The organism is Allobosea sp. GW821-FHT12C12 (genome assembly GCF_058807355.1).
Genome location: NZ_JBXAQP010000016.1, coordinates 1 through 109,792 on the forward strand (window position 1 = coordinate 1; position 109,792 = coordinate 109,792).

At 68.9% G+C, this 109,792-nt stretch carries 111 protein-coding genes, 1 pseudogene and 1 riboswitch (1 of these 113 cut by a window edge); of the genes and pseudogenes, 43 read left to right on the forward strand and 69 right to left on the reverse strand.

The window, feature by feature from the left end; translation table 11 throughout:
* Positions 1-179: 179 nt before the first annotated feature.
* From AC1RRW_RS19065 to AC1RRW_RS19080, 4 genes are all read right to left on the reverse strand, one after another.
* On the reverse strand, positions 180-743 hold the full coding sequence (locus AC1RRW_RS19065) for a DUF1269 domain-containing protein (protein ID WP_492902809.1): 564 nt from the start codon (positions 741-743) through the stop codon (positions 180-182).
* A 108-nt stretch (positions 744-851) separates the two neighbouring features.
* On the reverse strand, positions 852-2,342 hold the full coding sequence (locus AC1RRW_RS19070; protein WP_492902811.1) for an MDR family MFS transporter: 1,491 nt from the start codon (positions 2,340-2,342) through the stop codon (positions 852-854).
* A gap of 144 nt (positions 2,343-2,486) precedes the next feature.
* Positions 2,487-3,158 carry a helix-turn-helix domain-containing protein gene (locus tag AC1RRW_RS19075; protein WP_492902812.1) on the reverse strand — a complete coding sequence of 224 codons (672 nt, stop codon included), beginning with the start codon at positions 3,156-3,158 and terminating at the stop codon, positions 2,487-2,489.
* Positions 3,159-3,394: 236 nt separating this feature from the next.
* A complete protein-coding gene (locus AC1RRW_RS19080; protein ID WP_492902814.1) occupies positions 3,395-3,805 on the reverse strand; it encodes a VOC family protein in 411 nt (136 codons plus the stop codon).
* Positions 3,806-4,283: 478 nt separating this feature from the next.
* On the opposite strand from AC1RRW_RS19080, the gene AC1RRW_RS19085 reads away from it, so the two are divergent.
* Both AC1RRW_RS19085 and AC1RRW_RS19090 read left to right on the forward strand, forming a co-directional pair.
* Complete coding sequence (locus AC1RRW_RS19085; protein WP_492902815.1) at positions 4,284-4,814, forward strand: isochorismatase family protein; 531 nt, start codon at positions 4,284-4,286, stop codon at positions 4,812-4,814.
* 102 nt (positions 4,815-4,916) lie between these two features.
* Positions 4,917-5,924 carry a Vgb family protein gene (locus AC1RRW_RS19090; protein ID WP_492902817.1) on the forward strand — a complete coding sequence of 336 codons (1,008 nt, stop codon included), beginning with the start codon at positions 4,917-4,919 and terminating at the stop codon, positions 5,922-5,924.
* A 39-nt stretch (positions 5,925-5,963) separates the two neighbouring features.
* Here AC1RRW_RS19090 and AC1RRW_RS19095 read toward each other — a convergent pair whose 3' ends face one another.
* From AC1RRW_RS19095 to AC1RRW_RS19115, 5 genes are all read right to left on the reverse strand, one after another.
* Complete coding sequence (locus AC1RRW_RS19095; RefSeq protein ID WP_492902818.1) at positions 5,964-6,956, reverse strand: branched-chain amino acid ABC transporter permease; 993 nt, start codon at positions 6,954-6,956, stop codon at positions 5,964-5,966.
* A 34-nt stretch (positions 6,957-6,990) separates the two neighbouring features.
* The gene (locus AC1RRW_RS19100; RefSeq protein ID WP_492902820.1) at positions 6,991-7,878 is read right to left on the reverse strand and encodes a branched-chain amino acid ABC transporter permease; all 888 of its coding nucleotides are present in this window, start codon (positions 7,876-7,878) and stop codon (positions 6,991-6,993) included.
* 161 nt (positions 7,879-8,039) lie between these two features.
* Positions 8,040-9,245: an ABC transporter substrate-binding protein gene (locus tag AC1RRW_RS19105; protein WP_492902822.1), complete on the reverse strand. Its 1,206-nt coding sequence runs from the start codon at positions 9,243-9,245 to the stop codon at positions 8,040-8,042.
* A gap of 80 nt (positions 9,246-9,325) precedes the next feature.
* Positions 9,326-10,072: an ABC transporter ATP-binding protein gene (locus AC1RRW_RS19110; protein ID WP_492902824.1), complete on the reverse strand. Its 747-nt coding sequence runs from the start codon at positions 10,070-10,072 to the stop codon at positions 9,326-9,328.
* The gene (locus AC1RRW_RS19115) at positions 10,062-10,826 is read right to left on the reverse strand and encodes an ABC transporter ATP-binding protein (protein WP_492902826.1); all 765 of its coding nucleotides are present in this window, start codon (positions 10,824-10,826) and stop codon (positions 10,062-10,064) included. Before AC1RRW_RS19115 ends, AC1RRW_RS19110 begins: the two co-directional genes overlap by 11 nt.
* Before the next feature lie 420 nt (positions 10,827-11,246).
* On the opposite strand from AC1RRW_RS19115, the gene AC1RRW_RS19120 reads away from it, so the two are divergent.
* The 4 genes and pseudogenes from AC1RRW_RS19120 to AC1RRW_RS19135 all read left to right on the forward strand — a co-directional run bounded on the left by AC1RRW_RS19120 (position 11,247) and on the right by AC1RRW_RS19135 (position 14,702).
* The gene (locus tag AC1RRW_RS19120) at positions 11,247-12,890 is read left to right on the forward strand and encodes a caspase family protein (RefSeq protein WP_492902828.1); all 1,644 of its coding nucleotides are present in this window, start codon (positions 11,247-11,249) and stop codon (positions 12,888-12,890) included.
* A 93-nt stretch (positions 12,891-12,983) separates the two neighbouring features.
* Positions 12,984-13,187, forward strand: a pseudogene (locus AC1RRW_RS19125) (Isoquinoline 1-oxidoreductase subunit); the annotation flags it as partial.
* A 144-nt stretch (positions 13,188-13,331) separates the two neighbouring features.
* Positions 13,332-14,036 (forward strand): CoA transferase subunit A, encoded by a 705-nt coding sequence (locus AC1RRW_RS19130; RefSeq protein ID WP_492902830.1) that lies wholly within the window; start codon positions 13,332-13,334, stop codon positions 14,034-14,036.
* A gap of 12 nt (positions 14,037-14,048) precedes the next feature.
* The gene (locus AC1RRW_RS19135) at positions 14,049-14,702 is read left to right on the forward strand and encodes a 3-oxoacid CoA-transferase subunit B (RefSeq protein ID WP_492902831.1); all 654 of its coding nucleotides are present in this window, start codon (positions 14,049-14,051) and stop codon (positions 14,700-14,702) included.
* Positions 14,703-14,756: 54 nt separating this feature from the next.
* Here AC1RRW_RS19135 and bluB read toward each other — a convergent pair whose 3' ends face one another.
* The 5 genes from bluB to cbiE are packed head-to-tail and all read right to left on the reverse strand — an operon-like array spanning position 14,757 to position 19,090.
* Complete coding sequence (gene bluB / locus AC1RRW_RS19140) at positions 14,757-15,374, reverse strand: 5,6-dimethylbenzimidazole synthase (RefSeq protein WP_492902833.1); 618 nt, start codon at positions 15,372-15,374, stop codon at positions 14,757-14,759.
* Positions 15,371-16,690 (reverse strand): cobyrinic acid a,c-diamide synthase CobB, encoded by a 1,320-nt coding sequence (locus AC1RRW_RS19145; RefSeq protein WP_492902835.1) that lies wholly within the window; start codon positions 16,688-16,690, stop codon positions 15,371-15,373. Before AC1RRW_RS19145 ends, bluB begins: the two co-directional genes overlap by 4 nt.
* Complete coding sequence (gene cobM / locus AC1RRW_RS19150) at positions 16,687-17,451, reverse strand: precorrin-4 C(11)-methyltransferase (RefSeq protein WP_492902837.1); 765 nt, start codon at positions 17,449-17,451, stop codon at positions 16,687-16,689. Before cobM ends, AC1RRW_RS19145 begins: the two co-directional genes overlap by 4 nt.
* Positions 17,448-17,840, reverse strand: a complete 393-nt coding sequence (locus tag AC1RRW_RS19155) for a cobalamin biosynthesis protein (protein ID WP_492902839.1) — start codon at positions 17,838-17,840, stop codon at positions 17,448-17,450. Before AC1RRW_RS19155 ends, cobM begins: the two co-directional genes overlap by 4 nt.
* Entirely contained in the window at positions 17,837-19,090 is a 1,254-nt protein-coding gene (gene cbiE / locus AC1RRW_RS19160; RefSeq protein ID WP_492902841.1) for a precorrin-6y C5,15-methyltransferase (decarboxylating) subunit CbiE, read from the reverse strand. The genes AC1RRW_RS19155 and cbiE overlap by 4 nt, the downstream gene beginning before the upstream one ends.
* Here cbiE and AC1RRW_RS19165 point away from each other — a divergent pair.
* Positions 19,089-19,853 carry a cobalt-precorrin-6A reductase gene (locus AC1RRW_RS19165; RefSeq protein WP_492902843.1) on the forward strand — a complete coding sequence of 255 codons (765 nt, stop codon included), beginning with the start codon at positions 19,089-19,091 and terminating at the stop codon, positions 19,851-19,853. The genes cbiE and AC1RRW_RS19165 overlap by 2 nt on opposite strands.
* Here AC1RRW_RS19165 and cobJ read toward each other — a convergent pair.
* From cobJ to AC1RRW_RS19210, 9 genes are read right to left on the reverse strand one after another with little or no spacing between them, the layout of a single operon-like run.
* On the reverse strand, positions 19,796-20,587 hold the full coding sequence (gene cobJ / locus AC1RRW_RS19170; RefSeq protein ID WP_492902845.1) for a precorrin-3B C(17)-methyltransferase: 792 nt from the start codon (positions 20,585-20,587) through the stop codon (positions 19,796-19,798). The genes AC1RRW_RS19165 and cobJ overlap by 58 nt on opposite strands.
* Positions 20,584-21,315, reverse strand: a complete 732-nt coding sequence (locus AC1RRW_RS19175; RefSeq protein WP_492902847.1) for a precorrin-2 C(20)-methyltransferase — start codon at positions 21,313-21,315, stop codon at positions 20,584-20,586. Before AC1RRW_RS19175 ends, cobJ begins: the two co-directional genes overlap by 4 nt.
* Positions 21,316-21,346: 31 nt before the next feature.
* Entirely contained in the window at positions 21,347-21,979 is a 633-nt protein-coding gene (locus AC1RRW_RS19180) for a precorrin-8X methylmutase (protein ID WP_492903010.1), read from the reverse strand.
* A gap of 2 nt (positions 21,980-21,981) precedes the next feature.
* Entirely contained in the window at positions 21,982-23,400 is a 1,419-nt protein-coding gene (locus AC1RRW_RS19185; RefSeq protein ID WP_492902848.1) for a ferredoxin-like domain-containing protein, read from the reverse strand.
* Positions 23,397-26,870: a cobaltochelatase subunit CobN gene (locus AC1RRW_RS19190; protein ID WP_492902850.1), complete on the reverse strand. Its 3,474-nt coding sequence runs from the start codon at positions 26,868-26,870 to the stop codon at positions 23,397-23,399. The genes AC1RRW_RS19185 and AC1RRW_RS19190 overlap by 4 nt, the downstream gene beginning before the upstream one ends.
* Before the next feature lie 10 nt (positions 26,871-26,880).
* Complete coding sequence (gene cobW / locus AC1RRW_RS19195; protein ID WP_492902851.1) at positions 26,881-27,948, reverse strand: cobalamin biosynthesis protein CobW; 1,068 nt, start codon at positions 27,946-27,948, stop codon at positions 26,881-26,883.
* Positions 27,945-28,340 (reverse strand): DUF1636 family protein, encoded by a 396-nt coding sequence (locus tag AC1RRW_RS19200; protein WP_492902853.1) that lies wholly within the window; start codon positions 28,338-28,340, stop codon positions 27,945-27,947. The genes cobW and AC1RRW_RS19200 overlap by 4 nt, the downstream gene beginning before the upstream one ends.
* Positions 28,341-28,390: 50 nt before the next feature.
* Positions 28,391-29,131 carry a CbtA family protein gene (locus tag AC1RRW_RS19205; protein WP_492902854.1) on the reverse strand — a complete coding sequence of 247 codons (741 nt, stop codon included), beginning with the start codon at positions 29,129-29,131 and terminating at the stop codon, positions 28,391-28,393.
* 13 nt (positions 29,132-29,144) lie between these two features.
* Positions 29,145-29,318 carry a CbtB domain-containing protein gene (locus tag AC1RRW_RS19210; RefSeq protein ID WP_492902856.1) on the reverse strand — a complete coding sequence of 58 codons (174 nt, stop codon included), beginning with the start codon at positions 29,316-29,318 and terminating at the stop codon, positions 29,145-29,147.
* Between the two features lie 41 nt (positions 29,319-29,359).
* A riboswitch (cobalamin riboswitch) is annotated at positions 29,360-29,543 on the reverse strand.
* 52 nt (positions 29,544-29,595) lie between these two features.
* Here AC1RRW_RS19210 and cobU point away from each other — a divergent pair.
* A complete protein-coding gene (gene cobU, locus AC1RRW_RS19215) occupies positions 29,596-30,114 on the forward strand; it encodes a bifunctional adenosylcobinamide kinase/adenosylcobinamide-phosphate guanylyltransferase (RefSeq protein ID WP_492902858.1) in 519 nt (172 codons plus the stop codon).
* Between the two features lie 7 nt (positions 30,115-30,121).
* The gene (cobO, locus tag AC1RRW_RS19220) at positions 30,122-30,733 is read left to right on the forward strand and encodes a cob(I)yrinic acid a,c-diamide adenosyltransferase (RefSeq protein WP_492902860.1); all 612 of its coding nucleotides are present in this window, start codon (positions 30,122-30,124) and stop codon (positions 30,731-30,733) included.
* 27 nt (positions 30,734-30,760) lie between these two features.
* On the opposite strand, the gene AC1RRW_RS19225 is transcribed toward cobO, so the two are convergent.
* On the reverse strand, positions 30,761-32,092 hold the full coding sequence (locus tag AC1RRW_RS19225; protein ID WP_492902862.1) for an aspartate/glutamate racemase family protein: 1,332 nt from the start codon (positions 32,090-32,092) through the stop codon (positions 30,761-30,763).
* Between the two features lie 266 nt (positions 32,093-32,358).
* Between AC1RRW_RS19225 and xylF the strand changes: the two genes are divergently transcribed.
* The 3 genes from xylF (at position 32,359) to AC1RRW_RS19240 (ending at position 35,658) form a co-directional block, all read left to right on the forward strand.
* On the forward strand, positions 32,359-33,396 hold the full coding sequence (gene xylF / locus AC1RRW_RS19230) for a D-xylose ABC transporter substrate-binding protein (RefSeq protein ID WP_492903012.1): 1,038 nt from the start codon (positions 32,359-32,361) through the stop codon (positions 33,394-33,396).
* A 70-nt stretch (positions 33,397-33,466) separates the two neighbouring features.
* Positions 33,467-34,708 carry a sugar ABC transporter permease gene (locus AC1RRW_RS19235; RefSeq protein WP_492903014.1) on the forward strand — a complete coding sequence of 414 codons (1,242 nt, stop codon included), beginning with the start codon at positions 33,467-33,469 and terminating at the stop codon, positions 34,706-34,708.
* 176 nt (positions 34,709-34,884) lie between these two features.
* The gene (locus AC1RRW_RS19240) at positions 34,885-35,658 is read left to right on the forward strand and encodes an ATP-binding cassette domain-containing protein (protein ID WP_492902864.1); all 774 of its coding nucleotides are present in this window, start codon (positions 34,885-34,887) and stop codon (positions 35,656-35,658) included.
* Positions 35,659-35,835: 177 nt separating this feature from the next.
* Here the strand turns inward: AC1RRW_RS19240 and AC1RRW_RS19245 are convergent, their stop codons facing one another.
* The 10 genes from AC1RRW_RS19245 to AC1RRW_RS19290 all read right to left on the reverse strand — a co-directional run bounded on the left by AC1RRW_RS19245 (position 35,836) and on the right by AC1RRW_RS19290 (position 45,744).
* Positions 35,836-36,795 carry a 2-hydroxyacid dehydrogenase gene (locus AC1RRW_RS19245; protein ID WP_492902865.1) on the reverse strand — a complete coding sequence of 320 codons (960 nt, stop codon included), beginning with the start codon at positions 36,793-36,795 and terminating at the stop codon, positions 35,836-35,838.
* The gene (deoA, locus tag AC1RRW_RS19250) at positions 36,792-38,120 is read right to left on the reverse strand and encodes a thymidine phosphorylase (protein ID WP_492902867.1); all 1,329 of its coding nucleotides are present in this window, start codon (positions 38,118-38,120) and stop codon (positions 36,792-36,794) included. The genes AC1RRW_RS19245 and deoA overlap by 4 nt, the downstream gene beginning before the upstream one ends.
* 1 nt (position 38,121) lies before the next feature.
* Positions 38,122-38,892: a deoxyribose-phosphate aldolase gene (gene deoC, locus AC1RRW_RS19255; RefSeq protein ID WP_492902868.1), complete on the reverse strand. Its 771-nt coding sequence runs from the start codon at positions 38,890-38,892 to the stop codon at positions 38,122-38,124.
* A gap of 3 nt (positions 38,893-38,895) precedes the next feature.
* Positions 38,896-39,708 carry a purine-nucleoside phosphorylase gene (locus AC1RRW_RS19260; RefSeq protein ID WP_492902869.1) on the reverse strand — a complete coding sequence of 271 codons (813 nt, stop codon included), beginning with the start codon at positions 39,706-39,708 and terminating at the stop codon, positions 38,896-38,898.
* 62 nt (positions 39,709-39,770) lie between these two features.
* Positions 39,771-40,184, reverse strand: coding sequence for a cytidine deaminase (locus AC1RRW_RS19265; RefSeq protein ID WP_492902871.1), 414 nt, complete (start codon positions 40,182-40,184; stop codon positions 39,771-39,773).
* Between the two features lie 4 nt (positions 40,185-40,188).
* Complete coding sequence (locus AC1RRW_RS19270; protein WP_492902872.1) at positions 40,189-41,163, reverse strand: ABC transporter permease; 975 nt, start codon at positions 41,161-41,163, stop codon at positions 40,189-40,191.
* A gap of 163 nt (positions 41,164-41,326) precedes the next feature.
* Entirely contained in the window at positions 41,327-42,427 is a 1,101-nt protein-coding gene (locus tag AC1RRW_RS19275; RefSeq protein WP_492902874.1) for an ABC transporter permease, read from the reverse strand.
* Positions 42,424-43,950 (reverse strand): ABC transporter ATP-binding protein, encoded by a 1,527-nt coding sequence (locus tag AC1RRW_RS19280; RefSeq protein ID WP_492903016.1) that lies wholly within the window; start codon positions 43,948-43,950, stop codon positions 42,424-42,426. Before AC1RRW_RS19280 ends, AC1RRW_RS19275 begins: the two co-directional genes overlap by 4 nt.
* A gap of 5 nt (positions 43,951-43,955) precedes the next feature.
* Positions 43,956-44,693 carry an MBL fold metallo-hydrolase gene (locus AC1RRW_RS19285; protein ID WP_492902876.1) on the reverse strand — a complete coding sequence of 246 codons (738 nt, stop codon included), beginning with the start codon at positions 44,691-44,693 and terminating at the stop codon, positions 43,956-43,958.
* 55 nt (positions 44,694-44,748) lie between these two features.
* Positions 44,749-45,744 (reverse strand): BMP family lipoprotein, encoded by a 996-nt coding sequence (locus AC1RRW_RS19290; RefSeq protein WP_492903018.1) that lies wholly within the window; start codon positions 45,742-45,744, stop codon positions 44,749-44,751.
* A gap of 164 nt (positions 45,745-45,908) precedes the next feature.
* On the opposite strand from AC1RRW_RS19290, the gene AC1RRW_RS19295 reads away from it, so the two are divergent.
* Positions 45,909-46,685: a HesA/MoeB/ThiF family protein gene (locus AC1RRW_RS19295; RefSeq protein WP_492902878.1), complete on the forward strand. Its 777-nt coding sequence runs from the start codon at positions 45,909-45,911 to the stop codon at positions 46,683-46,685.
* A 101-nt stretch (positions 46,686-46,786) separates the two neighbouring features.
* Here the strand turns inward: AC1RRW_RS19295 and gshB are convergent, their stop codons facing one another.
* The 3 genes from gshB to rsmI all read right to left on the reverse strand — a co-directional run bounded on the left by gshB (position 46,787) and on the right by rsmI (position 49,084).
* Positions 46,787-47,725, reverse strand: coding sequence for a glutathione synthase (gene gshB, locus AC1RRW_RS19300; protein ID WP_492902879.1), 939 nt, complete (start codon positions 47,723-47,725; stop codon positions 46,787-46,789).
* A 73-nt stretch (positions 47,726-47,798) separates the two neighbouring features.
* Positions 47,799-48,179, reverse strand: a complete 381-nt coding sequence (locus tag AC1RRW_RS19305) for a YraN family protein (protein ID WP_492902881.1) — start codon at positions 48,177-48,179, stop codon at positions 47,799-47,801.
* On the reverse strand, positions 48,176-49,084 hold the full coding sequence (gene rsmI, locus AC1RRW_RS19310) for a 16S rRNA (cytidine(1402)-2'-O)-methyltransferase (RefSeq protein ID WP_492902883.1): 909 nt from the start codon (positions 49,082-49,084) through the stop codon (positions 48,176-48,178). The genes AC1RRW_RS19305 and rsmI overlap by 4 nt, the downstream gene beginning before the upstream one ends.
* A 205-nt stretch (positions 49,085-49,289) precedes the next feature.
* Between rsmI and AC1RRW_RS19315 the strand changes: the two genes are divergently transcribed.
* Positions 49,290-50,510 carry a penicillin-binding protein activator gene (locus tag AC1RRW_RS19315; RefSeq protein ID WP_492902885.1) on the forward strand — a complete coding sequence of 407 codons (1,221 nt, stop codon included), beginning with the start codon at positions 49,290-49,292 and terminating at the stop codon, positions 50,508-50,510.
* A gap of 3 nt (positions 50,511-50,513) precedes the next feature.
* Here the strand turns inward: AC1RRW_RS19315 and hemW are convergent, their stop codons facing one another.
* The 3 genes from hemW to rph are packed head-to-tail and all read right to left on the reverse strand — an operon-like array spanning position 50,514 to position 53,066.
* Entirely contained in the window at positions 50,514-51,716 is a 1,203-nt protein-coding gene (gene hemW / locus AC1RRW_RS19320) for a radical SAM family heme chaperone HemW (RefSeq protein WP_492902887.1), read from the reverse strand.
* Positions 51,713-52,348: an RdgB/HAM1 family non-canonical purine NTP pyrophosphatase gene (rdgB, locus tag AC1RRW_RS19325; RefSeq protein ID WP_492902889.1), complete on the reverse strand. Its 636-nt coding sequence runs from the start codon at positions 52,346-52,348 to the stop codon at positions 51,713-51,715. Before rdgB ends, hemW begins: the two co-directional genes overlap by 4 nt.
* Position 52,349: 1 nt before the next feature.
* Positions 52,350-53,066 (reverse strand): ribonuclease PH, encoded by a 717-nt coding sequence (gene rph, locus AC1RRW_RS19330; protein WP_492902891.1) that lies wholly within the window; start codon positions 53,064-53,066, stop codon positions 52,350-52,352.
* Between the two features lie 175 nt (positions 53,067-53,241).
* On the opposite strand from rph, the gene hrcA reads away from it, so the two are divergent.
* Complete coding sequence (gene hrcA, locus AC1RRW_RS19335) at positions 53,242-54,330, forward strand: heat-inducible transcriptional repressor HrcA (RefSeq protein WP_492902893.1); 1,089 nt, start codon at positions 53,242-53,244, stop codon at positions 54,328-54,330.
* A gap of 3 nt (positions 54,331-54,333) precedes the next feature.
* Here the strand turns inward: hrcA and AC1RRW_RS19340 are convergent, their stop codons facing one another.
* On the reverse strand, positions 54,334-55,770 hold the full coding sequence (locus tag AC1RRW_RS19340) for a hypothetical protein (protein WP_492902895.1): 1,437 nt from the start codon (positions 55,768-55,770) through the stop codon (positions 54,334-54,336).
* Between the two features lie 168 nt (positions 55,771-55,938).
* Positions 55,939-56,988 carry a hypothetical protein gene (locus AC1RRW_RS19345; RefSeq protein ID WP_492902897.1) on the reverse strand — a complete coding sequence of 350 codons (1,050 nt, stop codon included), beginning with the start codon at positions 56,986-56,988 and terminating at the stop codon, positions 55,939-55,941.
* Between the two features lie 175 nt (positions 56,989-57,163).
* On the opposite strand from AC1RRW_RS19345, the gene AC1RRW_RS19350 reads away from it, so the two are divergent.
* Complete coding sequence (locus AC1RRW_RS19350; protein ID WP_492902899.1) at positions 57,164-57,415, forward strand: DUF3297 family protein; 252 nt, start codon at positions 57,164-57,166, stop codon at positions 57,413-57,415.
* Between the two features lie 7 nt (positions 57,416-57,422).
* Here AC1RRW_RS19350 and AC1RRW_RS19355 read toward each other — a convergent pair whose 3' ends face one another.
* Positions 57,423-57,956 (reverse strand): GNAT family N-acetyltransferase, encoded by a 534-nt coding sequence (locus tag AC1RRW_RS19355; protein ID WP_492902901.1) that lies wholly within the window; start codon positions 57,954-57,956, stop codon positions 57,423-57,425.
* Positions 57,953-58,558, reverse strand: coding sequence for a helix-turn-helix domain-containing protein (locus AC1RRW_RS19360; RefSeq protein WP_492902903.1), 606 nt, complete (start codon positions 58,556-58,558; stop codon positions 57,953-57,955). The genes AC1RRW_RS19355 and AC1RRW_RS19360 overlap by 4 nt, the downstream gene beginning before the upstream one ends.
* A 259-nt stretch (positions 58,559-58,817) precedes the next feature.
* Between AC1RRW_RS19360 and AC1RRW_RS19365 the strand changes: the two genes are divergently transcribed.
* Positions 58,818-59,618: a C40 family peptidase gene (locus AC1RRW_RS19365; RefSeq protein ID WP_492902905.1), complete on the forward strand. Its 801-nt coding sequence runs from the start codon at positions 58,818-58,820 to the stop codon at positions 59,616-59,618.
* An 85-nt stretch (positions 59,619-59,703) separates the two neighbouring features.
* Positions 59,704-61,509, forward strand: coding sequence for a translation elongation factor 4 (gene lepA / locus AC1RRW_RS19370; RefSeq protein ID WP_492902907.1), 1,806 nt, complete (start codon positions 59,704-59,706; stop codon positions 61,507-61,509).
* On the opposite strand, the gene AC1RRW_RS19375 is transcribed toward lepA, so the two are convergent.
* Genes AC1RRW_RS19375 through AC1RRW_RS19385 form a run of 3 tightly spaced genes read right to left on the reverse strand, consistent with a single transcriptional unit; the run spans position 61,481 to position 63,769 of the window.
* A complete protein-coding gene (locus tag AC1RRW_RS19375) occupies positions 61,481-61,906 on the reverse strand; it encodes a very short patch repair endonuclease (RefSeq protein ID WP_492902909.1) in 426 nt (141 codons plus the stop codon). The genes lepA and AC1RRW_RS19375 overlap by 29 nt on opposite strands.
* Positions 61,884-62,621 carry a GIY-YIG nuclease family protein gene (locus AC1RRW_RS19380; protein ID WP_492902911.1) on the reverse strand — a complete coding sequence of 246 codons (738 nt, stop codon included), beginning with the start codon at positions 62,619-62,621 and terminating at the stop codon, positions 61,884-61,886. Before AC1RRW_RS19380 ends, AC1RRW_RS19375 begins: the two co-directional genes overlap by 23 nt.
* 5 nt (positions 62,622-62,626) lie before the next feature.
* Positions 62,627-63,769, reverse strand: coding sequence for a DNA cytosine methyltransferase (locus AC1RRW_RS19385; RefSeq protein WP_492902913.1), 1,143 nt, complete (start codon positions 63,767-63,769; stop codon positions 62,627-62,629).
* A 194-nt stretch (positions 63,770-63,963) separates the two neighbouring features.
* Here AC1RRW_RS19385 and AC1RRW_RS19390 point away from each other — a divergent pair, with 194 nt between their 5' ends.
* The gene (locus tag AC1RRW_RS19390) at positions 63,964-64,254 is read left to right on the forward strand and encodes a hypothetical protein (protein WP_492902915.1); all 291 of its coding nucleotides are present in this window, start codon (positions 63,964-63,966) and stop codon (positions 64,252-64,254) included.
* A 64-nt stretch (positions 64,255-64,318) separates the two neighbouring features.
* On the opposite strand, the gene AC1RRW_RS19395 is transcribed toward AC1RRW_RS19390, so the two are convergent.
* Positions 64,319-64,933, reverse strand: coding sequence for an HAD family hydrolase (locus AC1RRW_RS19395; RefSeq protein ID WP_492902917.1), 615 nt, complete (start codon positions 64,931-64,933; stop codon positions 64,319-64,321).
* A gap of 119 nt (positions 64,934-65,052) precedes the next feature.
* Between AC1RRW_RS19395 and msrQ the strand changes: the two genes are divergently transcribed.
* The gene (gene msrQ, locus AC1RRW_RS19400) at positions 65,053-65,967 is read left to right on the forward strand and encodes a protein-methionine-sulfoxide reductase heme-binding subunit MsrQ (protein ID WP_492902919.1); all 915 of its coding nucleotides are present in this window, start codon (positions 65,053-65,055) and stop codon (positions 65,965-65,967) included.
* Between the two features lie 171 nt (positions 65,968-66,138).
* On the forward strand, positions 66,139-67,791 hold the full coding sequence (locus tag AC1RRW_RS19405; RefSeq protein WP_492903020.1) for an MFS transporter: 1,653 nt from the start codon (positions 66,139-66,141) through the stop codon (positions 67,789-67,791).
* 9 nt (positions 67,792-67,800) lie between these two features.
* On the opposite strand, the gene AC1RRW_RS19410 is transcribed toward AC1RRW_RS19405, so the two are convergent.
* Positions 67,801-68,598, reverse strand: a complete 798-nt coding sequence (locus AC1RRW_RS19410; RefSeq protein ID WP_492902921.1) for an undecaprenyl-diphosphate phosphatase — start codon at positions 68,596-68,598, stop codon at positions 67,801-67,803.
* Between the two features lie 252 nt (positions 68,599-68,850).
* Here AC1RRW_RS19410 and AC1RRW_RS19415 point away from each other — a divergent pair, with 252 nt between their 5' ends.
* From AC1RRW_RS19415 to AC1RRW_RS19425, 3 genes are all read left to right on the forward strand, one after another.
* A complete protein-coding gene (locus AC1RRW_RS19415; RefSeq protein WP_492902923.1) occupies positions 68,851-69,543 on the forward strand; it encodes a glutathione S-transferase family protein in 693 nt (230 codons plus the stop codon).
* A 143-nt stretch (positions 69,544-69,686) separates the two neighbouring features.
* Positions 69,687-70,826, forward strand: coding sequence for a tRNA epoxyqueuosine(34) reductase QueG (gene queG / locus AC1RRW_RS19420; RefSeq protein ID WP_492903021.1), 1,140 nt, complete (start codon positions 69,687-69,689; stop codon positions 70,824-70,826).
* Positions 70,827-70,839: 13 nt separating this feature from the next.
* The gene (locus AC1RRW_RS19425; RefSeq protein WP_492902925.1) at positions 70,840-71,706 is read left to right on the forward strand and encodes an SDR family oxidoreductase; all 867 of its coding nucleotides are present in this window, start codon (positions 70,840-70,842) and stop codon (positions 71,704-71,706) included.
* A 7-nt stretch (positions 71,707-71,713) separates the two neighbouring features.
* Here the strand turns inward: AC1RRW_RS19425 and olsB are convergent, their stop codons facing one another.
* The 3 genes from olsB to AC1RRW_RS19440 form a co-directional block, all read right to left on the reverse strand.
* Entirely contained in the window at positions 71,714-72,646 is a 933-nt protein-coding gene (gene olsB, locus AC1RRW_RS19430; protein WP_492902927.1) for a l-ornithine N(alpha)-acyltransferase, read from the reverse strand.
* A gap of 109 nt (positions 72,647-72,755) precedes the next feature.
* Complete coding sequence (locus tag AC1RRW_RS19435; RefSeq protein WP_492902929.1) at positions 72,756-74,843, reverse strand: ATP-binding protein; 2,088 nt, start codon at positions 74,841-74,843, stop codon at positions 72,756-72,758.
* A gap of 130 nt (positions 74,844-74,973) precedes the next feature.
* Positions 74,974-76,512, reverse strand: a complete 1,539-nt coding sequence (locus AC1RRW_RS19440; RefSeq protein WP_492902931.1) for a YifB family Mg chelatase-like AAA ATPase — start codon at positions 76,510-76,512, stop codon at positions 74,974-74,976.
* Between the two features lie 496 nt (positions 76,513-77,008).
* Here AC1RRW_RS19440 and AC1RRW_RS19445 point away from each other — a divergent pair, with 496 nt between their 5' ends.
* From AC1RRW_RS19445 to AC1RRW_RS19490, 10 genes are all read left to right on the forward strand, one after another.
* Positions 77,009-77,317, forward strand: coding sequence for a hypothetical protein (locus tag AC1RRW_RS19445; RefSeq protein ID WP_492902933.1), 309 nt, complete (start codon positions 77,009-77,011; stop codon positions 77,315-77,317).
* Positions 77,318-77,393: 76 nt separating this feature from the next.
* The gene (locus AC1RRW_RS19450) at positions 77,394-78,341 is read left to right on the forward strand and encodes an NAD(P)/FAD-dependent oxidoreductase (protein ID WP_492902935.1); all 948 of its coding nucleotides are present in this window, start codon (positions 77,394-77,396) and stop codon (positions 78,339-78,341) included.
* An 82-nt stretch (positions 78,342-78,423) separates the two neighbouring features.
* Entirely contained in the window at positions 78,424-80,217 is a 1,794-nt protein-coding gene (locus tag AC1RRW_RS19455) for a hypothetical protein (protein WP_492902936.1), read from the forward strand.
* 55 nt (positions 80,218-80,272) lie between these two features.
* Positions 80,273-80,926, forward strand: a complete 654-nt coding sequence (locus AC1RRW_RS19460) for a TerD family protein (RefSeq protein ID WP_492902938.1) — start codon at positions 80,273-80,275, stop codon at positions 80,924-80,926.
* 343 nt (positions 80,927-81,269) lie between these two features.
* Entirely contained in the window at positions 81,270-82,019 is a 750-nt protein-coding gene (locus AC1RRW_RS19465; protein ID WP_492902940.1) for a hypothetical protein, read from the forward strand.
* 12 nt (positions 82,020-82,031) lie between these two features.
* Entirely contained in the window at positions 82,032-82,778 is a 747-nt protein-coding gene (locus AC1RRW_RS19470) for a VWA domain-containing protein (RefSeq protein ID WP_492902942.1), read from the forward strand.
* 303 nt (positions 82,779-83,081) lie between these two features.
* A complete protein-coding gene (locus AC1RRW_RS19475; protein ID WP_492902944.1) occupies positions 83,082-84,878 on the forward strand; it encodes an ABC transporter ATP-binding protein/permease in 1,797 nt (598 codons plus the stop codon).
* Positions 84,879-84,984: 106 nt separating this feature from the next.
* The gene (locus tag AC1RRW_RS19480; RefSeq protein WP_492902946.1) at positions 84,985-85,572 is read left to right on the forward strand and encodes a hypothetical protein; all 588 of its coding nucleotides are present in this window, start codon (positions 84,985-84,987) and stop codon (positions 85,570-85,572) included.
* A 200-nt stretch (positions 85,573-85,772) separates the two neighbouring features.
* On the forward strand, positions 85,773-86,762 hold the full coding sequence (locus AC1RRW_RS19485; RefSeq protein WP_492902947.1) for a lysylphosphatidylglycerol synthase domain-containing protein: 990 nt from the start codon (positions 85,773-85,775) through the stop codon (positions 86,760-86,762).
* A gap of 157 nt (positions 86,763-86,919) precedes the next feature.
* On the forward strand, positions 86,920-87,099 hold the full coding sequence (locus tag AC1RRW_RS19490) for a ribosome modulation factor (protein ID WP_492902949.1): 180 nt from the start codon (positions 86,920-86,922) through the stop codon (positions 87,097-87,099).
* Between the two features lie 133 nt (positions 87,100-87,232).
* On the opposite strand, the gene AC1RRW_RS19495 is transcribed toward AC1RRW_RS19490, so the two are convergent.
* Together AC1RRW_RS19495 and ppk2 are read right to left on the reverse strand one after the other, a co-directional pair.
* Positions 87,233-87,400, reverse strand: coding sequence for a hypothetical protein (locus tag AC1RRW_RS19495; RefSeq protein ID WP_492902951.1), 168 nt, complete (start codon positions 87,398-87,400; stop codon positions 87,233-87,235).
* A gap of 88 nt (positions 87,401-87,488) precedes the next feature.
* On the reverse strand, positions 87,489-88,478 hold the full coding sequence (gene ppk2, locus AC1RRW_RS19500; protein WP_492902952.1) for a polyphosphate kinase 2: 990 nt from the start codon (positions 88,476-88,478) through the stop codon (positions 87,489-87,491).
* Positions 88,479-88,792: 314 nt separating this feature from the next.
* On the opposite strand from ppk2, the gene AC1RRW_RS19505 reads away from it, so the two are divergent.
* Both AC1RRW_RS19505 and AC1RRW_RS19510 read left to right on the forward strand, forming a co-directional pair.
* Positions 88,793-89,851, forward strand: a complete 1,059-nt coding sequence (locus AC1RRW_RS19505; protein ID WP_492902954.1) for an ATP-binding protein — start codon at positions 88,793-88,795, stop codon at positions 89,849-89,851.
* Positions 89,848-91,062, forward strand: coding sequence for a TIGR03862 family flavoprotein (locus tag AC1RRW_RS19510; RefSeq protein WP_492902956.1), 1,215 nt, complete (start codon positions 89,848-89,850; stop codon positions 91,060-91,062). Before AC1RRW_RS19505 ends, AC1RRW_RS19510 begins: the two co-directional genes overlap by 4 nt.
* Positions 91,063-91,105: 43 nt before the next feature.
* Here AC1RRW_RS19510 and hutX read toward each other — a convergent pair whose 3' ends face one another.
* The 3 genes from hutX to AC1RRW_RS19525 form a co-directional block, all read right to left on the reverse strand.
* Complete coding sequence (hutX, locus tag AC1RRW_RS19515) at positions 91,106-91,651, reverse strand: heme utilization cystosolic carrier protein HutX (RefSeq protein WP_492902958.1); 546 nt, start codon at positions 91,649-91,651, stop codon at positions 91,106-91,108.
* Between the two features lie 5 nt (positions 91,652-91,656).
* Positions 91,657-92,004 carry a heme-degrading protein HmuQ gene (gene hmuQ, locus AC1RRW_RS19520; RefSeq protein WP_492902959.1) on the reverse strand — a complete coding sequence of 116 codons (348 nt, stop codon included), beginning with the start codon at positions 92,002-92,004 and terminating at the stop codon, positions 91,657-91,659.
* A gap of 113 nt (positions 92,005-92,117) precedes the next feature.
* Positions 92,118-94,196 carry a TonB-dependent hemoglobin/transferrin/lactoferrin family receptor gene (locus AC1RRW_RS19525; RefSeq protein WP_492902961.1) on the reverse strand — a complete coding sequence of 693 codons (2,079 nt, stop codon included), beginning with the start codon at positions 94,194-94,196 and terminating at the stop codon, positions 92,118-92,120.
* 306 nt (positions 94,197-94,502) lie between these two features.
* On the opposite strand from AC1RRW_RS19525, the gene AC1RRW_RS19530 reads away from it, so the two are divergent.
* The 5 genes from AC1RRW_RS19530 to cueR all read left to right on the forward strand — a co-directional run bounded on the left by AC1RRW_RS19530 (position 94,503) and on the right by cueR (position 100,496).
* Positions 94,503-95,459 carry a heme/hemin ABC transporter substrate-binding protein gene (locus AC1RRW_RS19530; protein WP_492902963.1) on the forward strand — a complete coding sequence of 319 codons (957 nt, stop codon included), beginning with the start codon at positions 94,503-94,505 and terminating at the stop codon, positions 95,457-95,459.
* A complete protein-coding gene (locus tag AC1RRW_RS19535; protein WP_492902965.1) occupies positions 95,456-96,565 on the forward strand; it encodes a FecCD family ABC transporter permease in 1,110 nt (369 codons plus the stop codon). Before AC1RRW_RS19530 ends, AC1RRW_RS19535 begins: the two co-directional genes overlap by 4 nt.
* Positions 96,558-97,562 (forward strand): heme ABC transporter ATP-binding protein, encoded by a 1,005-nt coding sequence (locus AC1RRW_RS19540; protein WP_492902967.1) that lies wholly within the window; start codon positions 96,558-96,560, stop codon positions 97,560-97,562. Before AC1RRW_RS19535 ends, AC1RRW_RS19540 begins: the two co-directional genes overlap by 8 nt.
* A gap of 262 nt (positions 97,563-97,824) precedes the next feature.
* On the forward strand, positions 97,825-100,113 hold the full coding sequence (locus AC1RRW_RS19545; RefSeq protein WP_492902969.1) for a heavy metal translocating P-type ATPase: 2,289 nt from the start codon (positions 97,825-97,827) through the stop codon (positions 100,111-100,113).
* Complete coding sequence (cueR, locus tag AC1RRW_RS19550) at positions 100,110-100,496, forward strand: Cu(I)-responsive transcriptional regulator (protein ID WP_492902971.1); 387 nt, start codon at positions 100,110-100,112, stop codon at positions 100,494-100,496. Before AC1RRW_RS19545 ends, cueR begins: the two co-directional genes overlap by 4 nt.
* A gap of 19 nt (positions 100,497-100,515) precedes the next feature.
* On the opposite strand, the gene AC1RRW_RS19555 is transcribed toward cueR, so the two are convergent.
* Positions 100,516-101,124, reverse strand: coding sequence for a 2-hydroxychromene-2-carboxylate isomerase (locus AC1RRW_RS19555; protein ID WP_492902973.1), 609 nt, complete (start codon positions 101,122-101,124; stop codon positions 100,516-100,518).
* Positions 101,125-101,394: 270 nt separating this feature from the next.
* Between AC1RRW_RS19555 and AC1RRW_RS19560 the strand changes: the two genes are divergently transcribed.
* Positions 101,395-102,627: an argininosuccinate synthase gene (locus tag AC1RRW_RS19560; RefSeq protein ID WP_492902975.1), complete on the forward strand. Its 1,233-nt coding sequence runs from the start codon at positions 101,395-101,397 to the stop codon at positions 102,625-102,627.
* Between the two features lie 163 nt (positions 102,628-102,790).
* Here the strand turns inward: AC1RRW_RS19560 and AC1RRW_RS19565 are convergent, their stop codons facing one another.
* From AC1RRW_RS19565 to AC1RRW_RS19585, 5 genes are all read right to left on the reverse strand, one after another.
* The gene (locus AC1RRW_RS19565) at positions 102,791-103,960 is read right to left on the reverse strand and encodes an ABC transporter substrate-binding protein (protein ID WP_492902977.1); all 1,170 of its coding nucleotides are present in this window, start codon (positions 103,958-103,960) and stop codon (positions 102,791-102,793) included.
* Positions 103,961-104,030: 70 nt separating this feature from the next.
* Complete coding sequence (locus AC1RRW_RS19570) at positions 104,031-104,348, reverse strand: YciI family protein (RefSeq protein WP_492902979.1); 318 nt, start codon at positions 104,346-104,348, stop codon at positions 104,031-104,033.
* Between the two features lie 3 nt (positions 104,349-104,351).
* Positions 104,352-105,203 carry a class III extradiol dioxygenase family protein gene (locus AC1RRW_RS19575; protein ID WP_492902980.1) on the reverse strand — a complete coding sequence of 284 codons (852 nt, stop codon included), beginning with the start codon at positions 105,201-105,203 and terminating at the stop codon, positions 104,352-104,354.
* A 2-nt stretch (positions 105,204-105,205) separates the two neighbouring features.
* Positions 105,206-106,264: an alpha/beta fold hydrolase gene (locus AC1RRW_RS19580; protein ID WP_492902982.1), complete on the reverse strand. Its 1,059-nt coding sequence runs from the start codon at positions 106,262-106,264 to the stop codon at positions 105,206-105,208.
* Between the two features lie 258 nt (positions 106,265-106,522).
* Positions 106,523-106,909, reverse strand: a complete 387-nt coding sequence (locus tag AC1RRW_RS19585; protein WP_492902984.1) for a hypothetical protein — start codon at positions 106,907-106,909, stop codon at positions 106,523-106,525.
* A gap of 117 nt (positions 106,910-107,026) precedes the next feature.
* Here AC1RRW_RS19585 and AC1RRW_RS19590 point away from each other — a divergent pair, with 117 nt between their 5' ends.
* Positions 107,027-107,392, forward strand: coding sequence for a hypothetical protein (locus AC1RRW_RS19590; protein ID WP_492902986.1), 366 nt, complete (start codon positions 107,027-107,029; stop codon positions 107,390-107,392).
* Here AC1RRW_RS19590 and AC1RRW_RS19595 read toward each other — a convergent pair.
* The 6 genes in view from AC1RRW_RS19595 to fabB are tightly spaced (at most 53 nt apart) and all read right to left on the reverse strand, a layout consistent with a single transcriptional unit that may run on beyond the window.
* Positions 107,379-107,645, reverse strand: coding sequence for a DUF2188 domain-containing protein (locus AC1RRW_RS19595; protein ID WP_492902988.1), 267 nt, complete (start codon positions 107,643-107,645; stop codon positions 107,379-107,381). The two genes, AC1RRW_RS19590 and AC1RRW_RS19595, sit on opposite strands and share 14 nt — an antisense overlap.
* 52 nt (positions 107,646-107,697) lie before the next feature.
* The gene (gene fabI, locus AC1RRW_RS19600; RefSeq protein WP_492902990.1) at positions 107,698-108,531 is read right to left on the reverse strand and encodes an enoyl-ACP reductase FabI; all 834 of its coding nucleotides are present in this window, start codon (positions 108,529-108,531) and stop codon (positions 107,698-107,700) included.
* 26 nt (positions 108,532-108,557) lie between these two features.
* Positions 108,558-108,968 carry a type II toxin-antitoxin system VapC family toxin gene (locus AC1RRW_RS19605; RefSeq protein WP_492902992.1) on the reverse strand — a complete coding sequence of 137 codons (411 nt, stop codon included), beginning with the start codon at positions 108,966-108,968 and terminating at the stop codon, positions 108,558-108,560.
* Entirely contained in the window at positions 108,968-109,207 is a 240-nt protein-coding gene (locus AC1RRW_RS19610) for a type II toxin-antitoxin system VapB family antitoxin (RefSeq protein WP_492902994.1), read from the reverse strand. The genes AC1RRW_RS19605 and AC1RRW_RS19610 overlap by 1 nt, the downstream gene beginning before the upstream one ends.
* 53 nt (positions 109,208-109,260) lie before the next feature.
* Positions 109,261-109,533 (reverse strand): DUF3303 domain-containing protein, encoded by a 273-nt coding sequence (locus tag AC1RRW_RS19615; RefSeq protein ID WP_492902996.1) that lies wholly within the window; start codon positions 109,531-109,533, stop codon positions 109,261-109,263.
* A 10-nt stretch (positions 109,534-109,543) separates the two neighbouring features.
* On the reverse strand, positions 109,544-109,792 hold the final stretch of the coding sequence (gene fabB / locus AC1RRW_RS19620) for a beta-ketoacyl-ACP synthase I (protein WP_492902997.1). It continues 978 nt past the right edge of the window; 249 of the gene's 1,227 nt are visible here — the last part of the coding sequence; its start codon lies beyond the right edge, outside the window; it ends in the stop codon at positions 109,544-109,546.

Consider the following 109,792-nt stretch of genomic DNA (forward strand, 5'->3'; position numbering starts at 1 on the left):
TTCTCCCGGCAGGCATCTTGAATCACGATCAAGCCGATTTGCGAATCCCCGATTCCGCTAAAAATCAGCATGCTCTAGCATGTCTGCAAAACCCATGATCACCTCCCTGACCGAAGGGAATGCAATCATGGGTTGCGGATGCGGTCAAGACGCGGGACCATCACCGGCGAATCGCTGCGCTAGCCGACCGGCGTCGGCGCGCCGGTTCCCTGCGGATAGGGCGCGGGCGGCGCGTCGGCGGCCGGCGGCGGCGCTGCGCCGCTCGCCGCGAGCGCGTCGCGCAATTTCTGCTCCTGGCTGTGGTCGAGCGAGGTCTTCAGCACCACGCCGCCGGCGCCCTTGAGCGCGTCGAGCACCTTGTCGGCGGTCATCTTGTTGATCAGCACGAAGAGCGCGGCGTTGCCCGGCTGCAAACTCGCCGAGAGCTCCTTCATGAAGCCGTCATTGACGCCGTAGTCGGTCAGCGCCCCGCCGAGCGCGCCGGACGCTGCGCCGAGCGCCGCGCCAAAAACCGGCATCAGGAAGATCGCGCCGATCAGCAGGCCCCAGAACGAGCCGGAGACCGCCCCCAGCGCGGTGGTGTTGAGGAGCTGATTGAGCTTGACCTTGCCGCCCTCCTGCATGACCGCGATGGCGGCGTCGCCGATCTCGATCAGGTATTCCTTCTGCAGCGAGATGACCTTCTGGCGCATCTCCTCGGCGCGGGCCTCGCTCGGATAGACGATGACGACGAGATCGGACATGGGGCGCTCCTGTCGCGGATGTGGCTTCCAGCCTGTCGCGCTGATGTGACGGGCTCGTGGCGAACGCGGGACGAGCTTCGCCGGTTCCGGCGCCTCGCCGTGAAAGGCTTATTCGTCCCCGGCCGCCTTCGCCGCCTCGGCATTGCTGCGAAGCGGCAGCTCCTTCATCCGGATCATGAAGACCAGCGCCATGGCGAAGCCGAAGGCCGTCGCCGCAAAGACGTACCGGAACAGCCGCACCATCGTCTCGCGGTCGACCGCGCCCAGCTTCAGCGCTTCGGGCGAGAGGCCCGCGCCCTGCCCGCCGACGCCGCCGAGCACGATCGCGCCGAAAACCGCCACGATCAGCGCCCCGCCGATCTGGCGGAAGAAGTTCGCCATCGCCGTCGCGGTGCCCATCTGGTGGGGCCGGACGGCGTTCTGGATCGAGACGGTCGCGACCGGCAGCATGGTGCCGAGCCCGAACGAGACCAGCGCCAGCAGCAGCCCGAACGGCACGAGCGGCATCCGACCGGCGAAGATGGCCAGCGCCGCCATGCCTGCGAGCGCGATGCTCAGGCCCGCGATCGGCATGCGCTTGTAATGCGTCGCTCGCGTCAGCGCCTGGCCCGACAGCGTCGCGCCGATCACCGTGCCGCAGGTCAGAGGCAGCAGGCCGAGCCCCGAATAGGTCGCCGACAGGCCCGCCACCGTCTCGAAATAGAGCGGCAGGTAGATCGTCAATCCGATGAAGGCGCCCATGCCGAATCCGGCCGCGACGATGCCGTCGCGCACGACCGGGTTGGCCAGGATCGCAAGCGGGATCAGCGGCTCGTCGGCCGACCGCAGCCGCCATGCGAAGGCGATCCAGAGCACGAGGGAGAGGGCGACGAGCGCCAGGATCGGAGCCGAGCCCCACAGGTAGCGCGTCCCGCCCCAGGACAAAGCGAGCAGCAAGGTCATCGTCGCGCTGGTCATCAGGAATGCCCCGAGCACGTCGAGCTTGTGCGGTCGCTCGTGACGCGGCAGCCGCTTCAGCGCCGAACTCGTCATCCAGTAGGCGGCGAGCCCGAGCGGCAGGTTGATCCAGAAGATCACGGACCAGTGCAGCGCATCGGCGATGACGCCGCCGAGCACCGGCCCGAGCACCGAGGAGATGAAGAAGACGCTCGCGATGTAGACCTGATAGCGGCCGCGCTCCTTCGGCGGCACCATGTCCGCGATGATCGTCTGCGCCAGCGCGATCAGCCCGCCGCCGCCGAGCCCCTGCACGAAGCGCGCCACGACCAGCAGCCACAGCGACGGCGCGATCGCGCAGGCGACCGAGCCGAGGATGAAGACGACGATGCCCGAGAGCAGCGTCACCCGCCGGCCGTGGATGTCGGCGAGCTTGCCATAGAGCGGCGTCACCGCGGTCGAGGCCAGCAGATAGGCGGTGATCACCCAGGGCAGATTGGCGACGTCGTCGAGTTCGCGCCCGATTGTCGGCATGGCGGTCGCGACGATGGTCTGGTCGAGCGCCGCCAGGAACATCGCCAGCATGATGCCGATGATGATCGAGCGGATATCCTCATGGCTCATTGGGCCGCGATCGGCGGCCGCCTCGACCCGCTTGTCCATGAATTCCGGTGCCTGCGTGCGTTTTGGGAATGACCGGAGTCTAGGGCGGGGAGGAGCCATGCGGTAGGGGCGTGGCGGAACATGCGCCATGCGCCGCTTGCGCCCAGCCCCGCCGCGCGCGGCAACTGACGGGGCTGGCGCTTCTCAGCCCTGCGCCAGCGTCCGCAGCCTGTCGATATCGGTGATCGTCATCGTCCTGCCGTCGACGTCGACGCCATGCTCGCGCAGCACGTTGAACAGCCGCGACAGGTTCGCCGGCGTCATGCCGAGCTCGAGCGCCAGGGCGCGCTTGGAATAGGTCATGCGGACGACGCTCTGGTCCTCGCCGCGCGAGAGCTGGAGCAGGATCCACTGACCGAGTCTTTGCTCGGCGCTGCGCAGCTTCTGGTCGAGCAGGCGGTCGGCCAGGAGCATGTTGCTGCGCGAGGAATGCACCAGCGCGGCATAGCAGACGGCGGCGTCCTCGCGCACCGCATGCAGGAAGGCGGGCGTCTCGATCGCGAGCGAATCCGTCGGCTCGCGCGTGATCAGCGAGACGACCGAGGGCAGGCCCTGGATCGCGGTGGAAACCTCGAACACCACCGGCGCGTCGACGGCGAGCAGGATCGTCTCCGAGGCGTTGATCCGGCTCCAGCCCTCGACGGCGCCGCGCCGGACGCAATGTATGAAGCGCGGCTGTTGACCCTGCCGGTTGATCTCGATCCCGGCCGAATAGGACCGGAACACGCAATGCGGCACGAGCGCCTGAAGCGTCGCCTCCCTGGCGTCGGCGAAGAGCTCGAATGTCCTCAGGACCGCGATGACGGCCTCAGACATGTGGCCCCCGGATCGGCAGGACCGGAGACGCAGGCCGGATGGCCGGTGGAAAACAGGCCAGGATGCGCAGGCTCGGGCTCGACAGAGGCGGATGACGCGCGTTGCGCAGCGGTTTCAAGCGTTTCGCCTCGGGAAACATCGATTGTGGACGGGCCGTTCATCTTTGTCCCGAAACCGGGGTGCAGCGCAATCCCGGTCGCCGCATGGCGGGCCTCTTGCCTGTCGCGCCCGCCGCGTCAGGCCCGAGGCGGCACGGCGTTCGGATCCATCCACATCAGCTCCCAGACATGGCCGTCGAGATCCTGGAAGCCGTGGCCATACATGAAGCCGTCATCCTGCGGCTCCTTGTAGGTCGTGCCGCCCGCCGCGAGCGCGGCCTTGACCATGGCGTCGACATCGGCCCGGCTCTCCCGGGAAAGGCAGGTCAGCACCTCGATGCTCCGCGACGTATCCGCGATCGGCTTCGGCGAGAAGCTCGCGAATTTCTCATGCGTCAGCAGCATCGCGAAGATCGTCTCGCTGATCACCATGCAGGTCGCCGTCTCGTCGGTGAACCGGGGATTGAAGGAGAAGCCGAGCGCCGTGAAGAAGGCGACCGACCTGTCGAGATCCTTCACGGGCAGGTTGACGAAGATCATCTGAGGCATGGCCAGGTTCCTGGGCTGGTGGTCTTGTTTCCTGGCTGTGGGGCAGCGCCGTTCTGACGTGGAGCTGCGGCCGGATTTTGGCAAGGATGCGAGGATCGATCTTCGGCCATCGCGTTGAACGTCCTTTCCATTTCGCATCGCGCTGGTAGCTTGAGGCCGGGGAAGATGAGGGGTGCATGCGGGCACGGCTGGCGCTGTGCGGTCCAGGCGACGTCTCCGGAGAAGCCCGGCCGCATCACCCTGAGCCGGGTCCGCGGCGGCGAGCGCCAGGGCGCGGAGCCGGTTTAGCCGGGGACACCGTCCGCTTCTCCGGGCCTTGTCGGAAAACCGGACGGTCTTCATCGGCGGCGGATCGGGCCGGATTCCGTCGCGCCTATGGGTCGAACAGGGCCGGAGATTCGGGGCCTGGTCGAGAAACTGATGGGTTGCCGAGTCAAGGCGAAGGCTGACATCCCGAGCGGGCTGGAGATACGAGATCATGGTGCTGATCAGCGCGACGAATGCCCGCCTGGTGGTGATCGACATCCAGGATCGGCTCATGGCCGCGATCCATGACGGCGAGCGCGTCATCGCCAATGCCCGCCGCCTGACGGACGCCGCGCGCATTCTGGAGCGGCCCGTGCTGATGACGGAGCAAAGCCCGGCCAAGCTCGGCGGCTCGGCGCCGGAGCTTGCCGGCGCCGGTCCGGTCGTCGCCAAGACGAGCTTCGATTCCTGCGCCGAGCCGGCCTTTCTCGAAGCGCTCGGTGGCGATGACGATCTCGTCGTCTGCGGCTGCGAGGCCCATGTCTGCGTCGCCCAGACCGTGCTCACCCTGCTGGAGCATCGTCGCCGCGTCTTCGTGGTGCAGGATGCGACCGGCTCGCGCACGCCCGAATCGAAGGAGGTCGCGATCCGCCGGATGGAGCGTCACGGCGCCGAGATCGTCACCACCGAGATGGTGGTGTTCGAATGGCTGCGCGGCGCAGGCCATCCGCGGTTCCGCGATGTCTCGAGGCTGATCCGCTGAGTCGCATGATCGCCTGTCCCGGTTTCACCATCTTGTCGGTTTACCGCTAGGTCAGCCGCGTTGTCGCGCGCGAAGTCGATACGACCACGAGGGAGAAGCCCCATGCTGCGCCGTTCCTTTCTCCAGCTCGGGCTCGCCGCCTTCGGCGCGCCGGCCCTGATCGGCCGCGCCGGCGCCACCGAAGCCCCGGCGCCCGGCGGCGTCAAGTTCACCGTCACCTATTTCGACGTGCCCGGCATCAGGGGCTCGCGCGACGTCGCCGATGCCGGCGACGGCACGATCTGGGTCTGCGGCCAGCGCAACGGCACGCTCGGCCGCTTCGATCCGCGCTCGGGCCAGATAGAGGTGATCGATCTCGGCCAGGGCGCGGCGCCCCATGGTGTCATCCGTGGGCCAGACGGCGCGGCCTGGGTCACCGAGGGCGGCCAGAACGCGATCGCCCGCGTCGACGACAAGACCCGCAAGGTCGCGCTGTTCAGGCTGCCGGACGATCGCGCCAGGGCCAATCTCAACACCGGCGTCTTCGACAAGGCCGGCATCCTCTGGTTCACCGGCCAGGACGGCATCATCGGCCGCTTCGATCCGAAGACCGAGAAGATGGAGATCTGGGACGCCCCGCGCGGCCGCGGCGCCTATGGCATCACCCTGACGCCGTCCGGCGAGGTCTGGTATGCCTCGCTCGCCGGCAACCACATCGCCCGGATCGATACCGGAACCGCCAAGGTCACGGTGGTCGAGCCGCCGACGCAAGGCCAGGGCGCGCGCCGGGTCTGGTCGGATTCGAAGAACCGGATCTGGGTCAGCGAATGGAACTCGGGCAACGTCTCGGCCTATGACACGCCGAGCCAGAGCTGGAAGACCTGGAAGCTGCCGGGCGAGAAGCCGCGCACCTATTCGGTCTATGTCGACGACGCCGACAAGGTCTGGCTGACCGATTTCACGGCCAACGCCATCGTCCATTTCGATCCGGCGACGGAAGCCTTCAGCTCGTTCCCGAGCGACAAGGCCGGAGCCAATGTCCGCCAGATGGACGGCCGCTCCGGCGAGGCCTGGGGCGGCGAGAGCGGCAACGACCGGCTCGTCCGCATCCAGACGGTGAAGCCGGCGTGAGTCTTGGTCGCGGCGGGCTGTCGCTGACCCGCCGGTCGCCTAGAGCGGCCGGCCGATCTTCTTGGCGATCAGCCCGACGATGCCCTCGCGGAAGAGCAGCACGCAGACCACGAAGATCACGCCCTGTATCGCCAGCACCCAGGAGCCCAGGCCGGCGAGGTAGTTCTGCATCGAGACGATGACGAGCGCGCCGACGATCGGCCCGAACACGGTGCCGAGCCCTCCGACCAGCGTCATCAGCACGACCTCGCCCGACATCGACCAGTGCACGTCGGTCAGCGAGGCGAGCTGGAAGACGATCGCCTTGGTCGCGCCGGCCAGCCCCGCCAGCGCGGCCGAGAGCACGAAGACGGCGAGCTTGTACCGGCTGGCGCGGTAGCCGAGCGAGATCGCGCGGGGCTCGTTGTCGCGGATCGCCTTGCAGACCTGGCCGAAGGGCGAGTGGATGATCCGGTAGATCAGCAGGAGCCCTGCCATGAAGATCGCCGCCACGAGCCAGTACAGGGTCCGGTCGTCGGCGAGGTCGAGCAGGCCGAACAGCCGGCCGCGCGGCACCGCCTGGATGCCGTCCTCGCCGCCGGTGAACTTCGGCGTCTGCAGCGAGAAGAAGAACACCATCTGCGCCAGCGCCAGCGTGATCATGGCGAAGTAGATGCCCTGCCGGCGGATGGCGAGCGCCCCGAAGACCAGGCCGAGCAGGCCCGCCACCAGCATCCCCGACAGGATCGCGAATTCGGGCGGAAAGCCCCAGGTCTTGGCGGCATAGGCCGAGACATAGGCCGCCATGCCGAAATAGGCGGCGTGGCCGAAGGAGAGCAGGCCGCCATAGCCGAGCAGCAGGTTGAAGGCGAGCGCGAACAGCGCGAAGCACAGCACCTTCATGACGAAGACGGGATAGACGACGAAGGGCGCGACCAGAAGCAGCACGCCGAGCCCGATGAAGACCGCCCGGTGCAGCCGCTCGGCGCTCCGGCTGGTCTCGACCAGGGCGAGGCCGCCGGCGGGGGCGTCGTCGAGGGTGATGTTGGCCATGGTCAGGTCCTCGTCTCGCTGAAGCGCGCCGCCATCACGCGGTCCGCCCGAACAGGCCGGCCGGCTTCACCAGCAGCACCAGCACCATGATGATGAAGATCACGGTCGCCGAGGCTTCCGGATAGAACACCTTGGTCAGGCCCTCGATCAGGCCGAGCGAGAAGCCGGTGACGATCGCGCCCAGGATCGAGCCCATGCCGCCGATCACGACGACGGCGAAGACGACGATGATCAGGTCCGCGCCCATGTTCGGGTTGACCGAGTAGATCGGCGCGGCGAGCACGCCGGCGAAGGCCGCGAGCGCGACGCCGAAGCCGTAGGTCAGCGTCACCAGCAGCGGCACGTTGATGCCGAAGGCCTGGGTCAGGGTCGGGTTCTCGGTCGCGGCCCGCAGATAGGCGCCGAGCTTCGTCTTCTCGATCAGGAACCAGGTCGCGAGGCAGACCACGAGCGAGGCGAGGACGACCCAGCCGCGATAATAGGGCAGGAACATGAAGCCGAGATTCTGGCCGCCGCGCAACTCCGCCGGAATCTGGTAGGCGAGACCGGACGAGCCGTACTGGTTGCGGAACAGGCCCTGGATGATCAGCGCCAGGCCGAAGGTCAGGAGCAGGCCGTAGAGATGGTCGACATGCGCGATGCGCTTCAGCAGCAAGCGCTCGATCGCGATCCCGGTCACGCCGACGGCGAGCGGCGCCAGCAGCAGCGCCGCCCAGTAGTTGATTCCGAGATAGTTCAGGCACATCCAGGCGACGAAGGCGCCCATCATGTATTGCGCGCCATGGGTGAAGTTGATGATGTTGAGCAGCCCGAAGATCACGGCCAGGCCCAGGCTGAGGATGGCGTAGAACGAGCCGTTGATCAGGCCGAGCAGGACCTGGCCGAACAGCGCCTGGGGCGGAATTCCGAGAAGCTCGAACATGCGCGGCTCAGATCGTTCTTTTGTTTCAGTGCGCAAACCGTCTCCGTCATCCCGGGCTTGACCCGGGACCCATCCCAGAGCGTTCTCCTGCCCTATGATGGATCCCGGATCGGCGCGGCTTCGCCGCCTGTCCGGGATGACGGCTCGCTAAAGCGAGGCCGTCACTTCTTCACCAGCGGGCAGTCGCTCTCGGAGAGCGGGCGGAAGGCCTGCTCGGCCGGGATCACGGCGATCTGCTTGTAATAGTCCCACTTGCCCTTGGATTCGGACGGCTTCTTGACCTCGTAGAGATACATGTCGTGCATCTTGCGGCCGTCGGCGCGGATCGTGCCCTTGCCGAACAGCGGGTCGTCGGTCGGCATCTCCTTCATCTTGGCCATCACCACGGCGGAATCCTTGGACTTCGCCGCCTCGACCGCCTTCAGATAGTGAAGCACCGAGGCGTAGACGCCGGCCTGCACCATGGTCGGCATGTTGCCGTTATGGGCCTTGGCGAAACGCTGCGACCAGGCGCGGGTGCCGTCGTCGCGGTCCCAGTAGAAGCTTTCGGTCAGCACCAGCCCCTGCGCCGTCTGCAGGCCGAGCGCGTTCACGTCGGAGATGAAGACGAGCAGGCCCGCGAGCTTCTGCCCGCCCTGGGTGATGCCGAACTCGCCCGCCTGCTTGATCGAGTTGACGGTGTCGCCGCCGGCGTTCGCCAGCCCGATCACCTTGGCCTTCGAGGCCTGCGCCTGCAGCAGGAAGGAGGAGAAGTCGGTGCCGGGGAATGGCGTGCGCACCGCGCCGAGCACCTTGCCGCCGTTCTTGGTCACGACCGCGGCGGTGTCGCGCTCGAGCGCATGGCCGAAGGCGTAGTCGGCGGTGAGGAAGTACCAGGAGTCGCCGCCGGCCTTGACCATCGCGCCGCCGGTGCCGTTGGCGAGCGCATAGGTGTCGTAGGTCCAGTGGACGGTGTTGGCCGTGCAGGCCTTGCCGGTGATGTCGGACGACGCCGCGCCCGAGTTGAGGTGGATCTTGTTCTTGTCCTTGGTGATCTGGTGCACGGCGAGCGCGACCGAGGAGGTCGGCACGTCGGCGATCACGTCGACATTGTCGGTGTCGTACCATTGCCGGGCGATGTTGGAGCCGACATCGGGCTTGTTCTGGTGGTCGGCCGAGACGATCTCGACCTTGATGCCCTTGTCGGCCGCCTTGAAGTCCTCGACCGCCATGCGGGCGGCCACGACCGAACCCTCGCCGGTCAGGTCGGCATAGAGGCCCGAGCGGTCGTTCATCACGCCGATCTTGACCGAGATCTGCTGGGCCAGCGCCGGCGCGCAGATCAGCGCCGCGAAGGCGGTCGTGGCGAACAAGGTTTTGAGCTTCATGGTGTCTCTCCCTGGGAATGGCGTCGGTTTCGACATGGTTTCTTGTTGGCGAAGGCGGTCATGGGCCGGCGCGTCCGCGGTCAGACCCCGAGATAGCCGTGGAGTTTGTCGATGTTGGCGTCGAGTTCGGCGTTCGGGATCATGTCGATCACCTTGCCCTGCTCGACGACGTAATGCCGGTCGGCGACCGTCGCGGCGAAACGGAAGTTCTGCTCGACCAGCATGATCGTGTAGCCCTCCTGCTTCAGCTTCCGGATCGTCGCGCCGATCTGGTCGATGATCACGGGAGCGAGCCCCTCGGTCGGTTCGTCGAGCAGCAGGAGATGCGCGCCGGTGCGCAGGATGCGGCCGATCGCCAGCATCTGCTGCTCGCCGCCCGACAGTTTGGTGCCCTGGCTCCTCAGACGCTCCTTGATGTTGGGGAAGAGCGCGAAGATCTGGTCGAGCGACAATCCGCCGGGCCTGACCTGCGGCGGCAGCAGCAGGTTCTCCTCGACGCTGAGCGAGGCGTAGATGCCGCGCTCTTCCGGCACATAGCCGATGCCGAGTTTCGCGATCGCCCGCGAGGGCTGCGCGATCGTCTCCTTGCCTTCGAAGACGACCGAGCCCTTGCGCTTGGCCATCACGCCCATGATCGATTTCAGCGTCGTGGTCTTGCCGGCGCCGTTGCGGCCGAGCAGCGTCACCACCTCGCCCGGCGCGACGTCGAGATCGATGCCATGCAACACATGGCTCTCGCCATACCAGGCCTCGAGCCCGCGCACGCTGAGCAGCGGGGCTGCGCCGGCCGCTTTTGCCGGCTTCGGCAGGGTCGCCTCAGTGAGCATGGCCGACTCCGGAACCGATATAGGCCTCGATCACGCGCGGATCCTTGGAGACGGCGGCGTAGTCGCCCTCTGCCAGCACCTGCCCGCGCGCCAGCACGGTGATGGTGTCCGACAGCGAGGCGACGACCGAGAGGTTGTGCTCGACCATCAGGATGGTGCGGTTGACCGCGACCTTGCGGATCAGCGCCTCGATGCGCTCGACATCCTCGCGGCCCATGCCGGCCATCGGCTCGTCGAGCAGCATCATCTCGGGATCGAGCGCGAGCGTCGTCGCGATCTCCAGCGCGCGCTTGCGGCCATAGGACAGTTCCACCGCCGGCAGGTCGGCGAAGGCCGAGAGCCCGACCGCGTCGACCAGCCGCAGCGCCTGCTCGTCGAGCGGCTTCAGCGCCGCCTCGGAGCGCCAGAAATCGAACGAGTCGCCCCGTTTGCGCTGCAGCGCGATGCGGACATTGGTCTTGACCGAGAGCTGCGGGAACACCGCCGAGATCTGGAAGGAGCGCACCAGCCCGAGCCTTGCGATCTCGGCCGGCTTCTCGCCGGTGATGTCGCGGCCGTTGTAGATGATCGCGCCCTTGCTGGGCGCGAGGAACTTGGTCAGCAGGTTGAAGCAGGTCGTCTTGCCGGCGCCGTTGGGACCGATCAGGGCATGGATCGAGCCGCGCCTGACCTTGAGGTCGACGCCGTTGACGGCGGTGAAGCCGCCGAAATCCTTGGTCAGGCCGGACGTCGACAAAATCGTATCGTCAGCCATGGCGAAAGCCGCAAGCCGTCATCGCATTCTTCTTTTGTTTTAGTTCCCTCTTGGACGCGATGCTGCACCGCCCCTTGCGCGGGTGTCAACGGCGTGGCGGAGGCAATGCCGCGAGACGGAGCGGCGCATCGGACCCAATCCGGCATTCTCGCGCGGCTCTCGGCGCGAGATGCTTCAAAAAACAGCGGAATCGCCGATTTCTTGTCGCGGCGGAGCTGATACGGGTGTGCGGATTCCCGCATGCCGGGGCGCGGCGCGGCTTCCGGAGCCGGGCGCGGCCGCGATATTCCGCTTTACTCTAGGAGAGCCTCTCCGTTTAATGGACAAAAGGTCTGCGCATAGCCTGTCCGCGGCTCCGGGCAAGACGATGTCCGGCCGACCGGGCCGCGGTCTCGAGGGAAAGCCCGGAGGGTGGTCGTCGTGAAACTGGCATTCCCGCTTTGTCTGTCGCCGATGCGTGGTCGCCTGGCGTTCGTCGCCGCCGCGCTGGTCTGCGTCCTGAGCTGGGCCGGCCCGGCCGCCGCCGCGCCGGAAGAGCGCCGCGTCGCGCTCGTCATCGGCAACGGCGCCTACACCAGCGTGCCCCCGCTGGCCAATCCGGTCCGCGACGCCAGGGGCGTGGCCGCCGCGCTGAAGCGGCTCGGCTTCGAGGTCATCGAAGGCTACGATCTTCCGATGGACGACATGCGACGCACCATCAGCGACTTCTCCCAGAAGCTCGACGGATCGGCGGCGGGTCTTTTCTACTATGCCGGGCATGGTATCGCCGTCGGTGAGGAGAACTACCTCTTCCCGACCGACGCGACCCTGAAAAGCGAGGCGGACCTCGACTTCCGGACCATCAGCGTGAGCCTGGTGATGCGCCAGATGCAGCGCGACGAGCGGGTCAACATTCTGATTCTCGACGCCTGTCGCGACAATCCCTTCGCCGCCCAGCTTGCGGCCCGTTCGCGCGCCGTGTCGCGTGGCCTGAGCCCGATCGATACGCAGTCGGCGTCGGGAATCCTGATCGCCTTCGCGACCGATCCGCGCGCGACCGCCCTCGACGGAGATCGAGATGGCAACAGTCCCTTCACGGCCGCCCTGCTGAGGCATATCGAGACGCCGGATATCTCGATCACGACCGTGATGGACCGCGTCCGCGCCGACGTCTGGGAATCCACCGGCCGCAAGCAGAAGCCATGGACGAACTCCTCGATCATCGGCGAGTTTAGGATGAACCCCTCGGTGACGAGCCCCTCGATCAGGATATCGGCGGTCGATCCCGCGATCAACGTTCCGCCCCCGGCCGTGCCGGCCGCCCCGGCCGGGCTCGACCGCGCCCAACTCGACGTCAAGATGTGGGAGGCGGCGGAGCGCGGCAACTCGATCGCCGATTTCAGAAGCTATCTCGAGGTCTTTCCTGACGGGCAGTTCGCGGCTTTCGCCCGCAACCGTCTGGCTAAGTTGCAGGATTCGCCGGCCGCCCCCGTCGCGGTCGCCGCCGTCGCGGCGGCCGCTGTCGGCGTCGGCGCGGCGGCGGTGCGCGCCGCGGTCCTGCCGGACGAGGCGCTGAAGGCCGAGGTCGGTTCGGCGCAGACCGAGGCGGCGATGAAGCTAAACGCCAAGGCCCGCCGCGAGCTGCAGACGCGGCTGCGCGCCAGCGGCTTCAAGCCGGGACCGCTCTCGGCCAGTTTCGGCGCCAGCCAGCGCAAGGCGGTGCGCGAATGGCAGGCCTCGCGCGGCATCCCGGCGACCGGCTACTTCACCGCCATGCAGGCAACCGCCCTGAACGTCCAGAGCGAGCCGGCCTATCGCCGCCTGCTCGCGGCGGAAGAGCCGCCGCCGAAGGCGAGGCCGGAGCGCCGGCGGCGCGAGGCGGTCGAGCCGGCGGCCACCCGTCGCGTCGTCCGGGAGCGCCCCATCGAACGCGTCGGCGCCTATGAATATGGCGCGCAGCCGGTCTATCGCGGCCGGGTCCGGGACCGCTCGCTGCCCGACGATGGCGGGGCGGGAGCGGCCGCGGTGGGCCAGATCATCGGCGGCGCGATCTTCGGCGGGATCACCGGCATCCGGCCCAGATAGGACTATCGGGCCAGCGCCGCCGAGAAGACGGCGGCCAGGTCGCGCAGGCGCGCCGCGTAGATCTCGTGCACAGGCGCGTGACCGGCTTGGAAGGACATCTGCGAGCAGATCAGGGACGCCAACCGCAACGGCAGCCGCGATCTCGCGGCTCTCGTGAAGCATGTCGCCGAGGATTCGCTGGTAGGCTGGGGCTGGCGGCCCGGCCCCGGACGCACGCCCGCGCCCGGCACGCAGGCCCAGGCCGGTGCGCTGATGCAGGCCTGGGTCGATACGGGCGCGGCCTGCCCGGCGTCCTGAGATCAGGCGATGTCCATTCCGAGACGCGCCGGCCCCTTTCCGGGCTCGGCGTTCGCGCGACTCCATGTTGCAACCGCACCACCGGCTCGGCTAGTGCTGTGATCACGCTACGGCGCTTCCGGTCCCAGCGGCAAAGGCAACGCTATGAAGAAGGTTTTCCCCGACGCCAGGGCTGCGCTCGCTGGGGTCATCAAGGACGGCATGACGATCTGCGCCGGCGGCTTCGGCCTCTGCGGCATTCCCGACGTCCTGATCGAGGCGGTGCGCGAGAGCGGCGCGAAGGATCTGACCGTCGTCTCCAACAACGCCGGCATCGACGGGGCGGGGCTCGGCATCCTGCTGGAGACCCGTCAGATCAGGAAGATGATCTCGTCCTATGTCGGCGAGAACAGGCTCTTCGCCCAGCAATACCTGGCCGGCGAACTGGAGCTCGAATTCACGCCGCAGGGCACGCTGGCCGAGCGCATCCGCGCCGGCGGAGCGGGCATCCCGGCCTTCTTCACCAAGACCGGCGTCGGCACGCTGGTCGCCGAGGGCAAGGAGGAGCGCGAGTTCGACGGCGAGCGTTACATCATGGAGCGCGGCATCTTCGCCGACGTCTCGCTGGTGCATGCCTGGAAAGGCGACACCGAGGGCAACCTCGTCTACCGAAAGACCGCGCGCAACTTCAATCCGATGATGGCCAGCGCCTCGCGCATGACCATCGCCCAGGTCGAGAACCTGGTCGAGGCCGGCGAGATCGACCCCGACCACATGCACACGCCCGGCATCTTCGTGAAGCGGATCGTCCACGTCGCCAACCCGGCCAAGCGCATCGAGCAGCGCACCGTGCGCAAGCGCGCGGCTTAAGGAGTTTTGACCATGGCCTGGACACGCGACCAGATGGCGGCCCGCGCCGCCAAGGAACTCAAGGACGGCTTCTACGTCAATCTCGGCATCGGCATCCCGACGCTGGTCTCGAACTACATCCCCGAGGGCATGTCGGTTCAGCTCCAGTCGGAGAACGGCATGCTCGGCATGGGACCCTTCCCCTACGAGGGCGAGGAGGACCCCGACCTGATCAACGCCGGCAAGCAGACCATCACCGAGCTCAAGACCACGAGCTATTTCTCCTCGGCCGACTCGTTCGGCATGATCCGCGGCGGCCATATCGACCTGTCGATCCTCGGGGCCATGCAGGTCGCGGAGAACGGCGACCTCGCCAACTGGATGATCCCCGGCAAGATGGTGAAGGGCATGGGCGGGGCGATGGACCTCGTCGCCGGCGTCAGGAAGGTCGTCGTGGTGATGGAGCATGTCGCCAGGAACAAGGACGGCACGGAATCGGCCAAGCTGCTCAAGGCCTGCGACCTGCCGCTGACCGGAGCCGGCGTCGTCGACATGGTGATCACCGATCTCGGCGTCTTCGCGATCGACGAGAACGGCGGCGGCATGAGCCTGATCGAGCTGGCCGACGGGGTGACGGTCGACGAGATCAAGGGCAAGACGGAGGCGGCGTTCAAGGTCGCGGTTTAGCCTCAGCCATTGCCGTCATGGTCGGCACAAGGGCGAGCATGACGGACGGAGTCGCTACCGCCCCCGCTCCCACCCCGCCCTGACCAGCTCCGGCGTCTCGCTCTCCTGCTCGGGCCAGCCGACGCACAGCCACGCGATCAGCTTCCACTCCGGCGGCGTTCCCAGCGCCTCGCGCACGACTTCCCGCTCCAGGATCGAGACCCAGCCCACGCCGAGGCCGGCGACCCGCGCCGCCAGCCAGAACTGCGTGACCGCGGCGACGACCGAATAGTCCAGCATCTCCGGCATCGTCCGGCGACCGAGCCCGTGCCCCTGCGTGGTGCCGTGGTCGCAGAACACCGCGATCTGCTCGGGCGCCTCGCGCATCCCTTCGAGCTTCAGCGAGGCATAGAGCCGCGCCCGCTCGCCGTCGTAATCCGCCAGCGCCTCGGCATTGCAGCGCCGGAAGCTCTCACGCGCAGCCTCTCGCTGCGCTTCGTCCGTCACGCGCACCCAGCGCCAGGGCTGCGAATGGCCGACCGAGGGCGAGAGCTCGGCTTGGCGCAGCAGCCGTTCGATCAGTCCGTCCGGCAAAGGCTCGCGCCGGAAGCGCCGGACATCGCGCCGCCACGCCAGCAGGTCCGAAAACCTTGCGGCGAAGACCTCATCGAAGACAGGCGGCTCGCCGTTCACGAGGCCACCGCTATCGCGTGGAAGAACGAGCCCGTCACCAACCCCCGCCGGCTGCCGGTGGGCGCGGGCCGCGAGCCATGCGGGTCGGTCACCATGGCGAAGGGCGGATCGTCGCCCTGCGCGACGATCGTGGCGTAGTGGAACTCGTGTCCTGTGAGCGTCGCGCCGGCCGGCCCGAGCGGTCCGGCGGCCTGCAGCACGGCGCGGCGATAACCGAGGTTCATCTTGCGCTTCGCGAAGGAGGTCTCGACGCCGAGCAGCCCAGCCATGGCATGGCTCGCGCCATCCGCGTCGATCAGGCTCTTGCCCAGAGCCATGTAGCCGCCGCATTCGCCATGCACCGGCCGCGTCCGGGCGAAGTCGCGCAAGCCCGCGAGGAAACGCGCCGCGGCCGCGAGCCTTCCCGCATGCAGTTCCGGATAGCCGCCGGGAAGCCAGCAGGCGTCGCAGGCTTCGGGCGGCGGCTCGTCGGCGAGCGGCGAGAAGGGGACGAGCCCGGCTCCGGCCGCGCGCCAGCCGGCCTCGACATGCGGGTAGACGAAGGAGAAGGCGGCGTCGCGGGCGATCGCGATGCGCCGCCCGGGCGCGGGCAGGGCAGGCGCGGCCGTGGCCGGCATCGGCACCGTCGTCGCGCCGGCCGCCGCGATCAGCGCATCGAGATCGACCGCCGCCGCGACCGCATCGGCCAGCGCCTCCAGCCGGTCATGCAAACCTTGAGTCTCGCCGGCCTGGACCAGCCCGAGATGCCGCTCCGGCAGGATCAGGCTCGCCTCGCGCGGCAACGCGCCGAGGACGGGCAGCCCGATCCTCGCCATGCCCTGTCCGACGAGGCGAGAATGCCGCTCGCTCGCGACCTTGTTCAGGATCACGCCCGCGATCGTGACGCGCGGATCGTAATGCATGCAGCCGAGCGCGATGGCGGCGGCCGATTGCGCCTGCCCCGAGACGTCGATCGCCAGCACGACCGGCCAGCCCATGAGCGCGGCGATGTCGGCGCTCGCACCCGTATGGCCGTCGGGGCCCGGCACGCCGTCGAACAGACCCATCGAGCCTTCGGCGATGACGAGGTCGGAGCCGCCTGCCGCGTCCAGCGCGATCTGGGCCAGCAACGCGTCGGGCATGGCGAAGGAATCGAGATTGGCGCTCGGCGCGCCCGTGGCGGCGGCGTGGAAGGCCGGGTCGATATAGTCCGGCCCGCATTTCAGCCCGCGCACCGTCAGGCCGCGCCTCGCCAGCGCCCGCTGCAGCCCGAGCGTGATCGTGGTCTTGCCCGAGCCCGAGCGCGGCGCGGCGAGGATCAGGCCGCGCGCGGTCAAACGCCGCCTCCCGGCCTGAAGCGGCGGTCGTAGCCGGCCGAGTAGAGCGCGCTCTCGCCGAAATCATCCGCCCCCAGCGCCGGCCCGACCAGGATCAGCGCCGTCCGCTCCAGCCCGGCCTCGCGGACCTGTCCCGCGATCGTCGCCAACGTTCCGCGCAGCACGCGCTCGTCCGGCCAAGAGGCGCGGAAGACGATCGCCACCGGGCAATCCGGCCCGTGGAACGGCGTGAGTTCTGCCACGACCCGGTCGATCACATGGATCGAGAGATGGACCGCCAGCGTCGCGCCCGTCGCCGCGAAGGCGGCGAGCGTCTCGCGCTCGGGCATGGCCGAGGCCCGGCCCGAGGTGCGTGTCAGCACCAGCGATTGCGCGACGCCGGGCAGCGTCAATTCTCGCCTCAAGGTCGCGGCGGCGGCCGCGAAAGCCGGAACGCCGGGCGTGACGCTGCAGGGAATGCCGAGCACGTCGAGCCGGCTCATCTGCTCGGCGCAGGCGCTCCAGATCGAGAGATCGCCGGAGTGCAGCCGCGCCACGTCCTGCCCGGCGGCATGGGCGGCCTGCATCTCGGCGATGATGGCGTCGAGGTCGAGCGGCGCGGTGTCGACGATGCGCGCGTCCGGTGGGCACCAGTCCAGCATCGCGCGCGGGATCAGCGAGCCGGCGTAGAGGCAGACGGGCGCGGTCGCGATCAGGTCGCGACCGCGCAGGGTGATCAGGTCGGGCGCGCCGGGGCCGGCCCCGATGAAATGGATCGTCATGGCGCCGATCTCGCCAGCGCGCAGGTGACGCGCGCGGTCGCGATGCGCGGCTGGATCAGCACTCCGCCCGGCCCGGCGGCGGCGAGCGCGGCGGCCTCCGCCACCGAGCCGACGCCATAGAGCGAGGCGATCCGGGTCGAGCGCGTCGCGCAGCCCGCCTCGAAGCCTTTGAGCGCCTCGTCGGGGATGGCGACGAGTTCGGCCTCGCGCGCCTTGGCGAGCGCAAGCAGGCCGGGCTCGCCGCTGCGGGCTGCCAGCGTCGCGATGCGCGGCACAGGTTGCTGCGCCAGCCCCGTCGCCGCCAGCGCCTGATCGAGACACGCCGCAATCTCGCCCTCTGACGTGCCGGGCCGCAGGCCGATTCCCGCTATGATGCGGCCCTCGCTCACGGCTTCACCACGCGCCATTGCGTCACCGGCATCGCGCTGCGCCAGCCATGCAGCGGCCCGACCCGGTCGAGATGCGCGACGCCGAGCCGGCGCAGCGATCCACCATGGCTCTGGAACAGCGCCGCCAGCCGCGCCTCGCCCTCCAGCGTCACGACATTGGCGACAAGCCGTCCGCCGGGCCTGAGCGCTTCCCAGGCCGCCTCGGACACGCCGGCGTCGCCGATCCCGCCGCCGATGAAGACAGCGTCCGGAGCGGGCTGGCCGGCGAGGCTCGCAGGAGCCGCGCCCGCGACGATCTCGACCGGCAGCGCGCCCAGCGCCAGCCGGTTCGCGGCGATACGCTGCGCCCGCTCCGGCTTCTCCTCGAAGGCCACGGCGCGGTTGCGCGGATGGCGCAGGCACCATTCCAGCGAGATCGAGCCGGAGCCTGCGCCGATGTCCCAGAGCAGGTCTCCGGCACGCGGCGCGAGACCCGACAGCGTGACCGCGCGGACATCGGCCTTGGTGATCTGCCCGTCATGGGCGAACCAGTCCTCGTCGAGCCCGCTCGCCAGCGGCAGGACGCGGGCCCGCGGGCTCGCGACGACCTCGACCGCGATCAGGTTCAGCGGGTCGATCTCCGCAATCGCGAAGCTATCGGCCCTCGCCTCCCGGATGCGCTCCTTCGGCCCGCCGAGCGATTCCATCACCGCGAGCGTGCTGGCGCCCAGTCCGCGCTCGCTCAGCAGGGCGGCGACCGCGCCGGGCGTCGACGCATCCCAGGACAGGGCCAGAATCCGGGCATCCGGCTGCAGATGCGGGATGATCTTCTGCAGCGCGCGGCCATGCAGCGAGACCAGGGCGCAGTCCTCCTGCGGCCAGCGCATCCGCGCGCAAGCCAGCGAGAAGGAGGACAATTGCGGCAGGACCCGCATCTCATCGGCTGGAACAGCCCGGCTCAGCCCGGCGCCGATGCCGTAATGGAACGGATCGCTGGTCGCGAGCACGCAGACCCTGCGGCCGCGCTCCGCCAGGATCGCCGGCAGGGCGTTGCGGAACGGCTGGGGCCAGGCCCTCGCCTCGCCTGGCACGGAACCGATCAGGGCGAGGTGGCGCTCGCCGCCGAAGACGATCTCCGCCGCGTCGAGCACGGCCAGCGCCTCCGGCGACAGTCCGGCGCGGCCATCCTCGCCGAGACCGACGAGGCTCAGCCATGGCGCCGCCGCAACCGCGCTCGACAGCGTCCATGATTCAGGCGAGAACAACGACATGACCGTCCTCATCCTCGGCGGCACGAGCGAAGCAGTCGCTCTGGACCAGCACCTCGCTGACCAGGCGCCCGACATTCGCGCCATCGTCTCGCTGGCAGGACACACCGCCGATCCACGCCCCCTGAACCTGCCGCTCCGCGTCGGCGGTTTCGGCGGCATCGCCGGCTTGCGGCGCTATCTGGACGAGGAGGGCATCGTCGCCGTCGTCGACGCCACGCATCCCTTCGCCGCGATCATGCCGTTCCACGCCCAGGCCGCCTGCAAGGCCGAGAACGTGCCGCTGATCTCGATCCGGCGCAAACCCTGGACGCCGCGCGCGGGCGATCGCTGGACTTGCGTGCCCGACATGGAGGCGGCCGTCGCCGCGCTGGGGCCGGAGCCGAAGCGCGTCTTCCTCACGGTCGGCCGGCTCGAACTGCCGGTCTTCGCCGATGCGCCGCATCACCGCTATCTCGTCCGCGTCATCGAGCCGATCGGCGACCGCCTGCCGCTGCACGATGTCACGGTGATCCAGCAGCGCGGCCCCTTCCATGCCGATGAAGAGGCCGACCTGATGATCCGCGAGGGCGTCGAGATCCTCGTCAGCAAGAACTCCGGCGGCGATGCCACGGCCGGCAAGCTGATCGCGGCGCGCCAACTCGGGCTCCCGGTGATCATGGTGGAGCGGCCGCCAAAACCCGATGTCGAATGCGTCGACCATATCGATCAGGTCCTGCCCTGGCTGGTGGCGCAGGGGCTCTTCGTCACCGAGCGTGGCGTGTAGACGTAGGGCGCCGCGCCCTCGCGTGCGATCAGCCGCGTCGAAGAGGCGCCGATCATCACCAGCGTCGCCATGTCCGCCGTCTCGGCCTGCGTGATCGCCTCGGAAAGGCTCAGCACCCGCAATGCCTCGTCCGGCCGCCCGACCGCGCGGGCGAAGATGACGGGCGTATCCGCCGCGCGATGTCGCGCCGCCAGCTCCAGCGCCGCGCCGAGCTGCCAGGGCCGCGCCTTCGATATCGGGTTGTAGAGGCAGACCACCAGATCGGCGGCGAGCACCGCCTCCAGCCGCGCGGTCACCACCTCCCAGGGCTTGAGATTGTCCGAAAGCGAGATCGCGCAGAAATCGCCGCCGAGCGGCGCGCCGGCTCTTGCCGCCGCCGCCAGCATGGCGGTGATGCCAGGCTCGACCGTGATCGGGATCGCGCGCCAGGCCGGGTCGCCGGCCTCCAGCGCCTCGAACACGGCGGCCGCCATCGCGAAGACGCCCGGATCGCCGCCGGAGACGAGCGCGACCTTGTGGCCGACGGCCGCCAGTTCGAGCGCATGGGTGGCGCGCCTGATCTCGACCCGGTTGTCGGAGGCGTGTCTGGTCCGACCTTCGCGCGCGGGAATGCGGTCGAGATAGGGGCCGTAGCCGACGAGGTCGCTCGCCGCGTCCAGAGCCGCCTGCGCCGCCGGCGTGAGCCACTGCGCCGGACCGGGGCCGAGCCCGACGATGGCGAGCCGGCCGCTCACAGCCGCCGCCCTTCGCCGGGCACCAGCACCATCGCGAAATAGGGCGCCTCATCGCCGGCCTTGTCGTCGAGCCGGCTCACGACCTGGCCCGCCATGGTGGCGCGCTCGACATAGATCGCGCGGTGGATCAGCCCGGCGACCTTCAGCGCGCGGCGCACCTTCGGCAGGTTGCGGCCGAGCTTCATGATCACGGCGGCGTCGGTGTCGGCGAGGCGGCGGACCAGCTCGGCTTCGGGCAGCGTGCCCGGCAGCACGCTGAGCACGTCGTCGCCCCAGGTGATCGGCGCGTTGGCCCGCGTCCAGGCTCCGGCCATGCCGGTGACGCCCGGCACCACCTCGGTCGGAAAGCGGTGGCTCAGCCTGCGCCAGAGATGCATGAAGGAGCCGTAGAAGAACGGATCCCCGTCGCAGAGCACGGCGAGCATGCGCCCGGCCGCCATCTCGGCCGCCAGCCGCTCGGCCGCCGCGTCGTAGAAGGCCGAGATCGGCCCGTCATAGGCCGCGTCGCCGACCTCGGCCTCCGTCGTCACCGGGAAGGCGAGCTCGATCTCGCGCGTCGGATCGGGCGCGACGATCGCGTCGGCCGTGACGCGGGCGTTGCCGCGCCGGCCGCGCTTGCAGAAATGCACCAGCCGGTCGGCCTTGATGACGACGTCGCGCGCGCGCACCGTCATGTAGTCCGGGTCGCCGGGACCCAGGCCCACGCCGAAGAGCAGAGTTTTTCCCATGGAAGGATTGGCCGGCTCGCCCGTCACCGGTTCATTCCCGCTCTTGCGCCAGCGCGTTGACGGCCGCCGCCGCCATGGCCGAGCCGCCGCGTCGTCCATGCACCACGAGGAAGGGCGCTCGACCGTCATCGGCCAGAGCCTGCTTGGACTCGGCCGCGCCGACGAAACCGACGGGAATGCCGATCACGGCTGCCGGCGGCGGCGCTCCCGCGTCGAGCATTTCGAGAAGCCGGAACAGTGCCGTCGGCGCATTGCCGATGACGACGACCGCACCCGCCAGATCCGGCCGCCACAGTTCCATCGCGGCGGCCGAGCGCGTCGTGCCCATCTCGGCCGCCAGACCAGCCGTGCGCGCATCGTCGAGCGTGCAGATCACGTCGTTCCGCGCCGGCAGGCGGGCGCGCGTCACGCCGTTGGCGACCATCTTGGCGTCGCACAGGATCGGTGCGCCGCGCTTGAGCGCGGTTTCCGCGCTCGCGACGAAATCCGCCGACATGGCGACGTCATTCGGCAGGTCGGTCATGCCGCAGGCATGGATCATCCGCACCACCACGCGCGCCTCGGCGGAGGAGAACCGCGCGAGATCGGCCTCGGCCCGGATGATCGCGAAGGAGCGCTCATAGATCGCCGCCCCGTCCTGGACGTAGTCGTAACGCGTGCTCAAGCTCATGGTCCCATCGGCCCGCGTTCGGTCACGCGGTTGAAAAGATCCTGTCCCGGCCGCAGTCGCGCCAGAATGGCCGGCAGGTCAAGCGTCGCGATCGGTTCATCCCGCGTCGTCCCTCCGAAGACGATGTCGTAGCCGCCGTCCCGACCGACCAGAGTGAGGTCGGATGCGCCCGCATGGGCGCAGGACTTGACGCAAGCGGAGACGTGGACGCTCGCCCCGGTGGCGAGCAGCGGCGCGGCGGCCTCGGCCAGCATGGCCGCGTCCGTCATGGCGTCGCTCTGCGCGCGCAGGCAGGCCGGCTTGCCGGCGCAGGCCTCTATCGAAAGGCGGGGATCGTCGGGATCGACGATGAGGCCCAGAGTCGCGGCCGTGTCGAGCAGAGGTTCGACCTTGCCCGATCCAAGCCCGGCGAAAGCCAGACCGCGCCAGGGCGACATCCTGATCGCGCTCGCGCCGGCTCGCAACGCGGCCTCGCCCAGCGTCTCCAGGGTCGCCGCGTCGCCGCGTCCGAACGGCAGGCCGATCAGGGCGGCAGGGCTGTCCGTGGTTTCAAAGCGCCCGGCGCGGCGCGGCGCGGGGCGGGGAGCCGGCGCGGTCGCCGGGCACAATCCGCTGGCTTCGATCATCGCGTCCAGCAGGTCCGGCGGCAGGTCGCGCAGCCGCCTGATCGCATCGGGCCTGGCGCGACGATGCGCGGCGAGGCCGGCGAGGAGGCCGGACACGGTCCCGGCCGCATCCGCGACCGCGACCGGCCCGAGCCAGCGCCCGTCCGGCAGGCCGATCGCGATCCTGTCGCGCGCGACCGCGACGAGACGCAGGTCGCAGGCGACGCCCTCGAGCGGAAACGGTCCGCCATCGTCGACGACAACGAGACACTTTGCGGGAAGACCGGGTATCGTGCGCCCGCCTGCCTCGATGGCGTCCGCGAGCGCGCAAACGTCGATCGGGGCGCCGAGCTGTCCCCTTCCCCCCGCTCGCGGCGGGGAAGGGTTGGGGATGGGAGAGCGTGCGGGACGAGCCCGCCCGTCAACCGGAGAGCAAAGTCCTGCGCTCTCCCCTCCATCCCGGCCCTCCCCACCGCGAGCGGGGGGAGGGGGAAGCGGCCCAACCAGCGTCAGCCGCTGCGGCCCGTCGCCGTCATGCTCCTCGACCAGCCGCTCGGCCAGCAGCGTCGCGACCAGTTCGGGATGCGTGTCGAGGCTCACGCCCCTGATCTGGAGATTGGCGCGGGCCGAGATCTCGACCAGTCCGTTGCCGTGCCGCCGGGCCAGTTGCGCGATGCGGATCAGCTGCGACGGCGTCAGCACCGCGCCCGGCGGATGCAGCCGCACGAGCCAGCCGTCGCCGGTCTCCATCGGCCTCAGCGCGCTCGGGCACCAGCCCCGCCGCGGCGCTTCGGGCGAGAGCGCGTTCATTCCGCCGCTTCCCGCGCTAGAAATGCGCCGACGGAGTTGCGCCGGCTCGTCCACAGGCCGCGCCGTTCCGCTTCGGCCAATCGCGAGCGGATCGCGGCGGCGGCCGGGGGATTGGCCGCCTCGAGCGCGGTCCAGACCTGCGGATCGGCGCACCAGGCGTCGAAGACCGCGTCGAACAGCCCGTCCGGCACCGCGTCGGTGCTGGCGGCGAAGACGAAGAGCGTGTCGACCGCCTCGGCCAGTTCCGCCGCACCGCGCCAGCCATGGGCGAGTTGCCCCGAGATCCAGCGCGGATGCGTCAGCCGGCCATGCACGATCCGGGCGATGTCCTCCGGCAAAGTCCGGACTTTCGGCGCATCCGGGTTCGCCGTATCGAGGCTGTAGAGCGCGGGCGTCGCGCCAAGCGACTGCGCCGCCGCCGCCAGCCCGCCGATCACGTCGGCCGCGCTCGACGCCTCCAGGATGTCGCGCCCGGCCGTGTCGCTGACATGGATGAAGGCCTGCGCGTCGCGGATGCGCCCGGCGAAACCGGCGTCCTCGACGGCCTCGCCCCCGCTCCCGCCATAGGCGTGGCTGGAGGCGGCGAGATAGGCATCCGCCAATTCGTCGCTGCTTTGCCAGTCGCCGTCGAGCGCGCGGTCGGCCATGGCCGCGCCGTAGCGACCGGGCGCCGCTCCGAAAATGCGCGGGCCGGTTTCGCCGCGCCGGCGCGCGGCGGCCGGCTCGTTCCATTCGTCCGGTTCGGCGAGCCCGGCGACGGCGCGCGCGGCAGCATCCAGCAGCGCGATCTGCCCCGGAAAGGTGTCGCGGAACGCGCCTGAAATACGGATGGTCACGTCGAGGCGCGGATGCGCCAGCTTCGGCTGCGGGATCACCGAAAACCCCGTTACGCGCGTCGAGGCGTCGTCCCAGAGCGGTTTTATGCCCATCAGCGCCAGCGCATGCGCGATGTCCTCGCCGCCCGATCGCAGCGTCGGCGAGGCCCAGAGATCCATCACGATCCGGCGCGGAAAATCGCCCTGGTCCTGCAGGTGCCGCGCGATCACGGCCTGCGCCGCCAATGCGCCGAGCCTTGCGGCCGCGCGCGTCGGGATGGCGCGAGGGTCGAGCGTCGAGAGGTTGCGGCCTGTCGGCAGCACGTCCGGACGGCCGCGATGCGGCGAGCCGGCGGGGCCGGGCGGCACGAAGCGCCCGTCCAGCGCCCGCAAGAGGTTGTCGCGCTCGGCCCGCGCCGAGCCGGGATCGTCCACCGAGCGCCCGAAGACGTGAAGCCCGTCGCGGAAAGGCAGCTCGGCGATGTCGCAGAGCTGCGCGTCGAGCCGCGTCAGCGCCTCGCTCATCGGCAGATCGGGCGTCACGCCGCAGGCCTCGCCGAGCCCGCTCGCCTGCGCCCGGTCGAGGATTTCGCGCGCGACGATCTCGGCCCGGCGCGGGTCCATCGCCTGCGCCTGCGAGAACTCCTCGACGAGATCGCGCAGCAGCGCGACTTCACCATCGGCTCGGGTCTCGGCGAGCGGCGGCGGCAGATGGCCGAGCGTGATCGCGCAGAGCCGGCGCTTGGCCGGCGCGGCCTCGCCCGGATCATCGACGACATAAGGATACACAACCGGCAATCCCTGCGTGACCAGGCGCGGCCAGCAGCCCGCAGACAGCGCCACAGCCTTGCCCGGCAGCCATTCGGTGGTGCCGTGGGTGCCGAGATGGATCAGCGCGTCGATGCCGGCGGTTTCGCGCAGAGCCTGATAGAAGGCGAGGTAGCCGTGGCAGGGCGGCGCGTCGGGATCGTGATAGCGCGCCTTGCGGTCGGGCGTCGCGTCGCGCGGCGGCTGGAGGGCGATGGTGAGGTTGCCGCGCGTGACGACGCGGAAGCGGAAGGTGTCTGGATCGCAGACCGGGTCGGCGGCGGGATCGCCATGGGCGGCGATCAGCGCGTCGCGGACGGCGGTCGGGATGGTGGCGAGCCAGGCGCGATAAACGGAAAGCGGCAGGGTTAGGAGGGTAGGGCCGGTGGTCAGCGCGGTCATCAAGGCGCTGCCGCCGTCTTCCCCCTCCCCCCGCTTGCGGTGGGCAGGGCCGGGGTGGGGGGGAGAGTCCAGGCCGTCGTCGCCGAGCGTTGGCGTCGAGCCTCCTCCTGCACGCCCCCCCATCCCCAGCCCTTCCCCGCCGCAAGCGGGGGGAAGGGGACAGGGCGGCGCTTCGGCTCGCTTCGAGCCGAGAATGTAACCCGCCTCCGCCAGCGCCGCCTCGATCGCCGCCACGCTCGCCGGCGTGTCGAGCCCGACGGCGAAACCCGCCCGGCCGCCGCGCGCAGGATAGTCCGACATCACCAGCGCGAGCCTGCGCTCGGGCGGCGGCTTGCGAGCCAGCGCGATCCAGCCGCTGGCGAGATCGGCCAGCGCCGCGATGCCCTCGCTATCGGGAACGAGGCGGCGGATCCTCAGGCCAGTGGCGGCGTCGGTGACGTCGGCCTTGAAGGCGACGGGGGTTGCGCCGATCCGCCCGTCGAACTCCGTCAGCGCCACCTGCATCGCCAGATCGACCGCCGACAACCCGCGCGGCGACGCCTTCCAGGCCTCGCGCGCGCTGCCGACCGGAACCGCCTGCAGGATCGGACAATCGGCCGCGTCGAGCACGAAGTCCTCGCCGTCGCGGGCCGAGAAGGCGGTGGTGGTGACGATCAGCTCCGGTTTGCGGGTCGCGATCAGCGTCGCGAGGCCGGTGGCGACGGCGGGGTCTTTCAGGCTGGTCAGCGCGAGGAGGAGCGGTGCATGACCGCGTGCGGCAAGCGCCGCCGAGAGCGCCTCGGCCATGGCGGTGTCGCCGGCCGTGACGCCGGAGCGGTAGACCAGGATCGGGACGAGCGCGCGGTCGGCGGGCAGGGCGGCGAGCGCCTCGCGCCAGCCGGTCGGAGTGGCTTCGGGGTCGAGCGCGAAGAGGGCGGGCAAGGGGCGCGGCGGCGGGAGCCTTGCGAAGACGGATGACGGGAGGGTGGCGCCGAGCACGGCCTCGATCCCCGCCAGCAGCCGCCGCATGTTCTCGACGCCGCCGGCCTGGAAATACACCAGCAGCGCCTGCGCGCAGGCGGGCGGCACCGTGCCATGCTCCGCCAGCCGCGCATCGTCCCGGTCGTCGCCCGGCAGCACCGCCAGCGCCACGCCATGCGCCCGGCAGGCGGCCGCGAGCCCCTCCACCCCATAGCGCCAGTAATCCAGCCCGCCGAGGCAGCGCACCAGCACGAAGCGCGAGCGTGCCGCCGTCTTCTCGATCAGCAGGTCGACCGAGAGCGGATGCTTCAGCCGCCTGAGCGAGGCGAGACGGACGGAGAGCTCGCTGTCCCGCGCGGCTGCCGCCAGCGCCGAGAGGTCGCTGTCGGCGAAAGACAGCGCCAGCACATCCCCCGGCGGCAGGTCGAGATCGACGGCGTCCTCGCCGTCGTCGAGCCGGATCGCGCTGGTCGGGAGGAGGTGCATGGCGCCATCGTCAGCCGTTCAGGGCCGCGGCGACCGCTTTTTGGTCGAAGCCCTTCAGACCGATCACGACGAGCCTGCCGTCGCGCGCTTCGCCAGCGCCCCAGGCCCGGTCGAAATGATGCCCGACGCGCGCGCCGACGCCCTGCACCACGAGCCGCATCGGCTTGCCCCGCACGGCGGCGAAACCCTTCAGCCGCAGCACGCCGTCGGCCTCCGCCGCCTTGGCGACGCGGGCGGCCAGCGCCTCGGGCGAGACGGTCTCGGGCAGGGCGAAGTTGACGCTGTCGAAATCGTCATGGTCGTGGTCCTCGCCCTCGCCGTGATGCGAAGGCCGCGCCGCGAGGTCGTCCTCGGCCGCCGCGCCCAAGCCCACGATCAGCGCCGGCTCGACCTTGCCGTGGCTGGTCTCGACGATCTTGATCGCCCTGGGCAGGTGCCGCGCGATCTCGGCCTTGACCCGCGCCCGCCCGGCCTCGTCGACGAGGTCGCTCTTGTTGAGCAGGATCAGGTCGGCGCAGAGGATCTGGTCCTCGAACACCTCTTCCAGCGGGTTGTCGTGCTCGACCGAGGCGTCCTGCTCCCGTCGCGCGGCGAGCGCGTCCGGATCGTCGGCGAACTGGCCCTCGGCCACCGCCGGCCCGTCGACCACCGCGATGACGCCGTCGACCGTCACCCGCGCCCGGATCGCCGGCCAGTTGAAGGCGGTGACCAGCGGCTTGGGCAGGGCCAGTCCCGAGGTCTCGATCAGGATGTGTTCGGGCGGCTTGGCGCGGTTCAGGAGCTTCTCCAGCGCCGGCACGAAATCATCGGCGACGGTGCAGCAGATGCAGCCATTGGGCAGTTCGACGACGTCATCCTCGGAACAGCCGGCGATGCCGCACCCTTTCAGGAACTCACCGTCGAAGCCGAGGTCGCCGAACTCGTTGACGAGCACGGCCAGGCGCATGCCCTGCGCGTTCTCGAGCAGATGGCGAACCAGCGTGGTTTTGCCAGCGCCGAGGAAGCCGGTGATGATGGTGCAGGGCACCTTGGCGAGCGGGCTCTGGTCGAGTGGGCTCTGGGCGGGCGTTTCGGTCATGTCGATGATCCTTGTTCGCGCTCGGCCAGCGGCGGCACGCGCGCGACCACGCCCTTGCGGAAGGGCAGCGGTCGTTCTTTCCAGGGAATGATGCCGTTGGCGCTGGCGGCATAGGCCCGGGCCGCGCCCACGATATCGTCGAGATGCAAATCGGCGTCGAGATCGCCGACGAGATAGGTCCATTTGCCGTCGGCCGCGAAGGCGACGGTGCAGGGCCGCTTGCAGACGGCCAGGCACTCGACGGCGAGCACAGAGATGGCCTCGCTTTCCGCCAGCCGTTCCGAAAGCGCCTCGGTCAGGCCTAAGCCCGGCTGGTCGTAGCCCTGCGCCAGATCCTCGCGGACGCGGCGACAGGCGGTGCAGACATGGATGGTGATCTCGCGCCGCGACATCGGTCGCCTCCCTCCGGGCCGCGCGCCTCCGGCGAGGCGCGCGGGCGTCGTCAGGCCCGCGCGGCGGCGCGGCGGGAGGCCCAGGGCCAAAGCAGACCCACGGCGAGGCCGGTGGCGAGCCAGAGCGCGGCCTGCACGGCCAGGGAAAGCGTCGCGAATTGCGCCGCGATCTCGGCCGGCGCCTTGCTTTCCGGCGTCGCCGGATACGGCGCGCCGATGAGATGCGGCGCGAGCATGGCCAGCACCGCCAGCGCCCGGAGCCAGGGTTGCTCCAGCCGCAGGAAGACGAAGATCGAGCCGGCCGAGACAAGCGCCGTCGCGACCCACCAGATCTGGCGGCTGGCCAGTTCGGCGGCCGCGGAGCCCGGCATGCCCGGCGCAAGTCCCGCCGCCGGCGCCAGGCCGAAGGCGAGGAAGCCGCCGATCGCCCAGGCAAGCGCGCGCCGGTCGTCGATCGTGTCGTTGGCGGCGATCATGCCCGCGAGCAGCAGCGCCGCCAGGCCGATCGCGGTGGCGATGGTGACCAGCGCGGTGAAGACGGTGCGCGGCAGTCCGTTCCGAGGCTTCCACTCGTGGGCCGGGGCTGCGCCGTCCGCGGGGCGGGTATCCGCCAGCAGGATGCGCGCGCCGCCTTCGAAAGCGGCTTGGACGGGGGTGGGGACGCTCAAGGCCGCCTCGTAGGTCTCGGCTCTGAGGATGAGCGGCGTGGTGGTGACGTGCTGGAGGGCGGCGATCAGCAGCCCGGCAAGAAGACCGGCCAGGATGCTGACCGTGAGAACGCGGTTGACCATGTCCGAACTTCCCTCAATGGCAGGGGAAGGCGAGCCCATGACGGGCGTCATGGGCGGCATTGTGAAGGCTGGTCGAAGGCGCGAAGCCCGCTGCGAAGACGAGCGCCAGCCCGAGCAGCAGGGCCGCGGCCACGGCCTTGGCGCGTTCGGAGACGCCTGCCTTGGTCGAAATCGATTGAGTTGCCATGTTTTCGTGTCTCCTGGCCGCCCCGCCGGCGGCTTGCTGGATTGCGGAACGATCTGACGGCAGGTCTCCTGGCTCGCGGGTCGTCGGATTTCGCGCCGCCTTCCCGGGATCGCTCCCAGTGGCGATGGCGCTAACTCGCCGCTTACAGTTGCGGGGGCAGCCGCGGCATTGCACCGCGTTCCCTTTTCACCCCGTCGCCGGGGCACCGTCGGCGACGATCATTAGCCATGTGCGGGCTGGTGTGCAATGCAGTGCGCTCATTTCATTCCGATCCGACATGTCCGCAGACCTGCCCCATCTGACCCTCGTCCTCGGCGGCGCGCGCTCCGGCAAGAGCCGGCACGCGGAAGCGTTGATCGAGGCGCTGCCGGCCCCATGGCTCTACATCGCAACCGCCCAGGCCTGGGACGACGAGATGGCGGCGCGCATCGCGGAGCATCGGACGCGTCGGTCGGCGGACTGGATCACGGTCGACGCGCCTCTGGCGTTGACGGAGGCGATTCGGGGAACGCCGCGAGGCCGCCCGGTTCTGGTCGACTGCCTGACGCTCTGGCTGACCAATCTCATCCTCGCCGGGCGCGATACGGCCGCCGCCTGCGACGGGCTGATTGCCGCCTGCGCGTCCGCGAGCGGCCCCGTCGTGCTCGTCGCCAACGAGATCGGCCTTGGCATCGTGCCCGACAACGCGCTGGCGCGGCGTTTCCGCGACGAGGCCGGCCGCCTGCATCAGCGCCTTGCGGCGCGGGCCGGCCGCGTGGTCTTCATGGTCGCGGGATTGCCGATGCGGGTGAAGTGAGGACGCCATGACGATCGACCCGAACGAGGCCGCCCGTCACAAGGCCAAGATGGAAAAACGCAAGGCGGCGCAGGACGCCGAGGTCGCGGGCAAGACGATCGAGAAGGGCCTACTGGTCGTCAACACCGGCCCCGGCAAGGGCAAGTCGACGGCCGCCTTCGGCCTGATGCTGCGGGCGCTCGGCCATGGCTGGCGCGTCGGCGTGGTGCAGTTCGTCAAGGGCGCCTGGGAGACCGGCGAGCGCAGGGCGCTCGAGGCCTTCGGCGATCGCATCGCCTGGCACACGATGGGCGAGGGCTTCACCTGGGAGACGCAGGACAAGGCCCGCGACATCGCCGCCGCCGGGCGCGCCTTCGCCAAGGCCAGGGAACTGATGGCCGACGAGACGATCCGCATGGTCGTGCTCGACGAGCTCAACATCGCTTTGCGCTACGACTACCTGCCGCTCGACGAGGTCGTCGCCGTTCTGTCGGCAAGGCGCGCCGATCTGCACATCGTCGTCACCGGCCGCAACGCCAAGCCGGAGCTAATCGCGGCCGCCGACCTCGTCACCGAGATGACGCTGGTCAAGCACCACTTCGCCGCCGGCGTGAAGGCGCAGGCCGGCGTCGAGTTCTGATACCCGCGGCCTTCGGCAGTGCCGATTTCAGGCCGCCGCCAGCCTGACGCGGCCCACCGCCATGGCGGTCGCGGCCTGGGTCGGCTCGACCACCGGGATGCCGAGCGCCTCCTCCAGCGGCCGCCGGAAGCGCGCCATGCCGGCGTAGCCCATCACCACGACATCGGCATGATGCGTGTCGCGCAGCGTCCTGCCCGTCGCCGTCATGCGCTCCAGCGTCTTTTCCTCGTTGGAGAGTTCGGTCACGCCCATGCCGATCGCGAGATCGCCCGCGAAACGCGTCATCACGCCCATCGCGCCGAAATAGCGCAGATGGCGCGGGATCGAGGCCGGCAGGATCGCGATCACGCCAAAACGCTGGCCCAGCGTCAGCGCCTGCAGCACACCCGATTCCGCGATGCCGGGCACCGGCCGCCGGCTCTGCTCGCGCAGGGCATGCATGCCGGGGTCGGAGAAGCAGGCGACGACGAAGGCTGCCGCCTCGTTCTCCAGCCCCGCGGCCCGCTTCAGGAGCGGCCCGATGACGCCGTCGACATCGCGCTGCGACTGGATGCCGGGCGGACCCACCGCCAGCGTGAGACATTCGATCGCAGGCCCGTCGATCACCTTCGCGCCCTCGGCCGTCGAGACGTGGAAGATGCAGACCGGCTGGTCGAGCAGTTCCGAAAAGGCGATCAGCCGATGGAAGGCCTCGATTTCGGCCGCGCGCGGATGGCTGACGGCATGGTATTTCGGCGCCACATAGCCGCGCCTGGTCAGCCGCTCGCCCATCCATTTCAGCAGGCCGTGGTTCTCGGCATGGACGCAGACCAGCGCCCCGGCCCGTCGCGCGGCCAGCATCACGTCGAGCAGTTGCTGGTCGTCGACCTGCACCGCGTCATAGGTCATGAACACCTTGACCGAGCGATGCCCCGCCGAGATCAGCGCCGGCAGATCGGTCGCGATGGTCTGCTCGTCCGGGTTCGCCACCATCAGGTGGAAGGCGTAGTCGATGATCGTGCCCCTCTCCGCCAGCGCGGCGTAGTCGCTGACGGTCGTGGCCAGGCTCTTGCCCCGATGCTGCGCGGCGAAGGAGATCACCGAGGTCGTGCCGCCGAAAGCGGCCGAGCGCGTCGCGGTCTCGAACGTGTCGGCGTTCATCAGCCCTCCGCCCGACAACTGCTCGATATGGCAATGCGCATCGACGCCGCCGGGCAGCACGAGCCTGCCCGTGGCGTCGATCTCGCTGGCCCCGGCCGGCAGGTCGAGTCCGATCGCGGCGATGCGCTCCCCCGTGATGCCGAGATCGGCCCTGAACACGTCGGTCGCGGTCGCGAGCGTGCCGCCGCGGATGACGATGTCGTAGGCAGGATGCGGCATGGTCTTTGAACCCGGTCTGGCGAGGCGATCGCCGCGGTATGCGCGCGCCCGGTGCTTTGGCCATCGCTTTCGCGGCATGGCTTGCGGCGATCGGCGCAAGACGGCGGCAACCCTGTTTCGCCTCGGTTGCGGAGGCGCTTGACAGCGCGCCCCGCGATACGCTCACCTCCGCCCCAAGCCGGACGCCGAGGCGGCTCGATCGAGCCTGCCGGAGAGAGCGTGAGGCAGAGGCAAACGTTTCGGGAGATGTCGCCGTGATCGCACGCATGCTTGTCGCCGCCGGCCTGACGCTCGCCGCGTCCGCCGGCCTGAAGCCCGCCTTCGCCCAGGCCAAGGGCCCGGTCGTCGGGGTGAGCTGGTCGAACTTCCAGGAGGAGCGCTGGAAGACCGACGAGGCCGCGATCAAGGCCGCGATCGAGAAGGTCGGCGGCACCTATCTCTCGGCCGATGCGCAGAGCTCGCCGGCCAAGCAGCTCACCGACGTCGAGAGCCTGATCGCGCGCGGCGCCAAGGCGCTGATCGTGCTGGCGCAGGACGCGCAGGCGATCCGCCCCGCCGTGCAGAAGGCGGTCGACGAGGGCATCGCGGTGGTCGGCTACGACCGGCTGATCGAGATCCCGCAGGCCTTCTACCTGACCTTCGACAATGTCGAGGTCGGCCGGATGATGGCCCGCGAGATCGTCAAGGCGAAGCCGGACGGCAACTATGTCTTCATCAAGGGCTCGTCGGCCGATCCGAACGCCGGCTTCCTGTTCCAGGGCTCGATGGAGATCCTGAAACCCGCCATCGACGGCGGCAAGATCAAGAATGTCGGCGAGGCCTTCACCGATGGCTGGCTCCCGGCCAACGCCCAGAAGAACATGGAGCAGTTCCTCACCCGCAACGCCAACAAGGTCGATGCGGTGGTCGCGGCCAATGACGGCACGGCCGGCGGCGCGATCGCGGCGATGGCGGCGCAGGGCCTCGCCGGCTCCGTGCCGGTCTCCGGCCAGGACGCCGACCGCGCCGCCCTGAACCGCATCGCGCTCGGCACCCAGACCGTGACGATCTGGAAGGATGCCCGCGAACTCGGCCGCAACGCGGCGGAAATCGCGATCAAGCTCGCCGGCGGCGCCAAGCTGACCGAGGTCGCGGGCGCGACCGCCTGGAGCCAGGGTCCGTCGAAGCAGGCGATGACGGCGCTGTTCCTCAAGCCCGTCCCTGTCACCAGGGACAATCTCAAGGTCGTCATCGACGCCGGCTGGGCGCCGAAATCGGCCGTGTGCCAGGGCGTCGCGGCCGGCAAGGTCGCCGCTTGTGACTGAGGCGGCCCCCGCGCCGGCCGCCCCGGCGCAGGCAGCTCCCGCACGGGGTTCGCGCTCGCTCGCCGACCGCATGCGCGAGATCGAGGTCGATCCGCGCATGATCGGCATGGTCGCGGCGCTCGCCGTGATCTGGATCGGCTTCAACTGGCTCTCCGGCGGGGCGTTCCTCACGCCGCGAAATCTCTGGAACCTCCTGGTCCAGACGGCGTCGATCGCGGTGATGGCCTGCGGCATGGTGCTTGTCATCGTCACCCGCAACATCGACCTCTCGGTCGGCTCGATGCTCGGCTTCGTCGGCATGGTCGTCGGCCTCGTGCAGGTCAGGCTGCTGCCGGAGATCTGGGGCTTCGAGCACCCGCTGACCTGGATCGTCAGCCTTCTCGTCGCGGTCGGGCTCGGCGGCCTGATCGGCCTGTTCCAGGGCGCGCTGATCGCCTATCTCGCCATTCCTTCCTTCATCGTCACGCTGGGCGGCCTGCTGGTCTGGCGCGGCTCGGCCTGGTGGGTCACGCAGGGCCAGACCATCGCCCCGATGGACTCGCGCTTCCGGCCGCTCGGCGGCGGCATCGAGGGCGCGATCGGAACCTCCGCCTCCTGGGCGATCGGGCTGGTCATCTGCGCGCTGATCCTTGCCGGGGTCGTGCTGGCGCGTCGCCGGCGTCGCCGCTTCGGCTTCGCGTTGCGCCCGCTCTGGGCCGAGGCGCTGGTCGCGGGCGTCGCCTGCGGCGCGGTCGTCGCCACGGTTGCGATCGCCAATGCCTATCCGCTGCCCGCCGGCATCGCCCGCCGTCTCACCGAGGCCAGGGGGCTGGTCTGGCCGCCCGGCGGGCTCGTCATCGGCCATGGGCTCGCCGTGCCGGTGCTGCTGGCGCTGGCGGTCGGCGTCGCCATCACCTTCCTGACCACGCGGCTGCGCTTCGGCCGCTATGTCTTCGCCATCGGCGGCAATCCGGAAGCCGCGCAGCTTTCGGGCGTCAACACGCGAAAAGTGCTGATGCTGGTCTACGGGCTGATGGGCGCGCTCGTCGGCGTTTCGGCCTGCATCTCGACGGCGCGCCTCAACGCCGCGACGAACTCGGCCGGCCAGCTCGACGAGCTTTACGTCATCGCGGCGGCCGTCATCGGCGGCACCTCGCTCGCCGGCGGCGTCGGCACGATCACGGGCGCGATGCTCGGCGCGCTCGTCATGCAGTCGCTCCAGTCGGGCATGGTGCTGATCGGCGTCGACACGCCGCTGCAGAACATCGTCGTCGGGCTCGTGCTCGTCGTCGCCGTCTGGCTCGACGGCATCTACCGCAAGCGGCTGGGGTGAGGGATGGGCGCGCCAACCTTTCTTGTCATTGCGGGGCTCGCGAAGCGAGAACCCGGAACCCACGACCGGGTACGACTTCAAATCAAGCCCGGTCGATCGCGCTCTTCCGGTCGTGGGTTCCGGGTTCGCCGCCATGCGGCGCCCCGGAATGACGGATGGGGAGCCCGTTGAAGGACATGACGACGCCCCTCGTCGAGATGCGCGACATCTCCATCGCCTTCGGCGGCATCAAGGCGGTCGACGGCGCCAGCGTCGATCTCCATGCCGGCGAGGTCGTCGGCCTGCTCGGCCATAACGGCGCCGGCAAATCGACCCTGATCAAGATCCTCTCGGGCGCCTACAAGGCCGATGCGGGGGAGATTCGGGTCTCCGGCGAGCCGGTCGCGATCGCATCCCCGCGCGACGCCAAGCGCCACGGCATCGAGACGATCTACCAGACGCTGGCGCTCGCCGACAATGTCGACGCCGCCGCCAACATCTTCCTCGGCCGCGAATTGCTGACGCCCTGGCTGACTCTCGACGACGCGACGATGGAATCGGAAACGCGCAAGGTAATGGGCCGGCTCAACCCGCATTTCCGCCGCTTCAAGGAGCCGGTGAAGGCGCTGTCGGGCGGCCAGCGCCAGTCGGTCGCGATCGCGCGCGCGATCTATTTCAACGCCCGCGTGCTGATCATGGACGAGCCGACGGCGGCGCTCGGTCCGGCCGAGACCAGGCAGGTCGCCGAGTTGATCCTCGAACTCAAGAAGCAGGGCATCGGTATCTTCCTGATCAGCCACGACCTCCACGACGTCTTCGACCTCGCCGACCGCGTCAGCGTGATGAAGAACGGCCGCGTCGTCGGGAGCGCCCGCGTCGCCGACGTGACGCAGGACGAGGTGCTGGGGATGATCATCTCGGGCAAGTGCCCGGCCGGAGCGACGCCGGGGCCGGGGGCGCTGCGGGGGTAGGGACGACGGCAGGATGGGGATCGTGTGACGATCCACCCCTGTCATTCCGGGGCGGCCCGAAGGGCCGGACCCGGAACCCGCCACCGGGCGAGATTCTCATCTCCGGTCGATCAAGCTCATTCGATCGTGGGTTCCGGGTTCGCTGCCGCGCAGCGCCCCGGAATGACAAAGGGCGGCTCAATACCCCCGCGTCGGATCCACCACGTGCTCCAGCGGCTCGCCCGCCTCCAGCCGCCGGATCTGCGCCGCGATCAGGCTCGCGACCGCTTCCGGCTCCGACATCGCGGCGTTGTGCGGCGTCACCGTCACGGCCGGATGGCTCCAGAGCGGGGATTGCGCCGGCAGCGGCTCGGTCTCGAACACGTCGAGCGCCGCGCCCTTGAGCGTGCCGGCCTCCAGCGCGGCGAGGATGTCGGCCTCGACCTGCAGGCCGCCGCGCCCGGCATTGATCAGGAACGGCCCGCCGAGCCGCCCGTCCCGCGCCAGACCCGAAAGCAGCTTGGCGTCGATCATCCCGCGCGTCTCTGGCGTCAGCGGCAGCAGGCTGACGAGGATGTCCGTGCGCGCGAGAAACGCCGCCATGCCGTCCTCGCCGGCAAAGGTCGCAAGGCTTTCACCGGCAAGCCCCTCGACGGCCTTCGGCGAGCGGCTCCAGCCGGCGACGTCGAAGCCCATGATCTGGAGCTTGCGGACGGCGTCGAGCCCGAGTTCGCCCAGCCCCATGATGCCGACGCGCACGGACCTCGCCGACGGCTGGTTGCGGTCGTCCTCCCAGCTTCCGGCCCGCTGTTGGGCGTCGTAGCGGCGCTGCTGGCGCAGGAACATCAGGCAGTGCAGCACGATGTATTCGCTCATCCGCGTCGTCAGGTCGGGATCGACGACACGCGCGATCGGGACCTCGGGCAGCCGTTCGTCGGCGAAGAGATGGTCGACGCCGGCCCCGAGCGAGAAGATCGCGGCGAGGTTCGGCAGGCCGGCGAGGCTGCCCGGCGGGTGCTTCCAGCTCGCGACGTAATGCACGGCGCGGCGGTCGAAGGCCTCGCCCAGGATCACGACGGGCATGTCGGGCAGTTCGGCCTTGAAGCGGTCGCGCCAGTCCTCGACATGCCACACCGACATCGCCAGCAGCAGGCTCATGGGCTCGAACTCTCCGTGATGCGGTCCGTGATCAGCGGGCCATGTCCGGCCCGTCCATCCGTGATGAGATAGGCCTGACGCAGGCGCGCCCGAGCCGCGTCGAAGCCGGCCTCGCTGCGCGCATGGACGATTCCGAGCGGGCGGTCCAGCCCGGCCGCGTCACCGATGCCGGCGAGGTCGACGATGCCCACCGCGTGGTCGATCGCGTCCTGCGGGCGGGTGCGCCCGCCGCCCAACGCCACCACGGCGAGCCCGACGGCGCGCGTATCGACGCCCTGGACGACGCCCGGCGTCGTCGCGAAGACCGGCCGGGCGATCGGCGCCGCGGCGAGATGCTTTTCAGGATTTTCAAGCAGATCGGACGGCCCGCCCAGCGCCGCGACCATGCGGGAAAAGCGCTCGGCGGCCGCCCCGGTGGCGAAGGCGGCCTCGATCTTCGCCGTCGCCTCGGCGATATCGTTCGCGAGCTTGCCAAGCAGCAGCATCTCGGCCGCCAGCGCGACCGTGACCCGATGGAAGCGCGGTTCGCGGCGCCTGCCCGTCAGATGGTCGAGCGCGTAGGCGACTTCGAGCCCGTTTCCGGCGGCGCTCGCCAGCGGCTCGGCCATGTCGGTCAAAAGCGCCGTGGTCGGCAGGCCCGCGCCATGGGCGGCGTCGACCAGCGCGCGGGCAAGCGCGCGCGCCTTGACCGGGTCGGGCAGGAAGGCGCCGGAGCCGAACTTCACGTCCATCGCCAGCCCATGCAGCCCGGCCGCGAGTTTCTTCGACAGGATCGAGGCCGTGATCAGCGGCAGCGACTCCACCGTCGCGGTCACGTCCCGGATGGCGTAGAGCCGCTTGTCGGCCGGGGCGAGATCGGCGGTCTGGCCGATGATGGCGCAGCCCTGTTCCCGCACCACCTTGCGAAAGAGGTCGCTGTCGGGCTGCGTGACATAGCCCGGCACCGCGTCGAGCTTGTCGAGCGTGCCGCCGGTATGGCCGAGCCCGCGGCCCGAGATCATCGGCACATGGCCGCCGCAGGCCGCGACCGCCGCCGCCAAAGGCAGGCTCACCGTGTCGCCGACGCCGCCGGTCGAGTGCTTGTCGAGCGCCGGCCCCGGCAGGTCGTCCCAGTTCAGCACCGTGCCGGAATCGCGCATCGCCAATGTCAGCGCGACGCGCTCGGCCTCGTCCATGTCGCGGAAGAACACCGCCATCGCGAAGGCGGCCGCCTGGCCCTCGCCGACCGAGCCGTCGGTCAGACCGGCGACGAGCTGGCGGATGTCTTCGTCCGGCAAGGCCTGGCCGTCGCGCTTGGCGGCGATGATCTCCTGCGTCAGCTTCATCTCAATAGGGTCCGCTCGCCTCTCCGGCGGCCTTGCCGCCAGCCTCGCCCGCGATCGCGTCGAGCAGCACCTGATGCAGCCCGCTCGCGCCGAAGCGGAAGGTCGCCGGCGTCGCCCAGTCCTCGCCCATCATCGCGTCCGCGAGCGCGAGATAGCCCCTGGCGTCCGCGAGCGTGCGGATGCCGCCCGACGGCTTGATGCCGATCGGCCGCCGCGCCAGCCCGATCACGCCCAGCATCACGCGCACCGCCGCCAGCGTGGCGGAGCGCTGCGTCTTGCCGGTCGAGGTCTTGATGAAGTCCGCGCCGTTCGCGATCGCGAGTTCGCTGGCGGTCTGGATCGTCGCGGCGTCGGGATATTCGCCGGTCTCGAGGATGACCTTGAGCAGCTTGTCGCCGCAGCGGTTCTTGACGTTGCCGACCATCGACTTCGCGCCGACGGTGTAGCCGGTCAGGACCATGCGCCAGGGCAGGACGAGGTCGATCTCGTCGGCCCCGTCGGCGAGCGCGGCCTCGGTCTCGCGCAGCACCGGCGCGATCGGCGTGCCGCCCTCTGGAAAATTCACCACGGTCGCGATCTTGACCGGGCCGTCGCCGAGCGCCTTGCGCGCCGCCGCGACATGGCGCGGCCAGATGCAGACCGCGGCCGCCGGCACGGGCGCCGCCATGGCCCTGGCGCAGAGCGCCAGGGCGCCCTCTTCCGTCGCCTCGTCGCCGAGATCGGTCAGGTCGAGCAGCGCGAGCGCGCGGGCGGCGAGGGCGGCGTCGGACATGGTTCAGAGCTCCGTCATGAAGCCGCGCAGCAGGCGGCGCAGGCCGGTCAGCGCGGCCAGTGCCGTGTCTCGCGTCTCGCCATGGCTCGGCGCGCCGCCGAGCAGGCCCGCGCCCATATTGGTGACGACCGAGATGCCGGCGACCCGGATGCCGTAGCGCCGCGCCAGGATGACCTCGGGCACGGTCGACATGCCGACGAGGTCCGCGCCCATCGTCCTGGCCATGCGGATCTCGGCCGGTGTCTCGAAGCTCGGCCCGGCGAACCACATATAGACGCCTTCGCCGAGATGGGTTCCGGCCCCGGCCGCCGCCCGCTTCAGCCGCGCCCGCAGATGCGGGTCGTAGGCATCGACCATCGGCACGAAGCGGCCGTCGCCGTCGTCGCCGATCAGCGGGTTGGGGCCGTTGAAGTTGACGTGGTCGGTGATCAGCGCCATGCCGCCCGGCCGCAGATCGGCTCTCAGCGATCCGGCCGCGTTTGTCAGGATCAGCGGCGGCGAGCCGAAGGCGGCGAGCATGCCGATCGGAACCTTCATCGCGGCGGAATCACCGGTCTCGTAGTAATGCGCCCGGCCCTGGAAGATCAGCGCCTGCTTGCCGTGGAGCGAGCCGTAGCTGAGCTGGCGGGCATGGCCGGACACCTCGCCCTTCGGAAAGCCGGGGATGTCCGAATAGGGGATCGTGACCCTGGTCTGCATCTCCTCGACGACGCGGCCGAGCCCTGTGCCGAGCACGATCGCGCAGTCGATCGGGCCATCGATCCCCCGATCAATCAGCGTCGAAGCAGCCTCGTCGAAGATCGCATCCACCGCCATACTGGTCCGCCCCCGCAGCCCGTGCAATTCGTCACGCGGACCCGGAACCCGGCCGGCGCAAATCACCGCCGCAAGTTGGCCGGTCCGAACGAGGCTGGCAACAGGACCGAAAGCGAAAAGCGGTCGCGGATGCCGTCGGGACCGGCGACCGCGACCGGCGTGCCGGGTTCGGCGAACTCGCGGATGCGCTGCCGGCAGGCGCCGCAGGGCGTCACCAGTTCCTCGCCCTCGCCGAAGACCAGCAGCGCCGCGATCCTGCGCCCGCCGCCCGCGATCATCGCCGAGATCGCGCCCTGCTCGGCGCAGGCCCCGGAGGGGTAGGCGGCGTTCTCGACGTTGCAGCCTGAATAGACCGCCCCGTCGTCGGCGATCAGCGCCGCGCCGACCCTGAACCGCGAATAGGGCGCATAGGCGCGCGCCTGGGCGGCTTTCGCGGCGGCAAACAGCGCATCGAAATCGGGCCCGGCGGCCGGCATCGGCTCAGCGTTCCTTGACATAGGGCAGGCCCGAGGCCTTGGGCGGGGTCGACTTGCCGATGAAGCCGGCGAGCAGGATCACCGTCATCAGATAGGGCAGGGCCTGGATCGCCTGCACCGGCACGAGCCCGATTCCGGGCAGCGCGACGCCCTGCAGCCGGATCGCGACCGCGTCCAGCATGCCGAAGAGCAGGCAGGCCCAGAGCGCCGGCACCGGCCGCCAGTTGGCGAAGATCACGGCCGCCAGCGCGATGAAGCCCTTGCCTGCCGTCATGTGCGGCAGGAAACCGGCCGATTGCGACACCGCGAGATAGGCGCCGCCGAGCCCGCAGAGCGCGCCGCAGATCACCACCGCCGCATAGCGCAGGCCGGCGACCGAAATGCCGGCGGTGTCGACCGCGGCCGGGTTCTCGCCGACCGCCCGCAAGCGAAGCCCGAAGCGTGTCCGCTTCAGCACGAAGGCGGTCAGCGCGACGCTGGCGACGGCGAGATAGGCCAGCGCGGCTTGGCCGGAGACGACCTCGTCATAGAGCGTGCCGACGATAGGAATAGTCTGGCGCGCCGTCGCGGCGAAGGGCAGCGCGATGTCGGGAAACCGCGCCGCCCCCTCCAGCGAGGGCGTGCGCCCGCCCTGTCCGTACCAGGCATTGCCGAGGATCACGGTGAGCCCGGCCGCCAGCATGTTGATCGCGACGCCGGAGACGATCTGGTTGCCGCGCCAGGTGATGGCGGCGAAGCCATGCACCAGCGAGAGCAGGATCGCGGCGAGCATGCCCGCGCCAAGCCCGGCCCAGGCCGAACCGCTCTGATACGCGATAACGCCGGCGGCGAAGGCCGCGACCAGCATCTTGCCCTCGAGCCCGATATCGACGACGCCGGCCCGCTCCGACCACAACCCCGCCATCGCGGCGCAGAGCAGCGGGATCGAGAGCCGGATGCCGGAATCGAGGATGACCGCGAGGGTCTGGACCCACTCCATGGTCAGCGGCCCCCCCTTGTCATTCCGGGGCGGTCCGCAGGACCGGACCCGGAACCCACGACCGGGGGAGCGTTGCTGAAACGGTTGCAACCGGGTGAGCTTGCTCGTGGGTTCCGGGTTCTTCGCTGCGCGAAGGCCCGGAATGACAAGGGGAAGCGCCCGCTCATGCCACCCGCCCCAGTCGAAGCCCGCTCGCCACCACGCGTCGAAACAGCCCGTCGAGGGCGCCGGCGAACAGGATGATGACGCCGCCGATGACGACGACCATGTCGCGGGTGATGGTCGGCTTGTCGAAGGAAAGCTCGGCTCCACCCTGATAGAGGATGCCGAACAGCACGGCGGCGAGCGCCACGCCGACCGGATGGCCGCGCCCCATCAGCGCCACCGCGATGCCGACGAAGCCGTAGCCGGCGGTGAAATCGAGCACGAGCCGCTGCTGCACGCCCATCGCCTCGTTGACCGCGAGCCCGCCGGCCAGCGCGCCCGAGATCGCCATCGCCACCATGCTGATGCGCGCCGGCGAGATGCCGGCATAGGCCGCGGCCCTCGGATTGGCGCCGGTGGTGCGGATGGCGTAGCCCAGCCGCGAGCGGAAGATCAGGGCCCAGACCGCGACGAGCGCGGCGATCGCGAGCAGGAAGGCCGAATTCAGCGGCGTCGCCGGCAGCGTTATGCCTAGCGGCGCGAGCAGGAGATGCATCGGCGTCAGGATGGCGTGTTTGGCGAACTCCGGCGTCTCCGGCTGCATCGAGCCCGGCTTGCCGATCTTCTCGACCAGCAGATAGACCAGCAGCGTCGCGGCGATGAAGTTGAGCATGATCGTGGTGATCACGACATGGCTGCCGCGCGTCGCCTGCAGCCAGCCGGGGATGAAGCCGTAGAGCGCCCCGCCCGCCGCGGCGGCCAGGATCGCCAGCGGCACCAATACGATGCCGGGCAGGGGCGCGAGCCAGAGGCAGGCGAGCGCGGCGAAGATGCCGGCGATCGTCGCCTGCCCCTCGCCGCCGATGTTGAACAGCCCGGCATGGAAGGCGACCGCGACGGCCAGTCCCGTGAAGATGAAGTTCGTGGTGTAGTAGAGCGTGAAGGCCAGCCCCTCGGCGCTGCCGAGCGATCCGCGCAGCAAGAGCGCGGTCGCTTCCAGCGGGCTCTCGCCGATGCCGGTCACGACGAGCCCGGCGACGACGAGCGCGGCCGCGACCGAGACGAGCGGAACGAGCCCGGCGTCGGCCCAGCGCGGCAGGGCGACGGGGGCGGCGCTCACGCCGCGCGCTCCGTCACGCCGGCCATCAGCAGCCCGAGATCGCGTTCGTCCGTCGCCTCTGCCGCGCGCTCGCCGGTGATGCGGCCGCCGCACATGCACAGGATCCGGTCCGACAGCGCCATCACCTCCTCAAGCTCGACCGAGACCAAGAGGATCGCGACGCCGGCGTCGCGCAGCGCGATCAGCCGGCGGTGGATGAACTCGATCGCACCGATATCGACGCCGCGCGTCGGCTGGCCGACGAGCAGCACCTTGGGCGCGCGCTCGATCTCGCGGGCGAGGACGATCTTCTGCTGGTTGCCGCCGGAGAAATTCGCGGTCTTGAGCGCGGGGTCGGGCGGTCGCACGTCATAGGCCGCGAAGGCCTCGCGCGCATGGGCGGCGATGGCACGCGGCGACAGGAACGGGCCGGCGCCGAAGGCGGACTCGTTCTGGTAGCCGAGGATCGCGTTCTCGGCCGCCGAGAAGGCGGTGACGAGGCCGGCCTTCTGCCTGTCCTCGGGGATATGCATCAGCCCGAGTCGGCGCAGATTGGCCGGCGTGCGGTCCGACGCCGCGAGGATCTGGCCGCCGAGCCGGATCACGCCGCGCGACGGCGCCGTCAGTCCGGCGAGCACGTCGAGCAGCTCGCTCTGGCCGTTGCCGGCGACCCCGGCGATGCCGACGATCTCACCCGCGTGCAGCGTCAGGCTGGCCTCGTTCAGGAGCGCGACGCCGCGCGCGTCGGCGACGCTGAGCCCGACCGCCTCGAGCACCGGCGCGCCCCGCTCGCGCGGCTGCTTCTCGACGCGCAGCAGCACGCGCCGGCCGACCATCTCTTCCGCCAGTTCCGGCGGCGACGTCTTGGAGGTGCGCAGATGCGCCACCATCTCGCCGCGTCGCATCACCGAGACGGCGTCGGTCACGTCCATGATCTCGCGCAGCTTGTGCGTGATCAGGATCACCGTCTTGCCCTGGCCCTTGAGCGCCCGCAGCAGCGCAAAGAGCTGGTCGGCCTCCGGCGGGGTCAGCACCGCGGTCGGCTCGTCGAGGATCAGGATGCCGGCGCCGCGATAGAGCGCCTTCAGGATCTCGACGCGCTGCTGAAACCCGACCGAGAGTTCTCCGACGATGGCGTCGGGATCGATCGCCAGCCCATAGTCCTGCGAGAGCCGTGCGAGTTCGGCCCGCGCCTTGCCGAGCCCGCTTTTCAGGAACGCGCCGCCTTCCGCGCCGAGCACGACGTTCTCGACCACCGACAGCGTCTCGACCAGCATGAAGTGCTGGTGGACCATGCCGATGCCGGCCGCGATGGCGTCGCCCGACGATCTGATCGCGCGTGGCTTTCCGCCGATCCTGATCTCGCCGGAATCGGCCTCGTAGAAGCCGTAGAGGATCGACATCAGCGTCGATTTCCCGGCCCCGTTCTCGCCGACGATGCCGTGGATCGAGCCGGCCGCCACCGAAAGCGACACGTCTTTGTTGGCCTGCACCGCGCCGAAGCGCTTGGAGATGCCGACAAGCTCGATGGCGGGGGCGGGGATGTGCGTCACAGCGCGATCACCATGCCGTCGAAGGCGCGTTCCTCGGGCAGGGCTTCGTCGCGCGCGAGCATGGCCGGTCCCATATGGATCAGGATCAGCCGCTTCGTCGCCAGTTTCGCGCGATTGGCACTGATGCTGGCATAGTCGAGATGGTTCGCGAGCTTCGTCTCCCAGGAATAGCACTCGATCAGCATCGCATCCGTCCCCTCGGCCAGCCCGATCAGCGCATCGGTCCAGGTCGTGTCGCCGGAATAGGCGAAGATCGTGCCGTCGGCCGACAGGCGATAGCCCTGGCAGGGGCCGGCGCGCGCGTCATGGACCATCGGGAAGGCGGAGACCGCGACGCCCGCGACGGTCGCGGGCGTCTCCGGCGTGATTTCGAGGAACCGGATCGGAAAGCGCCAGCCGAGCGAGCGGTCGCCGGGGAAGAGCGCGTCCATCGCGCGCCAGCACCAGCCCTCGATGCCGGCCGGCCCGGCGATCAGCAGCGGCTCCCGGCGCTTCGAGACGAATTGCGCATCGAGCAGGAAGACCGGCAGACCGCCGAAATGATCGGCGTGGAAATGCGTGAACAGCAGTGCGGACAGGCCGTTGCGCGCGATCCCGGCCTGGTTCAGCGCCACCAGGCTGGACGAACCGCAATCGAGCAGCATCCGGTCGGCGCCCGCCTCGACATGGAGGCAGGTGTTGAACCGCCCGCCCGAGCCGAAGGCGTCGCCGGAGCCGAGGATGGTGATCTTCATGGCGCTGGAGGCGCGACGACCTCTCCCCCCGAGGAGGGGAGCAGGCCGAGCCTGCCTACATCGTGCACTTGGAGTCCGACATGTAGTCGTGCACCTTGACCGCGCCCGAGATGATGTCGGCGCGGGCCTTGTCGGCGGCGGTTTTCATCTCCGGGGTGATCAGCGCCTTGTTGGCGTCGTCGAGCGCCCAGCCGACGCCGTCCTCCTTGAGGCCGAGCACCGAGATGCCGGCTTTCCAGCTGCCGTCGCGCGCGCCCTTGAACGAGGCATAGGTCGCGACGTCGACGCGCTTCAGCATCGAAGTCAGCACCTTGCCGGGCTGCAGGCCGTTCTGGTTGGAATCGACGCCGATGCCGAGCTTGCCGGCGTCGGCGGCGGCGCGCAGCACGCCGATGCCGGTGCCGCCCGCCGCGTGGTAGATCACGTCGGCGCCGCGGTCGATCTGCGACTTGGCGAGCTCGCCGCCCTTGACCGGGTCGTTCCAGGCCGCCGGCGTCGAGCCGGTCATGTTCTGGAAGATTTCGGCGTCCTTCTTGGCCGCCTTGACGCCCTGGACGTAGCCGCAGGCGAATTTCCGGATCAGCGGGATGTCCATGCCGCCGACGAAGCCGACCTTGTTCGACTTCGAGGCCATGCCGGCGAGCAGGCCGACGAGATAGGAGCCCTCATGCTCCTTGAACACGACCGACTGCACGTTGGGCAATTCCACCACCATGTCGATGATGGTGAACTTCAGGTCCGGGAATTCGGCCGCGACCTTCTGCAGCGCCGTCGCCTGGCTGAAGCCGACGGCGATGATCGGCGAGTTGCCGTCGCGGGCGAAGCGGCGCAGCGCCTGCTCGATCTGGGCGTCGTTGGTCGGCTCGAAGTCGCGGAACTCGACGCCGGTCTCCTTCTTGAACTGCTCGGCCCCGTTGAAGGCGCCCTCGTTGAAGGATTTGTCGAACTTGCCGCCCTTGTCGTAGACGATCGCCGGCTTGATCGCCGTCTGCGCCATCGCCGCCACGGCCGAGAGGGCGACGCCGGCCAGCGCCAGCGCGAAAGACTTCAGACGCATGGAAATTCCCCTGTCGATGACGCGGAGCGATTAGTTTTGCTCCTCCATGGGCGCACGATGGCACGGCTTCGCGGCGCGGCCAAGCGGCGGCGGGCCAGCATGCTGCGACCCCCGCCGCGAGGATTGCCGAAGCTCCGGCTTCGGCCTAACCCTTGGCGATGAGCCTGACCGACGACGAGATCGAGCGCTATGCCCGCCATCTGGTCCTGCCCGAGATCGGCGGGCCGGGCCAGAACCGGCTCAGGAACGCGCGCCTGCTGGTGGTCGGCGCGGGCGGGCTCGGCGCGCCGCTGATCCAGTATCTGGCCGCCGCCGGCATCGGCAAGATCGGCATCGTCGACGACGACGTCGTCTCGCTCTCGAACCTGCAGCGCCAGACCATTTTCCGCACGCAGGATGTCGGCGCGCACAAGGCGGTCGCGGCCGCGGAGTTCATCCGCCAGCTCAACCCCAACGTCGTCGTCGAGGAACACGTCACCCGCATCGACCCGCACAATGCCCGCGCCCTGATCGCCTTCTACGACGTGGTCGCCGAGGGCTCGGACAATTTCGCGACGCGCTACGCCGTCTCGGATGCCTGCTTCCACGAGCGCAAGCCGCTGGTCACCGCCGCGCTCGGCCGCTTCGACGGCTCGCTGACGACGATCCGCGCCCATGAGCGCGGCGCCGACGGCGCGCCGAACCCGAGCTATCGCTGCCTCTTTCCCACGGAGCCGCCGCCCGGCACGGTCGCGCCCTGCGCCGAGGCCGGCGTGCTCGGCGCGCTCGCCGGCGTCATGGGTTCGCTGATGGCGCTTGAGGTCATCCGCGCTGTGACCGGCTTCGGCGAGCCGCTGGTCGGCAAGCTGCTGCTGGTCGATGCGACGACGATGCGCTTCGAGACGATGCGCTATCGCTGGGATGCGGCAAATCCGCTGAGCGGCACGCAGCGATAGAGGCGTGCAGGCAGACTTGCCGCTCGAACGCCGGGCGATCGCGGCCGATGCAGCCGCTTTCCCGCGTGCGCTCATGGCCGGCGCCGAGCGGCGCGCCCCGTTCAGCGCTTGCTTTCGATCACGTCCCAGAGCTGCGCCGCGAGGTCCGGCCCGCCGAGCTTCTTGATGGCGCGCACGCCCGTCGGCGCGGTGACGTTGATCTCGGTCAGGTTGCCGCCGATCACGTCGATGCCGACGAGCAGCAGGCCGCGTTCGCGCAGCGTCGGGCCGATCGCCTCGCAGATCTCGAGCTCGCGCCTCGACAGGTCGGTCGGGGCCGCCGCGCCGCCGCGCACCATGTTGGCGCGCAGGTCGCCGGTCGCCGGCACGCGGTTGACCGCGCCGGCCGCCTTGCCGTCGATCAGGATGATGCGCTTGTCGCCGGCCGAGACCTCCTTCATGAAGCGCTGCACCACCCAGGGCTCGCGGAAGATGCCGGCGAAGAGATCGTAGAGCGAGCCGAAATTCGGGTCGTCCTTGCCGGTCTTGAACACGCTCGCGCCGCCATGGCCGTAGAGCGGCTTCATCACGATCTCGCCGAACTCGTCGCGGAACGCCTCGATCTCGGCCCTGTCGCGCGTGATCAGCGTCTGCGGCATCAGTTCGGGAAAATGCGTGACCAGGATTTTTTCCGGCGCGTTGCGCACCTCGGCCGGATCGTTGACCACCAGCGTCTTCGGATGGATGCGCTCGAGCAGATGCGTCGTCGTGACATAGGCCATGTCGAAGGGCGGGTCCTGCCTGAGCAGCACGACGTCGAGGGTCGAGAGATCGACGCGCTCCCCGGAACCGGCGGTGAAATGGTCGCCCTCCTGGTCGCGCACCGTGACCGGCCTGATCCGGGCCGTGACCTTGCCGTCGCGCAAGGTCAGCTTGTCGGGCGTGTAGGCGTAGAGCGTGTGCCCGCGCGCCTGCGCCTCCAGCATCAGCGAGAAGCCTGTGTCGCCGGCGATCCGGAGGCGCTCGATCGGGTCCATCTGGATGGCGACGGTCAGGGTCATGGCAAGCGCTCCGGTCTCTGGCGCGCTCTTATGGCCGGGCGCGCGTCGCATCGGCAAGTGGGAGTGCCTTGTCTCACAGGGCAAGCTGAAACACGTTCGTCACATGCCTTGGCCAGCGCAGTGGCGCGAGGAACACCGCGTCGACCCGCAGATCATGGTCCATCGCCCACGGATTCCGCGCCAGCCATTGCCGGATGCGGGCCGCGACCAGCCGGCGCTTGCCCGGCGTGATCGATATCAGCGCCTCCTCCATCAGGCCGCGCCGCTTGACCTCGACGAAGACGACGCTGCGCCCGCGCTTCATGATCAGGTCGATCTCGCCGCCCTTGCCGCCGAAGCGGCGCGCCAGCAGCCGGTAGCCCTTGGCCCGGAGCCAGAGGATGGCAAGCCATTCCGAGCGGAGGCCGACCTTGCCGGAGCGCTTGGCGCGGGCGCTGCGGCGCGATTTGCTCAAGGGTCCCGCGTCAGTTCGAGGGCGCGGGCATAGACCTTGCGGCGCGGCTGGCCGGTCTCGGCCGCGACCCGCGCCACCGCTTCCTTCAGCGATACGGACGCAAGCGCGGCGCGCAGCTTCTCGGTGATGGCGTCGTCGGCCGGAGCGAGTTCGCTCGCGCCCGGCGGGCCGATGATCACGACGATCTCGCCGCGCGCCTCCTCCTCGGCCTCGTAATGCGCCGCGAGCGCCGCCAGCGGCCCGCGCCGGACGTTTTCGTGGAACTTGGTCAGTTCGCGCGCCACCGCCGCAGGTCGTGCGCCGAGCACCGACGCGGCGTCCGACAGCATCTCGGCCAGTCGGCGCGGCGATTCGAAGAAGACCAGTGTGCCTGGAATGGCCGCGAGTTCGGTCAGCCGCCCGCGCCGCGCCGCAGCCTTTGGCGGCAGAAAACCCTCGAAGAAGAAGCGGTCGGTCGGCAGGCCGGCCAGCACCAGCGCCGCCAGCACGGCCGAGGGGCCGGGAATGCCGGTGACCGGCAGGCCTTCCGCGACCACCTCCGCCACGAGCTTGTAGCCAGGATCGGAGACCAGCGGCGTGCCGGCGTCCGAGATCAGCGCGAGCCTGCCGCCCTCGCGCAGCTTGCCGAGAATCCGGGGCCGCATCTGCTCGGCATTGTGTTCGTGATAGGGATAGAGCGGCGTCGAGATGCCGTAATGCGCCAGCAGCGTCTTCGAGGTCCTTGTGTCCTCGGCCAGCACGGCGTCGGCCGCGGCCAGCGTCGCCAGCGCCCGAAACGAGATGTCGCGCAGATTGCCGATGGGCGTCGCGACGATGTGCAGCCCGGGCGCGAGCGGCTCGGCCTCCGCCTTGAGCCCGAAGGCGGTGTAGCTCGGCTGGCGCGGCGCGGGCGGGGGGCTCGACATCGCCGCAACCTGCCACAGCGCCGCCACCCGCGCCACGGCCGGGCGTCTGCTTGTGCGCCTTGCCGCGATCGCAACCCAGAGTTAACAACTTGAAAATACCATGCCGGACTGGCAGGAAAGCCCAACGGTCGGGGGACTGCGCTGTCGGGGGGGCTTCGCGTCGCCCCGGTGAGGAACGACTGACCCAGGACTGGAGACTCCCCCCGTGTTGCGTCATCGGAACCGCGCTTCGGTCCTTTCGGTCCCGGCCATCCGTCTGGCCGCGCCCATCCTCGCGCTCGCGCTGGCGCTCGCCGCCTGCGGCGGCGGCACCTCGGGCCTGCCGGGCTTAGACAATCAGCAGGCGCAGCCGCAGGGCGGGACCGCGCCGACCGGCCAGACCATCGGGCAGGGCAAGATCAGGGTCGGGCTCATCCTGCCGCTGACGGCGGAGGGGCAGGGCGCGACCGTCGGCAATGCGCTGAGGAACGCGGCCGAGATGGCGCTGGCCGAGTTTCCCGGCGCGGATTTGACGCTGCTGGTCAAGGACGATCGCGGCACGCCCCAGGGCGCTCAGGCCGCGGCCCAGGAAGCGCTGTCGGAAGGGGCCGAGCTGATCATCGGGCCGCTCTTCGCGCCCTCCGTCCAGGCGACGGCGCAGGTCGCGCGCGGCGGCGGCAAGCCGGTGATGGCCTTCTCCAGCGACAGCAACGTCGCGGGCCGCAACGTCTATCTGCTCTCCTTCCCGCCCGAGAACGACGTCAACCGCGTCATCGCTTATGCCTCGGCTCAAGGCAGGAAATCTTTTGCGGCGCTGCTGCCGGACACCTCCTATGGCAACGTCGTCGAGGCGGCGTTCCGGCAGGCCGTGGCCGACCGCGGTGCGCGCGCCGTCGCGATCGAGCGCTTCGGCTCGGACCCGGCCAGCATGCGCGCCGCCGTGGCCAAGCTCGCGCCCGCGCTCATCCAGGCCGACGCGCTCTTCGTCCCGGCGGCCGCCGATACCATGCCGGCGCTCGGCCTCGCCCTGCAGCAGGGCGGCTACGATCCGGCCAAGGTCAAGCCGCTCGGCACCGGCGTCTGGAACGACGGCAATGTCGCCCGCGTCCCGGCGATCCAGGGCGGCTGGTTCGCCTCGCCCGACACGGCGGGGTTCAACGCCTTCGCCGGCCGCTACCAGCAGCGCTTCAACAGCGCCCCGACGCGGACCGCGACGCTGGCCTATGACGCCGTCTCGCTCGCCGCCGCTTTGGCGCGCACGCAAGGCACGCAGCGCTTCTCGGAAAGCGTCCTGACCAATCCGTCGGGTTTCGCCGGCGCCGACGGCGTCTTCCGCTTCCGCCCTGACGGTCGCGTCGAGCGCGGGCTGGCGGTGCTCGAACTGCGCAACGGCCAGATCGTCACGGTCAACGCCGCTCCGCGCGATCTCGGGCCGCGGACGCAGTAGGCTTTACGCCGCCAGATCAGCCACCACCGCGTCCAGCAGCAGCGCTCCGTCGGGCGTGCAGGCCAGCTTGCCGCCGGGCCTTCGCATCAGCAGCCCGTCGCCGATCAGGCTTTCGACCCGCTGCGTCTTCAGCGCCCGCCCCGACAGCGCGGTGAAGATCGCCGGGTCGATACCCTCGACCAGCCGCAGGCCCATCAGCAGATATTCGTCGCCCTGCGCCTCGGCGTTGAGGCTCTCGTCCTCGACCAGCGCGTGCCCTTCCGCCTCGACGCGGGCAAGCCATGTCTCGGGGCGCTTCTCGGTCGATTGCGCCATGCGGCCCTCGCCCGTGACCAGCCGGCCATGCGCGCCCGGCCCGATCCCGGCATATTCGCCGTAGCGCCAGTAGACCAGGTTGTGTCGGCACTCCGCGCCCGGCCGGGCGTGGTTCGAGATCTCGTAGACCGGCAGGCCGTGCCTGGCCGTGATCTCCTGCGTGATCTCGTAGAGCACGGCGCCCGCCTCATGGTCGGGCATGGCGAGCCTGCCGGCCTTGAACAGCCGCTCGAAGGCGGTGTCGGGCTCGATCGTCAATTGGTAGAGCGAGAGATGCTCGGCCGCGTGGCCGATCGCGAGTTCGAGTTCCGCCCGCCAGAGCGCCGGCGTCTGGGTCGGCGAGCGGGCATAGATCAGGTCGAAGGAATAGCGCTCGAAATATTTTCGCGCGATCGCGACCGCGTCCAGAGCCTCCTGCGTCGAATGCATCCGCCCGAGCGCCTTGAGGTCGGCGTCGTTCAGCGCCTGCACGCCGAGCGAGACCCGGTTGACCCCCGCCGCACGGAAATCGGCGAAACGCTCGGCCTCGACGCTGGTCGGATTGGCCTCCAGCGAGACCTCGCAATCCGGATCGACGGCCCAGTGCTCCCCGATCGCATCGAGGATCGCGCCAACGGTCCGCCCCTCCATCAGCGAAGGCGTGCCGCCGCCGAAGAAGATCGAGGAGACGGTCCGGCCGGGCGCGAGCGCGGCGCGATGGGCGATCTCGCGCCGGAAGGCCGAGACGAAGCGGGCTTGGTCCGGCGGCACCAGCCGGACATGGGAGTTGAAGTCGCAATAGGGGCATTTGGCCAGGCAGAACGGCCAGTGCACATAGACGGCGAATCCCGCGCCGCTGGTCGGGTGTTCGGGCGCGCCGGGCCGTTCCAGCAGGGCGGCGGACGCGCTCACGCCGGTTTCCGCAGGCAGGCGGCGGCGAGCCGCGCGAAGGCGCGCGCCCGGTGCGAGAGCGCCTCGTCGGTTCCGCTCTTCACCGTGGTCGACATCTCGGCGAAGGTCTCGGCGTAGCCATCGGGCTGGAAGATCGGGTTGTAGCCGAAGCCGCCCGTGCCGCGCGGCGCGTCGACGATCGCGCCGAAGACGCGGCCCTCGAACAGCTCCTGATGCCCGTCCGGCCAGGCGATCGCCAGAGCCGAGGTGAAATGCGCCCGCCGCTGCTCGGGCGCGGTCGCGCCGCGCCTGGCGAGTTCGGCCAGCACGCGCGCCATCGCCGGCTTGAAATCCTTGCCCGGCCCCGCCCAGTTCGCCGAGAACAGCCCCGGCGCGCCGTCGAGAGCATCGACGCAGAGCCCGGAATCGTCCGAGAGCGCCGGCAGCCCGGACGCCTTGCAGGCCGCAACCGCCTTGATCGCGGCGTTCTCGGAGAACATGTAGCCGTCCTCCTCGGGCTCGGGCAGGCCGAGTTCGCCGGCCGAGGCGAGCTCGATCCCATAGGGCGCCATCAGCTCGCGCATCTCGACGAGCTTGCCCTTGTTGTGGGTCGCGAGCACGACTTTTCCGGTGAGGAGGCGGCGACCGCTCATCTCACGACACCGCGGCCTTCTGCAGCGCGACCAGATTGCCGACCCCGTCCCTGGCGAGCTTCAGCAGCGCCAGAAGCTCCTCCTCCGAGAACGGCGCGCCCTCGGCCGTGCCCTGGACCTCGACGAGGCCGCCCGAGCCGGTGATGACGAAATTGGCGTCGGTCTGCGCGCCGGAATCCTCGATATAGTCGAGGTCGAGCACCGGGTTGCCGGCGACGATGCCGCAGGAGATCGCCGCGACATGATCCTTGAGCGGGTTCGCGCCCTTCAGCATGCCGCGCCCCTCCATCCATTTCAGCGCGTCGTGCAGCGCGACCCAGGCCCCGGTGATCGAGGCCGTGCGCGTGCCGCCATCGGCCTGGATCACGTCGCAATCGACGACGATCTGGCGCTCGCCGATCGCGGTCAGGTCGACCACGGCGCGAAGCGAGCGTCCGACGAGCCGCTGGATCTCCTGCGTGCGGCCGGACGGCTTGCCGGAGGTGACCTCGCGGCGCGTGCGCTCATGCGTGGCGCGCGGCAGCATCGAATATTCGGCCGTGACCCAGCCCTTGCCGCTGCCGCGCAGCCAGGGCGGTCCCTTCTCCTCGACGGTCGCGGCGCAGAGCACCCTGGTCTCGCCGAACGTCACCATGCAGGAGCCCTCGGCATAGCGCACGACGCCGCGTTCGAGCGTGACCTTGCGCATCTCGTCGGCGGCGCGTTTGGAGGGTCGCATGGGGAAATCCTGATTTTCGAGGTCGGCGGCTTGTAGGCGGTCGGGCTCGACGGAGCAAGGAAAGGCTCTTTCTCTCCCCCGAGGGGGAGGGCGTGTAGCCACATCTCGTTTTCGCTTGATCCCCCCATGGCCCGAGCCGAGAATGCCCAAATGGTCAACCCGATCTCCGCCTGACATGAGCGCCCACACCCCGATGCGGCCGGAATCCCCCGGCGGGCTGATCGAGACCGATCTGCGCTCGCGCGAGATCTTCCGCCAGATCATCGACGGCTATCTCGCCACCGGCGAGCCCGTCGGCTCGCGCAACATCGCCCGCCTGCTGCCGATGTCGCTCTCGCCCGCGACCGTGCGCAACGTCATGACCGATCTGGAACTGGCGGGGCTGATCTATGCGCCGCACACCTCCGCCGGCCGCCTGCCGACCGAGCGGGGCCTGCGCTTCTTCGTCGATGCGATGATGGAGGTCGGCAACCTGACCTCCGACGAGCGCACCCGCATCGAGGCGCAGATGAAGGCCGCCGCGACCGGGCGCACGCTCGACGGCACGCTGACTGAAGCCTCGGCGCTGCTGTCGGGCCTCTCGCGCGGGGCCGGCGTCGTCGTCACCACCAAGGCCAATGCCCGGCTCAAGCATATCGAGTTCGTCAGGCTCGACCCGGCCCGCGCGCTCGTCGTGCTCGTCGCCGATGACGGCACGATCGAGAACCGGCTGCTCGCGCTGCCGCCCGGACTGCCGGCCTCGGCGCTGACGGAGGCCGCGAACTTCCTCAACGCCCGCGTCATGGGCAAGACTCTCGGCGATTTGCGCCGCGAGATCGCCGAGCACCGCGCGCAGATGGAAAGCGAACTCGACGCGCTGACGGCGCGCCTCGTCGAAAGCGGCATCGCCACCTCGTCCGGGCCGTCGAGCGACCGCCATCTGATCGTGCGCGGACAGGCCAATCTGCTGGAGGATTTGCGGGCGCAGGAGGATCTGGAGCGCATCCGGCTCCTGTTCGGCGATCTCGAAACCCAGACCGACGTCATCGACCTGCTCGCCCGCGCCGAGGCCGGCGACGGCGTGCGGATCTTCATCGGCTCGGAGAACAAGCTGTTCTCGATGTCGGGCTCCTCGATGGTCGCGGCGCCCTTCCGCGACGCCGAGCAGCGCATCGTCGGCGTCGTCGGCATCATCGGCCCGACGCGGCTGAACTATGCCCGCATCGTGCCGATGGTCGACTACACGGCGAAAGTGGTCGGACGGCTGCTGGATGGCGGGCGGTGAGGCTCAGAATTCGCTCGACAACGCGAGCCACGCTTTCTCGCGGTTGCCAAGTTCCTGAGCTTTCGAAGCAAAGGCTTCGCGTTCGCGTCTGAGAACATCGGCGCTTCGCGATGGCCTGATCGAGGCGGCATTGCCGGCGATCCCGCCGTAGTAGGAACGCCCCGAATCCGGTCGCCCGACGGAGGCGAATTCTTGCGCGAGCGCCATCTGAGCTCCGAAGAGATCGTTGCTCTTGCCGGTAATGTAGTTGAAGATCCGCATCCGTTTGCCCCGGACGAGATACTGGCGAAAAATCAGCTCTTGCATCGGCGGGTCGTAGAGGCGGCTGGTATCGAGATCGAGCTTCGCCACCGCCTCCGCCAGCGTCCCGGGAATCACTTGATACTTTCCGGTCGCGAAGATGCGGTCGGGATTGCCCTTTCTTTGCCGTTTCATCACCTCCGCCAGCGTCATCGTCTCGAAGGGCAGGCTCTTGCCCTGCGAATCGCCTGCCCGGCCGCGGTTGAAGGCACGATAGGCGGCTTCGCCGGAGCCGCCCTCGCCGCCACCGATCAGGCGCCCGAGAAGCCCGCCGCCGCGGCCTGCGGCGTCGCCCAGGCCTTCGGTCGTTCCGACCTTGGCGTCCAAGGGCGCCTCCGGCTTTACCGGCGGCAGCAACTGCGGAGCGTGCGTGGCGATGAGCCGGAAGGCGTCATCCATCCGCTGACCTAATGCAGCAGCGGTCTGGATCAGGAACTCCCTTACTGTCGCGGGCGCCTGTGCGGTGCCGAAAAATTCCGAGCGCGCCGCATAGAGGGCGGGGAACACCGCAGCGGGGAGCAGGACGGCGAGCGCCTTCTCGACCGATTGATCCGCGACCTGCGTGTCGAGGCCTCCATCCTTCGTGATCTGAGCCGACAGCTTGGCCAGCAACAGCGCGGCTTCGGCGCTATCGAACAGATAGGCGTGGAAGAGGTCGAGATAGCTTGGCACGTAGTCGTCGTCGCCGGTCTGTTTGGCGGCGAGCCTGGCGGCATCGTGATGCATGCGGTAGCTCGCCGCCCAAATCTGCTGGATTGGACTGTCCCAGCCATCGGGCGAGAACTGACGCGATTTGCCGCTTTCATGAAGGAACGCCTTCCATTCGTCACGGCTGACGCGGAAGGGCCCGAAGCCATCGGGCCCGCTGGCGCGCGGGTCCGAGTTGGAAAGCCCCGTAGCGATCAATCCACGCGCGAGCACGAAATCGGCGGTCACGAAGAACGGGGCGGTTTCAGGCTCCTCATTCAGATCGTTCTCGGCTTTCATCGCCTCCAGCACCAGAGACCGGATGTCGATATCCGGGCGCTTGAAGTCGTTCAGCAACCGCCTTTCGATCCAGCCCATCTCTTCGCGCGGGTTGGCGACGAACACAAAGCCGTTCGACTCTTCGGCGACGTCGATTTCCTCGAAGGTCGACAACGACACCGTCATCACCTCCGAACCGAGAGACAACGACGCCACGACCGGAGAGTTGGTGGTTGGCTTCCGGAACAGATTAGCGAGCCCGATTGTCCTGTGTATCATGGCGGCGTGTCCCCCGGTGTCGTGATCTTGTTTTGCTGGCGGCCTCGACGCTGAGCAGTGGCGTTATTGCAGCATCTGGCAAGTGAGGTTCTTGTCTGCAATCTCGCGCATTTCCTGGTCGTCCAGTCGGCCAGGGCTTTTGATGATGTTTCTAAAGCTGAATATCTTCTGCGGAGCGGTTCTTTCGAAGAACTCGATGCGTTTTTTCAACGCGGCCTGACCGGCTGGCTGGCCGATCGCCTTCAACTCGTCCTCGGTCGCGCAAATGCGTTCGAAGATGTTCCTGAGATAGGGCTCCGCGTGCGAGTTCGGCCGATAGTCGACGATGAGATCGCTCACGGCCGGCAGGCTCGGCTGCGGCTGACGTCCCGGCTTGCGTGCGGGCTGCTCCGGCCGGAACGCTTGCCCCACGGTATCGGCGGAGATCAGCGGCGGCGACCGGTCGAGCGCGGCGCCGCCGCCGCGTTCGAACGTGGTGATCGTTGTGTTGATCTCGGTCTCGATCGTGAAGGGCATGCAGATGCGCAGATAGGAGCGCAAGGCGTGGATCGCGGCGGGACGGTTGGTGATCGACTGCCCCGCGAGATCGCGCCGGAACTGGCTCTGGCGATTCAGGACGATCGACTGCACCGTGGCGTGATTGATCTGCATCAGCAGGCTCGATTGCACATTGCTGAAGGTGCTCGAGGCCAGTCCGAAGGCGGAGGCGACGATCGCAATCGGCGTGACCCCGACGCCGGAAGCGGCGAGGATTGCGATCGTCGCGGTTCTCACGTCCGAAATCTGCTGAAGCACTGGCGCTGCCGAGCGGCGGCGCGTATCGAGCCAAGCGAGGTAGGCGTCGCAGCGCTGGTCGATATCGTTCAGTCCGGCCTGTGCGATGACGGCCCAGTCGCCGCCGCGGAGCTGCGCGCTACAGGCTTCCGAGTCAGACGCCGAGGCAAAGCCCGCGCGCTGACAAAGACTTCCGACATAAAGGTCTTCAAGCTGCGCCGAAGCGACTGCGTCGCTGGCAAACAGCTCTGTCCCGACGCCTTCTCGAAAGTAACCGGAGTTGCAGCCCGCCAAAATCAAAGAAAAGCAACTTGCAACCAAGACCCGCAGCCTAAGCAATCGCCCCTCCTGACGCTACGTCCATACAAGCATGGCAGGCTGCGCGAGGCAAACATCAAACGCTGTGGTTGTAGGCTCGTAACCGCCACTGTGCCGACGCCCATCGATTTGGCATCTCCGTGCCGACGCGGTAGGGGGGGCCGCGTTCAGCCCTCCGCTATCACGAGATTTCGCCATGACCGACACGCTGCCCGACCGCCTCTCCTCCAATCCCAACAGCCCGTTCTACGACGAGGAGTTGCTGTCGCGCGACATCGGCATCCGCTTCAAGGGCGTCGAGAAGACCAATGTCGAGGAGTATTGCGTCAGCGAGGGTTGGGTCCGCCTCACCGCCGGCAACGCCAAGGACCGCTTCGGCAACCCGATGACGGTCAAGCTCAAGGGCGAGGTCGAGCCCTATTTCCGCAAGGCCGGACCGGAGGCCTGAGCGAGGCTCAGGCGAGGCTCTTGTAGAAGAAGGTCGAGCCGCAGTCGGTTCCGTCGGGCATCAGGGCGAAGCGCGGGATGGTGCCGACCTCCGTCCAGCCGAGCCGGTTGTAGAGCCGGCGCGCCGCGCCGTTCTCGTCGGTGTCGAGCACGAGCAGATCGCGCCCCGCCTCGCGCGCCGCGTCCTCAGCCGCGCGCATCAGCGCCTCGCCCAGCCCCCGCCGGCGGGCGCTGGAATGCACCAGCACCTTGGAGATCTCGGCCCTGTGCGGCTGGTTCGGCTTGCCGATCAATTGCAATTGCGCGGTGCCGACGATCGCGCCGCCCCGCCTCGCCACGAACAGGATCGTCCGTCCGGCCGCGACATCGGCGGCGACGCCGGTCCAGAACGCCGCATAGTCGGCCAGCGCGTTCCACTGCATGAAACCGACGGACGCGCCGTTCCCGACGCAGTCGGCCAGCACGTCGGCAAGCGCGGGAACGGCCTCGCGCGCATCGTCCGCCGCCAGCGTCTCGATCGCGATCATGTCCAATTCGGTCATCTCCGCCCGTCCAGCGGCAGGCCGTCATGGTTCGTCAGCACGACGGCATAGCGCGCCGGCTCGCCGCCTGGATTGTGATAGGCGATCGGCCCGTCGAGCAGCATCTGCAGGCAGTCGCCGGTCGAAAGCCGGTGCGTGGCCTCGCCCAACGTCACGGCCATCTCGCCCGCCAGCACCCAGACCTGCTGGTCGAGGCGCTGCGTCGCCCGGGGGGCGTCGAGCAGCACGCGCCCGCCAGCAGGCATCTCGACCTCGACGATCTCGATCCGCGAGCCGGTGCCGGGCGGAGTCAGGCTGCGCCGGACATAGCCGCTGGCGGGATCGGTCCAGACCGGCTGCTCGGCATGGCGGGCGAGCGGCGCGCCCGTCGCCGGCTTGTCGTCGCGGAACAGTGCGGAGAGGACGATGCCGAGGCCGGCGCAGAGCCGGTCGAGCAAGGCGGCGGTCGGACTCGATTCGCCGCGCTCGACCCGCGAGATCATGGCGCGACTGACGCCGGAACGCTCGGCCAGCGCCTCGAGCGTCAGGGCGCAGGCCTGACGCTCCGCCTTGAGGCGCAACCCCAGCCGCCGGTCGAGTTCGAGATCGCCCATCGTCTCCATGAAAAGAGATTTATTCCACTATATAGGAAATGCAAGCCGTTGCTTTTCCAAGGCCCGCTGGCTCTCCCGGCTCTCCTCAGGATGAGGGTCGCTGGCCACACGCAAGGAGAGACTCGTCAACCGCGTCTTCACCACATTCCCAACGATCTCCGCCGCAGCGCGCCGCGACGCCTTGATTTTGCCGAAAGATTCAGGGTTTCGCGCTGGAATGCTGCTCAACGACGCCTTCAAGGGCGCGGAAGGTCGAGGGGACGCGGCCATGAACAGGGGACTGGACTTTCTCGGGCGCTCCGTCGTCCGCTTCATCACGCGAAACCGGCAGGAGATGGGGCCTGTCGACGCGAAGGCGCTGGCGCGCCTGCGGAGCGCACTCAAGCCCGGCGACGTGCTGCTGGTCGAGGGCGGGATGAAGGTCTCGACCGCGATCAAGTACCTGACCCAGTCGACCTGGTCCCATGCGGCGCTTTATGTCGGCGACACCGGGCAGTTCAGCGAGGACGGCGAGCCGCTGGTGCTGGCCGAGGTCGAGATGGATGTCGGCTGCGTGCTCTCGCCCTTGTCGAAATATGGCGCCTTCGGCACGCGCATCTGCCGGCCGCAGGGGCTCGATCCGGCCGGCCGCGAGACGGTCGTGGCCTATGCGCTCGGCCGTCTCGGCACGCAATACGACCTCAAGAACATCATCGACCTGCTGCGCTGGCTCGTGCCGCTGCCCTGGGTGCCCTCGCGCCTGCGCCGGCGCATGATCGCGATCGGTTCCGGCGACCCGACGCGGGCGATCTGCTCGACCATGATCGCCCAGGCCTTCGAGGCGGCGCGCTATCCCGTGCTGCCGACGGTCGAATATGCGCAGGCGATGGACGAGGACGACGCCGAGGAGATCCTGCATATCCGGCATCACTCGCTCTATATGCCGCGCGATTTCGACATCTCGCCCTATTTCTCGGTGGTCAAGCCGACGCTGGAGGCCGGCTTCGACTATCGCGCTCTGACCTGGGCCAAGCCCGCGCAGGCCGAGAGCCGACAGCCCGCGCCGGCCGGCAAGGTGCAGTTGGCCTGAGGTCGCGGCGGCGGGCCTGATCCGCACGGACGCCTTGTCTGGCAAAGCCTTGGCGCGATGCGGCAACGCTGCTATTCCCGCGCCCATGAGCACCCAGAGCTTCGACAACATCCGCAATTTCTCGATCGTGGCGCATATCGACCACGGCAAGTCCACGCTCGCCGACCGGCTGATCCAGCAGACCGGCACGGTCGCGGCGCGCGACATGAGCGAGCAGATCCTCGACTCGATGGACATCGAGAAGGAGCGCGGCATCACCATCAAGGCCCAGACCGTGCGGCTCGACTACCGGGCCGAGGACGGCAGGGACTACATCCTGAACCTGATGGACACGCCGGGCCATGTCGACTTCGCCTATGAGGTCTCGCGCTCGCTGGCGGCCTGCGAGGGCTCGCTGCTCGTCGTCGACGCCTCGCAGGGGGTGGAGGCGCAGACCTTGGCGAACGTCTACCAGGCGCTCGACGCCGACCACGAGATCGTGACGGTCCTCAACAAGATCGACCTGCCCGCCGCCGAGCCCGAGCGCATCAAGCAGCAGATCGAGGACGTGATCGGGCTCGACGCTTCCGAGGCCGTGCCGATCTCGGCCAAGACCGGCCTCAACATCGAGGGCGTGCTGGAGGCGATCGTCAAGCGCTTGCCGGCGCCGAAGGGCGACAAGGACGCGCCCCTGAAATGCCTGCTGGTCGATAGCTGGTATGACGCCTATCTCGGCGTCGTCGTCTTGGTGCGCGTCATCGACGGCGTGCTGAAGAAGGGCATGACCATCAAGATGATGCGCGCCAACGCCTCCTACGGCGTCGACCGCGTCGGCGTGTTCAAGCCGAAGATGCTCGAGGTCAGGGAACTCGGCCCCGGCGAGGTCGGCTTCTTCACCGCCTCGATCAAGGAGGTCGCCGACACGGCGGTCGGCGACACCATCACCGACGACCGCAAGCCGGCGGCGCAGGCGCTGCCGGGCTTCAAGCCGGTGCAGCCGGTGGTGTTCTGCGGCATCTTCCCGGTCGACGCGGCCGATTTCGAGACGCTGCGCGGCGCGATGTCGAAGCTGCGGCTCAACGATGCCTCGTTCAGCTACGAGATGGAGACCTCGGCCGCGCTCGGCTTCGGCTTCCGCTGCGGCTTTCTCGGCCTGCTGCACCTGGAGATCATCCAGGAGCGGCTGGAGCGCGAGTTCAACCTCAACCTGATCTCGACCGCGCCTTCGGTCGTCTACCATCTCAAGCTGCGCGACGGCTCGACGCTCGAACTGCACAATCCGGCCGATATGCCGGACCCGATGAAGATCGAGTTCATCGAGGAGCCCTGGATCAAGGCGACGATCTTCACGCCCGACGAATATCTGGGTTCCGTGCTCAAGCTCTGCCAGGACCGGCGCGGCGTGCAGACCGACCTGTCCTATGTCGGCTCGCGCGCCAAGGTGGTCTACGACCTGCCGCTGAACGAGGTCGTGTTCGATTTCTACGACCGGCTGAAGTCGATCTCGAAGGGCTACGCCTCCTTCGACTACGCCATTACCGACTATCGCGAGGGCGACCTCGTGCGCATGTCGATCCTGGTCAATGCCGAGCCGGTCGACGCGCTCTCGATGCTCGTCCACCGCTCGCGCGCCGACGCGCGCGGCCGGGCGATGTGCGAGAAGCTGAAGGACCTGATCCCGCCGCACATGTTCCAGATCCCGGTCCAGGCGGCGATTGGCGGCAAGATCATCGCCCGCGAGACCATCCGCGCCCTGCGCAAGGACGTGACGGCGAAGTGCTATGGCGGCGACGCCTCGCGCAAGCGCAAGCTGCTGGACAAGCAAAAGGAAGGCAAGAAGAAGATGCGCCAGTTCGGGAAGGTGGAAATCCCGCAGGAGGCGTTCATTGCGGCGCTGAAGATGGATTCGTGAGGATGTCACGGAGGCGGGCCTGAACGGCTTCAGGCTCCTTCAGCTCGCATTCCCAGATGACAACGGGACGCCAGCCTTGCTGTTCGAGCGCCGCCAGGTTCGCGGCGTCTCGCGCCTTGTTTCGGGCGATCTTGGCCGACCAGTAATCCGCATTTGCTTTTGGCGACCGCGCACCGCGCGCGCAATCATGGCCATGCCAGAAACAACCATGGGCGAAGATGGCGATGCGGCGGCCGGGATAGGCGATGTCGGGCCGGCCGGGGATGTCCTTGCGGTGCAGACGGTAGCCCGACGCGATGGGGCGCAGGAGCTTGCGGACGAGGCGCTCGGGCGCGGTGTCGCGGGATTTGACCGCGCGCATGATGGCCGAGCGGTTAAGTCTCGGCCGTTGCGTCATTCGACTCATCGTTGTCGGTTTTTTTTCGTTCGACGGCTTCTTCGCCACCAACAGCGGCGAATTGTTTTTTTGCCAGCGATTCAAGCCTAAGCGCCTGTGTCAGGAGGGTTCGCCGAAGCCCGCTCTGCACCTGTCGTTCCGAGATCGTTTGAGCGAGCCGTGCGATCGTCTGGGACCGACGAGCGATTCGGGTATCGGGATGGCTCCTGAATTTCTTCACGTCATCGGACACAATTCGTCCACGGATCGACACTGGCAGGCTCTCCAGAGGCTCGGCCGGCGCAGGGTCTTTCTCGTTCAGGATTTTCCCAAAGGCGCTGTCATGAATGCATCTATGAAAGACCGCCAGCTCCAAGCTGTTCAGCTTTGCCTTGGCGGTCCTGTCCTTTGAGTTCGCCGCCTGCAACTCAGGCAACGGGAAGATCTCAATCTCGTAGACCTCGAAAGGATCGAGAACTGACATGGCCACGGCGTCGGTGCGCTGATTGGTTAAATGCCGTCCGATGCGGCTGCTAAGTCCTTCAAGTGTCTGCCCGACGTAAATCGGTTCTCCATCGTAGTCAAAGAATGCGTAGACACCCCATTTGAAGGCTCCGATCGTCTTGATCTCGCTTTTGAAGGGCGGCGGTTGTCGGAAAAACGCCGCGAGACCCTTCCTGAGTTCGGCGGTCTCAAACGGCGGTTCAATACGCTTTGGCTCGCTTCTTGAAGGCATTTTCGTCAGGCAGCCACAAGCGCGAGTTTCGAAGGTTTGACGACGGGGAAAAGCAGATTTTCTGCCAAAAACCTAACCACCGGCACCGCCACCCCGTCCCCGAGCAGGTGATATGCCTCGTTATAGCGCGCCGGCAGCAGGTAATCCTCCGCCACGCCCATCAGCCGCGCCGCCTCGCGCGCCGTCATCAGCCGGGAGCGCACGCGGCCATGCTCGACCATCACCACCGTCTGTCGGCTTGAGCCGCCTTCGGGCGTACGCAGGCAGCCGGCGACGCCGTCGAAGCGGATTTCGGCGCGCTGGACCTTTTCGCCGGCCTTATCCAGACGCGTGCGCCGATAGACGGTGCCGAACAGCCGGCCGCCCTTGTCAATCGCGGCCTGCAGCTTGGCGCGGTTGACCTCCGACATCATCGCAACCAGCCGATCGGTCTCGGCTTGGGAGTGCCAGGAGATATCGGCGCTTTCGTCGATCAGCGCATCGAAGCCAAGATTGCGCTTGGGCGGAGCCGGCAGCCGCCACCAGCGCCACGCCTTGCGCAGGTCGGGCCGCAAGGTCGCTTGCGCCTTCTTCAAAGCGTCGGATGCCCACAGATCGACCGGCGCGATCGAAACCAGACCGGCGTCGATCGCAACGTCTTTTCCGACCGCAACGATGAACAACCTTGGCCGCGACTGCGGGAGAAAATGCGCTGCGTCGATCGTCAGCGCTCCAAAGACATAGCCCAGTTCGAACAGCGACCGGCACAACACATCGAAATCACGACCGCGATTGGAGGTGATCGCACCGACGACGTTTTCGATGACGAGAATGTTCGGAGCCCGCTGTTCGCGACGTAGTCCACGTATCAGCAGGTCGAAGCCCCAGAACGCGCCCGACCGCTCGCCTTCCAACCCTGCGCCATTTCCGGCCAGAGACAAGTCCTGACAGGGGAAGGAGGCCCAAGCGAGGTCTGCGCGGCCTGGCAGGTCTGCCGCATTGAGCTTGTGGATGTCGCCCAGCCCAAACTCTTTGTCGCCCCAATTCTCGACGTAGGTCTTGCCTTTCTTGGCGTCGAAGTCATTCGCAAACAGGCAGCGCCAGCCTTCGCCAAGGCCGGCTCGGGCCATGCCGCCGCCAGCGAAGAACTCATAGAAGGTTGGCTGCATCGGGACCCTGGAAAATCGGCATGCGTGAATCTAAAGTTCCAGTTTCGTTCTGTCTAGGCCCGTTGCGTTAATCTCCGGTGTATGACGCTGGCGCAGCCCCATCCGGGAACCCCTGCGCCCCCTTCGCGTTTTCACCCCGGGTGCGACCAGCCGTCGCGACTGGGAGATCGCGGCGCAGAAACGGAGGAACCGCAGTGGACAGACGTTCCTTTATTACGACGCTGATCGGCGGGTTTGCCGTCGCCAGCCTCGGCGGCGCGGCGATGGCGAAGGCGGCGGAGCCGGTCGCAGCCGGGCCTGCTCCCGTCGATGACGGCGTCAGGCTCGACGCCGAGGCCCTCGACAGGACCGACGCCGGGTTCTCGCAGTATTATCACCGCCGGCGGCCGCGCTGGCGCAGGCGCTACTATTATCGGCCGAGGTTCTATCGCCGGCGCTATTACTACCATCCCCGTTACCATCGTAGGCGCTGGCGTCGCTGGTGACGCAGGCCGAGCTTCGCGAACGACCCCTGCGCGCGTCCCGCGCGCAGGGTTTTCCACGCCGCCGTCAGAGCGCCGCGCCCAGGCTCCTCAACTCCGCCCTGAGATCGATCGGCTCGACGAAATGCACGGCCTGCATGCCGACCGCGCGCGCCGCCGCGACGTTCTTCTCGCTGTCGTCGACGAAGATGCAGTCGCCTGGTTCCAGCCCGTAGCGCTCCAGCAGGACGCGGTAGATCGCCGGATCCGGCTTGATCAGCCGCTCATGCGCCGAGACGACGACCCCGTCGAAGCTCCGCAGGAAGGGGAAGCGGATCAGGCATTCGGCCCATTTCTCGCGCGAGAAGTTGGTGATGGCGTAGACCTTTTCGCCCTTCGCCTTGAGCTCGGCCAGGAGCGCGACGCTGTCCTCGACAACGCCCGGCGCCGTCTCGTGCCAGCGCTCGTCGTAAGCCCTGATCTCGCGCTCCCATTCGGGATGCGCCTTGACCAGCAGCGCCACCGCCTCCTTCCAGGAGCGGCCGCGATCCTGCTCGATGTTCCAGGCCGCCGTGCAGACATTGGCCACGAACCAGTCGCGCTTGCCGTCGTCGGGAATCAGGTCGCGGTAGAGCAGGCGCGGATCCCAGCGGATCAGGACATTGCCGACATCGAAGACGATGATGGGTCGGTTGGAAGGCATCGCCGGGTCCGTTGAGTTCGGTGCGGATCGTGGTCACGCTCTTGTGTGCCGATGTGCGAGACAGTGGCAAGCGTCGTCGCGTATCCGGAACGCAGCGACCGAGACAAGCGAGGCGACGAATGGCTCCGGCCGGCCTGCACGGATATCTGCCCTGGCTCGACCGGCAGGGACGCTTCTCCTATCTGCGCGCGGCGGCGTTCGCGCTCGTCGTGATCCCGGCGCTGATCCTGGCCTGGGAGGCCTTCACGCATCAGCTCGGCTCGAAGCCCTGGACGCACGCGGTGCACGACACCGGAGCCTGGGCGATGCGGCTGCTGCTGGTCACGCTCGCGGTCTCGCCGCTCAGAAAGATCCTCGACTGGAGCAAGCTGATCGGCGTCCGCCGGATGCTCGGCCTTTCGGTGCTGGCCTATGGCCTCGCCCATCTGGCGCTCTACTGCATCGACCTCGCCTTCGACTGGGGCCTGATCGTCTCCGAGATCGTCAGGCGCTTCTATCTGACGGTGGGCATCGTCGCGCTGACCGGGCTGGTCGCGCTCGGCGTCACCTCGACCGACGGCATGATCCGGCGCATGGGCGCGAAGAACTGGCAGCGCCTGCACAATCTGGTCTACGCGATCACCGCGCTCGGGCTGCTGCATTTCGCGCTGCAATCCAAGATCGACGTCACCCAGCCTGCGCTGCTGAACGGACTTTTCGCCCTGCTGATGCTCTATCGCGGACTCGGCCGCTGGAAGGTCGGGTTCAGCACGCCGGTCCTGGTCGCGGCCGCGCTCGCGACAGGGCTCGCCACCGCGCTCTGCGAAACCGCCTGGTATGCGCTGACCACCGGCGTCTCGGCCTGGATGGTGTTCCAGGCCAATGCCGACGTCGTGCTCTATCAGGACTTGGCCTTCCTGCGGCCGGGCCACTGGGTCGCGCTCGCCGGGCTCGCCGTCGCGGGGCTGCATGCCTGGCGCGCCCCGGCCGAGAAGCAGCCGCGCGGGCGGCGTGGCGCTGCCGCTTTGCCTGTTGCAAATCAGCCCTCGTCCTGAGGAGCGGACGTAAGTCCGCGTGTCGAAGGATGAGGGCCGAGATCGGTCCGTTAGCGAGCAAGGTTGGCAGGACAGGGCTTAGCCTCTAACCCTTGAGCCGTGCCCGCCGATCTCAAAGCCCAGCCGGTCGAGGATGTCGCGGCCGCCGAACTCGCGGCCGAAGGCGTCGCGCTGCCGGGCGGCGGCTCGCCCTTCGTGCCGCTGCGCCAGCCGATCTTCCGCGCCGTCTGGTTCGCCAGCCTCGCCTCCAATTTCGGCGGGCTGATCCAGGCGGTCGGCGCGTCCTGGCTGATGACGGCGATCGCCGCCTCGCCCGATCTCGTCGCGCTCGTCCAGGCCTCGACCACCCTGCCGGTGATGCTGTTCTCGCTCGCCGCCGGCGCGATCGCCGACAATTACGACCGCCGCGGGATCATGCTGACGGCGCAGTTCTTCATGTTCGCTGTCTCGATCTCGCTCGCGGTCTTCGCCTGGCTCGGCTGGCTGACGCCCTGGACCCTGCTCGGCTTCACCTTCCTGATCGGCTGCGGCACGGCGCTGAACAATCCGGCCTGGCAGTCCTCCGTCGGCGACATGGTGCCGCGGCAGGACGTGCCGGCCGCCGTCACGCTTAACAGCGTCGCCTTCAACATCGCCCGCAGCGTCGGCCCGGCGATCGGCGGCGCGATCGTCGCGGCGTCCGGAGCCTTCGCCGCCTTCGCCATCAACGCGGCGAGCTATGTCGCGCTGCTCGCCGTGCTCTGGCGCTGGACGCCGCCCAAGGTCGAACGCCTTTTGCCGCGCGAGACGCTGACGATCGCGATGAGCGCCGGCCTGCGCTATGTCGCGATGTCGCCCAACATCCGCAGCGTCATCCTGCGCGCCTTCGCCTTCGGGCTCGGTGGCATCGTCGTGCTGGCCCTGCTGCCGCTGATCGCGCGCGACCTCGTCAAGGGCGGGCCGCTGATCTTCGGCGTGCTGCTCGGCGCGTTCGGGGCCGGTGCGGTCGCGGGCGCTTTCCTGAGCGCGCGCCTGCGTCGCATGATGACCACGGAGGCGCTGGTCCGGCTGACCTTCGCCGCCTTCGCGCTTGCGGTCGCGGTCATGGCTTTCAGCAACAGCCTCTGGCTGACCATGCCGGCGCTCTGCGTCACCGGCGGATCATGGGTGATGACGCTCTCGACCTTCAACGCCACGGTGCAGCTTTCGGCCCCGCGCTGGGTCGTCGGCCGGGCGCTGGCGCTCTATCAGATGGGCGCCTTCGGCGGGATGGCGCTCGGAAGCTGGGTCTGGGGCCGGGCCATCCTGTTCGTCGGCACCGAGAAGACCCTGCTGCTCGCCGCTGTCGCCCTGCTCGGCGGCGCGGCGCTCGGCCTGCGCTACGCCCTGCCGCCGCTCGCGGCGCTCAATCTCGATCCGCTGAGCCGCTGGCGCGAGCCGACGGTCGCGGTCGACATCGAGCCGCGCAGCGGCCCCGTCATCGTCACGATCGAGTACGTCATCGCCGAGGCGGACATCGTCGCTTTCCTGGGGGCGATGGCGGAGCGCCGCCGGATCCGCCGCCGCGACGGCGCGCGCCACTGGGCGCTGCTGCGCGACCTGACCAATGCCGAACTCTGGATCGAGCGCTACGACAGCCCGACCTGGGTCGAGTATGTCCGCCAGAACCAGCGCGTGACGCAGGCCGACGCCGAGATCGGCGAGCGCGTCAGGGCGCTGCACAAGGGCCCGAGCCCGCCCGTGGTCCACCGCATGATCGAGCGCCAGACCGGCTCGCTGCCGGGCGCGCCCGGCGTCGCGGCGCGGTCGACGTCCGCGCCGGTCACGGATTCCGGCCCGGCCTGAACGCCGGCCTCACCCGACGATCCACAGCCCCGCCAGCCCGAACAGCCCGACGATGATCCGCCACCAGCCGAAGAGCGCGAAGCCGCGCCTGGAGACATAATCGAGGAAGGCGCGGACCACGACCAGCGCCGACAGGAAGGCCGTGACGAAGCCGACGACGATCAGCATCGAATCGTCGAAGGTCAGGATCTTGTAGTTCTTCAGCAGGTCGTAGGCGAAGGCCCCGGCCATGGTCGGCATGGCGAGGAAGAACGAGAACTCCGCCGCCGCGCGCTTGCTGGCGCCCAGCAGCATCGCGCCGACGATGGTCGCGCCCGAACGCGAGACGCCCGGAATCATCGCCAGGCACTGGAACAAGCCGATCTTGAAATACATCGCCAGCGGGAAGGTCGTGGCGTCGTTGTGCTTCACCTCGAGCTCGAGTTCATCGACAACCAGAAGCACGAGCCCGCCGGCGATCAGCGTGACGCAGATCAGAAAAGGGTTGAACAGCACGCTCTTGATGACGCTGTGCAGCATGGCGCCGATCAGCGCGGCGGGCAAAAACGCGACGACCACGCCGATGACGAAGCGCCGGGCGGTGGGATCCGTGCGCAATCTGAGCGCGATGTCGAGCAGGCGGCGGAAATAGACCAGCATGATCGCCAGGATCGCGCCCAGCTGGATCAGCACCTCGAAGGCCTTGCCGTTCGATTCGAAGCCGAGGAAATGCCCGAGCAGCAGGAGGTGCCCGGTCGAGGAGACGGGGAGAAACTCCGTCAGTCCCTCGACGATGCCGAGTACGATCGCTTCGAACAGGTTTTCCATGGCGAGGGTCTCGGGCGGCGGGTCGGCGCGGGCAGAGGTAAACTGCTCTATCTCTTGCGCCCAGCCTCTTTGCGAATTGGTTACCACTTCCTCAGGACGATCGCGTCAAATCGAGGCGGCTCGCCCGCGGCGGGTTGTGACGGGGAAAGCTCGGGACTATAGCAGGCGCCGATCGCCCGCGTCTCGCGCATGACCGCGCCGCGCTTGTCCTCCGGCCCCGCTTCAGCCGCATCCGCCTGTTTCAAGAGTGCCATGGCGACGCTTCATCATTACCCGCTCTGCCCGCATTCGCGTTTCGTCCGGCTGGTCCTCGCCGAATTCGGTCTCGAAGCCGATCTCGTCGAGGAGCGCGTCTGGGAAAGACGGCGCGAATTCCTGGAGATGAACCCGGCCGGGACGACGCCGGTCTTCCGCGAGGATTCAGGCCTTGCCGTGCCCGGCGCGGGCCTCATCGCCGAATATCTCGACGAGACGCGCGGCCTGGCGCTCGGTCAGAACCGGCTGCTGCCGGACGGCCCGGCCGAGCGCGTCGAGGTCCGCCGCCTGCTCGACTGGTTCAACGGCAAGTTCGACGCCGAGATCACCGCCCCGCTCGTGCTGGAAAAGGTGATGAAGCGCTTCATGGGGCGCGAGGAGGGCGGCGGTCCGCCGGAAATGGGCGCGATCCGCGCCGGGCGGGCCAATGTGCGCTATCATCTGCGCTACATCGCCTGGCTCACCGCCAAGCGGAACTGGCTGGCAGGGCCCGATCTGAGCTATGCCGATCTCGCCGCGGCGGCGCATCTCTCCTGCGTCGACTATCTCGGCGACGTGCCCTGGGACGAGGACGAGGCCGCGCGCGCATGGTATGCGAGGATCAAATCCCGACCGAGCTTCCGGGCGCTGCTGAGCGACCGCGTGCCGGGAATGGCCCCGAGCGCGCATTACGACGACCTGGATTTTTGACGCGGACGGCAACCCGCGGCCCTCATCCTGAGCGGGCCGCCTTGGCGACCGTCTCGAAGGATGCTCCAGAGCGTTCTGGATCATCCTTCGAGACGAAGCCCGCGGCTTCTCCTCAGGATGAGGCTTCCGGGTCCAGGGACCGCATCAAGTCCGAGCGGCTGAAGCAGGCGGTCCTCGCGCGGGCGCTGGCCGAGGGGTTTTCGGTCGCCCGCGTCGCCGCGGCCGACTCCATCCCCGAGGCGCCCGCCCAACTGCGCGAATGGCTCGCCGCCGGTCATCACGGCGAGATGGGCTGGATGGAGGAACGCATCGCCGAGCGCGCCGCGCCGCACGCTCTCTGGAGCGAGGTCCGCTCCGTCGTGATGCTCGGCATGAACTACGCCCCCGAGAGCGATCCGCTCGCGATCCTGAGCCAGACCGACAAGGCGGCGATCTCGCTCTACGCCCGCCGGCGCGACTATCACGACGTCATCAAGGGCAAGCTCAAGAGCGTGGCCGGCCTGCTGGCGGGGCGCGGAGGCGCGGACGTGAAAGTCTTCGTCGACACCGCGCCGGTCATGGAGAAGCCGCTGGCCCAGGCGGCCGGTCTCGGCTGGCAGGGCAAGCATACCGTGCTGGTCTCGCGCGAGCACGGCTCCTGGCTGTTCCTGGGCGCGATCTACACCACCGCCGAACTGCCGGCAGACGAGCCCGAGGCCGACCATTGCGGCTCCTGCCGACGTTGCCTCGCCATCTGCCCGACCGACGCCTTCCCGCGGCCCTACCAGCTCGATGCCCGCCGCTGCATCGCCTATCTGACCATCGAGCATCGGGGCCATATCGATGTGGAACTGCGCCCCGGCATCGGCAACCGCGTCTTCGGCTGCGACGACTGCCTCGCGGTCTGCCCCTGGAACAAGTTCGCGCAAGCCGCGCGGGAGACGCGGCTGTCCCTCAGGGACGATCTCGCCGGGCGTCCGCTCGCGGAGCTGGCGATGCTCGACGATGCCGGCTTCCGGACGCTCTTCGCCGGCACGCCGGTCAAGCGCGCCGGCCGCGACCGCTTCGTCCGAAACGTCCTGATCGCCATCGGCAACAGCGGCCGCCCGGGCTTGGCGCAAAGCGCCGAGGCGCTGCTCGCCGACGCCTCGCCGCTGGTGCGCGCCATGGCGGTCTGGGCGCTGGGCAGGCTGGCGCCGGGCCGGGCCTCGCGGCTCGCATCCGCCGCGCTTGACGACGAGCCGGACTCCGCCGTGCGCGAGGAATGGCTCGCCCTTTCCGCTCCACCGGATCTCGCCGCATGAAGCTCGTCGTCCCATGAAAGTCGTCATCCTCGGCCTCGGCTATTCGGCCGGGTTTTTCGCGCGCGCCGCCGTCGCGGCCGGCTGGGATATCGTCGGCACGGTGCGTTCGGCCGAAAAGGCCGGCAGACTCAGCGGGGAGGGCATCCCGACCCTGGTCTTCGGCGGCTTCGCCGTGTCCTCGCGGCTCTCGGCCGCGATCGCCGAGGCCGACGCCGTGCTGGTCTCGGTCCAGCCGGGCGAGGACGGCGATCCGGTGCTGGCGACGCTGTCGGACCAGCTCGCCGCCGCGCCGAACCTGCGCTGGATCGGCTATCTCTCGACCATCGGCGTCTATGGCGACCATGGCGGCGCCTGGATCGACGAGAGCGCCCAGACGCGTCCCGGCTATGCCCGCTCGAAGCTCAGGCTCGAAGCCGACGAGGCCTGGCTCGCTTTCGGCGAACGCACCGGCAAGCCGGTCCAGATCTTCCGCCTCTCGGGCATCTACGGCCCCGGCCGCAACGCCATCGTCAACCTGCGCGAGGGCACGGCGCGGCGTCTGGTCAAGCCGGGCCAGGTCTTCAACCGCATCCATGTCGCGGATATCGCAGGCGTGCTGCTGGCCTCGCTGGCCAGGCCCCGAAGCGGCGCCGTCTACAACGTCACCGACGACGAGCCCGCCCCGCCGCAGGATGTCGTCACCTTCGCGGCCGATCTGATCGGCGTCGAGCCGCCGCCCGGGCAGTCCTTCGACGCATCGAAACTCTCGCCCATGGCGGCGAGCTTCTACGGCGAGAACAAGCGCGTCTCGAACGCGCTGGTGAAGCGCGAGCTCGGCTACGCGTTCCGCTATCCGACCTATCGCGAGGCGCTGACGGCGCTGGCGGCAGACGGCGAGTGAGCCGCGCTCACGCCGCGTAGCGTTGGCCCTCTTCGCCGTAGTAATCGACATAGCGCCGGTCGATCGCGGCGACGGGCAGGATCACCAGCACGTCGGTCGTGCCGAACTGCCGGTCGATCACCGCGCCCGAGCCGCAGCGCGCGCCCAGCCGAAGATAACCCTTGAGCAGCGGCGGAAGCTGCTTCAGCGCCAGCTTGGCGTCGATCGTGGCGGCCGGCAGCCGGTCCATCGCGACATGGCGTTCCGGCTGCGCGCAAGCGCCCCAGTCGCCCTCGGCTCTGGCGTGGTGATGCAGGAAGCTCAGCGGCAGGGCGAGCGCATCCGGATCGGCGCCCTCGAAGCTCGCGCAGCCGAACATCGCGTCGATGCGGTGATGCCGGATATAGGCCCAGATGCCATGCCAGAGCAGCTCGACCGTCTTCGTGGTGCGGTAGGGCTTCAGCACGCAGGAGCGGCCGAGTTCGAGGAAGCGCGCGCCGGGGTGCCGCGCGATCAGGGGGCCGAGGTCGAACTCGCCTTGCGTGTAGAAGCCGCCGAGCCGGCTCGCCGCGCTCTGGCGCATCAGGCGGTAGGTGCCGACGACCTTGGAGCGCGTGCCGCCGAAGCGCCCGCTCGCCGCATGGTCGATGACGAGAAGATGGTCGCAAGCCGCGTCGAAACGGTCGGCGTCGCGCCGGAACATCCGCGAGACCGCGTCGGGCTTCGCCGACATTTCCTGATAGAACACGCGGTAGCGCAGGCGCTGGGCAAGCCAGACCTCGGCCGGTCCACGCGCCAGCCGGACCTCCAGCGAGCCGCGGCGGCCGAGCGTGCCGGTGAGCGCATCATCCGTGGCCGGCCAGCAGCCGATCAGCCTGAACGGCAGCCGCGACAGGAAGGGGTGTCCGGCGGGAAGACCTTTTGCCGGCTGTTTCAGTCCGCGGAAGACATCGAACGCCATGGCGCTATTGTTCCTTTGCCGTCGATTCTGGCAATCGGAAACGCTAGCGCCCGACAAATCACAGGATCGCGACAGGATTGCGTCAGAGCGGTGACTGGTCGGGCCCGGATCAGCCGGTGAGTTCGAACCGGGCCGGACTGCCGATCCTCGCGATCCAGCGCGCAAGGGCCGCGCGTTCGAGCGGCTTGGCCAGGCAATCGTCCATGCCCGCCGCCAACGCCGCCTTGCGGTCCGAGGTCGCGACATTGGCGCTGACCGCGATCAGCGGCAGCCGCGTCTCGCCGCCGGCCTCGATCGCGCGGAAGGCGCGCGCCACCGACAGGCCGTCGAGTTCCGGCATGCGGATGTCGAGCAGGCAGAGGTCGAAACGCTGTCCCTCCGGCGTCAGGCTGTCCTCCAGCGCGCGCAGCGCGGCCTTGCCGTCGCGCGCCCATACGGCGGCGCAGCCGAGCCGCTCCAGCGTCCGCGTCGCCAGCAGCGCGTTGATCTCGTTGTCCTCCGCGACCAGCACACGCAAAGCCGACGTCACAGTGCCGGCCTGAGCAGCTTCCGTCGACGCGGAAGGCTCGGCGCTCGGCCGCGGGTGCGGCGACAGCCGTTCATAGAGCGTGCGCGCCCTGACCGGCTTGATCAGGAAGCCTGTGAAGCCGGCGGCGGAGGGTGCGCCGAATTCGCGCCGCTGCAGCGGCGACAGGATGACCAGGCGCTCCGGCACGCCGCCTTCGCGCGCCGCTTCGGCGACGACCCGAACGGCCGTGTCGCCGAGCGCGAGATCGACCAGCGCGGCATCGAACCGCGCCCCGGTCAGCAAAGACAGCGCGGCCTCAGGCGAGGCGGCGCTTTCGACGCCCGCCCCGGTCGCGACGATGGACTCAGTCAGGAAGCCGGCGCTGAACGGCGCTGGCGAGACCAGCAGCACGCGCCTGCCGGTCCAGTCCGGCGTCGCCGGCTCGCTGTCGGCGCCCGCCGCGACCAGCGGCAGCACGACGCGGAAGGTGGCGCCTTCGCCGGGCCGGCTCTCGGCATCGACGGCGCCGCCCATCAGGGTCGCGAGCCGGCGCACGATCGCAAGCCCGAGCCCGGTGCCGTCATGCCGGCGCGCGGCCGACTGGTCGGCCTGCTCGAACTCCTCGAAGATCGCCTCGATCCGGTCGGCCGGGATGCCCGGCCCCGTATCGGAGACGGTGATGACGAGTCGCTCGCCCTCGCGGCCGAGCCTGACGCCGACGCCGCCCGTCTCGGTGAACTTGATCGCATTGCCGACGAGGTTGAGCAGGATCTGGCGCAGCCGGTCGTGATCGCCGACGACATGGCCCGGCAGGTCGGCCGCGACCAGCGTCGCGACCTCGATGCCCTTGGCCTGCGCGCGCGGGGCCATCAGTTCGGCGACGGTCTCGACCAGCAGGCCGAGATCGAGGCGCGCCTCGACCAGCTCGATCCTGCCGGCCTCGACCTTGGCGAAATCGAGGATGTCGTCGACCAGCGCCAGCAGCGCCTCGCCCGAGGTGCGCAGCGCCCGGACATAGGTTCCCTGCTCAGGATCGAGCCGCGTGTCCTCGAGCAGGTCGGCCATGCCGAGGATGCCGTTGAGCGGCGTGCGGAATTCGTGGCTGACTGTGGCGAGGAAGCGCGACTTGGCCTCGTTGGCGCCCTCGGCCCGGGCCCGGGCCTCGACCAGTTCCTGCTCGCCGGCGATCCGGGCCGAGATGTCGCGGCCGACGCGCTGCAACACGGTCTTGCCATGGGCGACGGGAACGGCGGTCTCGACCCAGGATATCCAGCGTTCGCCCGTCGCCTCGCCGTCGGGCGCGCCGAGGCGTTCGTCGAAGACGCGCGCGCCGTCGTCGAGCGTCTCCGCCGGGCGCAGCGCGATGCGCATGGGTTCGGCGGTCGCGCCGACCACGCTGGCCTCGTCGAGCCCGAGCAGGGCGGCATAGGCGGCGTTGGCGTAGACGATGCGGCTGCCGTCGCGGCGCACGATCAGGTCGCCCTGCGCCTCGATCAGGCTGCGATAGCGTTCCTCGCTGTCGGCCAGCGCCCAGAGCCGGTCGTTCAGCGTCTCGACATCGCGGGCGAGTTCCGTCGCCTGCCGGATCGTCCGGGCGCGCTGGATCGCCATGGCGACGCTGCCGATGCAGGCCGCCGCCGCAAGCGCGATGGCGATCCACGTCATGAAGGCGGGTGACAGGCTGTCCATGACGCCAAGTCTAGCAGCCGCGGCTTGAGAAAGAGTTTGACTTATCGTCGAAGTCTAGGGGTCGCGTGATGCAGTTCGTTAACCATGGCAGAGGCTTGCCGGCGTAGGCGAGACGCCCGGCCTTGGCCGTTCAGGCCGCCTGCGCCACCTGGTCGACGCGCGAGCGATAGGACAGGGCCTCGGCCAGATGGATGCGGCCGACCCTGGCCTCGCCGTCGAGGTCGGCGAGCGTGCGCGCCACCTTGAGCACGCGGTGATAGGCCCGCGCGGTCAGGCGCATCGCATCGGCCGCGTCGCGCAGCAGGCCAAGTCCCGCGTTGTCGGGCCGTGCGATCTCGTCCAGCACATTGGCCGGGCAGGCGGCGTTGGTGCCGACCGAGGCCAGACCCAGCGCGGCGAAGCGCTGCGTCTGCAGCCGCCGCGCCGCCGCGACGCGGGCCGCGACCTCGGCCGAGCCTTCGCTGGCGGCGGGCAGGATCAGGTCGGCGGCGGTCACCGCCGGCACGTCGATGGTGATGTCGATCCGGTCCAGCATCGGCCCCGAAATCCGGGTCTGGTACTGCGCCATGCAGCGCTCGTTCGGCTGTCGCCGGCAGGCGAAGCCGGGCTCGGTCGCCTTGCCGCAGCGGCACGGGTTCATCGCCGCGACGAGCTGGAACCGGGCCGGATAGACGGCGCGGTGGTTGGCGCGCGAGATCAGCACGTCGCCGGTTTCCATCGGCTGGCGCAGCGCGTCGAGCGCCTGCGCCTGGAACTCCGGCAATTCGTCGAGGAAGAGCACGCCGTGATGGGCGAGCGAGACCTCGCCGGGCTTGGCCTGCAGCCCGCCGCCGACCAGCGCCGCCATCGAGGCCGAGTGATGCGGCGCGCGGAAGGGCCGCCGGTCGGTCAGCGCACCATCGGCGAGATGGCCGGCGACCGAGAGCACCATCGAGACCTCGAGCAGCTCTCGCGGCGTCAGCGGCGGCAGGATCGAGGGCAGCCGGCTTGCCAGCATCGACTTGCCAGCGCCCGGCGGCCCGTTCATCAGGAGGTTGTGCCCGCCGGCGGCCGCGATCTCGAGCACGCGCCTGGCGCTCTCCTGGCCCTTGATGTCGGCGAGGTCCGGCAGAGGTCCGGACTGGCGCGCGACCGCTGGCTCCGGCCGCGCCATCGCCTGCGTGCCCTTGAAATGGTTGGCGAGCTGGATCAGCGAGCGGGGCGCGAGGATGTCGATGTCGGCCGCGGCCCAGGCCGCTTCCGGCCCGGAGCCATGCGGGCAGATCAGTCCCTGGCCCCTGGCATAGGCCGCGATCGCGGCCGGCAGCACGCCGGCGACCGCCGTGATCGAGCCGTCGAGCGCCAGTTCGCCCAGAACAGTGTAGCCGGCGAGCGCGTCGGCGGGAATCGCCCCGATCGCCGCCATCACGCCGAGCGCGATCGGCAGGTCGTAATGGCTGCCTTCCTTGGGCAGGTCGGCAGGCGCGAGATTGACGGTGATGCGCTTGGCCGGCAGCGCCAGCCCCGACGCGATCAGCGCGGCGCGCACCCGCTCCTTGCTCTCGCCGACCGCCTTGTCGGGCAGCCCGACCAGGACGAAGTTCACAGTGCCGGAGGTCACCTGCACCTGGACATCGACGGCGCGCGCCTCGATGCCCTCGAACGCCACCGTCGCGACCCGCGTCACCATGTCCCGCCGCCCTCTTCCCGAGCGGAAGGCTAGCCGAGCTTCGCGGGGCGCGCAAGAACATAAAGTGAACTTTTCGGCGGCCGACAGCGTCTCGTCGACCTCGCGCCAACACGCCCGCGCCGCGCCACGGCCTGATCGGGCGGGTATGAGAAAAGATGCGAGATGGTTGGTCGAGCGTCCTCGCCCTCGCCTCGAATGGAACAGCGGGTCGTAAACCCTGCCGGCCTGGTTCACGAGCTGGTTAACGCCCGACGGGATGCCCTGATGCCCGAGCAGGGCCGCCGATAGCCGAACCGCCGCCGCTGGTGGACAAGCTCGCGCCGCCGGGCGCGAAACATTTCATCCGGCGGACGGCGGGACTTGTGGCGAACGATCCCTCCGATACGCCCCGCCTATGCCCCGGACCCGACGTTCCGTCAGGCCCATCGCGGCATCAGGGCCGGACCCTGACGCCGCGTGGAGGAAACTCGGTGGCAGGTCAGATCTTCTTGTCGCGATGACCATGCTGATCAAGGTCTCCGGGCTTGTGCCCGGGGTGATCATGATGCTGGCCGGGTTTCTCGGACATCGACTTGTCACGGTGTCCATGCTCGTCGAGGTCGCCGGGCTTGTGACCCGGGTGGTCGTGATGCTGGCCGGGCTTCTCGGACATCGACTTGTCGCGGTGTCCGTGCTGGTCAAGGTCGCCGGGCTTGTGGCCCGGGTGGTCGTGATGCTGTCCTGGCTTTTCTTGTGGCATGGTTCATCTCCCTTTCGAGGTGGCCATGAAACAACAGGTCGGCTCGATTGTTCCCTCGGAAAGTAAATCGTCCGGCAAGGCTTGAACCTATAGTGACGTCAGCTCCCATCTCCATGGCGTCGAGCATGAGGAGGTGGAGGATATGGGATCCGCTGGGTCTGGGCAGGAGGGGCTTGGAACGCGCCTGTTCGATTGCCTTGTGATCGGCGGCGGTCCTGCCGGCCTGACGGCCGCGATCTATCTGGCGAGATTTCACCTGTCCGTTCTGGTCGTGGACGGCGGGCAGAGCCGCGCGGACTGGATTCCCGTCAGCCACAACCATGCCGGCTTTCCGGACGGGATCGCGGGCTCCGAGCTTCTGGCGCGCATGAAGGCTCAGGCCAGGCGCTATGGCTCCCGTCATCTGTCAGGCGAGGTGACCGCGTTGACGAAAGACGGGAATGTTTTCGTGGCGGCGGCCGGGGAGCTGAGCCTTCGCGCCCGGACCGTTCTGCTGGCGACCGGCGTCGTGAACCGCCGTCCCGACATGCCGGACGATATGCACGCCGAGGCCCTCGCGCGCGGTTTGCTGCGCTACTGCCCGATCTGCGACGGGTTCGAGGTGACGGATCGCCGGGTCGGCGTGATCGGTTCCGCCGCGAGCGGGCTGGGCGAGGCGGAGTTCCTGCGCAGCTTCACGGCGGACGTGACCCTGATTTCGCCGAATGGCGTTCACGACCTCGATGCTTCCCAGCGCGGACGCATCGACAAGGCCGCGATCAGGCTGCTGGACGGTCCGTGCCTCGCCTTCGATCTGCGCGATACGACGATCGCGATCGCCTTGCCCGGCGGCAGCCACGCTTTCGACGCAATCTACCCGGCGCTGGGCAGCGATGTGCGATGCGGTCTTGCGGCTGGCCTCGGGGCGAGGCTCTCCAGCCAAGGATGTCTGATCGTCGACGCGAAGCAGCGCACCGATGTGCCGGGCCTCTACGCCGCCGGCGACATGGTCGAGGGGCTCGACCAGATCAGCCACGCCATGGGGAATGCCGCCGTCGCCGCCACCGCGATTCGAAACGACCTGTGCGACCTTGAAGCCCTGCGCCGATAGCGCCGCCCGCCGCGGCGGCCGAGCGCCTCCGCCCGAAAGTGGCAATCGCTTTCGTCCAGCCCCTCCGGTGCCGGATCACCGCATGAAGACCGTGACAAGAGCGGATAACGGGACAGGAGCCATTGAAATGACCGGGACGTCGGTCGTCGCGGCATTTCTCGACGCCCATATGTCGTCGATCCTGCACGTCGTCTCCAGCCCTGCGACAAAACCATGCGTCATCGATCCCGTGCTCGATTTAGACGAGAAACCGGGTGCGGCCGCGACAGTCGATGCCGACGCCATCCTTGCCCATGTCGAGGAATATTCGAGGCGGAAAGCTGCCCGAGCCCGACGGCCGGCGTTGCCTCGGGATACCGCTCGGCGCGCCGGGACAATTCTTTCCAGCCCGGGCCGCAATGGGCCCGGAACGACGAGCGATAGACCCGCGAACGTGATGCCGTGGCGCCGTCGCGGGTCATATCGAGCCATCCTTGGCCGTCCGGGGCGCAAGCGATTCCCGCTGGCCATGGAGAAAGTGGATGGTATGGTCCCTGAGACGCCGTCAGGGCGTCCGGCGCGTCTTGGAATCGCGCATCGAACCGCATTCTCCCGCTCCAGGGACAAAGACGATGCACATCATGACCAGTGGCCGCTCACCTGGCCAGAGCTGCCGCGACAGGAGAGGCCGATGAAGCCGACGACCATAGGAGCCCCTGCGCGCGTCGTGACGGAATCCGCCGCCCGGCCCGCGGCTCCGCCGCAGGCGCCGGTCCCGGCCGCGCCGATCGAGACCGGCGCCATCGTCCTGAGACCCGACCAGGCGGTGGCGGCCGAGAAGTCGCTCGCCGAACTCGACTTCGAAACATTGCCGTCCGGCGATGTGATCAAGATCGGGCTCGGCGCGGAGCAGGCGCTCCAGCGAACCCTGGACGGGTTCCTCGCCAGGCTCGACAAGAACAGCGCTTCGGCCGTGTTCGCGCTGTTCGGGCGCCTCGAGGAGGGTGTGCAGGACGCCAGGCTTCCCGATATCCTGGACAAGATCCAGAACGGCGAGAAGCCCGGCCTCATCGGCTCCCTGCTGGCGCGCTTCACCGGCAAGCGCCCCGGCCAACTGGCGGCGGAGGCGCTGGCCGAGATCGGCGAACTGATTTCCGGACGCACGAAGACGCTGGCCGACCAGATGATGAAGCTCGAAGGCGAACTGTCCGGCGAGATGCAGAAGCTGTTTGGCGAATTGCAGGCGCTGGAAGCGCTCAAGCGCAGTTATGGCGAGCATTTTGGCGACTTCACGGTTTCGGCTGGCGTGGCCAGGGCCTTCCTCGCCAAGGCGCGGGCCTATGTCGAGGCGCGGGAGGCCAGCCTCAACCAGGCCGATCCCGTCGCGCTGACACGGCTGATCGAGCTCAAGGACAAGCTGCGCCTGCTCGAAAGCCGGGCGCTCGCGCTCGAGGGCGCCTATACGCGCCTGCCCGCCGACCAGCTCGTGATCCAGCAGATCGAGCAGGCCGGCATCGCGACGCTGCAGGAGACCGCCACGACGGTCGCCTCGCGATTTGCGTCCATCAAGATGACGCTGCTGTCGATCCACGGCGCCTTCGCGGTCAGGAGCGTCCAGCAACTCGCGGGCAGGCAGGCCCAACTCGACAGGCAACTGACCGAACTGCGCGGCAGGGCGCTCAAGGATGTCGCCGTTGCCGCCGCGGCGGCGCCTGGCGAAAACCGTCTCGCGCAGGCCCAGCAGATCGAACAGATCATCGCCACCACGAACGAAATCCACGGCCTCGTCGCCGCGGCGCGCAAGACCACGGAAGAGAAGTTCGAGCAGGCGCGGCAAAAATTCGCGGCGGCACGGCAAGAACTCGCGACCCTGTCGTCGCGGCAACCCGCGCCATGAGGGCTTCGCGCATCCCGCCGACCGGAGCGGTCAAACCACAGGAGCCATGTCACCCATGCTGACGCTTTCCCTCAAAAAGGCCGGCGTCGATACGCCCAAGCTGCAATTGTCCCTGAAAAAGGGCAGCCGCTTCACGGCCAGGGTGGAGTGGCGTTGCGACGCCGAGCATGCCGACGACGTCGACGTTCACGCGCTCGAGGCGCGCAATGACGGCAACGGCGCCAAGGTCACGCAGCTCGCGAGCATCTTGTCGACCTACAACACCACACGCATGAATCCGAAAGGGGGAGCGCTTCCGGCCAACCCGGACGGATCCTTCCAGACCGCCAGCGGCGGACTGATCCACAGCGGCGACAAGCTGGTCCAGAACAATGTCGAGTCCATCGTCATCGACGGCTCCAGGATTCCCGATGGCGTCAACGAAATTCCGATCCTCGTCACGGTCCACGACGCCGAGCATGGCGTCGGCCATGAGACAGGCGAAGCCGGGGAAGAGGAGCCTGCGTTCGGCGACATCGAATATTGCGCGATCACGCTCACGGACGATGCCGGCAAGGAGCTCGGCGCCTACAGGCTGTCGGACGAATTCAGGGATTTCAACGTGGTCCAGCTCGGCAGCATCCTGCTCGGACCCGATGGCTGGGAATACGCGGCCGTCGGCAGCGGCTTCAAAGGCACCTTCAACGACGTCCTCGCGCATTTCTCCTGAGCCGGTCATGTCGGGGGACGAGGACGCCGAGCCGAGCCTGCCCGGAGGGGCGAGTGACCCGCGACGCCCTCGTCCGACCGTCATCGGCAGGCCGGGCGGGCTCCGGCACGGGCCGGAGGTCGCGGCGCGAGAGAGGGGCGAGGCGGTCACGGGCCCAAAGCCGAGCGTGGTGACCCCGCCGCCCCGTGCTCCCCGGCCGGGCCGTCCGGCGGCGCAGGCCGCCACGTCCGGGCCAGGCAAAGCCGGCATTGTCCGACCGACCGCGATTCCGGGATACGAGCGCAAGCGCATCGCGGTCGACCGCGCCGATCTCGCCAGGTTGTCGCCGCGGAGCGGGGCGGGCGTGCTGGAGGAGGCGCTGCGCCTCATCGGAACCTTCGTGGTCGAAGGTGCGCGTGATCGCCAGGTGGTCCTGTGGGGGCACCGGCTGCAGCAGGACTTCAGCGAGCTGGTTTCGCGCAGCCTGGAACTGTCGCAGGCCGAAATCGTCAAGCGCGTGACGGCCCATATCGGCCGCATGAGCGAAATTCTCGGGGCGATCGATCTCGAGGCCGTCTGCGGCGTCGGGCCCGGACGGGGCCTGCTCACCCAATATCTCGCGGCGGTGAACGGCAGGATCGACACGCCAGACGAACTGCGGCGGGCCCGCGTCGAACTGGATCAACTGCTGGCGCTCATGAACGCGGCGCTCGAGCCGCTGCTCTCCCTGAAGGACGCGCTCGACCGGCATTCGCGCCGCATCGACGAGGTCGGCGACGAGGTCGAGGCCGCCGCCCTGGCGGCGGAGTTCCTCTCGGCCCATCTCGCCGAAAGCGCCAGGCCCCTCTCGCAGCGCTTCCTTGAGCGCAGCATGAGCCTGACCCAGACCGTCGCGCAGATCCGCGGCGGCGCGTCGATGCGGGCGCTGCAGATCGAGCAGCCGCTCCGTCTCGTCGCGGCGATCCAGAACGTGGCGCTCGTCACGGTTCCCGGATTGCTGGGTGGCATCGCCGCGTTGACGGCGATGCTGGAGGAGAAACGACAGGTGACGCCGACCCAAGCCAGGGAGTTGGCCTATCAGCTGCGCACCATCCTGCAACAACTGAAGACATAGGGACGACCCGCCATGGCACTGCAACTGGACCTCAGGAAGTCGGCCGAAACCCTGCGTCTGTCGCTGGACAAGGCAGGCGTCGCTCCCGGCATCAAGGCGGAGCTGATCTTCGACATGGATGTCTCGGGCTCGTTCGAGCATGAGCATGAGGAGGGCACCACGAGCAGGCTGATCGAGCGGCTCGTGCCCTACGGAATGGTGCTGGACCCCGATGGCCAGATGGATGTGTTCAGCTTCAGCCATGGCGGCGAGAACGCCCACCATGTCGGCACGGTCTCGCCACGGAATTGCAGGAACTACATCATCGACAATGTCATCGACAAAGTGCCCGGCTGGAAGGGCGGCACCACCTACAGCTACGTCCTGGAGCGCAATCTGCAGCATTTCGGCTGGTTGCCGCGCGACCCGGGCGGCAACTTCCTGAGCCGCTTCTTTGGCCTGTCGCGAGACGAGCCGGCGGCGGAGAAGAAGCGCTCGATCGTCATCTTCGTCACCGACGGCGAGAACGACGCCAGCGATCTCGACAGGACGATCCGGGTGCTCGAGGCATCCGAACGGCGCGGCGACCAGGTCTATTTCCTGTTCATGGGCGCCTGCGAACACGCGGTCGATTTCGGCTTTCTCAAGACGATCGCGGCGCGGTTCAGGAACACCGGCATGGTGATCGTGCGCGATCTCGACGGCTTCGTCGAATTGTCCGACGAGGAACTGAACGCGCAGCTCCTCGGCCCGAAACTGCTCCAGTGGCTACGCGGCTAAAGACTGACGGTATCGGGGGAGGAAGTTGCTGATCGGGTGGCGGAGCCACCGGGCCCCCACTGGTTGAACGACGGGTGGACCGGTTCGTCGATGACGACGAGATCGTGGCGCGGCAAGGGCTCGACGATGCGCCCGCTCTTGCCGGCGGCGTGGTGTAGCTGAGGCGGTCGTCGGCGGTCGCGGTCTCCCGGTCGCCGACGTTCACCAGCAGTTCATTCGCATCCGGCTAACCAAGCGGCAGGTTCGGCTGCGGGGGCTGGCCGTCATCGTCCCGAACGGGATCGATCCGGAGATCTGTCGTCCTTGGCGAAGCGTGAGGCGAACGGCGAGGCGGCGCCTGCCGGGCCGGGCGACAAGCAGGTCGCCTGGCGCTTCGCGCAGCTGACCGGCGGTTTCTGGCGCGGCCGTGGCGCCGGAAGAGCCTGGTTCTGGACGCTCTCGCTCGCGACCGCGATCGTCGTCAGCGTCTTCGCCAACGTCACCGTCAACCGCTGGAACGGCTGGTTCTTCGACGCGCTGGAGAACAAGGACGCCGGGAGCGCGCTGGTCGCGATAGCGGTGTTCCCGGTGCTGGCCGTCATCGTCGCCGGCATCGGCGTCGCCATCCTGGTCTCGCGCGAGACCTTTCAGGTGCATTGGCGCGCCTGGGTCGCGGCCAGGCTGGCCGATGGCTGGATCGGCGAGCGCCGCTTCTTCCGGCTCAGCCTGTCCGGCTACGAACCGGCCAATCCCGAATACCGCATCGCCGACGACGTGCGCTGGGCGACCGAGCCGGTGGTCGATTTCGCGATCGGGCTGCTGTCGTCGATCATCACCGCGATCACCTTCATCGGCATCCTCTGGAGCATCGGCGGCAGCCTGAGCGTGCCGACCGCCGGCGGGCCGGTCGTCATCCCGGCCTATATGGTGCTGGCGGCGATCGTCTACGCCATCCTCGTCTCCCTGCTGATCAGCGTCGTCGGCCGGCGGCTGCCGCGCCTGATCGCGGCGCGCAACGAGGGAGAGGCGCGGCTGCGTTTCTCGCTGATGCGCATCCGCGATCATGGCGAGACCATCGCGCTGACGAGGACCGAGGCCGGCGAGCGCCGCGCCGTCGCGCAGACCTATGACAGCCTGGTGCAGCGCTGGCTCGCCATGATCAGGCAGCGCGGCCGGCTGACCTGGATCACCAACGGCTCGGGCGCGCTGGTGCCGGTGGCGCCGCTGCTGCTGGCCGCGCCGAAATACCTGTCTGGCGAGATGTCGCTCGGTGGGGTGGTGCAGGTCGCCGCCGCCTTCGTGGCGGTGCAGAACGCCTTCAACTGGCTGCTCGACAATTTCATGCGCATCGCCGAATGGCTCGCCGCCGCGCGCCGCGTCAACGAACTCGCGGACGCGCTGGAGCGGCTCGAACGCGATCCGCAGGGCGCGCATCTGGCGCTGGAGCGGAGCCGTGACGGCGGCTTGCGGCTCGACGCGGTGACGCTGGTCGACCGCGACGGCCGCACGCTCGCGGCCGAGATCGGACTCGACGCCGCGCCGGGCGCGACGCTGCATCTCTCCGGCGAGCTCGGCTTGGGCAAGGCGGCGCTGATCCAGGCCATCGCCGGCCTTTGGCCGTGGGGGCGCGGCCGGATCGCGCTGCCGGAGGGCGCGATGGTGACGGTGGTGCCGCACAAGCTGCATTTGTCGGAGGGCACGCTGCGGGCGGTGCTCGATTCCGGCGCGGAGCATGACGGCGACGCGATCGCCGGTGCGCTGCGGCGCTACGGCCTCTCCAGCCTCGCGCCGCGCATCGACGAGTTTCGCGACTGGGACAAGGAGCTCGCCACCGGCGACCGGCAGCGCCTGGCGCTGGCGCGGGCCGAGCTGGAGGCGCCCGACATCCTGCTGCTCGACGAGGCGACGAGCGCGCTCGAGACCGAGACGGCGCTCGACCTGATCGCGGAGCTGCGCGCCGCGCGGCCGGACGCGATCATCCTCGGCTTCGGTCAGAGCGCCGGTTTCGCGGAGGCCGCAACGCAGCGCCTGACGCTGAAGCGCGCCGGCGGCGTGGTGCGCATGGCCGGTCCGGCCCGCGCCGAGGCGCGGCCTGAGCTGACGGTGCCCGGCGCGTCGTGAGGCTGCCCGTTCAGGCGCGGTTCAGCGGGAACGCCCTCTGTGAGCCGAGAGATTTCGTGTGTTTCAGAGAAAGCCACGACGACTTGCGACATTGGAGCCATCCGACATGACCGCCGCCAGCGCCGCCGCGCCGATGAACATCTGGGACGTCTATTGGGGCCTGCGCGTCGACCAGTGCCCCTGCGACGTGCATTTCGTCGAATGGCTCGAGGAGCAGGGCGTCACCGGCAAGCGCATCTATCATTTCGGCACAGGCGGGCATCACTATGTCGGCATCCGCTGCGCGGAAGCCGAACTCGACTGCACGGTTCTCGGCATCACCGCCTCGCCGAAGGAATACGACGCCTTCGTCAAGCTCGCGACCGGCAACCCGACCATCACCAAAACCTACAGCGCCTATTTCGGCGACATCTACACCACGAACGCCAAGCTGCTGCCGCGCTTCGACATCGTCACCCTGTTCCACGCCTGCGAGTTCAGGACGCAGGCCAACGACGCCTATGGCGCGCTGACCGACCGCGAGGTCATCGACCTGTTCACCGGGCAGATCGACGCCGGCGGCTACCTGCTGTTCTACACCGGCTCCTTCGCCTATGCGACGGCCGAGCCGATCATCGCGGAATGGGCCAAGGCAGCGCCGGTCGAGGAGGTCGCGACCTTCAGGACGCTGCGGGTGTTCCGCAAGGCGGGTTGAGCGGGGCGGCCTCCCCACCGCAAGCGGGGGGAAGGGGATGAACCAATTCTCTCGCGGTGGCCCCCGTTGCGCCGCGCCCGGCTTGTGGATCGGCGGCGAGGCGCTATGTCTGGCGGCGAGGGCCGCGCTCGGCGGCCGTCTTTCGCCCCGCCCGGGCCCTGCGATGCCGGGGTCGGAGAAGTCGTCGAGTCGGTCCCCGCATGTCGTTCGGCCAGGATGAGCCAGGAATATCCCACCCGGCCATTCCCCTGCGCCGGCGCAGCCGCTGGTGGTGGCTCGGGCCGCTGGCGAGCATGCTCATCTTCTGCGCCTCGCTCGTGGTACTCTACTACATCGTCCGCGAGATCGAGCCGGGCGAACTCGCGGGAGCCTTCCGCAACGCCAGCGCCCGCCAGATCGGGCTGGCGCTCGGCTTCACCGCGCTGAGCTATCTGCTGCTGACCGGCTACGACGCGCTGGCGCTGAAACGGCTCGGTCTCTCGATCCCCTACCGCACCACGGCGCTCGCCTCCTTCACCTCCTATTCGGTCTCGTTCACGCTCGGCTTCCCGATCGTGACCGGCGGCACGGTGCGCTACTGGATCTATTCGCCCAAGGGCGTGCGGGCCTCGGAAGTCGCGAGCCTGACGGTGATCGCGGGGCTGACCTTCTGGCTCGGCCTGGGGGCGATCCTGTGCGCCTGCCTGCTCTATGCCTCGGACTCGGTCGCGGAGCTGGCGCGGACCACGCCGCTGGTGGTGCAGGGCGTCGGCGCGGCTGTCGCGCTCGGCACGCTCGGCTATCTCGGCTGGGTCGCCACCGGCGAGCGCACCATCCGGGTGCGCGGCTGGAACCTGCCGCTGCCGGGCCTCGGCATCACGCTCGGCCAGATGTTCCTCGGCGCGGCGGAGGTCTGCGCGGCGGCGGCCGTGCTCTTCGTGCTGCTGCCGGGCGGGCACAACATCGCCTATCCGACCTTTCTCGCGGTCTATGTCTTCGCTTGTCTGATCGGGATCGCCAGCCACGCGCCGGGCGGCCTCGGCGTGTTCGAGGCGACGATGCTGGTCGCGCTCTCGCGGCTGCCCTATGAGGGCGTGCTCGGCGCGCTCCTGCTCTTTCGCATCGCCTATTATCTCCTGCCGTTCATCCTGGCGCTGGCGCTCCTGGCGCTGAACGAGATGTGGCGGCGGATCAGGGGGCGGGAGCGGTAGAGCCGCGACCCGGAGCGGCTCGTCTCGACGGTTTTGGCGGTCGCCGGATCAATTTCGCGTGCGACGCGTTTTGATTCACGATCCGGTGAATCATGTCCGTCAGCATGCGACCCGACCAACGACTCGCCGGATCGCGGACATGGCGAAAGGTGACATGATGACGTCGATAACCGTCAATTGCGCCTATGAGGAGGGCCATCAGGCCTGCCTCGACGGTCTCGCCGTCAGCGAGTGCCCCTATCCTGCCGACGACCCGTCGCATGACGCCTGGATGGACGGGTGGGAAGCTGCGCACGACAAGGTCGAGGCCGAGGAGGCGCAGGACGTCATGGGCTGACCTGCCGCCCTTTGAGACAACCCTATCGTCATTGCGAGCGCGGCGAAGCAATCCGGAGGGTTGCGCGAGACCGCGGATCGTTTCGCGCGCACGCAATGACGGTGAGCGCTATGATCGGCTGAACGTGACGGCTTTATTCCGACGCCAGCGCCGGATGGTTGCGCGTCTCGTAGTCCAGCATCGCCGCGGTCAGGGCCAAAAATTCGTCCTGGGCGTCGCCGTCGAGACCGGCCTCGCTCAGCCGGTTCAGCGTCTCGAGCGCCAGTCTGTAGTCGTCGTCGGTCTCGATCATCATCGTCATCGCTTGCTTCGGTCGCCGGATCAGGAACGCGGCAAGAGCCAGTTTGATCCGAGGCGAGCGCTGCCTGCGGCGCTTTGCGTTGCGGCCGTCAGCTCTCCCCGCCCTGGTCGAGATAGGCTTTCGCGCTCAGCACGACCTTGTCGTCGATCGCGCCGATCGCGTCTTCGTCCTTGCCGTCATAGGGGATGGCGTGGAGGACGTGGCGGATCGCGTTCAGCCTGGCGCGCAATTTGTCGTTGGCGCGGATCACGGTCCAGGGCGCCCATTCCGTCGAGGAGCGCGACAAAAGCTGCTCGAAGGCGTCGGAATAGGCGTCGAAGCGCGGGATCGCCTCGAAATCCATCGGCGACAGCTTCCAGCGCTTGAGCGGATCGTGCCAGCGCGCATGCAGCCGCGTCATCTGCATCTCGCGGCCGATGGTCAGGAAGAGCTTGATCGCGCGGATGCCGTCGCGCGCCAGCATGCCCTCGAAGACCGGCGCCTCGCGCAAGAGCGCATCGGTCTGCTCGGGCGTGCAGAAGCCCATCACGCGCTCGACGCCGGCGCGGTTGTACCAGGAGCGGTCGAAGAACACGACTTCGCCCGCCGTCGGCAGCTGCGCGGCGTAGCGTTGGAGATACCATTGCCCCTTCTCGATGTCCGACGGCTTCGACAGCGCCACGACGCGGGCCTGGCGCGGATTGAGATGCTGGGTGAAGCGCGTGATCGCGCCGCCCTTGCCGGCCCCGTCGCGGCCCTCGAACACGATCGCGATGCGCTCGCCGCTCTCGCGCGTCCAGGCCAGCAGCTTCTGCAATTCGATCTGGAGCGGCTCCATCTCCCTGTCGTAGCGCTTGCGCTTCAGGCGCTTGCCATAGGGATAGCCGCCCGAATGGTAGGCCGCGTCGACGATGGCGGCGGGCAGCGTCTTCGCCTCGATATCGAACGTCGGTTTGCCGGGAGACGCCTTGGCGACCGCCTTGACGACCTTGCGGGTTCGCGGCGCGATCCTGCCTGCTTTCGCCGCGGGGGCGGGTTTGTCCGCCTTGGCCTTGTCCGCCCCGGCCTTCGCCGTCGTCTTCGCAATCGCCTTGGCCATCGGTTCCGCTCCACGCTTCTCAGCCCAAGCCTAGCCGGCTCCGCGCCACAAGGGAACGCGTCTGGATCGTTTGGGTGGCGGCCGCGTCGCCATCAGCTCCCTCCCCCGCTTGCGGTGGACAGGACTGGAATGGGGGGCGGTCCGACCGGGCACGCCTTCGAGCATGTTCGGCTCACCCGGTCGAGCGGCGCCCCATCCCTGACCCTTCCCCGCCGCAAGCTAGGGGAAGGGGATGAGCTTCGCTGTCGAGCGATTGCCTTCGGCGCGCGGCGAGGCGATTGACGCTTGCCTGCGTTGCGATCAGGAAGAGCCGCATGGATATCCCCTTCAACCCGCAGGCCCGTTCGGTCGCGAGCCTCGTCGAGGCGATGGGCGCGGCCGTCGTGCTGCTCGACGCGCAGGGGCTGGCGCAGGCGCTGAGCCCGGCGATGCGGGCCCTGATCCCGGGCCTCGACACCGGCAAGCCCCTGACGCTGGTGCTGCGCGATCCCGATCTGATCGAGGCGATCGGCGAGGTCTCGCGCGGCGGCGGCCGGCGCGTCATCGAGTTCGTCGAGCGCGTGCCGGTCGAGCGGACCTTCCGCATCCATATCGCGGCGCTGCCCGGCGCCGACTGGCGCAGGCCGGTGCTGCTGACGTTCGAGGATCTGAGCGAGCAGCGCTCGACCGAGCGCATGCGCGTCGATTTCGTCGCCAATGCCAGCCACGAACTGCGCACGCCGCTCGCATCGCTGCTCGGCTTCGTCGAGACCCTGCAGGGGCCGGCCCGCAACGACGCCGGCGCGCGCGACCGCTTCCTGACGATCATGCGCGAGCAGGGCCTGCGCATGGCGCGCCTCGTCGACGATCTGCTCTCGCTCTCGCGCATCGAGCTGCGCGCCCATCTCGCGCCGGAGACGCCGGTCGATCTCGCCGGAATCTCGCGCGAGATCGTCGACTCGCTCGCTTTGATGGCGCGCGAGCGCAAGGTGACGCTGAAGCTCGCCACGCCGCCCTATCCGGTCCGGGTTCCGGGCGATCGCGACGAATTGCTGCGGCTGATGGAGAATCTGGTCGAGAACGCGATCAAATACGGTCGCGAGGGCGGCGAGGTCGAGATCGACGTGCGGGACGGGGCGTCCGAGGCCAGCGTCAGCGTCCATGACGACGGGCCGGGCATCGCGCCCGAGCACCTGCCGCGCCTGACCGAGCGCTTCTACCGCGTCGACACCGCGGCCAGTCGCGAGGCCGGCGGCACGGGCCTCGGCCTCGCCATCGTCAAGCATATCGTGCTGCGCCATCGCGGCCGGCTGACGATCGAAAGCGCGCCGGGCGAGGGCGCGACCTTCAAGGCGATCCTGCCGCGCTTCGACACGGCGCGCGCGTCGTCGTGACGACAGGTCCGGGCGCGGCCCGCAGCATCGCGATCATCGGCGCTGGGCCGGCCGGGCTGATCGCGGCCGAGCGGCTGGCGCAGGCCGGCCATCGCGTCACGCTCTACGACCGGATGGCGTCGCCGGCGCGCAAGTTCCTGCTGGCGGGGCGCGGCGGGCTGAACCTGACCCATTCCGAGCCGCCGGAGCTGTTTTCGACGCGCTATCGCGGCGCGAAGCCCTGGCTGGAGCCGGCGCTCGCGGCCTTTCCGCCGCAAGCCCTGCGCGACTGGGCCGACGGGCTCGGGGCGGACAGCTTCGTCGGCACCAGCGGGCGCGTGTTTCCGAAGGCGATGAAGGCCTCGCCCCTGCTGCGCGCCTGGCTGCGTCGGCTCGACGGGCTCGGCGTGACGCTGGCCGCAGGGCACGACTGGACCGGCTGGGACGGGGCGGGCGCCCTGAGCTTTCGCGATCGTGAACCCGTCCGGACCGACGCGACGCTGCTGGCGCTCGGCGGCGCGAGCTGGCCGAGGCTGGGCTCGGACGGGAGCTGGGCCGGCTTGCTCGCGGCGCTGGGCGTAACGGTCGCGCCGCTGCACCCGGCCAATGGCGGCTTCGCGGTCGCGTGGTCGCCCGTCATGCGGGAGCGGTTCGCCGGCCAGCCGCTCAAGCGCATCGTCATCCGCCACGTCGGCGCGCAGGCGACGGGCGAGGCGATGATCGACGCGAACGGCATCGAGGGCGGCGCGGTCTATGCGCTCTCAGCCGTGCTGCGCGAGGCCGTGCTGCGCGACGGTTCGGTCGGAATTTCCATCGACCTGCGGCCCGACATGACGGCGGAGCGGCTGACCGAACGGCTCGGCGGCCGCCGCAAGGGCGAGACTCTGAGCAACCATCTGCGCAAGGCGGCGGGGCTGTCCCCGGTCGCGATCGCGTTGCTGCGCGAGGGCGGGGCGCTTCCCGAGGATGCCGTGCGGCTGGCGGCGCTGGTCAAGGCCGCGCCGCTCAGGCTGACGGGGCTGTTTCCGATCGAGCGCGCGATCTCGACGGCTGGTGGCGTGATGGCGAGCGCGGTCGACGACGGTTTCATGCTGAAGGCGCTGCCGGGCGTCTTCGTCGCGGGCGAGATGCTGGACTGGGAGGCCCCGACCGGCGGCTACCTGCTGCAGGGCTGCTTTTCGACCGGAGTCGCCGCGGCGGCCGGGATCGAGGCGTGGCTGGCGCGACGTTGATCGGGTCACGTCAACCGTCATGCGAGCGCGGCGATTTATGCAGTCACCAAGCCTTGGTCTTCAGCGCCTCGAACTGCGCCAGCTGCGCCGCGATCAGCTCGCGGCTCTCGTCGCGGCGCACGAAGACCTTGAACATCGCCTCGCCGGCGCCGTTGAAGAACTGCACCGAGCAGGAGCGCCGCCCGTGGAAGGCGCGGTCGACCAGGTAGATCGCGCGGCAGTTTCCGGCCTTGATGTGTCCGCCGATCGGGCTGTCGCCATGGATGTTGTAATAGCCCTGGCCGAAGGAGCCGACCGGCAGCGCGCCCTCACATTCGAGCACGATGTCGGACGTGTGCACGATGAACAGCACCTCGCCCCAGGTCGAGAGTTCGAGCCAGAGCGCCTCGAAGCGCTCGGGCGAGATCGCGACGCGCTGCCCGGCCGGGGTCTCCTCCAGCACGGCCAGCGTCGAGACGCCGACCTCGCGGGCGACGGCCTCGATGACGCCGTCGGGCTTGGCCGCCAGCATCTCCCGCACGCGGGTCATCTTGCCGGCATCCGGCGGCTCCTGGGTCGCCGGATGGGCGATCGCCTGCACGCTCGCCATGCCGCTCACTCCGCCGCCTGCCGGGGACGGTCCGGATTGCTCTCGCTCAGCACGGTCTCGAAGCCCTCGAACTCCGGATGGCCGAGATAGAGCGGCCGCTCGCGCGGCTGGCCGGCATTGCGGTGGCTCTCGCGGAACTGCTCGGACTTGGTCCAGGCCGTGAAGGCGTCCCTCGACGCCCAGGTCGTGTGCGAGGAATAGAGCGTGTGGTCGTCCTTCTCGGGACCTTTCAGCAGATGGAAGGCCTGGAAGCCCGGCATCTCGTCGAGACGGGTCTTGCGCGCGGACCAGACCTCCTCGAAGGCGGCCTCCTCTCCCTTGACGACCTTGAAGCGGTTCATGGCGATGAACATGGCGGAGTTCCTGATGTGGCTGGCTGGCGTCTGGCTGGCGTCGGCTGTTCGCGCGCGTGGCTGGCTGGGCGGCAGGATGCGCGCGAACGGTCGCGAAGTCGAGATGGGCGCGATTATGTTCCGAAGCGCGTCGAGAAGCCGATCTTGCCGACGAAGCCGGGGCTGTTGTCGCCGTCGCGGTAGCGCCGATAGCGGACGTCGCCGACATTCTCGATCGTGACATAGGCGCGGGCGTCGGCGCTGATCTTGTAGTCGGCATAGAGATCGACCAGCGTATAGGCCTTGCTCGCGGTCGCGATCGCCGAGACCGGCAGGCGGCGCTGCTCGTCGACCAGCGTGACGCGGCCGCCGATGGTCAGCTTCTCGTCGAGGAAGCGCAGGCCCGCGCCGAGCGTCAGCTTGTCGGGATAGACCGATTGCAGCGGCTGGCCGTTGGTCTCGTTGTCGCCGCGGATCGACGAGCCCGAGACGCTGGCGAACCAGCGCCCGGCGTCGTAGGCGAACTCGCCCTCGATGCCGGTCAGCTTCGCCTTGGCGACGTTCTGGTAGATGAAGAAGGCGTCGGCGCAGGCGCCGGGGACAGGCGAGCCGCATGGCGCGCCCGGATCGGTGAAGATGCCCTCGATCAGGTTGGTGACGTTGTTCTGGAAGACCGAGAGCTTGCCGCGGAAGCGGTCCCCGGCCTGCAGCACGTTGTCGTATTTCAGGTTGACGCCGGCCTCCAGCGTCTTGCCGACCTCGGGCTTCAGGTTCGGGTTCGGGCGGAACAGGAAGCTCGCCGGGACCGGATGCAGCCCGTCGACCAGCGTCTCGGTGACGGACGGCGCGCGATAGCCCTCGGCATAGGTGGCGTAGACCTGCAGGCCCTGGATCGGCGTGACGGCGAAGGTGGCCTTGGGCGAAACGCGCTGGCCGTCCGACGTGGTGCGGCCGCCGCTGAGCTCGTAGGAATCGTAGCGCAGCGCGCCGATCAGATCGAAGATCGCGTATTTGAAATGCGCCTGGACGAAGCCGCCATAGACGCTGCGCTTGCCCGACGGCGTCGTCTCGTCGCCGTTGCCGACCGGATCGCTGGTCTTGACCCGGTCCTCGAACCAGTCCGCGCCATAGGTCAGGTCGAGTCCGAGCGCGCCGAACTGGAACTTGCTGGTGTTGGCGATGTCGAAGCCGGTGGTCTCGATCTTGAAGAAGCGCTTCGCGCCGAGCGCGACGCCGGCGCCGGAGATCTGGGTCTGGTCTGTGTCGGTCGAGGTCTTGTAGGCGCCGACCTTGAGGTTGAGCCACGGGATGTCGGGCCGCGAGAACGAGTACTGCGCGGTGTAGTTCTGCGTCGCGACGTCGTTCTGGCGGCGCGGCGCGGTCGCGGTGCCGAGCCCGTTGGCGAACTCGTAGCGCTGGTACTGGCCGCCGAGCTTGAGCTCCTGGCCCTCGCCCGGCGTCAGGACGATCTTGCCGAGACCCGAGCGCAGGTCCTGGTCGGAGTCGAGGATGCGGTTGCCGCCGCCGTCGCGATAGGGGTTGAGCGAGCGGAAGGAGAGGCCGACGAGGCCTGCCGCCCAGTCGGTCGGGCGGACCGCGCCGATGACGTTGCCGAACGCCCCGCTCTGCCGGCCGAAGACGCCGGTCGCGCCGATCTCGGCCGCCGCGCGCTCGCCGGGCTTGAGGATGTCCTTGGGATCGACCGTCTCGAATGAGACGACGCCGCCGATCGCGCCCGAGCCGTAGATGTTGGCGACGGGCCCGCGCGTCACGTCGATGACGCGCACGAAGGCGGGATCGAGGAAGAACGCGCCGTTGGCGTTGTGGCCCGAGCGCTGGAAATTCTGGCGCGCGCCGTCGATCGTGACCGCGACGCGGCCGAAATCCTGCAGACCGCGGATGTTGATCGCGGTCGCCGGGTCGTTCGGGTTCTCCTGCGTCGCGACGCCTGAGATCTGGCTGATCACCGTGCCGAGGCGCTGCGGCTGCTGCGAGCGCAGCTCGGTGCGGCTGATCACCGAGACGGCGGCGAGCGCGTCGATGGCGCGCTCCTCCTGCCGGCTCGCCGTCACCGTGATCTCGTCGAGCGCGATCGGGGCGCCGGGAGCCGCGACGACGGGAGCGGGGGCCGCGGGCGTCGGGCGCGGCCGTTGCTGCGCCAGCGCGCTTCCCGCGCAAAGCGTCAGGGCGAGAAAGGAAACGGATGCGCGCATGAGCGCGGCGTGCGAATGCATGATGTCAGCCCCGGACCACAAGAACATAGCGCTGGCTGGCTGACGCGGGCGCGTGTGGCTGGCTGGCTTTTCGCGATGCGCCACGCGACGCATCGCTCTTGACCCTGTGTAGTAAAGCTGCCTATCACCGTCAATAACGGCGGCTGATCTTCTTATTTTAGAAGCGTTAAAAACAAGCGTGTTGCTTGTTTGATTCTGCCGTTGTTCTGGATTTGTCGAAACGCCGCGATCGGCGCGCCTGGCGCGTCGGTTCGGGCGTTTCGGAACAGGATGGAGGCTCATCGCATGACCGTCGGCAAGCCCCTGACCGCGACTGTGTTGCGCCCGCAACAGCGCCGCGAATTCTGCGCCGCGCTCGCGCTGACATGCGTCGCGCTGGCGGATCTCGCCGGTCCGTCCTGGCTCGTCGGCCGCTCCTTCGCGCAGGCGCAGGAGCGCATCGTCGTCGCCGGCGGCGTCATCACCGAAGTGCTCTATGCGCTCGGCCTCCAGGACAGGATCGTCGGCGTCGACACGACCAGCCAGTTCCCGGCTGATGCGCTGAGGGACAAGCCGAATGTCGGCTATGTCCGGGCGCTGTCGGCCGAAGGCGTCGTCTCGCTGAAGCCCTCGCTGGTGCTCGCGATCAACGGGGCCGGGCCGCCCGACGCGCTGGCGCTGCTGAAGGAGGCCGGCGTCCGGATCGCGACCATCCCCGACGATACGAGCGAGGACGGCGTCGTCAGCCGGATCGAGACGATCGGCGCGGTCGTCGGCGCGGCGGAGCCGGCCAGGCGGCTGGCGGCCCTGACCCGCGAGAGCTTCGCCGAGCTGGCGCGGATGCGCGACGGGGTTAAGCGCAAGCCGCGCGTCCTCTTCGTGCTCTCGCTGCAGAACGGGCGCGTCATGGCGGGAGGCCGCAACAGCTCGGCCGCCGCGATGATCGCTCATGCCGGCGCGGTCAACGCGGCCGAGGCCATCGAGGGCTACAAGCCGATGAGCGACGAGGCGATCCTGGAGGCCGCGCCCGACGCCATCCTGATGATGCGCAACAGTTCGAGCGTGAACGTCACCACCGACGCGCTCTTCGCCATGCCGGCCTTCGCGCAGACGCCCGCCGCCGCCAGGCGCGCCCATATCGTGATGGACGGGCTCTATCTGCTCGGCTTCGGCCCGCGCACGCCCGCCGCGGCGCGCGACCTGATGGCGGCGCTGAATCCCGATGCGAGCCTGCCGGCGCTGAAGACGGCGCACAGACCATGACCCTGGCCGCCGGCCGGGACGACGTGCCGGCGCTGGCGGCGCTGCACGCCTATGCCGACAGCCGCCGGCGTCAGGCGGCTTTCGCGGTCGTGGGGCTGGCGCTGCTCTGCGTCGTCGTCGCCATCGTCGCGATCGGACAGGGCGCGGCGCAAATCCCGCCGCTGCGCGTGCTGGAGATCCTGCATGGCTGGGCGACGAGCAACGACGCGGCGCTCGCCGGGCGCGACGGCCTCGTCGTGACCGCGATCCGCCTGCCGCGCGTGCTGCTCGGCCTGCTCGTCGGGGCGGCGCTCGCGGTCTCGGGCGCGCTGATGCAGGGCCTGTTCCGCAACCCGCTCGCCGATCCGGGCCTCGTCGGCGTCTCGTCCGGCGCGGGACTTGCCGCGGCCGCGACCATCGTGCTCGGCGACCGCTATCTCGTCGGCTTCCTCGGCAAGCTGCCCTTTCTCGCCTTGCCGATCGGCGCCTTTCTCGGCGGGCTCGCGGCGACGCTGACGCTCTATCTGATCGCGACGCGGCAGGGCCGCACCTCGGTCGCGACCATGCTGCTGGCCGGCGTCGCGCTCGGCGCGCTGGCGGGCGCGCTGACGGGGCTGCTCGCCTTCATATCCGACGACCGGCAATTGCGCGACCTGACCTTCTGGTCGCTCGGCAGCCTCGGCGGCGCGAGCTGGAGCAAGCTCGCCGTCGTCGCGCCGATCATGCTGCCGCTTCTGCTCGCCTTGCCTTTGCTGGCGCGCGGGCTGAACGCGCTGATGCTGGGCGAGGCCGAGGCCTATCATCTCGGCGTGCCGGTGCAGCGCATCAAGGGCCTCGCCATCCTGCTGGTGGCGCTCTGCGTCGGCGCGAGCGTCGCCTGCGCCGGGGTGATCGGCTTCGTCGGCATCGTCGTGCCGCATCTGGTCCGGCTGCTCGTCGGACCGGACCACCGCCTGCTGCTGCCGCTTTCGGTGCTGGGCGGGGCGGCGCTGCTGGCGGGAGCCGATATCGTCGCGAGGCTGCTCGTCGCGCCGGCCGAACTGCCGATCGGCATCGTCACGGCCGCGATCGGCGCGCCCTTCTTCCTCTGGCTGCTGCTGCGCCGCAAGAGCGCCTTCGATGCCTGAGACCGTCATCCGAACCCTCGGCCCTCATCCCGAGGAGCCTCGCACCGGCGTCTCGAAGGATGCTCCGGATGTCTCCAGAGCCTCGGCCAGGATCCTTCGAGACGCCATTCCCGACGGCATGGCTCCTCGGGACCAGGGCGTTGGTGAAAGAAGGGCCGGCTCGGAAACCATCGTCGTCGAAGGCCAGAACCTGAGCTATCTGGCATCGGGCCGGGCGCTTGTCGAAGAAACGTCGCTGGCGCTTCCGGCTGGGCGGCTGACCGTGCTCGTCGGCCCCAACGGCGCCGGCAAATCGACCTTGCTGAAACTGCTCTCGGGCGAACTCAAGCCTGCCGGCGGCGAAATCCGCTGCGGCAGCGAGCCGCTCTCTTCCATCCCCGGCTGGCGGCTGGCCTGCCGGCGGGCGGTGATGGCGCAGCAGACGCGGCTCGCCTTTCCCTTCACTGTCTACGAAGTGGCTCGCCTCGGCGTCGACGGCGTCGGCCGCGCCCCGACGCGCCAGCGCCGCGAGGCGCTGATTGGCGAGGGGCTGGAGGCGGCCGGCGTGCTGGAGCTGGCGGCGCGCTCCTATCAGAGCCTGTCCGGCGGCGAGCAGCAGCGCGTCCAGTTCGCCCGCGCGCTCTGCCAGCTCGAGGCGGGCGCGAGTTTGGGCGAGAGCCAGGCGCTCTTCCTCGACGAGCCGGTCGCCAATCTCGACTTCTGCCACCAGCTTGCGCTCCTCGACCGAGCCCGCGCGCTGGCCGGCCGTGGCGTCGCGGTGCTCGCCGTATTGCACGACCTCAACCTGGCGGCAGCCTATGCCGATACGCTGGTGGTGATGGATCAGGGCCGCATCCTCGCGCGCGGCGCGCCGAGCGATACGCTGAACGACGCGCTGCTGCGGCAGGTCTTCAAGGTCGATCTCGCCTTCGGCCGCCTGCCGCCGCCGGGCCTGCCCTTCCTGCTGCCGCAGCAGGCGCGCGAGATCGCGCGCGCGAGCGCGGCCGAGGTGGGCTGAGCCCCACCCGGGCCCCTTCCCCCGCTTGCGGTGGGGAAGGGTTAGGGATGGGGGGCCGAACGACCGGGCGAGCCGTCGACAGTTGAAGTCGCACCCAGTCGGACTGCCCCCCCAACCCTCCCCAACGCAAGCGGGGGAGGGGGCGGAAGGCGCAGCGCCTCGGAGTTGGCAGAAACCATCTCAAGCTGCGGCAGGATGCCGCTTGACCTTCCCATCATGGGAAGGCCCATATGCAGCGTCATCGCTTTCGGAGATGACGTCCATGTCCCTTGCCGCAACGGCCCGCCCCGCCGCGCCCGCCCCGCTCGAGCTCGCCATCGACGGCATGAGCTGCGCGGCCTGCGTCGGCCGCGTCGAGCGGGCGCTGAAGGCGGTGCCGGGCGTCAGCCGCGCCGACGTCAACCTCGCGACCAACCGCGCGACGATCGCGGTCGAAGGCGGTGCGCAGGCCGCCCCTGGCCTGATCGCGGCGCTCGAAGCCGTCGGCTACGAGGCGAGGCTGCGCGTCGAGCAGGGCGCGCCGGCGAACGACCGCGTGCAGGCGGCGCGGATCGCGGAGCAGGACGCGCTGAAGCGCTCGGTCATCCTCGCCGCCCTGGCGACATTGCCGCTGCTCGTGATCGAGATGGGCGCGCATCTCTCCGACGCCTGGCGCCACGAACTGGCCGGCCGCTTCGGCGAGTTGAATCTCAAGGCCGTCGCCTTCCTGCTGGCGAGCCTCGTGCTGTTCGGGCCGGGGCGGCGCTTCTTCGTCAAGGGCGGGCAGGCGCTGTGGCGGCTGTCGCCCGACATGAACTCGCTCGTCATGCTGGGGGCCGGCGCGGCCTGGTTCTATTCGACCGTGGCGAGCTTCGCGCCCGGTCTGCTGCCGGCCGGCGCGCGATACACCTATTTCGAGACCGGCGCGGTCATCGTCACGCTGATCCTGACCGGGCGCTGGTTCGAGGCGCGCGCCAAAGGCCGGACCAGCGAAGCGATCCGCCGGCTGGTCGAGCTGGCCCCGAAAACCGCGCGCGTGCTGCGCGACGGCGTCGAGGCCGATCTCGATATTTCCGAGGTCCGGGCCGGCGATCTCGTGCTGATCCGGCCGGGCGAGCGCATCCCGGTCGACGGCGAGGTGACGGAAGGCTCCTCGCTCGTCGACGAGGCGATGATCACCGGCGAGCCGGTCCCGGTTCGCAAGACGCTGGGCGACGCCGTGATCGGCGGCACGGTCAACGGCGCGGGCGCGTTTCGGTTCGTGGCGCGGCAGGTCGGCGCGGACACGCTGCTCGCCCGCATCGTCGCGACCGTCGAGGCGGCGCAGGGCGCCAAGCTGCCGATCCAGGCGCTGGTCGACAGGGTGACGCTCCGGTTCGTGCCGGCGGTGATGGCGTTGGCCGCGCTGACCTTCGCGATCTGGCTCGTCTTCGGCCCCGAGCCCGCGCTCTCGCATGCGCTCGTCGCCGCCGTCGCGGTGCTGATCATCGCCTGCCCCTGCGCCATGGGGCTGGCGACGCCGACCTCGATCATGGTCGGGACCGGCAAGGCGGCCGAGCTCGGCATCCTGTTCCGGCGCGGCGAGGCGCTGCAGTCGCTGTCGCAAGCCAGGATCGTTGCGCTCGACAAGACCGGGACGCTGACGCAGGGCCGGCCGGAACTGACCGACATCGCGGTGGCGGACGGTTTCGCCGAGGACGAGGTGCTGGCGCTGGTCGCGTCGGTCGAGGCGCGCTCGGAGCACCCCGTCGCTGCCGCGCTCGTCGCGGCGGCCAAGGCGCGCGGCTTGGCTTTAAGCGAGGCGGATGGCTTCGCCAGCGAATCCGGACTCGGCGTCCGCGCGACCGTCTCAGGCCGGGCGGTCGCGGTCGGCTCCGACCGGATGATGGCGGCGGCCGGCCTCGACGTGGCGTCCTTCGCGGCCAAGGCGGCCGAACTCGGCGACGCCGGCCGGACGCCGCTCCATGCCGCGATCGACGGCAGGCCGGCGGCGATCCTCGCCGTCGCCGACCCGCTCAAGCCCACGACGCCGGCCGCCATCGCCTCGCTGCGCAAGCTCGGCCTGCGCGTCGTCATGGTCACCGGCGACAACGAGCGCACGGCCCGCAGCGTGGCGCGCCAGCTCGGCCTCGACGAGGTCGTGGCGCAGGTGCTGCCGACCGACAAGGCGCAGGTTGTGAAGCGGCTTCAGGCGGAGGGCGCAAAGCTCGCCTTCGTCGGGGACGGCATCAACGACGCGCCGGCCTTGGCCCAGGCCGATATCGGCATCGCCATCGGCACAGGAACCGACATCGCGATCGAGACCGCCGACCTCGTCCTGATCTCGGGAGATCTCGCCGGGGTCGCCAAGGCCATCGCGCTGTCGCGCGCGACCATGGCCAATATCCGCCAGAACCTCGGCTGGGCCTTCGGCTACAACATCCTGCTGATCCCGGTCGCGGCCGGCGCGCTCTATCCGGCCTTCGGCCTGACGCTGTCGCCGATGGCGGCCGGCCTCGCCATGGCCTTGTCGAGCGTCAGCGTGCTGACCAATGCGCTGAGGTTGCGGCGCTTCAGGGGAGTTGCGCCATGAATATCGGGCAGGCGGCAGCGGCCTCGGGCGTCAGCGCCAAGATGATCCGCTATTACGAGAGCATCGGGCTGATCGCCGCGCCGGCGCGCACGCAGGCCGGCTACCGGGTCTATGCCAGCGACGAGGTCCATACGCTGCGCTTCGTCAAGCGCACGCGCCTGCTCGGCTTCTCGATCGAGGAGGGGCGCGAACTGCTGGCGCTCTGGCGCGACAAGAGCCGGGCCAGCGCCGACGTGAAGCGTGTCGCGCTGCGGCACGTGCGCGATCTGGAGACGCGCATCGCCGAGCTTCGGGCGATGGCCGGCACGCTGAAGCACCTCGCGCGGACCTGCCATGGCGACGACAGGCCGGACTGCCCGATCCTGCGGGATCTGGCGGGCTGATCGCTGCCGGGGCGCGCCGTCAGCGGCCGTTGCGCGACCAGTCCAGCGCCTCTTCGAGCCGGTCGTCGCCCCAGAACAGCTCGCCGTCGCCGGTGACGAAGGTCGGCGCGCCGAAGATGCCGAGGGACTTGGCGTATTCGGTCTCGGCCTTGAGCCGGCCCTTGACCTCCTCGCTGCGCGAGGCCGGGATCGCGACGCCGGGATCGGCGCCCGCTTCCTTCAGCGCGGCGTGCAGCACGGCTTCCTCGGCGATGTTCCTGCCCTCGCAGAACTGCGCCCGGAACAGCGCCTTCGAGAAGGCCGGCAGCCAGCCGGCCTCTCGGCCGGCGAGCGCGACGCGCGCCGCGATCAGCGAGTTCTGCGGAAAGGTTTCGGGCCGCACGAAGCTCAGCCCGTTGCGGCCGCCGCGTCGCGCCATGTCGCGCCACATGTAGCGGCCCTTGTTGGGGTAGAGATTGAAGGGCGAGGTCGTCCAGCCTTGAGCCGCGAAGATCGGCCCGAGCAGAAAGGGCCGCCAGCGCAGGTCTACGCCGGCCTCCTCCGCCAGGACCTCGATCCGCAATGCGCTCAGGCAGGAATAGGTCGATGCGAACTCGTACCAGAAATCCAGCACAGGACGATTCGGCATTCAGCCTCCGAGTCGGTCGTGTTTTGAGTCGCGCATCCGAATCTTCTGCCTCCCTTGGACAGACCGCAAGTGCGGCGCTCGCATCGTTTCCGGCGGCGGAGCCCCGACGCCTCTGATCCATCACGAAAAGACGCGACGACGATCAGAAGGTTCCGATTGCGCCGGTCCAAGGCCTGCGATAGTGCGCCTTCATGGTCAAAACACGGCCCGCGCGGGCTGCGTCGTTGTTTCGGCATGGAGCCCATGCCATTTTTGCGGGAAGCCGGTTTCATGTCCGAGAAGCGCGTCAAGAAGGTCGTGCTCGCCTATTCCGGCGGGCTCGACACCTCGATCATCCTGAAATGGCTGCAGACCACTTACTCATGCGAGGTCGTGACCTTCACCGCCGATCTCGGCCAGGGCGAGGAACTCGGACCGGCGCGCGACAAGGCGCTGCTGCTCGGCATCAAGCCCGAAAACATCCACATCGAGGATCTGCGCGAGGAGTTCGTGCGCGACTACGTCTTCCCGATGTTCCGCGCCAATGCCGCCTATGAGGGCGTCTATCTGCTCGGCACCTCGATCGCGCGGCCGCTGATCGCCAAGCGCCTGATCGACATCGCCGAGGCGACCGGCGCGGACGCCGTCTCGCACGGCGCGACCGGCAAGGGCAACGACCAGGTCCGCTTCGAGCTCACCGCCTATGCGCTGAAGCCCGACGTGGTGGTGATCGCGCCCTGGCGCGAATGGGATCTGCGCTCGCGCGAGCAGCTGATCGCCTTCGCCGAGCAGCACCAGATCCCGATCGCCAGGAACAAGCGCGGCGAGGCGCCGTTCTCGGTCGACGCCAATTTGCTGCACGCCTCCTCGGAGGGGCGCGTGCTGGAGGACCCTGCGGAGGAGGTGCCGGACTACGTCTATTCGCGCACGATCTCGCCCGAGGACGCGCCCGACAGGCCGACCTACATCACCGTCGATTTCGAGAAGGGCGACGCGACCGCGATCGACGGCGTCGCGCTCTCGCCGGCGAGCCTGCTGGCGAAGCTCAACGATCTCGGCCGCGACAACGGCATCGGCCGGCTCGACCTGGTCGAGAACCGCTTCGTCGGCATGAAGTCGCGCGGCATGTACGAGACGCCGGGCGGCACGATCCTGGCCGTTGCGCATCGCGCGATCGAATCGATCACGCTCGACCGCGGCGCGGCCCATCTCAAGGACCAGCTCATGCCGCAATATGCCGAGCTGATCTATAACGGCTTCTGGTTCAGCCCCGAGCGCGAGATGCTGCAGGCTCTGATCGACAAGAGCCAGGAATTCGTCGCCGGCCAGGTGCGGCTCAAGCTCTACAAGGGCGGCGTCCATGTCGTCGGGCGCTCCAGCCCCTATTCGCTCTACGACCAGGACCTCGTCACCTTCGAGGAGGGCGCGGTCGCCTACGACCACCGCGACGCGGCGGGCTTCATCCGGCTGAATGCGCTGCGGCTCAGGACGCTCGGGCAGCGCAAGAAGAAGCTCGGGCTCTGAGAGCTCAAATCTGCCCGGACTGCACGCCGTCATCCCGGACAAGCCGCGAAACGGCGCAGCTCCGGGAACCATCATGGAACTCAGTCAGCGCCTTGCGATGGCTCCCGGTCGACCTGCGGTCGCCCGGGATGACGACGCGCTTCCAGCCTGAAATTCATCAGGTTTACTTCTTCCTCGCTTCCTTGACCGGGTCCTTCACCGCCGGCGTGGTCGCGAACTCGACGTTCCAGAGCTGGCCGTCGACGCGCTCGACCTTGCGGATATAGACGTTCTGGATGATGTCGCGCGTCTCGGGATCGATCGAGACCGGCCCGCGCGGGCTGATCCAGCTCAGGCCCTTCATCGCCTCGACCAGCTTCTCGCCGCCCTCGCCATTGGTCTTCTTCAGCGCCTCGACGATCAGGTGCATGCCGTCATAGGCGCCGACCGCCATGAAGTTCGGACGCATGCCGTTGTTGTTCTCGCCGAAGGCCTTCACGAAGGCCTTGTTCTCCGGGCTGTCATGGGCGGCCGAATAGTGATGCGCGGTGATCGCGCCGAGCGCGGCGTCGCCGATGCTGTTGAGCAGGTCGTCGTCGGTGACGCTGCCCTCGGCCAGGAAGCGGATGCCGCTCTTGTCGAGGCCACGCTCGACGAACTGGCGCACGAACTGCGAGCCGGCGCCCGACGGCACGAAGGCGAGCAGCGCGTCCGGCCTGGCGTCGGCGATCTTCTGCAGGAACGGCGCGAAATCCGGATTGGCGAGCGGCACGCGCATGTTCTCGACCGTCCCGCCGGCCCTGGTGAAGGTTTCGGTGAAGGCCTTCTCGACATCGACGCCGGGGCCGTAATCCGAGACGATGGTCATCACGCGCTTGATGCCGTTCTTCGCGGCCCATTCGGCCAGCGGCACGGTGACCTGCGGCGCGGTGAAGGAGGTCCGCGCGATGAAGGGCGACTGCTCCGTGATGATCGCGGTCGCGGCCGCCGTGACGACCTGCGGCGTCTTCGACTGGGTCGCGAGCGGCGCGGTCGCGAGCGCCAGCGGCGTCAAGCCGAAGCCGGCGAGCGCCGTCACCTTGCCGTTGATGATCAGCTCCTGCGCGATGCGCTTGGAGACGTCGGGAACGCCGGTGTCGTCGCGCAGGACGAGCTCGATCCTGCGGCCGGCGACCATGCCGCCCTGCTGCTGAAGATAAAGTCGCGCGCCGGCCTCCGCCTGCCGCCCCGTCGAGGTGAAGGGCCCGGTCATCGGCAGCACGAGGCCGATCCGGATCGGCTCCTGCGCAAGGCTCGCGCCGCCTGAGAGCGCAAGGGCCAGAGCGGCCGTCAGGGCCGGAATGCTGAGCTTCATGGTCGGTTTCTCCCCTTGTGTGGTTTTATGATTGCGGGCGCGATCGGCCGTTCGCGTCGAGTCTTGCCCGTCAGCTCCCCATGGGACCGATGCGGCCGGCGGGAAAGCGCGCCGGCAACGCCGTGATCTCGATCGTCTCGACGATGCCGGCGAGCGCATAGGGGTCGCTTTCGGCGAAACGCTGCGCCGCCTCGCGGCTGTCAGCCTCCAGCACGCCGAAATTGCCGAGCGCCGTCACGGCGTCGTCCTGCGTCAGCGCGCTGCCGATCAGCACCCGCGCGAGCCCGCCGCCGCCCGAGGCGACATGGGCGCGATGGGCCTCGCGGGTCTGCTCGCGCAACGCCGCTGCGTCGGGCCTGTGGCGGCAGGTCATCAGCCAGTAGGCCATGGCTCAGGCCGCCTTGTCGTGGTTTTCGAGCACGATCATGCCCGCCCCCGTCATCGAGGCCGGCACGTGGTAATGCGTGTGCTTGACGGCGACCCGGGCGTCCATCGCGCCGCGCATGACGAGCCACATCATCAGCTCCGCGCCCTCGCTGCCGAAGGTCTCGACATAATCCTCGCGCGACATCGCGGCATAGCGCTCGGGATCGGTCGCGATCCCGCGCAGGAAGGCGCGGTCGGCCTCGGGGTTGGTGAAGCCGGCGCGCGCGCCCTGCAGTTGATGCGAGAGCCCGCCCGTGCCGATGACGACGACCCGATCGTCGCCGGGATAGCTCTCGATCGCCCGGCGCAGCACGGCGCCCATCTCGTAGCAGCGGGCCGGCAGCGGGATCGGATGCTGGATCACGTTGACGAAGATCGGCACGACCCTGACCGGCCAGGATTTCGGTCGGCCGAAGAACAGCTCCATCGGCACCTGGATGCCGTGATCGACCTCGATTTCCTGGCAGATCATCGGGTCGAAGCGGTTCTCCACCAGCGTGTCGACGAGATGCCAGGAGAAATCGACCGCGCCCTCGAAATCCGGGATCGGGCGCGGGCCCCAGCCCTCGTCGGCCGGCGCGTAGCTCCCGGCGCAGCCGACGGCGAAGGTCGGCACCTTGTCGAGAAAGAAGGAGTTTCCGTGGTCGTTGAAGATCACGACGGCGATGTCGGGCTTCTGCTCGCGGACCCAGTCCTGGCCCGGGACATAGCCGTCGAAGAACGGCTTCCAGTCCGGCGTATCGCGCAGGCCCCTGTCGATCGCGGCGGCGATCGAGGGGACATGCGAGGTGCCGAGCCCTCCGATGAGCTTCGCCATGGTCAGCCTTTCCCCAGTCGCTCGCGCAGGAACGCGTCATGGCCCATGCCGGCCTGATGCGCGCCGATCTCGGTGATGCGGACGGGATCGACCGCCGAAATCTTCAGGATGAAGAACAGGTTGCCGCCGAGCCGCACCATCTCGCGCCAGTCGCGCGCCATCACCGCGCGCTTCTCCTCGGCCGAGAGACCGAAGCGGTCGATATAGGCCCCCTCGTCGGCCAGGAAGGCCTCACGGTTCTCAGGTCTGGCCAGCCCCATCGCCATCTTGTTGAGGCGGTAGCCGCGAAGGCTGCGCCGGCGCTCGAAGATCATCGTCTCGGGGATGCGGTCCTCGGGCTCGTCCTGCGCCATCGTCGTCTCCCTCGCCCCGGTGAAACCGAGCCAGCGCAGCAGCGCAAGCGAGACCGCCTCCGGCTGCTCGACCGGCGCCATGTGGCCGCTCTCCTCGATCACGACGAGTTCGGCGCCGGGAATCGCGGCCGCGATCTCCTCGTGCTGGGCGAGCGGGCTCCAGCGATCCTGCCGGCCGACCATGACCAGCGTCGGGCAGGCGATCGTGGCGAGCCGCGGGCGCGCATCCGGCCGGCCGAGCAAAGCGCGGATCTGGCGCTCGTGCTGCTCGGGCGTCGCGCGGGCGACCATCGCCTTGAGCGGCTCCATCAGCGCGGGGTCGCCGGCGCGGGCCTCATGCACCATCGGCGGCAGCCAGCGCTCGGCCAGCGCCGCCATGCCGTCGCGATAGGCAAGATCGACGAGGACCTGCCGCGTCGCCTCCTCGCCGTCGCGGCGCGGATGCGCGCCGGTGTCGATCAGCGCGAGCTTTTCGACACGCTCCGGCGCTTGCGCCGCCATGGCGAGCGCGACGCGGGCGCCCATCGAATGGCCGATCACGACGAGCGGTCCCTCGGCCAGAGCGAGCGCATCCCGGGCCATCGCCGCGATCGAATCCTGCGCCGAGAGGTCGGCGACCAGCACCTCGGCATGAGGGCGCAACGCCGCGACTTGTGCCGACCAGACGCCGGCGTCGCAGAGCAGGCCGGGGATCAGCACAATTCTCACGGACCGCGGCGCCCCATTCCGAATGAGGCTCCAGTGATCCGGCAGGCTACATGTGAATCAAGTGATTTCTTTGGGACGTTTCATGAATGGCATTCATCAGGTGACGAGGCGAACCACGCTCGGCGAAACGGGCACGACGCCTAGCGAGAGCCGGCGAGCCGTCAGATCGCCATGCGCCCCACCTGACGCAAGGCGGCGATCCATCTCGTTGTTCAAGCATTGGACCGAAAAGTGGATTCGACTTTTCGATCCAATGATTTAGCGGCGTGTCTGGTAGGCAGGATTGACCCTCGGATCAGGCGACGCCAGTTGCAGCTTCTTGACCTCCGCTTGCAGGCCATCGATCTGCTCTTCGAGCCCGTAGATCAAGTGAATCATCGCTGTAAAATACAGATTCATCGATGCATTCATTCCATCGAAGACCTTGCTCTCCGTTCGGCTCATCGACAATCGTGTATTCGCGAATGCGCGATCGAATGTCTGCTTCGCTAAATCTCGACGCTTGTGCTCATGGGCATGGTGTGCCTCGCGGTGAAAGACGATGATGATGGCAGGCCGGCGCTGTTTGGTCGGTGGATTTTCCGTGTACTGCTTTCGGTCGCAAGCGCGCCGCCCTGACTTTGCGTCGGGTGCTGCACGGGTCAAACGGCTGCGTCGTGACACTCGCGCGACCGCGCAACGGCCGGAAGCTTGACGCGAGTCTGCCGTGAACCGCGACGCCGTTCGCGCGTTGGGCCTTGACCCGCACTCCGAGTGACCCTCATGCCGCACCTGACCGCCTCCGTCCTGCTGCTCTCGACCCTGCTCGCCGCGCCCGCCCTCGCACAGACCGCCGGGCCGACCTCGAACATGCCACCCGAAAAGCCGGCGACGAACGAGATCGCCTCCTGCAAGGCGGTGGCGCTGGAACGTCTCGCGGCGCGCGAGCCCGAGATCAAGGACATCTATATCGACGAGGACGGCGCGACGATCGCGACCGCCGACACCAAGGTCGAGGACACGCCGATCACCCGCATCATCATGGGCGAGGCCTATCTGCGCACCGACAAGTCGGACAAGCCCCGCCGCTTCCTCTGCCTGATCGGCGAGAAGGGGAAGGTGCTGCTGACCTTCTTCACCTCGAAATAGGAGAGGGTCGGCTCCGGTCGACGACCCGGGTCGCCGGCCTGTCGCGGCCGTCGGCGAGTTCCTCGTGCCATTGGCCGTCCTTGTCCTGGTAGACGATGCCGTCGGTCGTGCCGGCCACGGTCTGGCGGGCGGCCGCGCTCTCGGCCGCCTTCAGCGCGGCGTCATGCGAGGGAAACGTCTCAGAGATCGCGCCATTGGCCCGGTAGGCCCAGCCGCCATCATGCTCGACGATTTCGTATCGGACCGTGACCATTGCATCTCTCCCGGTTGCTCCCGGAAGAACGAGGGCAGGGCGGTCCTGTTCCCTATTCGGCGGTTCCGGCATCGGCCGCGCGCAGACCGTCCAGCGCCGGCATCGAGGTGATGTGGTAGCCGGCGTCGATAGGGTGGATGTCGCCGGTGACGCCGCCGGAGAGATCGGAGAGGTAGTAGAGCGCGGCCCCGCCGATCTCCTCCAGCGAGACCGACTTGCGCAGGGGCGAGTTGGCCCGCTGCCAGGAATACATCGCTCGGGCATCCGAGATGCCCGCGCCCGCCAGCGTCCGGACGGGACCGGGCGAGAGCGCGTTGACGCGGATGCCGCGCGGGCCGTAATCGGCGGCGAGATAGCGCATGCTGGCTTCCAGCGCCGCCTTGGCGACGCCCATGACGTTGTAGTTCGGCATCACGCGGGTCGAGCCGCCATAGGTCAGCGTGATCATGGCGCCGCCCTTCGGCATGCGCGCGGCCGCGCGCTTGGCGGCTTCGGTGAAGGAGAAGCAGGAGATCACCATGGTGCGCGAGAAATTCTCGCGCGAGGTGTCGGCATAGAGGCCCTTGAGCTCGTTCTTGTCTGAGAACCCGATGGCGTGGATCAGGAAGTCGAGCGTGTTGCGCTCGGGATCGCCGCCCCAGGCGGCGTCGATGGCCGCGAAGGTCGCATCGACCGAGGCGATGTCCTCGACATCGCAGGGGACGACGAGGTCCGAGCCGATGCTCTCGGCCAGCGGCTTGACCCGCTTGCCCAGCGCCTCGCCCTGATAGGTGAAGGCCATCTGCGCGCCGTGGGCGTGCAGCGTCCTGGCGATGCCCCAGGCGATCGAGTTCTGGTTGGCGACGCCCATGACGAGGCCGCGCTTGTTGTGCATCAGGGGAAGCATGGGGCTGTCCGGTAACGGCAGGAAGATCAGGAAGTCGGAAATGCGGATGGCAGGTCGGTCCGGGAGAAGTCGTTGCCCTTGAACAAGATCGGCAGGGCCGCTTCGGCCGCGACGGCGTAGCCGAAACAATCGCCCATGTTGAGTTTGGCAGGGTGTTGTCCCCTGCCGAAGCGCTCATGGGCTGAAATCGCGGCATCCGCATGTCGATCGTCCAGGGCGACGACCGTGACCGAGGCGGTTTTCAGCAGCCCGACGACGAGTTGCCGCGCCCTCGCGACTGGACACGCCAAGACCCTGGCGACGCCAAGCGTCGCTTCGTAGATGGCGATCGGCGCCGTCACGCGACCAGTCCGCGAGTCTCGTATCGCCAGAGCAAGGACTTCAGCCTCCGGTTCGTCGACGATGATGGCGATCAGTGCGGATGCGTCGATGTACATCAGATGTCGCCGGACAACTCGTCGAAGAACGCCTTGTCCGCCTGTAGGCCAGTCTTGGGGTAGGCCGCAGCCTGGCGCTGAAGATCACGGATCCGATCCATGAACGGCACATCCTGATCCATCAGCCGCAGTTCGTTCTTCGCCGCCTGCCTGACCGCCTCCGTCAAACTGACACCCTTGCGCGCAGCCAGTTCCCTGACCGCCTCGTCAGTGTCTCGATCGCGAATGTGAAACGCCATCGCTTCCCCTCGTCTAGACGATCCGTATACCCGTCTAGACGCGCGCCGTCACGCTACAAATGCTTCTTCACCGCCGCCGCCGTATCCTTGGACGCCGCCAGCGGCACGATCTCGAACCTCGCGAGATCGCCCCAGGCCAGCACCCATTCCTGCAGCTTGGTGACGTCGTCGCATTGCATCACCTGGAAGCAGCGCGCGAAATCGGCCGAGATCCAGCTGTCGACATAGGTCAGGCCGTCCGGGATCATCCGGCCCTTCTCGTGGAAGCGGGCATAGATCTGCTTCACCCGGGCCTGGTCGAAATGCTCGATCACCATGAACAGCATCGGCGGGTCCTCAGGCTTCGAGCTTCTTCATCACGATGGTGGCGTTGGTGCCCCCAAAACCGAAGGAGTTCGAGAGCACGCAAGCCAAGCCCGCATTGTCGACGCGCTTCCTCACGATCGGCATGTCGGCGAAGGCGGGGTCGAGCTCCTCGATATGGGCGCTCTCGCAGATGAAGTCGTTGTTCAGCATCAGCAGCGAATAGATCGCCTCCTGCACCCCGGTCGCGCCGAGCGAATGGCCGGTCAGCGACTTGGTCGC

Bases quoted from the DNA above. Each gene is read 5' to 3' on its own strand.
- AC1RRW_RS19065 (WP_492902809.1), bottom strand. From the start codon at position 743: ATGTCCGATCTCGTCGTCATCGTCTATCCGAGCGAGGCCCGCGCCGAG.
- AC1RRW_RS19070 (WP_492902811.1), bottom strand. From the start codon at position 2,342: ATGGACAAGCGGGTCGAGGCGGCCGCCGATCGCGGCCCAATGAGCCAT.
- AC1RRW_RS19075 (WP_492902812.1), bottom strand. From the start codon at position 3,158: ATGTCTGAGGCCGTCATCGCGGTCCTGAGGACATTCGAGCTCTTCGCC.
- AC1RRW_RS19080 (WP_492902814.1), bottom strand. From the start codon at position 3,805: ATGCCTCAGATGATCTTCGTCAACCTGCCCGTGAAGGATCTCGACAGG.
- AC1RRW_RS19085 (WP_492902815.1), top strand. From the start codon at position 4,284: ATGGTGCTGATCAGCGCGACGAATGCCCGCCTGGTGGTGATCGACATC.
- AC1RRW_RS19090 (WP_492902817.1), top strand. From the start codon at position 4,917: ATGCTGCGCCGTTCCTTTCTCCAGCTCGGGCTCGCCGCCTTCGGCGCG.
- AC1RRW_RS19095 (WP_492902818.1), bottom strand. From the start codon at position 6,956: ATGGCCAACATCACCCTCGACGACGCCCCCGCCGGCGGCCTCGCCCTG.
- AC1RRW_RS19100 (WP_492902820.1), bottom strand. From the start codon at position 7,878: ATGTTCGAGCTTCTCGGAATTCCGCCCCAGGCGCTGTTCGGCCAGGTC.
- AC1RRW_RS19105 (WP_492902822.1), bottom strand. From the start codon at position 9,245: ATGAAGCTCAAAACCTTGTTCGCCACGACCGCCTTCGCGGCGCTGATC.
- AC1RRW_RS19110 (WP_492902824.1), bottom strand. From the start codon at position 10,072: ATGCTCACTGAGGCGACCCTGCCGAAGCCGGCAAAAGCGGCCGGCGCA.
- AC1RRW_RS19115 (WP_492902826.1), bottom strand. From the start codon at position 10,826: ATGGCTGACGATACGATTTTGTCGACGTCCGGCCTGACCAAGGATTTC.
- AC1RRW_RS19130 (WP_492902830.1), top strand. From the start codon at position 13,332: ATGAAGAAGGTTTTCCCCGACGCCAGGGCTGCGCTCGCTGGGGTCATC.
- AC1RRW_RS19135 (WP_492902831.1), top strand. From the start codon at position 14,049: ATGGCCTGGACACGCGACCAGATGGCGGCCCGCGCCGCCAAGGAACTC.
- cobM (WP_492902837.1), bottom strand. From the start codon at position 17,451: ATGACGATCCATTTCATCGGGGCCGGCCCCGGCGCGCCCGACCTGATC.
- AC1RRW_RS19165 (WP_492902843.1), top strand. From the start codon at position 19,089: ATGACCGTCCTCATCCTCGGCGGCACGAGCGAAGCAGTCGCTCTGGAC.
- cbiE (WP_492902841.1), bottom strand. From the start codon at position 19,090: ATGTCGTTGTTCTCGCCTGAATCATGGACGCTGTCGAGCGCGGTTGCG.
- AC1RRW_RS19175 (WP_492902847.1), bottom strand. From the start codon at position 21,315: ATGGGAAAAACTCTGCTCTTCGGCGTGGGCCTGGGTCCCGGCGACCCG.
- AC1RRW_RS19185 (WP_492902848.1), bottom strand. From the start codon at position 23,400: ATGAACGCGCTCTCGCCCGAAGCGCCGCGGCGGGGCTGGTGCCCGAGC.
- AC1RRW_RS19190 (WP_492902850.1), bottom strand. From the start codon at position 26,870: ATGCACCTCCTCCCGACCAGCGCGATCCGGCTCGACGACGGCGAGGAC.
- cobW (WP_492902851.1), bottom strand. From the start codon at position 27,948: ATGACCGAAACGCCCGCCCAGAGCCCACTCGACCAGAGCCCGCTCGCC.
- AC1RRW_RS19200 (WP_492902853.1), bottom strand. From the start codon at position 28,340: ATGTCGCGGCGCGAGATCACCATCCATGTCTGCACCGCCTGTCGCCGC.
- AC1RRW_RS19205 (WP_492902854.1), bottom strand. From the start codon at position 29,131: ATGGTCAACCGCGTTCTCACGGTCAGCATCCTGGCCGGTCTTCTTGCC.
- AC1RRW_RS19210 (WP_492902856.1), bottom strand. From the start codon at position 29,318: ATGGCAACTCAATCGATTTCGACCAAGGCAGGCGTCTCCGAACGCGCC.
- cobU (WP_492902858.1), top strand. From the start codon at position 29,596: ATGTCCGCAGACCTGCCCCATCTGACCCTCGTCCTCGGCGGCGCGCGC.
- cobO (WP_492902860.1), top strand. From the start codon at position 30,122: ATGACGATCGACCCGAACGAGGCCGCCCGTCACAAGGCCAAGATGGAA.
- AC1RRW_RS19225 (WP_492902862.1), bottom strand. From the start codon at position 32,092: ATGCCGCATCCTGCCTACGACATCGTCATCCGCGGCGGCACGCTCGCG.
- xylF (WP_492903012.1), top strand. From the start codon at position 32,359: ATGCTTGTCGCCGCCGGCCTGACGCTCGCCGCGTCCGCCGGCCTGAAG.
- AC1RRW_RS19235 (WP_492903014.1), top strand. From the start codon at position 33,467: ATGCGCGAGATCGAGGTCGATCCGCGCATGATCGGCATGGTCGCGGCG.
- AC1RRW_RS19240 (WP_492902864.1), top strand. From the start codon at position 34,885: ATGACGACGCCCCTCGTCGAGATGCGCGACATCTCCATCGCCTTCGGC.
- AC1RRW_RS19245 (WP_492902865.1), bottom strand. From the start codon at position 36,795: ATGAGCCTGCTGCTGGCGATGTCGGTGTGGCATGTCGAGGACTGGCGC.
- deoA (WP_492902867.1), bottom strand. From the start codon at position 38,120: ATGAAGCTGACGCAGGAGATCATCGCCGCCAAGCGCGACGGCCAGGCC.
- deoC (WP_492902868.1), bottom strand. From the start codon at position 38,892: ATGTCCGACGCCGCCCTCGCCGCCCGCGCGCTCGCGCTGCTCGACCTG.
- AC1RRW_RS19260 (WP_492902869.1), bottom strand. From the start codon at position 39,708: ATGGCGGTGGATGCGATCTTCGACGAGGCTGCTTCGACGCTGATTGAT.
- AC1RRW_RS19265 (WP_492902871.1), bottom strand. From the start codon at position 40,184: ATGCCGGCCGCCGGGCCCGATTTCGATGCGCTGTTTGCCGCCGCGAAA.
- AC1RRW_RS19270 (WP_492902872.1), bottom strand. From the start codon at position 41,163: ATGGAGTGGGTCCAGACCCTCGCGGTCATCCTCGATTCCGGCATCCGG.
- AC1RRW_RS19285 (WP_492902876.1), bottom strand. From the start codon at position 44,693: ATGAAGATCACCATCCTCGGCTCCGGCGACGCCTTCGGCTCGGGCGGG.
- AC1RRW_RS19295 (WP_492902878.1), top strand. From the start codon at position 45,909: ATGAGCCTGACCGACGACGAGATCGAGCGCTATGCCCGCCATCTGGTC.
- gshB (WP_492902879.1), bottom strand. From the start codon at position 47,725: ATGACCCTGACCGTCGCCATCCAGATGGACCCGATCGAGCGCCTCCGG.
- rsmI (WP_492902883.1), bottom strand. From the start codon at position 49,084: ATGTCGAGCCCCCCGCCCGCGCCGCGCCAGCCGAGCTACACCGCCTTC.
- rdgB (WP_492902889.1), bottom strand. From the start codon at position 52,348: ATGAGCGGTCGCCGCCTCCTCACCGGAAAAGTCGTGCTCGCGACCCAC.
- rph (WP_492902891.1), bottom strand. From the start codon at position 53,066: ATGCGACCCTCCAAACGCGCCGCCGACGAGATGCGCAAGGTCACGCTC.
- hrcA (WP_492902893.1), top strand. From the start codon at position 53,242: ATGAGCGCCCACACCCCGATGCGGCCGGAATCCCCCGGCGGGCTGATC.
- AC1RRW_RS19350 (WP_492902899.1), top strand. From the start codon at position 57,164: ATGACCGACACGCTGCCCGACCGCCTCTCCTCCAATCCCAACAGCCCG.
- AC1RRW_RS19355 (WP_492902901.1), bottom strand. From the start codon at position 57,956: ATGACCGAATTGGACATGATCGCGATCGAGACGCTGGCGGCGGACGAT.
- AC1RRW_RS19360 (WP_492902903.1), bottom strand. From the start codon at position 58,558: ATGGAGACGATGGGCGATCTCGAACTCGACCGGCGGCTGGGGTTGCGC.
- AC1RRW_RS19365 (WP_492902905.1), top strand. From the start codon at position 58,818: ATGAACAGGGGACTGGACTTTCTCGGGCGCTCCGTCGTCCGCTTCATC.
- lepA (WP_492902907.1), top strand. From the start codon at position 59,704: ATGAGCACCCAGAGCTTCGACAACATCCGCAATTTCTCGATCGTGGCG.
- AC1RRW_RS19375 (WP_492902909.1), bottom strand. From the start codon at position 61,906: ATGACGCAACGGCCGAGACTTAACCGCTCGGCCATCATGCGCGCGGTC.
- AC1RRW_RS19380 (WP_492902911.1), bottom strand. From the start codon at position 62,621: ATGCCTTCAAGAAGCGAGCCAAAGCGTATTGAACCGCCGTTTGAGACC.
- AC1RRW_RS19385 (WP_492902913.1), bottom strand. From the start codon at position 63,769: ATGCAGCCAACCTTCTATGAGTTCTTCGCTGGCGGCGGCATGGCCCGA.
- AC1RRW_RS19395 (WP_492902917.1), bottom strand. From the start codon at position 64,933: ATGCCTTCCAACCGACCCATCATCGTCTTCGATGTCGGCAATGTCCTG.
- msrQ (WP_492902919.1), top strand. From the start codon at position 65,053: ATGGCTCCGGCCGGCCTGCACGGATATCTGCCCTGGCTCGACCGGCAG.
- AC1RRW_RS19410 (WP_492902921.1), bottom strand. From the start codon at position 68,598: ATGGAAAACCTGTTCGAAGCGATCGTACTCGGCATCGTCGAGGGACTG.
- AC1RRW_RS19415 (WP_492902923.1), top strand. From the start codon at position 68,851: ATGGCGACGCTTCATCATTACCCGCTCTGCCCGCATTCGCGTTTCGTC.
- AC1RRW_RS19425 (WP_492902925.1), top strand. From the start codon at position 70,840: ATGAAAGTCGTCATCCTCGGCCTCGGCTATTCGGCCGGGTTTTTCGCG.
- olsB (WP_492902927.1), bottom strand. From the start codon at position 72,646: ATGGCGTTCGATGTCTTCCGCGGACTGAAACAGCCGGCAAAAGGTCTT.
- AC1RRW_RS19435 (WP_492902929.1), bottom strand. From the start codon at position 74,843: ATGGACAGCCTGTCACCCGCCTTCATGACGTGGATCGCCATCGCGCTT.
- AC1RRW_RS19440 (WP_492902931.1), bottom strand. From the start codon at position 76,512: ATGGTGACGCGGGTCGCGACGGTGGCGTTCGAGGGCATCGAGGCGCGC.
- AC1RRW_RS19445 (WP_492902933.1), top strand. From the start codon at position 77,009: ATGACCATGCTGATCAAGGTCTCCGGGCTTGTGCCCGGGGTGATCATG.
- AC1RRW_RS19450 (WP_492902935.1), top strand. From the start codon at position 77,394: ATGGGATCCGCTGGGTCTGGGCAGGAGGGGCTTGGAACGCGCCTGTTC.
- AC1RRW_RS19455 (WP_492902936.1), top strand. From the start codon at position 78,424: ATGAAGACCGTGACAAGAGCGGATAACGGGACAGGAGCCATTGAAATG.
- AC1RRW_RS19460 (WP_492902938.1), top strand. From the start codon at position 80,273: ATGCTGACGCTTTCCCTCAAAAAGGCCGGCGTCGATACGCCCAAGCTG.
- AC1RRW_RS19470 (WP_492902942.1), top strand. From the start codon at position 82,032: ATGGCACTGCAACTGGACCTCAGGAAGTCGGCCGAAACCCTGCGTCTG.
- AC1RRW_RS19480 (WP_492902946.1), top strand. From the start codon at position 84,985: ATGACCGCCGCCAGCGCCGCCGCGCCGATGAACATCTGGGACGTCTAT.
- AC1RRW_RS19485 (WP_492902947.1), top strand. From the start codon at position 85,773: ATGTCGTTCGGCCAGGATGAGCCAGGAATATCCCACCCGGCCATTCCC.
- AC1RRW_RS19490 (WP_492902949.1), top strand. From the start codon at position 86,920: ATGACGTCGATAACCGTCAATTGCGCCTATGAGGAGGGCCATCAGGCC.
- AC1RRW_RS19495 (WP_492902951.1), bottom strand. From the start codon at position 87,400: ATGACGATGATGATCGAGACCGACGACGACTACAGACTGGCGCTCGAG.
- ppk2 (WP_492902952.1), bottom strand. From the start codon at position 88,478: ATGGCCAAGGCGATTGCGAAGACGACGGCGAAGGCCGGGGCGGACAAG.
- AC1RRW_RS19505 (WP_492902954.1), top strand. From the start codon at position 88,793: ATGGATATCCCCTTCAACCCGCAGGCCCGTTCGGTCGCGAGCCTCGTC.
- hutX (WP_492902958.1), bottom strand. From the start codon at position 91,651: ATGGCGAGCGTGCAGGCGATCGCCCATCCGGCGACCCAGGAGCCGCCG.
- hmuQ (WP_492902959.1), bottom strand. From the start codon at position 92,004: ATGTTCATCGCCATGAACCGCTTCAAGGTCGTCAAGGGAGAGGAGGCC.
- AC1RRW_RS19525 (WP_492902961.1), bottom strand. From the start codon at position 94,196: ATGCGCGCATCCGTTTCCTTTCTCGCCCTGACGCTTTGCGCGGGAAGC.
- AC1RRW_RS19530 (WP_492902963.1), top strand. From the start codon at position 94,503: ATGACCGTCGGCAAGCCCCTGACCGCGACTGTGTTGCGCCCGCAACAG.
- AC1RRW_RS19535 (WP_492902965.1), top strand. From the start codon at position 95,456: ATGACCCTGGCCGCCGGCCGGGACGACGTGCCGGCGCTGGCGGCGCTG.
- AC1RRW_RS19540 (WP_492902967.1), top strand. From the start codon at position 96,558: ATGCCTGAGACCGTCATCCGAACCCTCGGCCCTCATCCCGAGGAGCCT.
- AC1RRW_RS19545 (WP_492902969.1), top strand. From the start codon at position 97,825: ATGTCCCTTGCCGCAACGGCCCGCCCCGCCGCGCCCGCCCCGCTCGAG.
- cueR (WP_492902971.1), top strand. From the start codon at position 100,110: ATGAATATCGGGCAGGCGGCAGCGGCCTCGGGCGTCAGCGCCAAGATG.
- AC1RRW_RS19555 (WP_492902973.1), bottom strand. From the start codon at position 101,124: ATGCCGAATCGTCCTGTGCTGGATTTCTGGTACGAGTTCGCATCGACC.
- AC1RRW_RS19560 (WP_492902975.1), top strand. From the start codon at position 101,395: ATGTCCGAGAAGCGCGTCAAGAAGGTCGTGCTCGCCTATTCCGGCGGG.
- AC1RRW_RS19565 (WP_492902977.1), bottom strand. From the start codon at position 103,960: ATGAAGCTCAGCATTCCGGCCCTGACGGCCGCTCTGGCCCTTGCGCTC.
- AC1RRW_RS19570 (WP_492902979.1), bottom strand. From the start codon at position 104,348: ATGGCCTACTGGCTGATGACCTGCCGCCACAGGCCCGACGCAGCGGCG.
- AC1RRW_RS19575 (WP_492902980.1), bottom strand. From the start codon at position 105,203: ATGGCGAAGCTCATCGGAGGGCTCGGCACCTCGCATGTCCCCTCGATC.
- AC1RRW_RS19590 (WP_492902986.1), top strand. From the start codon at position 107,027: ATGCCGCACCTGACCGCCTCCGTCCTGCTGCTCTCGACCCTGCTCGCC.
- AC1RRW_RS19595 (WP_492902988.1), bottom strand. From the start codon at position 107,645: ATGGTCACGGTCCGATACGAAATCGTCGAGCATGATGGCGGCTGGGCC.
- fabI (WP_492902990.1), bottom strand. From the start codon at position 108,531: ATGCTTCCCCTGATGCACAACAAGCGCGGCCTCGTCATGGGCGTCGCC.
- AC1RRW_RS19605 (WP_492902992.1), bottom strand. From the start codon at position 108,968: ATGTACATCGACGCATCCGCACTGATCGCCATCATCGTCGACGAACCG.
- AC1RRW_RS19610 (WP_492902994.1), bottom strand. From the start codon at position 109,207: ATGGCGTTTCACATTCGCGATCGAGACACTGACGAGGCGGTCAGGGAA.
- AC1RRW_RS19615 (WP_492902996.1), bottom strand. From the start codon at position 109,533: ATGCTGTTCATGGTGATCGAGCATTTCGACCAGGCCCGGGTGAAGCAG.